The sequence below is a fragment of the Myceligenerans cantabricum genome (assembly GCF_054777735.1).
This window is the reverse complement of record NZ_BAAHAJ010000008.1, coordinates 267738-383080: the sequence shown is the minus strand read 5'-3', so window position 1 is coordinate 383080 and position 115343 is coordinate 267738. Positions and strand designations below refer to the sequence as shown.

General features: G+C 72.1%; 91 protein-coding genes and 3 pseudogenes (1 of these 94 only partly in view). 28 read left to right on the top strand and 66 right to left on the bottom strand.

All coding sequences use genetic code 11. The annotated features are described in order from the left end of the window. Positions 1 to 35 carry the beginning of a Rieske (2Fe-2S) protein gene (locus ACYU96_RS08900; RefSeq protein WP_460751797.1) on the bottom strand. It extends 472 nt beyond the left edge of the window, so the window shows 35 of its 507 coding nt (coding positions 1-35); the start codon lies at positions 33 to 35; its stop codon lies off the left edge, out of view. Between the two features lie 136 nt (positions 36 to 171). Between ACYU96_RS08900 and ACYU96_RS08895 the strand changes: the two genes are divergently transcribed. Together ACYU96_RS08895 and ACYU96_RS08890 are read left to right on the top strand one after the other, a co-directional pair. After that, the gene (locus ACYU96_RS08895) at positions 172 to 591 is read left to right on the top strand and encodes a hypothetical protein (protein ID WP_460751794.1); all 420 of its coding nucleotides are present in this window, start codon (positions 172 to 174) and stop codon (positions 589 to 591) included. A 70-nt stretch (positions 592 to 661) separates the two neighbouring features. Then, positions 662 to 3175 carry a RecQ family ATP-dependent DNA helicase gene (locus tag ACYU96_RS08890; protein WP_460751792.1) on the top strand — a complete coding sequence of 838 codons (2514 nt, stop codon included), beginning with the start codon at positions 662 to 664 and terminating at the stop codon, positions 3173 to 3175. Between the two features lie 17 nt (positions 3176 to 3192). On the opposite strand, the gene ACYU96_RS08885 is transcribed toward ACYU96_RS08890, so the two are convergent. From ACYU96_RS08885 to ACYU96_RS08830, 12 genes are all read right to left on the bottom strand, one after another. Beyond that, positions 3193 to 4530 (bottom strand): carbohydrate-binding protein, encoded by a 1338-nt coding sequence (locus ACYU96_RS08885; RefSeq protein ID WP_460751789.1) that lies wholly within the window; start codon positions 4528 to 4530, stop codon positions 3193 to 3195. A gap of 239 nt (positions 4531 to 4769) precedes the next feature. Then, positions 4770 to 6464, bottom strand: a complete 1695-nt coding sequence (locus tag ACYU96_RS08880; RefSeq protein WP_460751786.1) for a cellulose-binding domain-containing protein — start codon at positions 6462 to 6464, stop codon at positions 4770 to 4772. 114 nt (positions 6465 to 6578) lie between these two features. Beyond that, entirely contained in the window at positions 6579 to 9902 is a 3324-nt protein-coding gene (locus ACYU96_RS08875) for a DEAD/DEAH box helicase (RefSeq protein ID WP_460751784.1), read from the bottom strand. A gap of 68 nt (positions 9903 to 9970) precedes the next feature. After that, complete coding sequence (locus ACYU96_RS08870; RefSeq protein WP_460751782.1) at positions 9971 to 10456, bottom strand: ribose-5-phosphate isomerase; 486 nt, start codon at positions 10454 to 10456, stop codon at positions 9971 to 9973. Continuing rightward, complete coding sequence (locus tag ACYU96_RS08865) at positions 10456 to 12204, bottom strand: dihydroxyacetone kinase family protein (protein ID WP_460751779.1); 1749 nt, start codon at positions 12202 to 12204, stop codon at positions 10456 to 10458. The genes ACYU96_RS08870 and ACYU96_RS08865 overlap by 1 nt, the downstream gene beginning before the upstream one ends. Continuing rightward, positions 12201 to 13349 (bottom strand): alcohol dehydrogenase catalytic domain-containing protein, encoded by a 1149-nt coding sequence (locus ACYU96_RS08860; protein WP_460751777.1) that lies wholly within the window; start codon positions 13347 to 13349, stop codon positions 12201 to 12203. Before ACYU96_RS08860 ends, ACYU96_RS08865 begins: the two co-directional genes overlap by 4 nt. Before the next feature lie 45 nt (positions 13350 to 13394). Continuing rightward, positions 13395 to 14204 carry a DeoR/GlpR family DNA-binding transcription regulator gene (locus ACYU96_RS08855; RefSeq protein ID WP_460751774.1) on the bottom strand — a complete coding sequence of 270 codons (810 nt, stop codon included), beginning with the start codon at positions 14202 to 14204 and terminating at the stop codon, positions 13395 to 13397. A 60-nt stretch (positions 14205 to 14264) separates the two neighbouring features. Continuing rightward, complete coding sequence (locus ACYU96_RS08850) at positions 14265 to 15236, bottom strand: substrate-binding domain-containing protein (protein ID WP_460751771.1); 972 nt, start codon at positions 15234 to 15236, stop codon at positions 14265 to 14267. 78 nt (positions 15237 to 15314) lie between these two features. Further along, positions 15315 to 16406 (bottom strand): ABC transporter permease, encoded by a 1092-nt coding sequence (locus ACYU96_RS08845; RefSeq protein WP_460751768.1) that lies wholly within the window; start codon positions 16404 to 16406, stop codon positions 15315 to 15317. Further along, complete coding sequence (locus ACYU96_RS08840) at positions 16403 to 17944, bottom strand: sugar ABC transporter ATP-binding protein (protein WP_460751765.1); 1542 nt, start codon at positions 17942 to 17944, stop codon at positions 16403 to 16405. The genes ACYU96_RS08845 and ACYU96_RS08840 overlap by 4 nt, the downstream gene beginning before the upstream one ends. Beyond that, a complete protein-coding gene (locus tag ACYU96_RS08835; protein ID WP_460751762.1) occupies positions 17941 to 18588 on the bottom strand; it encodes a DUF2291 family protein in 648 nt (215 codons plus the stop codon). The genes ACYU96_RS08840 and ACYU96_RS08835 overlap by 4 nt, the downstream gene beginning before the upstream one ends. A 164-nt stretch (positions 18589 to 18752) precedes the next feature. After that, the gene (locus ACYU96_RS08830; protein ID WP_460751759.1) at positions 18753 to 19526 is read right to left on the bottom strand and encodes a triose-phosphate isomerase; all 774 of its coding nucleotides are present in this window, start codon (positions 19524 to 19526) and stop codon (positions 18753 to 18755) included. A 92-nt stretch (positions 19527 to 19618) separates the two neighbouring features. Between ACYU96_RS08830 and ACYU96_RS08825 the strand changes: the two genes are divergently transcribed. Continuing rightward, entirely contained in the window at positions 19619 to 20512 is an 894-nt protein-coding gene (locus tag ACYU96_RS08825) for a ribokinase (RefSeq protein ID WP_460751756.1), read from the top strand. A gap of 9 nt (positions 20513 to 20521) precedes the next feature. Here the strand turns inward: ACYU96_RS08825 and hisD are convergent, their stop codons facing one another. Continuing rightward, positions 20522 to 21859: a histidinol dehydrogenase gene (gene hisD, locus ACYU96_RS08820; protein ID WP_460751754.1), complete on the bottom strand. Its 1338-nt coding sequence runs from the start codon at positions 21857 to 21859 to the stop codon at positions 20522 to 20524. A gap of 117 nt (positions 21860 to 21976) precedes the next feature. Here hisD and ACYU96_RS08815 point away from each other — a divergent pair, with 117 nt between their 5' ends. Further along, positions 21977 to 22234 carry an RNA-binding S4 domain-containing protein gene (locus ACYU96_RS08815; RefSeq protein WP_460751751.1) on the top strand — a complete coding sequence of 86 codons (258 nt, stop codon included), beginning with the start codon at positions 21977 to 21979 and terminating at the stop codon, positions 22232 to 22234. Between the two features lie 32 nt (positions 22235 to 22266). Here ACYU96_RS08815 and ACYU96_RS08810 read toward each other — a convergent pair whose 3' ends face one another. The 24 genes from ACYU96_RS08810 to mraZ form a co-directional block, all read right to left on the bottom strand. Continuing rightward, a complete protein-coding gene (locus ACYU96_RS08810; protein ID WP_460751748.1) occupies positions 22267 to 22668 on the bottom strand; it encodes a pyridoxamine 5'-phosphate oxidase family protein in 402 nt (133 codons plus the stop codon). Then, the gene (locus tag ACYU96_RS08805) at positions 22665 to 23396 is read right to left on the bottom strand and encodes an NUDIX hydrolase (protein WP_460751745.1); all 732 of its coding nucleotides are present in this window, start codon (positions 23394 to 23396) and stop codon (positions 22665 to 22667) included. The genes ACYU96_RS08810 and ACYU96_RS08805 overlap by 4 nt, the downstream gene beginning before the upstream one ends. Further along, positions 23393 to 26959, bottom strand: coding sequence for a DNA polymerase III subunit alpha (gene dnaE, locus ACYU96_RS08800; RefSeq protein WP_460751742.1), 3567 nt, complete (start codon positions 26957 to 26959; stop codon positions 23393 to 23395). The genes ACYU96_RS08805 and dnaE overlap by 4 nt, the downstream gene beginning before the upstream one ends. An 88-nt stretch (positions 26960 to 27047) precedes the next feature. Then, positions 27048 to 27986, bottom strand: coding sequence for an RluA family pseudouridine synthase (locus tag ACYU96_RS08795; protein ID WP_460751739.1), 939 nt, complete (start codon positions 27984 to 27986; stop codon positions 27048 to 27050). After that, the gene (locus ACYU96_RS08790; protein ID WP_460751736.1) at positions 27986 to 28573 is read right to left on the bottom strand and encodes a signal peptidase II; all 588 of its coding nucleotides are present in this window, start codon (positions 28571 to 28573) and stop codon (positions 27986 to 27988) included. Before ACYU96_RS08790 ends, ACYU96_RS08795 begins: the two co-directional genes overlap by 1 nt. A gap of 199 nt (positions 28574 to 28772) precedes the next feature. Next, positions 28773 to 29144 (bottom strand): hypothetical protein, encoded by a 372-nt coding sequence (locus ACYU96_RS08785; RefSeq protein ID WP_460751734.1) that lies wholly within the window; start codon positions 29142 to 29144, stop codon positions 28773 to 28775. 262 nt (positions 29145 to 29406) lie between these two features. Next, positions 29407 to 29868 carry a TraR/DksA family transcriptional regulator gene (locus ACYU96_RS08780; protein WP_460751732.1) on the bottom strand — a complete coding sequence of 154 codons (462 nt, stop codon included), beginning with the start codon at positions 29866 to 29868 and terminating at the stop codon, positions 29407 to 29409. A gap of 189 nt (positions 29869 to 30057) precedes the next feature. Beyond that, positions 30058 to 30705, bottom strand: coding sequence for a DivIVA domain-containing protein (locus ACYU96_RS08775; RefSeq protein ID WP_460751729.1), 648 nt, complete (start codon positions 30703 to 30705; stop codon positions 30058 to 30060). Between the two features lie 189 nt (positions 30706 to 30894). Then, positions 30895 to 31194: a YggT family protein gene (locus ACYU96_RS08770; protein ID WP_460751727.1), complete on the bottom strand. Its 300-nt coding sequence runs from the start codon at positions 31192 to 31194 to the stop codon at positions 30895 to 30897. A gap of 160 nt (positions 31195 to 31354) precedes the next feature. After that, positions 31355 to 31831 (bottom strand): cell division protein SepF, encoded by a 477-nt coding sequence (locus tag ACYU96_RS08765; protein WP_460751724.1) that lies wholly within the window; start codon positions 31829 to 31831, stop codon positions 31355 to 31357. Positions 31832 to 32034: 203 nt separating this feature from the next. After that, complete coding sequence (locus ACYU96_RS08760; protein WP_460751721.1) at positions 32035 to 32856, bottom strand: polyphenol oxidase family protein; 822 nt, start codon at positions 32854 to 32856, stop codon at positions 32035 to 32037. Continuing rightward, a complete protein-coding gene (gene ftsZ / locus ACYU96_RS08755) occupies positions 32853 to 34184 on the bottom strand; it encodes a cell division protein FtsZ (protein ID WP_460751718.1) in 1332 nt (443 codons plus the stop codon). Before ftsZ ends, ACYU96_RS08760 begins: the two co-directional genes overlap by 4 nt. Before the next feature lie 224 nt (positions 34185 to 34408). Continuing rightward, on the bottom strand, positions 34409 to 35149 hold the full coding sequence (locus ACYU96_RS08750; protein ID WP_460751715.1) for a cell division protein FtsQ/DivIB: 741 nt from the start codon (positions 35147 to 35149) through the stop codon (positions 34409 to 34411). A gap of 86 nt (positions 35150 to 35235) precedes the next feature. Next, positions 35236 to 36717: a UDP-N-acetylmuramate--L-alanine ligase gene (murC, locus tag ACYU96_RS08745; RefSeq protein ID WP_460751713.1), complete on the bottom strand. Its 1482-nt coding sequence runs from the start codon at positions 36715 to 36717 to the stop codon at positions 35236 to 35238. Further along, the gene (murG, locus tag ACYU96_RS08740) at positions 36714 to 37844 is read right to left on the bottom strand and encodes an undecaprenyldiphospho-muramoylpentapeptide beta-N-acetylglucosaminyltransferase (protein ID WP_460751710.1); all 1131 of its coding nucleotides are present in this window, start codon (positions 37842 to 37844) and stop codon (positions 36714 to 36716) included. Before murG ends, murC begins: the two co-directional genes overlap by 4 nt. Positions 37845 to 37859: 15 nt before the next feature. Continuing rightward, positions 37860 to 39092, bottom strand: a complete 1233-nt coding sequence (ftsW, locus tag ACYU96_RS08735; RefSeq protein WP_460751707.1) for a putative lipid II flippase FtsW — start codon at positions 39090 to 39092, stop codon at positions 37860 to 37862. Positions 39093 to 39115: 23 nt separating this feature from the next. Continuing rightward, the gene (murD, locus tag ACYU96_RS08730) at positions 39116 to 40741 is read right to left on the bottom strand and encodes a UDP-N-acetylmuramoyl-L-alanine--D-glutamate ligase (RefSeq protein WP_460751704.1); all 1626 of its coding nucleotides are present in this window, start codon (positions 40739 to 40741) and stop codon (positions 39116 to 39118) included. After that, the gene (gene mraY, locus ACYU96_RS08725) at positions 40738 to 41820 is read right to left on the bottom strand and encodes a phospho-N-acetylmuramoyl-pentapeptide-transferase (RefSeq protein ID WP_460751701.1); all 1083 of its coding nucleotides are present in this window, start codon (positions 41818 to 41820) and stop codon (positions 40738 to 40740) included. The genes murD and mraY overlap by 4 nt, the downstream gene beginning before the upstream one ends. Continuing rightward, positions 41817 to 43268 carry a UDP-N-acetylmuramoyl-tripeptide--D-alanyl-D-alanine ligase gene (locus ACYU96_RS08720; protein WP_460751698.1) on the bottom strand — a complete coding sequence of 484 codons (1452 nt, stop codon included), beginning with the start codon at positions 43266 to 43268 and terminating at the stop codon, positions 41817 to 41819. Before ACYU96_RS08720 ends, mraY begins: the two co-directional genes overlap by 4 nt. 101 nt (positions 43269 to 43369) lie before the next feature. Beyond that, positions 43370 to 44950: a UDP-N-acetylmuramoyl-L-alanyl-D-glutamate--2,6-diaminopimelate ligase gene (locus ACYU96_RS08715; RefSeq protein WP_460751695.1), complete on the bottom strand. Its 1581-nt coding sequence runs from the start codon at positions 44948 to 44950 to the stop codon at positions 43370 to 43372. 76 nt (positions 44951 to 45026) lie between these two features. Beyond that, positions 45027 to 47357, bottom strand: coding sequence for a peptidoglycan D,D-transpeptidase FtsI family protein (locus tag ACYU96_RS08710; RefSeq protein ID WP_460751692.1), 2331 nt, complete (start codon positions 47355 to 47357; stop codon positions 45027 to 45029). Next, the gene (locus ACYU96_RS08705) at positions 47354 to 47794 is read right to left on the bottom strand and encodes a hypothetical protein (protein WP_460751690.1); all 441 of its coding nucleotides are present in this window, start codon (positions 47792 to 47794) and stop codon (positions 47354 to 47356) included. Before ACYU96_RS08705 ends, ACYU96_RS08710 begins: the two co-directional genes overlap by 4 nt. Continuing rightward, on the bottom strand, positions 47791 to 48855 hold the full coding sequence (gene rsmH, locus ACYU96_RS08700) for a 16S rRNA (cytosine(1402)-N(4))-methyltransferase RsmH (protein ID WP_460751975.1): 1065 nt from the start codon (positions 48853 to 48855) through the stop codon (positions 47791 to 47793). Before rsmH ends, ACYU96_RS08705 begins: the two co-directional genes overlap by 4 nt. Positions 48856 to 49049: 194 nt before the next feature. Further along, on the bottom strand, positions 49050 to 49520 hold the full coding sequence (gene mraZ, locus ACYU96_RS08695) for a division/cell wall cluster transcriptional repressor MraZ (RefSeq protein WP_460751687.1): 471 nt from the start codon (positions 49518 to 49520) through the stop codon (positions 49050 to 49052). 278 nt (positions 49521 to 49798) lie between these two features. Here mraZ and ACYU96_RS08690 point away from each other — a divergent pair, with 278 nt between their 5' ends. From ACYU96_RS08690 to ACYU96_RS08675, 4 genes are all read left to right on the top strand, one after another. Next, positions 49799 to 50998, top strand: a complete 1200-nt coding sequence (locus ACYU96_RS08690; protein WP_460751684.1) for an MFS transporter — start codon at positions 49799 to 49801, stop codon at positions 50996 to 50998. Between the two features lie 264 nt (positions 50999 to 51262). After that, entirely contained in the window at positions 51263 to 52243 is a 981-nt protein-coding gene (locus ACYU96_RS08685; RefSeq protein ID WP_460751973.1) for an AAA family ATPase, read from the top strand. A 1-nt stretch (position 52244) separates the two neighbouring features. Then, positions 52245 to 53564 carry a DUF58 domain-containing protein gene (locus tag ACYU96_RS08680; RefSeq protein WP_460751681.1) on the top strand — a complete coding sequence of 440 codons (1320 nt, stop codon included), beginning with the start codon at positions 52245 to 52247 and terminating at the stop codon, positions 53562 to 53564. Next, positions 53561 to 55942, top strand: a complete 2382-nt coding sequence (locus ACYU96_RS08675) for a transglutaminase family protein (RefSeq protein WP_460751678.1) — start codon at positions 53561 to 53563, stop codon at positions 55940 to 55942. Before ACYU96_RS08680 ends, ACYU96_RS08675 begins: the two co-directional genes overlap by 4 nt. 51 nt (positions 55943 to 55993) lie before the next feature. On the opposite strand, the gene ACYU96_RS08670 is transcribed toward ACYU96_RS08675, so the two are convergent. The 3 genes from ACYU96_RS08670 to ACYU96_RS08660 form a co-directional block, all read right to left on the bottom strand. Next, a complete protein-coding gene (locus ACYU96_RS08670; protein WP_460751676.1) occupies positions 55994 to 56410 on the bottom strand; it encodes a DUF3040 domain-containing protein in 417 nt (138 codons plus the stop codon). Between the two features lie 155 nt (positions 56411 to 56565). Continuing rightward, entirely contained in the window at positions 56566 to 57780 is a 1215-nt protein-coding gene (dinB, locus tag ACYU96_RS08665) for a DNA polymerase IV (RefSeq protein ID WP_460751673.1), read from the bottom strand. A gap of 16 nt (positions 57781 to 57796) precedes the next feature. Then, positions 57797 to 58273 (bottom strand): SAV_6107 family HEPN domain-containing protein, encoded by a 477-nt coding sequence (locus tag ACYU96_RS08660; protein WP_460751670.1) that lies wholly within the window; start codon positions 58271 to 58273, stop codon positions 57797 to 57799. Between the two features lie 90 nt (positions 58274 to 58363). Here ACYU96_RS08660 and ACYU96_RS08655 point away from each other — a divergent pair, with 90 nt between their 5' ends. Continuing rightward, positions 58364 to 59284, top strand: coding sequence for a spermidine synthase (locus tag ACYU96_RS08655; protein WP_460751667.1), 921 nt, complete (start codon positions 58364 to 58366; stop codon positions 59282 to 59284). A 92-nt stretch (positions 59285 to 59376) separates the two neighbouring features. On the opposite strand, the gene ACYU96_RS08650 is transcribed toward ACYU96_RS08655, so the two are convergent. From ACYU96_RS08650 to ACYU96_RS08630, 5 genes are all read right to left on the bottom strand, one after another. After that, positions 59377 to 59580, bottom strand: a complete 204-nt coding sequence (locus tag ACYU96_RS08650) for a cold-shock protein (protein ID WP_460751664.1) — start codon at positions 59578 to 59580, stop codon at positions 59377 to 59379. Positions 59581 to 59780: 200 nt separating this feature from the next. Next, positions 59781 to 60797 (bottom strand): proteasome assembly chaperone family protein, encoded by a 1017-nt coding sequence (locus tag ACYU96_RS08645; RefSeq protein WP_460751661.1) that lies wholly within the window; start codon positions 60795 to 60797, stop codon positions 59781 to 59783. Positions 60798 to 60897: 100 nt separating this feature from the next. Continuing rightward, a complete protein-coding gene (locus ACYU96_RS08640) occupies positions 60898 to 61362 on the bottom strand; it encodes a response regulator (RefSeq protein ID WP_460751970.1) in 465 nt (154 codons plus the stop codon). A 70-nt stretch (positions 61363 to 61432) separates the two neighbouring features. Then, complete coding sequence (locus ACYU96_RS08635) at positions 61433 to 63124, bottom strand: sensor histidine kinase (RefSeq protein ID WP_460751659.1); 1692 nt, start codon at positions 63122 to 63124, stop codon at positions 61433 to 61435. Further along, the gene (locus tag ACYU96_RS08630; protein ID WP_460751656.1) at positions 63121 to 64470 is read right to left on the bottom strand and encodes a PP2C family protein-serine/threonine phosphatase; all 1350 of its coding nucleotides are present in this window, start codon (positions 64468 to 64470) and stop codon (positions 63121 to 63123) included. The genes ACYU96_RS08635 and ACYU96_RS08630 overlap by 4 nt, the downstream gene beginning before the upstream one ends. Before the next feature lie 134 nt (positions 64471 to 64604). Between ACYU96_RS08630 and ACYU96_RS08625 the strand changes: the two genes are divergently transcribed. Together ACYU96_RS08625 and serA are read left to right on the top strand one after the other, a co-directional pair. After that, positions 64605 to 66860: a HelD family protein gene (locus ACYU96_RS08625; protein ID WP_460751653.1), complete on the top strand. Its 2256-nt coding sequence runs from the start codon at positions 64605 to 64607 to the stop codon at positions 66858 to 66860. A gap of 85 nt (positions 66861 to 66945) precedes the next feature. Continuing rightward, positions 66946 to 68196, top strand: coding sequence for a phosphoglycerate dehydrogenase (serA, locus tag ACYU96_RS08620; protein ID WP_460751651.1), 1251 nt, complete (start codon positions 66946 to 66948; stop codon positions 68194 to 68196). Between the two features lie 78 nt (positions 68197 to 68274). Here serA and ACYU96_RS08615 read toward each other — a convergent pair whose 3' ends face one another. Continuing rightward, on the bottom strand, positions 68275 to 70095 hold the full coding sequence (locus ACYU96_RS08615; protein ID WP_460751648.1) for a cytochrome c biogenesis protein DipZ: 1821 nt from the start codon (positions 70093 to 70095) through the stop codon (positions 68275 to 68277). Between the two features lie 170 nt (positions 70096 to 70265). Here ACYU96_RS08615 and ACYU96_RS08610 point away from each other — a divergent pair, with 170 nt between their 5' ends. Then, entirely contained in the window at positions 70266 to 70943 is a 678-nt protein-coding gene (locus ACYU96_RS08610; protein ID WP_460751646.1) for a fasciclin domain-containing protein, read from the top strand. A 128-nt stretch (positions 70944 to 71071) separates the two neighbouring features. Here the strand turns inward: ACYU96_RS08610 and ACYU96_RS08605 are convergent, their stop codons facing one another. From ACYU96_RS08605 to ACYU96_RS08585, 5 genes are all read right to left on the bottom strand, one after another. Next, positions 71072 to 71905: an anti-sigma factor gene (locus ACYU96_RS08605; protein WP_460751643.1), complete on the bottom strand. Its 834-nt coding sequence runs from the start codon at positions 71903 to 71905 to the stop codon at positions 71072 to 71074. Continuing rightward, a complete protein-coding gene (sigK, locus tag ACYU96_RS08600; RefSeq protein ID WP_460751641.1) occupies positions 71898 to 72479 on the bottom strand; it encodes an ECF RNA polymerase sigma factor SigK in 582 nt (193 codons plus the stop codon). Before sigK ends, ACYU96_RS08605 begins: the two co-directional genes overlap by 8 nt. A gap of 142 nt (positions 72480 to 72621) precedes the next feature. Beyond that, the gene (locus ACYU96_RS08595) at positions 72622 to 73497 is read right to left on the bottom strand and encodes a formylglycine-generating enzyme family protein (protein ID WP_460751967.1); all 876 of its coding nucleotides are present in this window, start codon (positions 73495 to 73497) and stop codon (positions 72622 to 72624) included. A 92-nt stretch (positions 73498 to 73589) separates the two neighbouring features. Then, entirely contained in the window at positions 73590 to 73766 is a 177-nt protein-coding gene (locus ACYU96_RS08590; RefSeq protein WP_460751638.1) for a hypothetical protein, read from the bottom strand. Positions 73767 to 73793: 27 nt separating this feature from the next. Then, positions 73794 to 75632, bottom strand: coding sequence for an Hsp70 family protein (locus ACYU96_RS08585; RefSeq protein WP_460751635.1), 1839 nt, complete (start codon positions 75630 to 75632; stop codon positions 73794 to 73796). A 152-nt stretch (positions 75633 to 75784) separates the two neighbouring features. Here ACYU96_RS08585 and ACYU96_RS08580 point away from each other — a divergent pair, with 152 nt between their 5' ends. Continuing rightward, positions 75785 to 76426 carry a hypothetical protein gene (locus ACYU96_RS08580; RefSeq protein ID WP_460751632.1) on the top strand — a complete coding sequence of 214 codons (642 nt, stop codon included), beginning with the start codon at positions 75785 to 75787 and terminating at the stop codon, positions 76424 to 76426. A gap of 122 nt (positions 76427 to 76548) precedes the next feature. Here ACYU96_RS08580 and ACYU96_RS08575 read toward each other — a convergent pair whose 3' ends face one another. From ACYU96_RS08575 to ACYU96_RS08555, 5 genes are all read right to left on the bottom strand, one after another. Further along, positions 76549 to 78024, bottom strand: a complete 1476-nt coding sequence (locus ACYU96_RS08575; RefSeq protein ID WP_460751630.1) for a dynamin family protein — start codon at positions 78022 to 78024, stop codon at positions 76549 to 76551. Beyond that, entirely contained in the window at positions 78021 to 79946 is a 1926-nt protein-coding gene (locus ACYU96_RS08570) for a dynamin family protein (RefSeq protein WP_460751627.1), read from the bottom strand. Before ACYU96_RS08570 ends, ACYU96_RS08575 begins: the two co-directional genes overlap by 4 nt. A gap of 131 nt (positions 79947 to 80077) precedes the next feature. Further along, on the bottom strand, positions 80078 to 81508 hold the full coding sequence (locus ACYU96_RS08565) for a hypothetical protein (RefSeq protein ID WP_460751625.1): 1431 nt from the start codon (positions 81506 to 81508) through the stop codon (positions 80078 to 80080). Positions 81509 to 81617: 109 nt separating this feature from the next. Then, a complete protein-coding gene (locus ACYU96_RS08560; protein ID WP_460751622.1) occupies positions 81618 to 83774 on the bottom strand; it encodes a LuxR C-terminal-related transcriptional regulator in 2157 nt (718 codons plus the stop codon). Between the two features lie 506 nt (positions 83775 to 84280). Continuing rightward, entirely contained in the window at positions 84281 to 84523 is a 243-nt protein-coding gene (locus ACYU96_RS08555; protein WP_460751619.1) for an SbtR family transcriptional regulator, read from the bottom strand. A 1039-nt stretch (positions 84524 to 85562) separates the two neighbouring features. Here ACYU96_RS08555 and ACYU96_RS08550 point away from each other — a divergent pair. The 4 genes and pseudogenes from ACYU96_RS08550 to ACYU96_RS08535 form a co-directional block, all read left to right on the top strand. Continuing rightward, positions 85563 to 85736 (top strand): annotated as a pseudogene (locus tag ACYU96_RS08550) (IS256 family transposase); the annotation flags it as partial. Between the two features lie 151 nt (positions 85737 to 85887). Next, complete coding sequence (locus ACYU96_RS08545; protein WP_460751616.1) at positions 85888 to 86046, top strand: hypothetical protein; 159 nt, start codon at positions 85888 to 85890, stop codon at positions 86044 to 86046. 42 nt (positions 86047 to 86088) lie between these two features. Beyond that, positions 86089 to 87153 (top strand): hypothetical protein, encoded by a 1065-nt coding sequence (locus tag ACYU96_RS08540; RefSeq protein ID WP_460751613.1) that lies wholly within the window; start codon positions 86089 to 86091, stop codon positions 87151 to 87153. A gap of 314 nt (positions 87154 to 87467) precedes the next feature. Next, the gene (locus ACYU96_RS08535; protein ID WP_460751611.1) at positions 87468 to 88904 is read left to right on the top strand and encodes a hypothetical protein; all 1437 of its coding nucleotides are present in this window, start codon (positions 87468 to 87470) and stop codon (positions 88902 to 88904) included. A gap of 184 nt (positions 88905 to 89088) precedes the next feature. On the opposite strand, the pseudogene ACYU96_RS08530 reads toward ACYU96_RS08535, so the two are convergent. Beyond that, positions 89089 to 89262, bottom strand: a pseudogene (locus tag ACYU96_RS08530) (IS256 family transposase); the annotation flags it as partial. A gap of 224 nt (positions 89263 to 89486) precedes the next feature. Here ACYU96_RS08530 and ACYU96_RS08525 point away from each other — a divergent pair. From ACYU96_RS08525 to ACYU96_RS08510, 4 genes are all read left to right on the top strand, one after another. Further along, positions 89487 to 89726 (top strand): hypothetical protein, encoded by a 240-nt coding sequence (locus tag ACYU96_RS08525; RefSeq protein ID WP_460751608.1) that lies wholly within the window; start codon positions 89487 to 89489, stop codon positions 89724 to 89726. Positions 89727 to 89865: 139 nt separating this feature from the next. Beyond that, positions 89866 to 90501, top strand: a complete 636-nt coding sequence (locus ACYU96_RS08520; protein ID WP_460751606.1) for a hypothetical protein — start codon at positions 89866 to 89868, stop codon at positions 90499 to 90501. A gap of 338 nt (positions 90502 to 90839) precedes the next feature. Beyond that, positions 90840 to 91028: a hypothetical protein gene (locus tag ACYU96_RS08515; RefSeq protein WP_460751603.1), complete on the top strand. Its 189-nt coding sequence runs from the start codon at positions 90840 to 90842 to the stop codon at positions 91026 to 91028. A gap of 342 nt (positions 91029 to 91370) precedes the next feature. Further along, a complete protein-coding gene (locus ACYU96_RS08510) occupies positions 91371 to 92237 on the top strand; it encodes an 8-oxoguanine DNA glycosylase OGG fold protein (RefSeq protein ID WP_460751601.1) in 867 nt (288 codons plus the stop codon). 216 nt (positions 92238 to 92453) lie between these two features. Here ACYU96_RS08510 and ACYU96_RS08505 read toward each other — a convergent pair whose 3' ends face one another. Further along, entirely contained in the window at positions 92454 to 92819 is a 366-nt protein-coding gene (locus ACYU96_RS08505) for a hypothetical protein (RefSeq protein WP_460751598.1), read from the bottom strand. Positions 92820 to 93676: 857 nt separating this feature from the next. Then, a complete protein-coding gene (locus tag ACYU96_RS08500) occupies positions 93677 to 96319 on the bottom strand; it encodes a tetratricopeptide repeat protein (RefSeq protein ID WP_460751595.1) in 2643 nt (880 codons plus the stop codon). A gap of 784 nt (positions 96320 to 97103) precedes the next feature. Here ACYU96_RS08500 and ACYU96_RS08495 point away from each other — a divergent pair. After that, the gene (locus ACYU96_RS08495) at positions 97104 to 97691 is read left to right on the top strand and encodes a nucleotidyltransferase domain-containing protein (protein ID WP_460751592.1); all 588 of its coding nucleotides are present in this window, start codon (positions 97104 to 97106) and stop codon (positions 97689 to 97691) included. A 285-nt stretch (positions 97692 to 97976) separates the two neighbouring features. On the opposite strand, the gene ACYU96_RS08490 is transcribed toward ACYU96_RS08495, so the two are convergent. The 6 genes from ACYU96_RS08490 to ACYU96_RS08465 all read right to left on the bottom strand — a co-directional run bounded on the left by ACYU96_RS08490 (position 97977) and on the right by ACYU96_RS08465 (position 110421). Further along, the gene (locus ACYU96_RS08490; RefSeq protein WP_460751589.1) at positions 97977 to 99605 is read right to left on the bottom strand and encodes a UvrD-helicase domain-containing protein; all 1629 of its coding nucleotides are present in this window, start codon (positions 99603 to 99605) and stop codon (positions 97977 to 97979) included. Next, complete coding sequence (locus ACYU96_RS08485) at positions 99602 to 101161, bottom strand: OLD family protein (RefSeq protein ID WP_460751587.1); 1560 nt, start codon at positions 101159 to 101161, stop codon at positions 99602 to 99604. Before ACYU96_RS08485 ends, ACYU96_RS08490 begins: the two co-directional genes overlap by 4 nt. A 332-nt stretch (positions 101162 to 101493) precedes the next feature. Then, positions 101494 to 103596: a DEAD/DEAH box helicase gene (locus ACYU96_RS08480; protein ID WP_460751584.1), complete on the bottom strand. Its 2103-nt coding sequence runs from the start codon at positions 103594 to 103596 to the stop codon at positions 101494 to 101496. Further along, positions 103596 to 104924, bottom strand: coding sequence for a BREX system ATP-binding protein BrxD (gene brxD, locus ACYU96_RS08475; protein ID WP_460751581.1), 1329 nt, complete (start codon positions 104922 to 104924; stop codon positions 103596 to 103598). Before brxD ends, ACYU96_RS08480 begins: the two co-directional genes overlap by 1 nt. A gap of 8 nt (positions 104925 to 104932) precedes the next feature. Continuing rightward, positions 104933 to 107629 (bottom strand): BREX-2 system phosphatase PglZ, encoded by a 2697-nt coding sequence (pglZ, locus tag ACYU96_RS08470; RefSeq protein WP_460751578.1) that lies wholly within the window; start codon positions 107627 to 107629, stop codon positions 104933 to 104935. After that, a complete protein-coding gene (locus tag ACYU96_RS08465; RefSeq protein WP_460751575.1) occupies positions 107626 to 110421 on the bottom strand; it encodes a hypothetical protein in 2796 nt (931 codons plus the stop codon). Before ACYU96_RS08465 ends, pglZ begins: the two co-directional genes overlap by 4 nt. A 27-nt stretch (positions 110422 to 110448) precedes the next feature. Between ACYU96_RS08465 and ACYU96_RS08460 the strand changes: the two genes are divergently transcribed. The 6 genes and pseudogenes from ACYU96_RS08460 to ACYU96_RS08435 all read left to right on the top strand — a co-directional run. Further along, entirely contained in the window at positions 110449 to 111036 is a 588-nt protein-coding gene (locus ACYU96_RS08460) for a M23 family metallopeptidase (RefSeq protein ID WP_460751572.1), read from the top strand. After that, entirely contained in the window at positions 111033 to 111299 is a 267-nt protein-coding gene (locus ACYU96_RS08455) for a DUF6112 family protein (RefSeq protein ID WP_460751569.1), read from the top strand. The genes ACYU96_RS08460 and ACYU96_RS08455 overlap by 4 nt, the downstream gene beginning before the upstream one ends. Before the next feature lie 15 nt (positions 111300 to 111314). Continuing rightward, positions 111315 to 111584: a DUF6112 family protein gene (locus tag ACYU96_RS08450; protein WP_460751566.1), complete on the top strand. Its 270-nt coding sequence runs from the start codon at positions 111315 to 111317 to the stop codon at positions 111582 to 111584. A 2-nt stretch (positions 111585 to 111586) separates the two neighbouring features. After that, positions 111587 to 113002: a conjugal transfer protein TrbL gene (locus ACYU96_RS08445; protein WP_460751563.1), complete on the top strand. Its 1416-nt coding sequence runs from the start codon at positions 111587 to 111589 to the stop codon at positions 113000 to 113002. Beyond that, on the top strand, positions 112999 to 114438 hold the full coding sequence (locus ACYU96_RS08440) for an SCO6880 family protein (RefSeq protein WP_460751560.1): 1440 nt from the start codon (positions 112999 to 113001) through the stop codon (positions 114436 to 114438). The genes ACYU96_RS08445 and ACYU96_RS08440 overlap by 4 nt, the downstream gene beginning before the upstream one ends. After that, positions 114435 to 115343 (top strand): annotated as a pseudogene (locus ACYU96_RS08435) (hypothetical protein); the annotation flags it as partial. The gene ACYU96_RS08440 and the pseudogene ACYU96_RS08435, both read left to right, overlap by 4 nt.

Below are 115343 nucleotides of genomic sequence, written 5' to 3'. Positions count from 1 at the left end.
GCAGTGGCCACCAGGCCAGGTCGGGTGCGTGTCATCGAAGCCTCCGGCGTCGTCGTTCAGGTCGGTTCGGGTCGGTCGTGGCCGTTGGGACGCAGTTCGGAGAGCGTCCCGGGATAACGTTTCGGGGCGTCACCCTGGCGTGGCGGCGCCGTCTTCGGCAGCATGTCGATCATGGCCCCATCTCCGCACGACGCGCCAGTGATACCCGAGGACCGGTCCGGTACCTCGGCCGTCTGGCGCTGGTTCGGCGCGGCGGGCGTGTTCACGTCCGCCGTGGTCCATCTCATCCTGTGGTTCCAGGGATATCGCGACATCGACATCGTCGGCCCGATGTTCCTGCTCAATGCCGTGGGCGGTGCGGTCCTGGCCGGCGCGATCCTGGTGTGGCGCCACTGGCTGCCGCTGCTGGGCGGGATCGGGTTCGGTCTGCTGACGCTGACCGCGTACCTCCTGTCGGCGACGGTCGGGTTCTTCGGCGTGCTGTCCCAGTTCGAGTTCGCCGGGGTGGCGGAGGTCGTCTCCGCGATGGCGGACATCATGGCGGTCGTCGGCTCGGCGGCGGCGCTCTGGCGCGAGCGGAGGACGACGTAGCCCGCCGCTCGTCCACAGGCTCGCGGGCCGGACCCCGCACGTGTCGGTGGTCGCCTCTACGATCGACGGCGTGACCAACGATCCCTTTGCAGACCTGCCGTTCGCCGTGGAGGAGCCCCCGGACGACGACGCGCTCCTCGTCGACCTCGGAGACCCCGCGCTGCCGCCCTCGGCCCGGAACACGCCCGAGGCCCAGGCGGCCAGGCTGGACATGCTGCGCGGGATGCTCGACGAAGCGGGCAGCGCGGGCTCGCCGGGCGGCCCCGCCGCCTCAGGCAGGACGACCAGCACGGACGGGCCCGGCGACAGCGCGGGGGCCGGCGCGCGCGAGGCGCCCGCCGGTGCGGCACCGCCCGTCGAGGAACCGCCCGTCGAGCCGGAGGGGGTCGCCTCGCCGGAGCCGCGCAAGGAGGCGGTCGCCGCAGCTCCGGGTGACGAGCTGCGGGCCGAGGCCGAGGAGGCGCTGCGGGCGCTCGTGGGCCGGGACGACGCCGCGCTGCGCGAGGACCAGTGGCGCGCGATCGAGGCGCTGGCCGCGTTCCGCCGTCGCGCCCTCGTGGTGCAGCGCACGGGGTGGGGCAAGTCGGCCGTGTACTTCGTGGCGACGAAGCTGCTGCGCGCCCGCGGGGCCGGGCCGACCGTCATCGTCTCGCCGCTGCTCGCGCTCATGCGCGACCAGGTCGGCGCGGCGGAGCGGGCCGGGATCCGCGCGGTCACCATCAACTCCTCGAACGTCACCGAGTGGGACCAGGTGCACGCCGACATCGCGGCGGGCGAGGTGGACGTCCTGCTGTGCTCGCCCGAGCGGCTGAACAACCCGGCGTTCCGCGACGACGTGCTGCCGCGGCTGGCCGCCGACGCCGGGCTCGTGGTCATCGACGAGGCGCACTGCATCTCCGACTGGGGCCACGACTTCCGGCCGGACTACCGGCGCATCCGCACGCTCCTGGCGGACCTGCCCGCCGGGATCCCGGTGCTCGCCACGACGGCCACCGCGAACCAGCGCGTCACGGACGACGTCGCCGAGCAGCTGGGCGTGACCGGCGGCGCGGGCGGCGCCGGCGGGCCACGGGAGGACGTGCTCGTGCTGCGCGGGGCACTGGACCGCGAGTCGCTGCACCTGGCCGTGCTGGAGCTGGGCGACCAGCCCACGCGCGTGGCGTGGCTCGCGCAGACGCTGCAGGACGTGGACGGTTCGGGCATCGTCTACTGCCTGACGGTGTCGGCGGCGGAGCAGGTCGCCGACCAGCTGCGCGCGGCGGGCCTGGCCGTGGCCGCGTACACCGGACGCACCGAGCCGGCGCAGCGCGAGCACCTGGAGGCGGACCTCAAGGAGAACCGCGTCAAGGCCCTGGTCGCCACGTCTGCCCTCGGCATGGGGTTCGACAAGCCGGACCTGGCGTTCGTGGTGCACCTCGGGGCGCCGTCGTCGCCGATCGCGTACTACCAGCAGGTGGGCCGCGCCGGGCGCGGTGTGGACGAGGCCGTCGTCGTCCTGCTGCCCGGCCACGAGGACAAGGCGATCTGGGACTGGTTCGGCGCGCAGGCCTTCCCGGCGGAACCGCAGGTGCACGCCACGCTGGAGGCGCTGCGCCAGGCGGGGACGCCCGTGTCGACGGCTGCGCTGGAGACCCATGTCGACCTCAAGCGGTCCCGCCTGGAGACCATGCTCAAGGTGCTCGACGTCGACGGCGCCGTACGCCGCGTCAAGGGCGGCTGGGAGTCGACCGGCCGTGACTGGGTCTACGACCGTGCGCGCTACGACCGGGTCGCCGCCACGCGGGCCGCCGAGCAGCAGGCCATGGTCGACTACGTCGCCACGCCGACCTGTCGGATGGCGTACCTGCGGGCCCAGCTCGACGACCCGGACCTCACCGACGGCTGGGAGTGCGGGCGCTGCGACCGGTGCGGCGGAGTCGACCTGCCCGAACCGCCCGACGCCGAGGCGATCACGGAGGCGCGCGCCGAGATGGACCGGCCGGGCGCGCCGATCGACGCACGGCGCATGTGGCCCAGCGGGCTGGCGACGCTCGGGCTGGACCTGCGCGGCAAGATCCCCGCCGAGGAGCAGGCCGAGCCGGGTCGTGCCATCGCCCGCCTGGACGGGCTCGGCTGGTCGGGGCCGCTGCGGGACCTGCTGGCTCCCGGTGCCCCCGACGGAGAGCTGCCGGTGCCGCTGCGACGCGCGGCCGCCCGCGTGCTGGACGAGTGGCCCGCGCTGCGGGAGGGGGACGGTGTCGAGGGCGTGGTCGGGATCCGGTCGACGACGTGGCCGCAGATGTCGTACCACCTGGCCACCGGGCTGGCCGCGTACCTCGGGGTGCCGATGATCGGCGCCGTCGGCCCCGCCGAGGGCCAGGAGGAGCCCGGCCGGCACGACGTGAACTCGGCGATGCGGCTCGCGGGCGTCGCCCGGCGCCTGCGGCCGCAGCTCGGCGAGCCCGCGCTGCGCGGACTGCCGGGCCGCACCGTCCTGCTGGTCGACGACTACACGGACTCCGGCTGGACCCTCACTGTCGCCGCCCGGCTGCTCCGCCAGGCCGGCGCCGCGAGGGTCCTGCCGTTCGTGCTGGGGATCCGCTGAGGGAGCTCCCGGGGGGGTCAGCGCCCCTGCAGCCCCTTCACGGTGTCGCCGAAGGACCAGCCCTTCGAACCGTCCCAGTTGACCGACCAGGTCATGAGGCCCTTGAGCTGGCCGTCGTACGACGCGTAGGCCTCGCTGACCAGGGACGGAGCCATGTACCCGCCCCCCGCGCCCTGCTGGGCGGGGAGGCCGGGAACCTGCTTGTCGTACGGCAGCCGGATCGTGGTGCCCTGGATCTCGAGCCCCGCGTCCAGGCAGTCGGTCTGCGCCCGGAAGCCCTCGACCGTCCCGGCCGCGTACCCGTTGCCGTCGCAGTCGTACATCTCGCCGTTGTAGTACTGCATGTTCAGCCACCAGAGACGGCCGTTGTCGGCGTACTTCTTGATGATGGGCAGGTAGGCGCCCCAGATCCCGCCGTACGTCACGCTGCCGCCGGTCACGTAGGCGGTCTCGGGCGCCATCGTGAGCCCGAAGTCGTCCGGCATCCGCGCGAGCACGCCGTCGATGATGCGGATCAGGTTCGCCTGCGACGTCGAGGGCGTGTTGATGTCGCCGCTGCCGGTCAGCCCGGCCTCGATGTCGATGTCGATCCCGTCGAAGTTGTTGTCCTGCAGGATCGGCACGATCGTCTCGACGAACCGGTCGGCCACGGTCGCGCTGCTCAGGTCGATGCTGGCCGTGGCCCCGCCGATCGACAGCAGCTGGCGGGTGCCGTCGGCCTTCGCGGCGCACATCTCCTCGGGGCTCGGCACGTCCACGCCGCTGTCCATGCCGTCCTCCCACAGCGCGGTGCCGTCCGGGAGGATGACCGGGAACGCGAGCATCGTGACGTTGTACCCGTGGTCCGAGATGCGTGGGTCGTCGATCGGGATCCAGCCCATGCCCGGGTGCACGCCGTTCGACGCACCGTCCCAGTTCTCCCAGTAGCCCTGCAGCACCTTGCCGGTCGGACGCGGCTGCACCGCACAGTCCGCACCCGGCTCGCCGTCGCTCGGCGTGGGCTCCGGATCGGGCTCGGACGGCTCCGGATCAGGATCGGACGGCTCCGGGTCGGGCTCGGTGGGGGTGGGCTCCGGGCCGGCGTCGCATGCGCCCTCGTCGGACCAGAGCGTCGGCGTGTCGGCCGGGTTCCAGCCCGCTCCCGCGTGGGCGGTGTGGGCGATGCGCGCGGTGTAGGTGCGGCTCCGGTACGTCACCTCGTCGCCGACGGCGTAGCTGGTGCCCTCCGTCCAGGTCGCTGCCACGCACTCGGCGGCCGCCGCCGGGGCCGTCAGCCCGGGGACCACGACGGCGCCCGTGGCCAGGGCCGCAGCGGCGACGGCTGCGACGACGAGCGGGGTACGACGGGATCTCACGACGACCACCTCAGCTTTCCGCGTCCGGGCCGCCGGCGTGCTCCGGCGGCTATTTGTTCAGGACGCTAGCAAGACGGTTCGGCCGGGACATGAGGGATTCCCACACGACCGGCGCCCCGGGGCAACCGCGGGCACGGCGCAGGAGGGCGCACCGTGGGGCGCCGGGTCCGGGCCGGTCGGCGGCGGCCCGCCTGCAGCCGTGCCGCCGCCGAGCGGCCCGATCCGGAGTGCGCGCCCGGTCAGCTCAGGGACGGCGTCGTCCAGCTGCGCCACTGGTCGAGGTTGCCCGGCCGGCTCGACGAGATCCGGAAGTCGCCCGGGCCCGTACCGTTGCCGAACAGGGACGCCTGGATGTGCTGCCGCATCGGCTGGACCCACTCCGAACGGTGCGCGCAGTGGTTGCCGTCCGAGACGTCGGAGACGTAGGAGACGTTCCCCCGCTCACCGAGCGCCGTGTAGATCTCCCGGCCCGCGAGCGCGGACGTCGCGCCGGACCCCGCCCCGAGCCAGTCGATGTGCGGGTTCTCCATGAGGAGCAGGCCGCGCGGGGCGATCATCCCGATCACCTCGTGGGTGTCCACCGGGAGGCCGGACGGGTTGTTCGCATAGCCGCCGAACGCCTGGCCGAGCCACGGCTGCTCGCCGTAGGCGCTGCTGGGCGACTGCGCGCCCGCCTCCTGGGCGAGCCCGCGCATGATCGGCGCGCCGCCGGCGCCGGACTCGACCGGCATGGTCAGGTCGATGCGCTGGTCGAACGCGCCCGCCACGAAAGCGCCCTTGCCGTAGCGCGAGCAGCCGGTCACGCCGAACGCGTCGGGGTCGAGGAGGGCTCCGCCGTCGGCCTCGATCACGTCGATGATGCGGCTCACGCCCCAGCCCCAGGCGGCGAGCAGGCCCGTGCTGCTGTTCGCCCCGTAGAGGTCGTAGAACGCGCCCCGCATCGAACCGTACGAGGTGCCCTCGGCGCCCACGGTCAGCGGGTCGTAGCTGATCACGGCCACGCCCTCGCCGAGGATCGTGGCGGTGTCGCCGCCGAAGCCGCCGTACACGAAGACCGCGGGGAACGGCCCGCTGCCACCGGGCGTCCGCACGCTCGCGGAGAAGCTCGTGCTGCGGCCCCGGTCCGACACGTTGACCGTGATGTTCGACGACGACACCGTCCCCGTCACGCTCTGGGGCGCGCCGGGCTTGGCTCCGTACATCGTGTCCTCGGCGAGCTTCTTGATCTCCGCCCGGCGGCACCGCCAGTCGGACTTCTCCGTGATCCGCGACCCGTCCATGGACAGGAACGGGTCGGGCAGCCGGGAGTCGGCACCGGGGCCGCTGCCCGAGACGTCGCAGTCCGCACCGTCGAACTCGCCACCGGGCAGCGGATCCGGGTCGGTCGGCGTGGGGTCGGGGTCGGTCGGCGTCGGGTCCGGGTCGGTCGGGTCGGGGGTGGGCCCGGGGTCCGTGTCGCCGTCGCAGGCGACACCGTTCACCGCGAACGTGCCGGGCGCCGACGCCGGGCCCGCGCCGACGAGCCCGAAGCTCGCCGACCCGCCCGTGCCGAGGCTCCCGTTCCAGGACACGTTGCTCGCGGTGACCTGCGAGCCGCTCTGGGTCACCTCCGCGTTCCACGCCTGAGCGATCGACGTGCCGGACGGAGCCTCCCACGTCACGGACCACGAGGAGACGGGGTCACCCAGATTCGTCAGGGTCACGTTCGCCTGGTGGCCGCCTTGCCACTCGTTGACGATGTCGTAGTCGACGGAGCACCCTTCCGCGGCGCTGGCAGCGGTGGCCGTCACGGCGGTCAGCGCACCGGCCGCAGCCAGGGAGACGGCCGCGGTCACGGCCGCCCAGCGGCGCCCGCGGAAGCCGGGCGGGCGCGCGGACCCGGTCGACGGCGCACCGGGTGACCCCGGCGACTGTGGTGAGCGTGCGGCAGGCATACGGATCTCCTTTGATCGGCACTGACCCGCCACACCCTAGGAAAACGTTATCTACGCGGGAAGGGCAAGAAACGTTTCGCAGCGCGAACGGAGCCGGCCTGGCCGTCGCCACGTCTACACCCCGTCGAGCAGGCCGCGGATGTCGTCGGCGCTCAGCCCTCCGCCGAACGTGCCGTCGTCGTCGCTCATCACGGCGTCGAACAGCTTCGCCTTGCGCTCCTTGAGGGCCATCACCTTCTCCTCGATGGTTCCCGCCGACATCATCCGGAACACCATGACGTTGCGGGTCTGCCCGATCCGGTGCGTGCGGTCCACGGCCTGCGCCTCCGTCGCCGGGTTCCACCACGGATCGAGCAGGTACACGTAGTCGGCCTCCGTGAGGTTCAGGCCGAACCCGCCCGCCTTGAGGGAGATGAGGAACACGGGCGCGTCACCCTCCTTGAACCGCCGGATCACCTCGGCCCGGCGCGTCGTCGCCCCGTCGAGGTACTCGGTGGCGAGGCCCGCCGCGGTCAGCCGGTCCCGGGCCAGCTGCAGGAACGACGTGAACTGGCTGAACACGAGCGCGCGGTGCCCCTCGGCGGCCACCTCCGCCAGCTGCTCGGCGAGCAGGTCGAGCTTGGCCGACGGCACACCCTCGTAGGCGTCCGGGTCGACGAGGGAGGCGTCCAGCGCGAGCCGGCGCAGGATCGTCAGGGACCGGAAGATCGCGATCCGGTTGGTGTCGAAGTCCTCGAGCAGGCCCAGCATCCGGGAGCGCTCGCGCTGCAGGTGCCGGTCGTAGACGACACGGTGCTTCGCGTGCAGGTCCACGCTGAGGATCTGCTCCTGCCGCTCCGGGAGCTCCGGCGCCACCTGCTCCTTGGTGCGCCGCAGCAGGAGCGGCCGGATCCGGCGGCGCAGCCGCGCCACGGCCCGGTCCGCCTCCCCGGCGAGCTGTGGGTCCTTCGCTCCCGCCTCGACGACCCGGACGTAGTCCTCCCGGAACCGCCCGGCCGAGCCGTACAGCCCCGGCGCGGTGATCGCGAGCAGCGACCACAGCTCCATGAGGTTGTTCTCCATGGGCGTGCCGGTGATCGCCAGCTTGAACGGAGCACGCAGCAGCCGCGCCGTCTCGTTGGCCCGCGTGGCGTGGTTCTTGGCGAACTGCGCCTCGTCCAGGATGAGCCCGCCCCAGTCGACCTCGCGGAACCCGTCGTGGGCCAGACGGAAGATCGCGTAGCTGGTCACGACGACGTCGGCGGCGCCGGCGACCTCCGGCACGGTCGTGCCGAGCCGGCCCGGGGTCGACGACAGCTCCGCCACCCGCAGGTCCGGGGTGAACCGCCCGGCCTCCGCCACCCAGTTGCCGATCACCGACGCCGGCGCCACCACCAGGAACGGCGTGTCGCCCGGCGCCCGCGGCGGGCCGGTGCCGAGCCCTTCGCGGTCACGGGCGATGAACGCCAGGGTCTGCACGGTCTTGCCGAGCCCCATGTCGTCCGCCAGGATCCCACCGAGACCGTGGTCCGCCAGGAACGCCAGCCACGCGTAGCCGTGCCGCTGGTAGGGGCGCAGCTCCGCCTTCAGCCCGGTCGGCAGCGGCACGGCGTCGGCGGCCGGCGCCACGGCGCCGTCCGGAGCTGCTCCGGGCCTGCCCGTCAGCGCGAGCAGGTCGCCCACCGACCGCCGCCACGCCTCGGACTGCTCGACGACGTCCGCCACCTCCTCCAGGTCCCCCCACAGGCTCGCGTTGTACCGCGACAGGCGCAGCGTCCCGGGCCGGTCGCTGAGCCGCACCGCCTCCTCGACGAGCGTCCGCAGCCGGTCCAGGGACGGATGTCCGGTGCGCAGCCAGGCGCCGTCCGGCAGCACGACGCGGCTGTCGCCGCGGGTCAGCGCGGCCAGCAGCACCGGCAGCGGGACCTCCCGGCCGGCCACGCTCACCGAGATCCCGAGATCGAACCAGTCCATCTCGCTGGAGCCCGTGGCCGAGACCGACACCACCGGGACGTCGCTCAGCTCCCGGTACTCAGGCTGTTCGTGCGTCTCGACGCGCACGTCCGCCAGCTCCTCGAGCGCGGGCAGCACCTCGGTCGCGAGCTCCAGCACGGCGAGGTCGCCCACCTCGTGCCGGCCCGCCAGCCGGAACCCGGCGAACTTCGGGCTGCGCCGTACCACCTCGGCCGCCTCGGCGGAGATCCGCGCCTCGCCCTCGATGTCGCGCAGGTCCGTGGGACCGTGGTCGGGGATGGTGTGGCGGCGCGCGGCCGCGCCCGTGCCGTACTGCCAGGACCACGTCACCGTCGCCCGGGCCGACCCGGCGAACACCGCCGTGCACACGAGGACCGGCCGTGCGTCCTGGGGGAGCTCGACGCCGTCTCCCGCGCGCACGCTCATCCGGCCGCGCAGCCGCGGGTAGAAGTCGGAGAGGAACTCCGGCACGTCCCGCTCGGGGACCTCCAGCGCGGGCATCCGCAGCGCGTCGACCTGCGCCTCGCCCAGCGGCTCGGCCGTGGGCCCCAGCGTGATCACGCGCTTCGTGGAACCCTCCCGCGTCACGGCGAACAGGCCGTGCTCGCCCAGCGCACCGACCACCGCGTCCGGCACGGGCGGCTCGCCGTCGAACGTCACGGACAGGGTCACCCGCAGGCCCGGGCCGTCGCCGGCCCGCGCGAGCTCCAGCGCCATGGCCGACGCCGAGACGAGCCGCAGCTCGTCCCCGCGGCGGACCCCGACCACCGGGATCCCCGCCTCGGGCGCCTCGGCGAGCAGCGGCCACAGGAGCCGGCCGAAGTCGCCGAGGTCCCGCCACGCGCCCGTGCCGTAGCGGCTCCCGGTGAGGTCGCCGAGCTCGGCGAACCAGGCGCCGGCGCGTCCGCCCGGAAGCACGCCGCCGGCGTGCGCGTACCCGAACCGCAGCGCGTCCCACGTGATGTCGTTGGCCTTGCTCCACGTGCCCTGCTGCGTGCGGCGCACCGGCTTGGCCTGCAGCACCGTGCCGTCCACCCGCTCCTTGACCTGGATCCCGAGCGCGAGCTGCGGCGCGGCGCCCGGCGCCGCCCGGTGCGCCGGGACCGGCGCCGAGGTCACCCGCCGCAGCCAGCCGCGCCACGGCGCGTGCCCCGCCCCGCCGTCCGAGCCCGGACCGTCGTCGGACTCCAGGAGGTCCAGGAGCACCGCGACCACGTGCTTGCAGTACCCACCCACGGGGCAGCCGCACTCCGTGTCCCGGACCGCGAACCGCCCGAGCGCGCCGAGGGAGTAGCGGATCCGGCACTCGTACGGGTGCGGCGCGGTCCCCGCGACCAGCCCGGTGACGGTCAGCGACGCGAAGTCCCACGTCCGCTCCAGGACGTGGCCGGTGCGCCGGTAGGTCTTTCCCCGCTCGAACGCACCGCCGCCGACGAGGCGCTTGATCGACTCGGCGTCGATGCGTGGCACGGGGATCGAAGTCATGCCCCGATCCTTCCACGGGTGTCCGACACCCCGCCGAGCGTCCTCCACAGGCGTGGCCGGACGCCTGGTCAGCAGCCCGTGGGCTCGATCCCGGTCTCCTCGTACTCCCGGATCGCGTCCACCTTCCGGGCGGACGCCGACGTCGGGTCGAACGTGTACCCGAGCCACTCGGCGGCGAGCCGCCGGGCCAGCTCCAGGCCGACCACCCGCTCGCCGAAGCAGAGCACCTGCGCGTCGTTGCTCAGCACCGCGCGCTCGACGGAGTAGCTGTCGTGCGCGGTCACGGCCCGGATCCCGCCGATCTTGTTCGCGCTGATCGCGACGCCGAGCCCGGTGCCGCACACCAGCAGGGCGCGGTCCGCCTCCCCCGCCGCGATCAGCCTCCCCGCGGCGATCGCCACGTGCGGGTAGTCGGTGTCCTCGTCGGCGTAGACGCCGATGTCGATCACCTCGGCCACGCGGTCGTCCGCGGCGAAGTCGGAGGCGAGCGCCTTCTTGTAGCTCAGCCCGGCCTCGTCGCACCCGACCACGACGCGCAGTCCGTCGTCTCCCATCACCGCTCCTCCTCCTGTCGCCGGCCCGTCCGGGCGAGCACGCCCGCCACCGTCGTCAGGCACATCGCCATCGAGACGGCGCCCGCGTCGGGGGTGCCCAGGCTCCGCTCGGCGAGCGGCCTGGCACGCCCCACCCGGGGCCGCATCCCGGCGGTCCGTGCCGCCGACGTCGTCGCCTCGCGGGCGGCGTGCTCCCACGCGTCCGCCAGGGAGCGCCCGCCGGCCACGCCGGCGGTGAGCGCGTGAGCGAAGGGGAGCAGCGCGTCGAGCATGGTCTTGTCGCCGGGCGCGGCGCCGCCGAGCTTCACCAGGGCGTCGTACCCGGCGCTCACGGCGGCCGCGACGGTCGCCCCGGAGGGTCGCCCCGCGTCGCCGAACTCCTTGCCGACGGCGACCAGCGCGTTGCCCCAGAGCACCCCCGAGCTGCCTCCGGCCTTGGCGGCCCACGCGTCGCCGGCCGCGTCCAGGGTGGTGCGGGGTCCGGCGCCGCGCTCGACGGCGGCCCGGGCCGCGGCCACCGCGGCGGTGCTCCCGTTGACCATGCCGCGCCCGTGGTCGCCGTCACCGGCGACCGCGTCGATGCGGCCGAGCTCGTCCTCCGCCTCGGTCATGGCAGCGGCGATCGCCTCCAGCGAGACGAGGACCGTCCCTGCCACCTCCTGCGCCTCCTCGTCCGCGGGCCCGGTGGCCGTCCCCTCGGCCGCGAGCAGGGTGTCCGCCGCGGTGCGGCGCTCCCCCGTCGCGGACGCGGTCACGGCCCCCTTGCGGTAGGCGGGCGTGTCGGCGGGCGCTGCCCAGAGACGCTCCAGCTCGTCGTCGAGCCACATCACCGTCAGCGAGCATCCGGCCATGTCCAGGCTGGTCACCAGCTCCCCGACGTCGGGCTCGACCACCTCGTACCCCGCCTCCCGCAGGAGGCGCGCCACGGTGCCCCAGACGATGAACAGCTCCTCGTACTTGGTGCGGCCGAGTCCGTTGAGGATGGCGGTGACGCGCCGGCCCGCGCCCTGCGGGGCGTCGGCCAGCACGCCGTCGACCAGCGTCCTGGCCAGCTCCCGCGCGGTGGGCAGCTTCTCGTCGGAGATGCCGGGCTCGCCGTGGATGCCGAGGCCCAGACCCATGTGCCCGGGCTCCACCGTGAAGAGGGGGTCGTCCGCACCGGGCAGGGTGCACCCGTCGAACGCCACGCCGAGCGTGCGCGTGCGGTCGTTGGCGTGCTCGCCGACCCGCACCACCTCGTCGAGGGAGCAGCCCTCCTCGGCGGCGGCCGACATCGCCTTGAAGACCGTGACGTCGCCCGCGATGCCGCGGCGCCTGGCCCGCTCGGTGCTGGGCGCGCTGGCGACGTCGTCGGTCACCAGGACGTAGCGGGCGGCGACGCCCTCGTCCTGGAGGCGTTCGACGGCCTGGTTGAAGTTCATGACGTCGCCGGCGTAGTTGCCGGTGCTGAACACCACGCCGGCTCCGCTGTCGGCCGCACGGGCGACCGACACGGCGTCGGCCGCGGACGGCGACGTGAAGACGTTGCCGACGACGGCGCCGTCGGCGAACCCGGGCCCGACGACCCCGCAGAACGCCGGGTAGTGGCCGGACCCGCCGCCCACCACCACGGCCACCTTCCCGGGGCGGGTTCTCGTCGTGCGGACCACTCCGCCGGGGACCGGCGCGACATATCGCTGGTGGGCGTCGGTGAAGCCGGTCATCGCGTCCTGGGTGAAGGCTGCCGGGTCGTTGTAGAGGCGCGTCATCGCGATTCGTCCTTTCGGGGGTGCGGCCAGGCCGGGATGAGCGAGACCTTGACGGACTCGTCGCCTGCGGCGACCAGGTCGAGGCCCTCCTGGAACCGCTCGAGCGGGAGCTGGTGCGAGCAGATCTCGTCCATCGGGAGCCGCCCGGACTCGATCATCCGGATCGCGGCCGGCCAGCAGTGCGGGCCGAGGTGCGCGCCGAGGACGTCGAGCTCCTTGTCGTCGCTGATGATGCTCCAGTCGACGGTGACGTCGGAGCCGAAGACGCTGTACTCCACGTACCGGCCCAGCTTGCGCAGCAGCTTGAGCCCCTGGCCGACGGCGGACGGGTGGCCCGTGCCCTCCAGGTAGACGTCGGCCCCGTAGCCCTCGGTGAGCTCCTCGACGAGCTCGGCCGGGTCCTCCTCCGCGATGTTCACGGTGTGGGTGGCGCCGCACTTCTCGGCGAGGGCGAGCTTCGTCGGGGACATGTCGAGCGCCACCACCGCGGCCGGGTTCTTCGCGGCGGCACCGGCGATCATGCCGAGCCCGATCGGGCCGCACCCGGCGACCACGACGACGTCCTCGAACGTGATACGGCCGCGCTCGACGGCGTGCAGCGCGCACGACAGCGGCTCGGTGAACGCCGCGTGGGCCGCGGGCAGGTCCTTGCTGATCCGGTGCACGAGCGCCTCGGCCGGGTAGACCATGTACGACGCCATGGCGCCCGGGGTGCGCCGCTTGAACCCGAACATGTCGTGCGGGGCGCACATCCAGTACTCCCCGCGCTTGCAGTACCGGCACTCCCAGCACGGGACGATCTGCTCGGCCACCACGCGGTCACCGACCGCGACGCCGCGACGCCGCGCGGCCTCGTCGTCGAGCGAGACGACCTCGCCCACGAACTCGTGCCCCGGGACGACCTCGGTCTCGGCCCACGCGGGACGGTTCGCGTCGCCCCAGAACTTGGGGGCGCCGTGGTAGCACTTCAGGTCGCTGGCACAGATGCCGACGGCCTCGACGCGGACGAGCACCTCCCCCGGACCGGGCCGGGGCACGGGCACCTCCTGCATCCGGTAGTCGCCGGGCGCGTGGCAGATCACGGCGCGCATGGTCTCGGGCACGGCGGCGCCCGCCGGGGTGCTGGTGGCTGTGGTGGTGCTCATGGCTGCTTCCTTCGGTGAGGTGGGGTCGGGCGGCGCGGCGTGCGGTCAGGCCACGCGGTAGGGGATGCCGGCGGAGTCCCAGGCCTGCAGGATCTCCGGGTCGGCGTCGCCGTCGGTGATGACGAGGTCGAAGACGTCGAGCGGCACCACCCGGTGCAGGGCGACCTTGCCGAGCTTCGCGCCGTCGATGAGGAGGTAGCGGCGCGTCGCCGCGCCGACGAGCTCGCGCTTCAGCTCGACGATCCGCTCCTCCTGGTGGAAGGCGTCGGTGGCCGACACCGCCGAGGAGGACAGGAACACCGCGTCGGCGCGCATCGCCCTGATCTGCTCCACGCACTGGAGGCCGACGAAGCAGTCGTGGGACGCGTTGTACACACCACCGAGCCCGATGACGGTGAGCTCGCTGCGCGTCGCCAGCTGGCTGAGCATCCGCATGCCCTCCAGGAACATCGTCCCCACGTGCAGCGGCGTCTTGTCCTGCAGGCCGGGGATCATCTGCCGCACGGTGGTGGAGTCGTCGAGCAGGATCGACATGCCCGGCTCGACGAGGTCGAGCGCGGCGTGCGCGATCTTCGTCTTCTCGTCGATCCGGGCCTTCATCCGCTGGGCCAGCCCGGGTTCGAACACGCCTGATGACTGCGCCGTCACACCGCCGTGGAAGCGCCGCACGACGCCCCGGCGCTCCAGCACCTCGAGATCCCGGTGGACCGTCATGGCGCTGACGCCGAACTCGGCGGCGAGCTCCTGGGGCGAGGCGGACCCGAGCGTGGTCACGTGGTCGGCGATCTGCGACTGGCGGACCTCCGCCTTGCTGGTGCGCTTCGGCTTTCCGCCGGGGGCCGCGTGCTCGGTCATCAGGTTCTCCTTCGGGTTCGGCGGGCCGGCCGGGCGGGAACGCCCGGCCGGCCCGGCAGGTCATTCGCTGACGACGAAATCGTCCACGGTGTCCGCATTGTCTGCGGTGATGAGCACGCAGTCGATCGCCTGCTTCTCGTCGGCGACGCCGGTCTCGCCGTTCTCCAGGTAGTCGTGCGCCTGCTCGACGGCGAGCGTGGTGCCCTGCACGATGGGCTGCAGCACGGTCGCGACCATGTCCCCGGCCTCGACCGCCTCGACGGCGTCCGGGTTGCCGTCGAAGCCCAGCACCTTGACCTGGTCGAGCTTCCCGGCGTCCTTGAGGGCCTGGATGGCGCCGAGCGCCATCTCGTCGTTGCCCGAGACCACGCCGACGATGTCGGGGTGCGCCGCGAGCATGACCTCCATCTTCTCCTTGCCCTCCTGGCGGTCCCAGTTGGCGGTCTCCTCCTGCACCAGCTCCAGGTCCGGGTACTGGGAGAGCACGCCCTCGTAGCCGTCGGAGCGCACCTGGGCGTTGTTGTCGGTCGGGTTGCCGAACAGCTCGACGTACTCGCCCTCGCCGCCCACGGCCTCGGCGAACTCCTGCGCGCCCAGGGTCGCGCCCTGCGCGTTGTTGGAGACGATCTGCGAGTGGGCGATGCCCTGCTCGGCGATCTCCGCGTTGACCAGGAAGACCGGGATGCCGGCGTCAGTCGCCTTGCTCACGGCGCCCACGCTCTCGTCCGCACCGGCGGGGTCGAGGATGATGGCGTCGACGCCCTGGCTGATGGCGCCGTCGATGAACTGGTTCTGCTGGTCGGCGTCGTTGTTGTGGGCGTTGACGGTGGTCTCGTACCCGAGCGCCTCCGCCTCGGAGACCGCGGTGTCCACCTCGGCCTTCCAGTACGGGTTCGACGGGTCGACGGTGATGACGGCGATCGTGCCGGGGCCGTCGCCGCCGCCCGACGCCTCGGAGCCGGTGGCACCGCACGCGGTGGTGCCCACCAGGGCCAGCACGGCGAGGCCGCCGGCAAGTGTCTTGCGGATCATGGGATCGTTCCTTTCCTAGAAGTCCCAGGGGACGTCGTTGTCACTCGAGTTCGTCGGATGCTCCGGGCGGAGCGGGAATCAGGCCTTGACCAGCTCCTCGGGCTCCGGACGGGGTGGACCGGCGGCCGCCCTGCGCACGGAGCCGCGCTGCTGGGCCCTCCGCTGGAGCTGGTCGACGGCGACGGCGAGGATGATGACCGCGCCCTTGATGACCTGCTGCCAGAAGACCGAGACGCCGACCAGGACCAGGCCGTCGACCAGGAACCCGATCACGAAGGCACCGATCACGGTGCCGCGGATGGTGCCGCGCCCGCCGGACAGCGCGGCGCCGCCGATGACGACCGCGGCGATCGCGTTCAGCTCGAACAGCTCGCCGCCGCGCGGGGTGGCCGCCGGCAGGTCGGCCGCCAGGAGCAGCCCGACCGTCGCGGCGCAGAAGCCGGACATCACGTAGATCGTGACCTTCACCAGCCGGACCGGAACCCCGGAGAGGTCCGCGGCCCGCTCGTTGCCACCGGTGGCGTACAGCCAGCGGCCGAACGCGGTCCGGTTGAGGATCACGGAGAAGACCAGGGCGAAGACGACCATCATCCACACGGGCATCGGGATGCCGAGCGGGGCGCTGGCGAGCACTTCCAGGAACCCGGTGTTCCCGAGCTCGTCCTCGCCCCGCAGCCGGGTGAAGGTCTCGCCGTTGGTGATGAGCAGCGCGAGGCCGCGGGCGACGTAGAGCATCCCGAGCGTGGCGATGAACGGCGCCACGCTCAGTCTGGAGACCAGCAGGCCGTTGACATAGCCCACCAGGGACCCGACGCCCAGGGAGATGATGATCACCACCCAGACCGGCGGGTAGGCCACCAGGTCGGTGCCCGGCACCGCGGCGCCCTGCAGCAGGTAGCCGGCGATCACGCCGGAGAGCCCGACGCTGGAGCCGACCGAGAGGTCGATGCCCCCGTTGAGGATGACCATCAGCATCCCGATCGCCAGGATCGCGTTCATCGCGACGTGGCGCGTCATGATGATGAGGTTGTCGGGGGCGAGGAAGTTCGGCGACAGCGCCGAGAAGACCACGACGATGATGAGCAGGGCGACGAGCGCCCGCCCCTCGACGAGGACGGTGCTGAGGTTCAGCTTGCGGCCGCCACCGGCCACGGTCTTGGTGATACTCACTGTGTCGCTCCCAGGTGTGCGTCCTCGGGGGTGGCCTCGCCCGAGGCGGCCATGACCGCTTCGCGGTTCGTGCGGGCCGGGTCGAACTCCCGCACGACGCGCCCCTTGTTCAGGACGACGATCCGGTGCGAGGAGGAGAGCGCCTCGGAGATCTCCGAGGTCGCATAGAGTACGGCCAGACCTTTCTCCGCCTCCTTGAAGAGCAGGGAGAAGACCTCGGCCTTGGCGCCGACGTCGATGCCGCGCGTCGGCTCGTCGAGGAGCAGGACCAGCGGGTCGGTCATGAGCGTCTTGCCGATGACCACCTTCTGCTGGTTGCCGCCGCTGAGCGAGGTGATCGGGGCGTCGGTGCCCGCGGTCTTGACCGTGACCTCCTTGACGGCCCAGTCGACGCTCGCGGCCTCCTTGCGACGCCGCAGCAGCAGCCCCCGCACCATCGACCCCAGGCTGGCCAGCGAGAGGTTCTGGCCGACGGACATCAGCTGGACGAGGCCGTCGCGCTGCCGGTCCTCCGGCACCAGGCAGACGCCGCGGGCGATCCTCTCGCGGACCGGCAGCCCGGCCAGGTCGTCGCCGTCGAGCAGGGCGCGGCCGGACGCGATCGGCTGCCGGCCGGCGAGCGCCTCCAGCAGCTCGGTGCGGCCGGCGCCCATCAGCCCGTAGAGGCAGACGATCTCGCCCGCCCGGACCTCCAGGTCCAGCTCCGGGACGGCGATCCGCCCCGAGACCTGGTCGACGACGCGGAGCCGCTCGACCGACAGCATCACGTCCCCGTGCCGGCGCGGCCGCCCGGAGAAGTCGTGCTCGTTCTCGCGGCCCACCATCCGGGAGATCACCCAGGGCAGGTCGATGTCGGCGGCGTCCGCGGTGGCGATCAGGTCGCCGTCGCGGAACACCACGGCCTGGTCGGCGATCTCGATCGCCTCCTCCAGGTGGTGGGAGATGTACACGATCGCGACGCCCTGCGCGGTGAGCTCGCGGATCAGGCGGAACAGCACCTCCACCTCGGAGGCGCTGAGGGCCGACGTCGGCTCGTCCATGATGAGGATCCGCGCCTCGGCGGACAGCGCGCGGGCGATCTCCACGATCTGCTGCTGGCCGAGACGCAGGTCGGCCACCAGCGTCTTCGGGTCGATCGCCTCCTCGAGCCGGGCCATCACGGCGCGCGTGATCTCGCTCTCGGCCGCGTAGTCGAGGCCGCGCGTGGTCCGCAGCTCGCGGCCCATGAAGATGTTGTCCCGGACGCTGAGGTTCGGGCAGAGGTTCAGCTCCTGGTGGATGATCGAGATGCCCAGGTCCTCGGCGTGCGTGGTCGACTCCAGCGTGACCACCCGGCCGTCCAGCTCCAGGCGGCCCGACGTCGGCTGCTCGACGCCGGACATGATCTTCATCAGCGTCGACTTCCCGGCGCCGTTCTCCCCGAAGAGGACGGTCACGGTGCCGCGGCGGACCTCGAAGTTGACGCCCTTGAGGGCGCGGGTGACGCCGTAGGTCTTGGTGATGTCGACGGCCCGCAGCACGACGTCGTCGTCGGTCATGGCGCCACCTCGATCGCGACGGGCTGGATGACGTACGAGTCGGCCGGGCCGCCCGTGCCCCACGCCCCGTAGACGGTGACGTCCTTGCCCTCGAGGGCGCCGGCGTCGACGTCGGCGAGCACGTCCTGCGAGATGGTCGTCCTGAGCTCGTTGGCGACGGCCTGGAACGAGGTCTGGTCGGGGAAGTCGCCGAACTGCATGGTTCCGCTGGCGTCCCGGACCGGGTTGCCGTTGACCGCGGCACCGAGAGCGATCCTGACCTCGTACTTCGGGGCGAGGCCGGGGACGTCCAGCACGGCGAAGCTCTCGTCGGCCTCGGTCACCGTCCCGGTCGCCGTGAGGGGGAACGCGTAGGCCCCGCCACCGAGGTCGACGCCGTGCTCGGCGGCGGCGCCGGGCAGGTCGTCGCTGATCGCCGGAGCGAGCTCGGCGACGTCGGTGGCCTGGTCGGTGAGCAGCTCCACCTGCTCGGGGAACTTCTCCTCGACGAACGCCGTGGCCTCGAAGGGGGGCGGGTTGACGGCCTCGGCCTCCTCGGGAGTCAGCCACCTGGTGCTGAGTCCCATGGCGACGACGAGGACGGCGGCGAGAGCGGCGATGACGACGCCCCGGTATCGGGGGGCGCGCCGCCGGGGGCTGCTCATGAGGTCTCCTCTCGTTCGACCACCCGAGTGGTGGGCGACGCGAGGGGCGCACCATCACTCCGATGTGATGTCGTCAACCCTACGAGAAGACAATCACATTTGGCAACCTCCGATGTGGATTCAATAACATTTCATAGCAGGCTCGCAGGTCAGCCCGCCGCGAATCACCCGCGCCCGGCCACGCCGGAGGCGATCCGCAGCAGCCCAAGGAAGCCCGCCACGTCCCACGCCGCGCGCCCCACGAAGAGCCCGTCGACGTGCGCGTCGGCCAGCAGCCCGGCCGCGTTCGCCCGGTCCACGCTCCCGCCGTACAGCAGCGCGCGGCAGCCGGTACCCGCCCCGAGGCCGCGGACCAGGCCCGCGACCTCGGCCAGCACGGGCGAGACCTCGCCGAGAGCCGCCGCCCTGCCCCCGGTGCCGATCGCCCAGACCGGCTCGTAGGCGAGCAGCACGCGCGGCACCTCGTCGCGCGCGACGTGCGCGAGAGCAGCCCGGACCTGCCCGGCCACGTGCTCGACGGCGCGCCCGGCGTCCCGCACCTCGGCCGTCTCGCCCACACAGACCAGCGGCGTCAGTCCCGCGTCGAGCGCGGCGCGGACCTTCCGCGCGACGGTCCCGTCGGTCTCCCCGAACGCCGCCCGGCGCTCCGAGTGGCCCAGCTCGACGACGACGGCGCCGGCGTCGGCCACCATCCGCATCGAGACCTCCCCGGTCCCGGCACCCTCGGCGGCCCAGTGCGCGTTCTGCGCCCCGAGGAGGACCGGCGACCCGGCCGGCAGGGCGTCCCGCACGGCCGCGAGGCCGGTGTGGGCGGGGAGGACGAACGGCTGCACGCCGTCCGGGACCGCCTCCGGCCGGAGCTCTCGCGCGTAGGCCACCGCCTCGCCGATGGTCTTGGTCATCTTCCAGCTCGTGCCGATCCAGGTCCGGTCACTCATGTCATTTCCTTAACAGTCTCGACGTTCTATCGTGATGATGATGTTATTTTCACACTGCTGAGCCGGTGGCCCGCACCTGGCACACTGCCAGGGTGCACACGGACGTGACCGTTCTCGGCAGCGCGAACCTCGACCTCTTCCTGGCGGTGGAGCGATACCCCGCCGGCGGGGAGACCGTCACCGCCGAGCACCGCGGCGAGGCCGCCGGGGGCAAGGGGCTGAACCAGGCGGTCGCGGCGGCGCGCAGCGGCGCGGCCACCGCGTTCACCGGTGCCGTCGGCCGCGACGCGCACGCCGGCACGCTGCTCGCGACCCTGTCGGGCGAAGGCGTCGACACCACGGCGGTCCGCCGCTCCCCCGCCCCGACGGGCACGGCCACGATCCTCGTCCAGCCCTCCGGGGAGAACACGATCCTCGTGGTGCCAGGCGCCAACGGCGATGCCGTCGTCGGCCCGGACACCCGGGCCGCCATCCGCCGGAGCGCCGTCCTGGTCGTCCAGCTCGAGATCCCCCTGGACACGGTGGCCGACGGTGTCGCGGTGGCGCGCGACGCAGGCACCACGGTGGTCCTCAACGCGGCCCCGGCCGTCCCGCTCGCGCCGGAGGTCCTCGCGGCGGTCGACGTGCTGGTCGTCAACGAGCACGAGGCGACCCTGCTGGGCGGCGACGACCCGCTGCGCGCGGCCGCGCGCCTCTGCCGCGGCGGCCGCCACGTCGTGGTCACCCTCGGCGCGGACGGCGCAGCCGTGGTGGACTCCGCCGGCAGGGTCGAGCGCCACCCCGGGTTCCCCGCCGCCGTCGTCGACACGACCGGCGCCGGCGACACGTTCGTCGGGGTCCTGGCGGCGTCCCTGGCCGGCGGCGGCACGCTCGCCGAGGCCGTCCGCCGCGGGGTCGCGGCCGGCGCGGTCGCGGTGGAGCGGCCGGGCGCCGCGCCGTCGATCCCGACGCGCGACGAGATCGACGCCCGGCTCGACGCGGGCTGAGCCGCCCGCTCAGGCGAAGCGGCCCTGCACCGCCTCGCCGTGCGCCGGGAGGTCCTCGTCGTTCGCGATCGCCGTGATCTGCCCGGACACCTGCTCCAGCGCGTCGCGGGTGTACTCGATCACCTGGACGGGCTTGAGGTACGAGTGCACGCCGAGCGCACTCGCGAACCGCGCGGTGCCGCCGGTGGGCAGCACGTGGTTGGACCCGGCCAGGTAGTCGCCCAGCGAGACGGGCGACCACGGCCCCACGAAGATCGCGCCCGCGTTGTGCACCCGGTCCGCGAGCGCTGACGCGCCGTCGGCCTGGATCTCCAGGTGTTCCGCGCCGTAGGCGTCGACGACGGCGAGCCCGGCGTCGATGTCGTCCACGAGCACGATCGCGGACTGCGGGCCGTCCAGGGCCGTGGCGACGCGCACGCTGTGCTTCGTGGCGCCGGTGAGGTCGGCCAGCCGCGCGGTGACGGCGTCGGCGAGGCCGGTCGAGTCGGTGACCAGGACGGAGGCAGCCATCGGGTCGTGCTCGGCCTGGCTGATGAGGTCCAGGGCGACGTGGCCGGCGTCGGCGGTGCCGTCGGCGAGGACGGCGATCTCGGTGGGGCCGGCCTCCGCGTCGATCCCGACGATGCCGCGCACGAGGCGCTTCGCGGCGGCGACGTAGACGTTGCCGGGGCCGGTGATGACGTCGACGGGTTCGCACAGCGTCTCGCCGTCCTGCGGTGCGGTGCCCGCGGCCCCGTAGGCGAACATGGCCACGGCCTGCGCGCCGCCGACGGCGTACACCTCCTCGACGCCGAGCAGCGCGCACGCGGCCAGGATGGTGGGGTGCGGGAGCCCGCCGTGGTCCTTCTGCGGCGGGGAGGTCAGGGCGATCCCGGGGACTCCGGCGGTCTGCGCCGCGACGACGTTCATGACGACGCTCGACGGGTAGACGGCCAGGCCGCCGGGCACGTAGAGGCCGACGCGCTGCACGGGCACGTACCGCTGCCGGACGACGGCGCCGGGGGCAGGCTCGGTGACGCGCTCGACCGGTACCTGGGCGGCGTGCACCTCGCGGACGCGGCGGATCGACTCGGTGAGGCCGGCACGGATGTCCGGGGCGAGGGCGTCGAGGGCGGCCGCGAGCGCCTGGCGCGGGACGCGCAGGTGCTCGGGGCGGACGCCGTCGAAGCGCTCGGCGATGTCGCGCAGTGCTCCGGCGCCGCCGTCGCGCACCTGATGCAGGAGCGGCTCGGCGGCGCGGACGGCGTCGTCCACGCCCATCTCGGCGCGCGGCAGGGTGGCGAGCAGGTCGCGGCGTGCTGCTGGGGACGTCAGGTCGCGCCCGGTCAGGTCGATGCGCTGGATCACGAAGCCCAGTCTAGTTTCCGCGGGTGCGCGAGGGCGTCCGCGGCCGGCTCCTGGACGGGGCCGGTGCGGTGACGGCGGGGTACGGCGGGGTGCGGCGGGTGCGCGATGATGGGTGGTGTGAAGATCCGTGACCCGCAGCCAGGTGCCCTGCCCGAACCCGCGTCGGTCCCCATCCGGGACGAGTCGATCCGGCTCGGGCAGTTCCTCAAGCTGGCGGACCTCGCCGAGGACGGCGTGCAGGCCCGTGAGCTCGTCACCGCCGGGGACGTCCTGGTGAACGGCCGGACGGAGACTCGCCGGGGCCGTCAGCTCGCCCGCGGGGACCGCGTGACGGTGCGGGGGCCGGGCGGCGAGGCGAGCGCCGTCGTCGGCTGAGGGGCGGCATCCGGGGGGCGGGCGGGACCGTCTCACGCCATGTACGTGCTGGCCATCACCCTGTCCGGGGTCAGGCGCAGGACGATGCGGTCCGGGTTCGCTCCCAGCACCCGGTAGCGCTTCCCGTATCGCTCGACGGCGGCCGCGATCTCGTCCGGGTCCTCACGCACCTCGACGGTGCCCTCCAGGGTGATCCAGCGGCCGCCGTCGACCTGGCAGACCGCGGCCCGCGGGGCCGCGCCCGGCGCGTGGCCCCGCGCGTTGCGCGCCTTGACGGAGCCGCGGCTCGCCGTGATGCGCACGACGCCGGCGTCCGGGTCCCAGGTGAAGGCCACGGGCACCACGTGCGGTGTGCCGTCCGCGCGCAGCGTGGTGAGCGTGGCCAGGTGCCGCTCGGTGACGAAGACGAGCTGCTCGGGGTTGAGGCGGATCACTCGCCGCCTCCTGCCGCGGCGTCGGCCGGCGCGCCCTCGAACCCGTGCGTCATGACGGGCGGCACGACCCGGCCGTCGGCCTCCCGGGCGCGGACCGCTTCGAGGATGACGGCCTCGTGCGGCACGAGCGAGACGGGCAGCTCGTCCAGCGGGACCCACGCCAGGTCCGCGGCCTTCTCCGGCTCCTGGATCTCCGGTGTGCCGTCCCAGCGCAGGGCCTCGAAGAAGAAGTCCACGCGCTGCTCGACGGCGGGCCCGCCGGGCTCGCCGCGGTGCATCACCGTGAGCGGGAGCAGGTCCGTCCGGTCCACCGTCACGCCCAGCTCCTCGGCCGCCTCTCGCACGGCGGCATCCACCACCGACTCGCCCTCCTCGACGTGCCCGGCCGCGGCGAACGCCCAGTAGCCGTCGCGATACCCGGTGTTCTGCCGCAGCTGCAGCAGCACCTCGCCCGGTCCGGGCAGGCCGCCGCGCACGGTGCCGCCGCCGTCCCAGCTGTCCGGCTCCTGGCGGCGCAGCAGCACGTAGGCGGCGGGAACCACGGCGAACCTCTCGTGGTCGCGCTCGTCGTAGCGGTCGCTCGCCCCGGCCGGTGTCTCCGTCGCGGCCTCGGTCGCCCGCTCGGCCACCACCTCGGTCGCCGGCTCGGTCACCGTCTCCTGGGCCATCCTGGTCCCGTCCCCTCGCTTCGTCGTCGGATCGCTCGTGCTCGTCGTCGGGTCGCTCATGACAAGCAGCTCTGCCCGAGCAGGGCCTTGAGGTCGCCGAACAGCGCCGGCGTCTTCTCCACGCGGAGCGAGTCCGCCGCGCGCACCACCGTCCGCTTGCCCGGCTCGTCCACGGCGACGTGCACCTCGGCGGACCCCGGGTGGTCGGCGAGCACCTCTCGCAGGCGCGCCATCACCGGCTCCACCGCACGCGTGTGCGGCACGGTCACCCCGAGCGGGGAGTCCGCGCCCACCGTGACGTCCGGCAGTGCCACCTCCATGGCCTGCAGGGAGACCTGGTCGTCACGCTTGCGCACCTTGCCGCGCAGCACCACCACCTGGTCCTCGGCGAGCACCGTCGAGTAGGCCAGGTAGGTCTCCCCGAAGAACATCACCTCGACCGCACCCTCGAGGTCCTCGAGGGTGACCGCCGCCCACGGGTTACCGTTCTTGCTCATCTTGCGCTGCACCGACGTGAGCAGCCCCGCGACGGTGACCACCGAGTTCTCCGGCCGCTCGCCGTCGCCGATCAGCGACGCCACCGACGTGTCCGACGCCCGGGACAGGACGTGGTCCAGGCCGGACAGCGGGTGGTCCGAGACGTACAGGCCGAGCATCTCCCGCTCGAAGGCGAGCTTCTGCTTCTTCTCCCAGTCGGGCAGTTCGGGGACGTCCACGGCGAAGCTCATCGCGTCGCCCCCGTCCGCGTCGCCCCCGCCCAGGTCCGCGAACAGGTCGAACTGCCCCTCGGCCTCCTTGCGCTTCACGCTGATCACGGAGTCGACCGCCTGCTCGTGCACCACCAGCAGCGAGCGCCGCGTGTGCCCGAGGGAGTCGAACGCGCCCGCCTTGATGAGCGACTCGATGGTCCGCTTGTTGCAGACGACGGCGGGCACCTTGTCCAGGAAGTCGGTGAACGAGGTGTACCTGCCGTGCTCCTCGCGGGCGGCGACGATCGCGTCGACCACGTTCTTGCCCACGTTCCGCACACCGGTGAGACCGAAGCGGATGTCGGTCCCGACGGCGGTGAACTTCACGGCGGAGTCGTTGACGTCGGGCGGGAGCACGGTGATGCCCATGCGGCGGCACTCGTTGAGGTAGAGCGCCATCTTGTCCTTGTTGTCGCCCACCGACTGCAGGAGGGCGGCCATGTACTCGGCCGGGTAGTTCGCCTTGAGGAACGCGGTCCAGTACGCGACGAGGCCGTAGCCGGCGGAGTGCGCCTTGTTGAAGGCGTACCCGGCGAACGGGACCAGGGTGTCCCACACGGCCTTGATCGCGGAGTCGGAGTAGCCCTTCTCCTTGGCGCCCTTCTCGAAGTTGACGTACTCCTTGGCCAGCACCTCGGGCTTCTTCTTGCCCATGGCGCGGCGCAGCAGGTCGGCCTGGCCGAGCGTGTAGCCCGCCATGATCTGGGCGGCGCGCTGCACCTGCTCCTGGTAGACGATCAGGCCGTGCGTCTCGTCGAGGATCTCCGCGAACGGCTCGACGACCTCGGGGTGGATCGCCTCGATCTTCTGCTGGCCGTTCTTGCGCAGCGCGTAGTTGATGTGGGAGTTCATGCCCATCGGGCCCGGCCGGTACAGGGCGATGACGGCGGAGACGTCCTCGAAGTTGTCCGGCCGCATCTGGCGCAGCAGGGAGCGCATCGCCCCGCCGTCGAGCTGGAACACGCCGAGCGTGTTGCCGCTGGCGAGCAGCTCGTAGGTGGCCTTGTCGTCGAGCTCCACGTGCTCGATGTCGACCGGGTCCTTGCCGTTCATCACGATGCTCTCGAGCGCGTCGTCGAGGATCGTGAGGTTGCGCAGGCCCAGGAAGTCCATCTTGATCAGGCCGAGGCCCTCGGACGTCGGGTAGTCGAACTGCGTGATCACCGCGCCGTCCTGGGGGCGCTTCATGATCGGGATGATGTCGATCAGCGGGTCGCTCGACATGATCACGCCGGCCGCGTGCACGCCCCACTGCCGCTTCAGCCCTTCGATGCCGCGCGCGAGCTCGACGACACGCTGCGCCTCGGGGTCCGTGTCGTGCACCTGGCGGAACTCCGACGCCTCGGAGTACCGCTCGTGCTGGGTGTCGAAGATGCCCGACAGCGGGATGTCCTTGCCCATCACGGCGGGGGGCATCGCCTTGGTGAGCTTCTCACCCATGGCGAAGGGGAAGCCGAGCAGCCGGGCCGAGTCCTTCACGGCCTGCTTGGCCTTGATGGTGCCGTAGGTGACGATCATGGCCACGCGGTCGTCACCGTACTTCTCGGTGACGTACTGGATGGCCTCACCGCGACGGCGTTCGTCGAAGTCCACGTCGACATCGGGCATCGACACGCGCTCGGGGTTGAGGAACCGCTCGAAGATCAGGCCGTGCTCGAGCGGGTCGAGCTCGGTGATGCCCATGACGTAGGACACCATCGAGCCCGCCGCGGAGCCACGCCCCGGCCCCACGCGGATGCCCTGCGCCTTGGACCAGTTGATGAAGTCGGCGACCACGAGGAAGTACCCCGGGAAGCCCATCTGGATGATGACCTCGACCTCGTAGTCCGCCTGCTTGCGCACCGCGTCCGAGTAGCCGTTCGGGTACCGGCGCAGCAGCCCGGCCTCGACCTCCTTGACGAACCAGGAGATCTCGTCCTCCCCGTCGGGGACGGGGAAGCGCGGCATGTAGTTGGCCTGGTCGTTGAACGAGACCTCGCACTGCTCGGCGATGAGCAGGGTGTTGTCGCACGCCTCGGGGAACTCCTTGAAGATCTGCCGCATCTCGGCGGCCGACTTCACGTAGTAGCCCGTGCCGCCGAACCGGAACCGGTTCGGGTCGTCCAGGGTGGACCCGGAGTTGATCGCGAGCAGCGCCTCCTGGCTGGTCGCGTCCTCCTCGCGCACGTAGTGCAGGTCGTTGGTGGCCACCAGCGGCGCACCGATCGTCTTGCTCAGCTCGATGAGCTGCTTGGTCACCCGGGTCTCGATGTCGAGCCCGTGGTCCATCAGCTCGACGAAGTAGTTCTCCTTGCCGAAGATCTCCTGCAGCTCGCCCGCCTGCCGCACCGCCTCGTCCCACTGACCGAGGCGCAACCGCACCTGGATCTCGCTCGACGGGCAGCCGGTCGTCGCGATGAGCCCCTCGGAGTAGCGTTCCAGCAGGTCCCGGTCCATCCGGGGCCACTTGCCCATCTGGCCCTCCAGGGAGGCCAGGGACGACGCCCGGAACAGGTTGTGCATGCCGGTGTTGTTCTTGCTCAGCAGCGTCATGTGGGTGTACGCACCGCGTGCCGAGACGTCGTCGGACTCCTGGCCGGCCTCGCCGTACCGCACCCGCGTCTGGTCGAACCGGCTGGTGCCGGGCGTGACGTACGCTTCCACGCCGATGATCGGCTTGATGCCCGCCTTCTGGGCCTGCGCCCAGAACTCGTGCGCCCCGAACAGGTACCCGTGGTCGGTGGTCGCGATGGCCTTCTGGCCCTGCCGACCGACCTCGTCCATGAGGTCACCGATCCGCGCCGCACCGTCCAGCATCGAGAACTCGGTATGGACGTGCAGGTGGACGAAGTCGTCGCTCTTCTCGGTCGCCGGAGGGGCTGTCGCGGTGGGCATGGGCCGATCCTATGCGGGCACTCCGACACTCGATGCGCGCACGCGCCGACGCCCCGATCACACCGCCAGGAGCAGCGAGATCACCGGATCAGCGATACTCTCCGCCGATCACGTCCAAGGCCGCCACGAGGTCCTGCGGGTACTCGGAGGCGACCTCCAGCCACGTGCCCGTCCCGGGGTGCTCGAAGCCGAGGCGCACCGCGTGCAGCCACTGCCGCGCGATGCCCGCCCTCGTCGCCAGCACCGGGTCCGCGCCGTAGGTCAGGTCCCCGACGAGCGGGTGCCGCAGCGCGGCGAGGTGCACGCGGATCTGATGGGTCCGCCCCGTCTCCAGGTGCACCTCGACCAGCGACGCGGCCGGGAGCATCTCGAGCGTCTCGTAGTGCGTCACCGACGGCTTTCCCCCGGCGGTCACCGCGAACTTCCAGTCCGCGCTCGGGTGCCGCCCGATGGGCGCGTCGATGGTGCCCGACGTCGGGTCCGGGTGCCCCTGCGCGAGCGCGTGGTAGACCTTCTCCACGGTGCGCTCCTTGAACGCCCGCTTCAGCGCCGTGTACGCCACCTCCGACTTCGCGACGACCATCAGGCCGGACGTCCCGACATCGAGCCGGTGCACGATCCCCTGCCGCTCCGGCGCCCCCGAGGTGGAGATCCGGTAGCCCGCCGCGGCCAGTGCCCCGACCACGGTCGGGCCCGTCCATCCGGGCGAGGGGTGGGCCGCCACCCCGACCGGCTTGTCGATCACCACGACGTCGTCGTCGTCGTGCACGATGCCCATGCCCTCCACGGGCTCCGGTTCCACGGCGGCGCCGCCGGCGTCCCCGCGCTCGTCGGGCACGTCGACCTCGAGGCTCGAACCGCCCGGCACCCGGTCGGACTTGCCGGCCTCGCGTCCGTCCAGCCGGACCGCGCCCGACGCGGCGAGCTCGGCCGCGCGCGTGCGGGAGAGCCCGAGCATCCGCGCGAGCGCGGCGTCGACCCGTTCCCCGGCGAGCCCGTCCGGGACGGGCAGCGTACGCAGCGCCATCAGGCGGACGGCGTCCCGTCGCGCGTGTCGCTCTCCCGCCGGCCGTCGACGCCGATCCCCAGGAGGGACAGGACCGCGATCCACACGGCCGCGACCACGATCGCGATGTCCGCGACGTTGCCCACGAAGAATCCCGCGTAGTCGATGAAGTCGACGACGTGCCCGCGGGCGAAGCCCGGGTCCCGTACCAGTCGGTCCACGAGGTTGCCGACGGCGCCGCCGAGCAGCAGCCCGAGCGACACGGCCCAGCCCCGGGAGCCGATCCGGCGCATCAGCCGCAGGATCGCGATCACGACGACCACCACGATGATCGTGAGGACCCAGGTCATCCCCGTGGCGATGGACAGCGCGGCGCCCGGGTTATAGACGAGGCGCAGCTGGAGGAGCTCGCCGATCACCTGGACCGGTTCCCCGCCCTCGGTGAGCGAGGACTCCGCCCACCACTTGGTGAGCTGGTCCGCGACGAGGACGACGGCCGCGAGCACGCCGGTCCAGGCGACCAGCGCACGGCTGCCCGACGGCGGGGGTGTGACCGGGGTATCCGTCTCGCCGCCGGCCGCGGCGGAGGATTCTGCGGGAGTAGACATCAGGCAAAGTCTCCCATGCTGCGGGCGGTCGCCGGGCCCGCGCTCGAGAACGGAGAAGAACGGCGCACAGAAGAAGGTGAGGCTCTTTCCCGGAGTTCCGGGAAAGAGCCTCACCTGGTGCAGCCCCGCGCGCTCATCTCATGCGGCCGGGAGGAACGCGCCGCCGACGCGCGGGCGCCTGCCGGGGGGACCTACTCGGTCAGGAGACGGCGGTGCCGTTGCACGCCGCGTACTCCGTCGCGTTGCCCGTGCTGAACAGGTTGAGCGGGCCGTCCCAGTGCCACGGCGCGACGCAGACGTTGTTGAGGGCGTTGATCGAGCCGTCCCCGCCCATCTCGGCCTGCTCGCCGTTGCAGGCGACGTAGCTGGTCACGTTCCCGGTGTTGCTGGCGTTGCCCGGGCCCTCCCAGTACCACGGCGCGACACAGACGTTGTTCAGGACGTTGAGGCTGCCGTCGCCCTCGGCGGCGTCGACCGCCGCGCTCGCGCTCGTCGCGGCGGCACCCATCAGACCGGCCGCCATGACCACGGCCGCCGCTGCGCGTCCAGCCGTACGGAATCCTCGCTTCATTGTGTCTCCTCGATAGCGTCGTATGAACAGCGGTGAATCACGCGGACGAATGACATCCGTGTGATTCACCGCGATGAGCATCCGACGAGAAATACACCGTGTCAATCGGAACGACACAGGCGACATCGGAAAGGTATACGTCATTCCGGAAAACACTCCCCAGACAATGCGCCAACAACACCCGCAACTCCGACATCACCGCATCGATATCCGGGCACATTCTCCCCGATGTCCGCCGCAGGAAAACCGCACTCGCGATCTCCTACCGGCGTTCTTCGCGCGCCTTTGCCTCGACCGACAGCGTGGCCCGCGGGAACGCCTGGAGACGCGCCTTGCCGATGGGCAGGCCGGTGACCTCGCACTCCCCGTACGTGCCCGCGGCGATTCGGTCGATGGCGTGCGCCGTCTGCTCCAGCAGGTCCCGCATGTTGTTCACGAGCGTCAGCTCCTGCTCACGCTCGAGCGCGCTGGAACCGTAGTCCGCCTGGTCGTCGCCCGCGCCGTCGCCGGAGTTCCGCAGGAGGTCGCTGAGCTCGGCGTCCGCCGCCCGCAGCTCCCGCTCCAGCCGCTCCTTGTCGTCCAGCAGGAGAGCGGCGAGCTCCTCGACCTCGCGCAGCGTCCACGGGTCCTCACCCTCCCGTACCGGGAACTTCTTCACGTCTTTGGCAAGGTTCGGAAACGACTGCTTCAGCGCGGTGCGCGTAGTCGTCGAAAGCTTGGTCATGGGATCCCCTTCACGGCCGCCCCGAGTCAAGTCCGAGAAGCGTAAGCACAAGAAGCGGCCCGCACAACGGGACTCGCCGGACGATCGGCGAAATCACGCTGCACGGGCCGCTCTGGGTGCCGCCACGCGCCGGTGGCATTGAGGTCGATCTCCGGGGCCGGCGCTCGGCTCCTGACGACCGCTCAGGCGTCAGATTCCCTGTGCCATCTCCGCGGGACGACCCTGCTGCTGGCTGCCGCGCCCCTGCGGGACCGCGGAGCCGCGGGCGTCGAGGTCACCCAGCAGGTTCTGCAGGAAGCTCTTGAGCCGCGTGCGGTAGTCCCGCTCGAAGAGGCGGAGCTCGTCGATCTTGCGCTCCAGGAGCGAGCGCTCCTGCTCGAGCTGCGACAGGGTGCGGTGGCTCGTCTCCTCGGCGTCGCGCACGATGCGGGCACCCTCGGCCTTCGCCTCCGAGATGAGACGGTCGCCCTCGTCCTGGCCGGAGCGCACGTAGTCGTCGTGCAGCTTCTGCGCCAGCTGGAGCATCCCCGTGGCGTTCTCGGGCTCGGGCGCACCCTGCGGGCCGCCCATCGGCGGCGCGACCGGGGCCGGCGCCGCGGGCTGGACCGGGGCGGCGGGCTGGCGCTGCGCGGCACCCTCGCCACGGGAGAGCTCGGCGATCCGCCGCTCGGCCGCCGCCAGCTTGGAGTGCAGCCCCTCGTTCTCCTCCTGGACGGACGTGAGGGTGCGCACGACCTCGTCGAGGAAGTCGTCAACTTCCTCGACGTCATACCCTTCACGGAATTTTGTTGCAGAGAACTTCTTGTTGAGGATGTCCTCAGCTGTCAGCAGTGCCATGCATGTCACCTCAATGCCTTGAAGCCGGAATTGCTGGGCAGATACGTGCCGCGCTCACCAGCGGTGGAAGCTTCGGCGTATCCGCCAGGTTCCCACGTTAGCGGATTGTTACCTGGGTTGGACACCAGGACCCGGCCCGATCACGAATTCATCACATGCCTGCCCCCGCGCCCATGACCCAGGTCACAGTCAGGCAGTGGCCAATGCGAGACTCCCGACGATCGATCTGGCAATAACCACCAGAAAAAAGAGCGCCATGAAAGCAAGGTCCAGCTGGATCGAGCCGAGCCGCAGGGGCGGGATGATCCGTCGCAGCACACGCAGCGGCGGGTCGGTCACGCTGTAGATCGCCTCGGCGATCACGAGCACGAAGCCCGAGGGCCGCCAGTCGCGGGCGAAGTACTGCACCCAGTCGAAGATCAGGCGCCCGATGAGCAGCAGCAGGTATATGTACAACGCGAAACTGATGATTCCCCAGAACAGAGCCACGGGACCAACCTACGCGACGCGGCGCGGGACGCGGTAACGGTGGGCGCGAAGCCGGTCCGCGCGGCGCCGGCGGAGCACGGCGGGCACAGTGAGGCCCCGCACACCTGTGGTCAGGTGCGCGGGGCCGTGCTCACCTGGCGGGTGGCCGGGGCCCGCCAGGTCAGCTCTGGTTGTAGAACCCGCCCTTGCCCGTGGTGGGGGGCTGCTCTGCCACCTGCTCCTCGCCCGCGATCTCCACGTGCTCCGGCGAGAGCAGGAAGACCTTGTTGGTCACGCGGTCGATCGAGCCGTGCAGCCCGAAGATGAGGCCGGCGGAGAAGTCGACCAGGCGCTTGGCGTCCGCGTCGTCCATGTCGGTGAGGTTCATGATCACCGGCGTTCCCGAGCGGAACGCCTCGCCGATCATCCGCGCGTCGTTGTACGAGCGCGGGTGCACCGTGGTGATCCGGCGCAGCTCGGACGTGGACAGCGGGACGTCGCCGGGGGCGCCGTCAGGGTGCAGCGGCGTGACCTGGGCGTGTCGGTGGTCCTGCACGGTCTCCTCCACGTCCTCGTACTCGTCGTAGTACGCGTCCCGCTCGCCCTGCTCGTCGGCGAGGCCCAGATACAGCATGGTCTTTCGAAGCGCTCCGGCCATCGCACTCTCCGTTCGTCGCCCTCTTGCGAGTCCTTCTCGTCGCCTTCTGGTCTGCTCTGCCTGTCGCCGCGCGGATCTGTGCGGCTTGACAAAAGTAGCCTGGCGCGATCCGACACCGAAGTGCGACACGCCGTGCCGTGACCAACTTTGCCAAAGTTGTTCAGCAGATGCTCGCTGAAATAACACGGCTGTACCTCGGCAGGTCAGGCCAGCGCGACGACGCCCGCCTGACGGCCGGTGGTCGCGCCCCGGGCGGTGGCACGACGGTGGGAGAACATCGCCTCGTCCTCGAGGGTGCAGCGCTGCACCCGGGTCACGGCGACGCCGGCGCCGGAGAGCTGCCCGGCGACCGCCGTCGGCAGGTCCAGCGCGGGGGTCCCCCATGAGGTCTCGGCATAGGCGCCGGGGACGGCAGACACGACGTCGTCGCGCATCCCCGCGGGCACCTCGTAGCAGCGTCCGCACACCGCGGGGCCCACCGCGGCGCGCATCCTGGCCGGTCGTGCGCCGCGCTCGGCCATGGACTCGAGGGCGCGCAGCACGACGCCGGCGACGGTCCCCCGGCGCCCGGCGTGCGCGACGCCGACCACCCGGGCCACAGGATCGGCGAGCAGCACGGGCACGCAGTCCGCGACGAGGACGCCGAGACCCAGGCCGTGCTCGCCCGTCACGAGCGCGTCGCCGTCGCCCGCGGTGTCCGGGGCGGGCTCGGCGTACCACCGCTCGCGCTCGGGGGCGCCGAGGGGGATCACCCGGTCGGAGTGCACCTGCGTGGCGAACGCCACGGGGACCCCGTCCAGCACCCCCGCGAGCCGTGTGCGGTTCGCGAGGACGCGCGCGGCGTCGTCGGAGACGTTGAGGCCGAGGTTCAGGCCGGGGCCCGACGGCCCCGCCCACGGCGCCGGGGAGACACCCCCGGACGCGGTGGTGAAGAACGCCGCCACCCCCTCGCCGAGGTCGACCGGGATCGTGTCGATGCCCGCGTCCGCCGGGACGGACGCGGTCGGCGAGGTCGTGCCGGTCACTTGAGGAAGTCGGGCACGTCGAGCTCCTCGGCGGCGCGGCGCGGGGTCTCGTCGAAGATCGGCGGGACCTCCACGCGGTGGCCGTTCCCGTCGCCCTGCCGGTCGAACGCCGGCGAGACCACCACGGCGGGGTCGTCGAAGCTCTCGGGCACGTCGTCGCCGCCGTCGTCGGAGACGACGTGGGGCAGCGTGGCCACCCCCGCGGCCGGCGGGATCGCCACCGGGCGGTTGTCGCCCGGGGGCGCCGGCACGGGCTCCGGCGCCCGTCGCGCCGCGTCCGACGGCACGGTCGGCACCTGCGCGGTGGTCGGAGCCTGGCCGGTCGACGCGCGCCCGCCCGTCACCGTGCCGAGCGCGCCCGAGTCCTTGCGCTGCTGCGGGACGCCGCCGTCGAACCCGGCGGCGATGACGGTGACCCGCACCTCGTCGCCCAGGGCGTCGTCGATGACCGTGCCGAAGATGATGTTCGCCTCCGGGTGCGCGGCCTCCTGCACCAGGCGAGCGGCCTCGTGCACCTCGAAGAGCCCCAGGTCGCTGCCGCCCTGGATCGAGAGCAGCACGCCGTGGGCGCCGTCGATCGACGCCTCCAGCAGCGGCGAGGAGATCGCCAGCTCGGCGGCCTGGACCGCGCGGTCCTCGCCGCGGGCCGAGCCGATGCCCATCAGCGCGGAACCGGCGCCCTGCATCACGGACTTCACGTCGGCGAAGTCGAGGTTGATCAGGCCGGGCGTGGTGATGAGGTCGGTGATGCCCTGGACACCGGAGTGCAGCACCTGGTCAGCAGAGTGGAACGCGGAGATCGCGGACACGTTGCGGTCCGACATCGACAGCAGGCGGTCGTTCGGGATGACGATCAGCGTGTCGACCTCGTCCCGCAGGTTCTCGATGCCCTGGTCGGCCTGGACGGCGCGGCGACGGCCCTCGAAGGTGAACGGGCGTGTCACGACTCCGACGGTCAGGGCGCCGAGCGCCCGCGCGATGCGCGCCACCACCGGGGCGCCGCCGGTACCGGTGCCGCCTCCCTCGCCCGCGGTGACGAAGACCATGTCCGCGCCGCGCAGCACGTCCTCGATCTCCTCGGCGTGGTCCTCGGCGGCCTTCTTGCCGACCTCGGGGTCGGCGCCGGCACCAAGACCTCGGGTGAGCTCGCGGCCGACGTCGAGCTTGACGTCGGCATCGGACATCAGGAGCGCCTGCGCGTCGGTGTTGATCGCGATGAACTCGACGCCCTTGAGGCCGACCTCGATCATGCGGTTGACGGCGTTCACACCACCGCCCCCGATGCCGACCACCTTGATCACTGCCAGGTAGTTCTGCGGAGTTGCCACGTCGTCGCCTTTCGATCCGGGTCCTTGCGACCTCGCCCCCTGTCGCCCGAGGTAAGTCTCAGGTTAAGGTAGAGGGTTAGTGTTATGTCACGTTGCTGCTGACTCCGACGGTAAGTGCGTACCACGACGGGTCCAAGAACATCGTCGCGCGTGTCGCGCCGTGACGCACGCTCGAATCACACCGATGTGATTCCGCCGGCGACGACGGCTCCCGGCACGGAGGCTCAGCGGGTGACCGGGAGGTCCGGGGACGAGACGTCGATGGTCGTCGCGCCGGGTTCCGCCGAGCGCAGCGTCGTGACCACGCGCGCCTTGAGCGCCATGCGGTCACCGCTCCCCCAGATCACGACGGTCCCGTCGCCCAGCACGGTACGGACGTCGTCCTGCGTGCCCGCGGTGACCGAGGTGACGTTGCCGGCGAGGCCGTCGGGCAGCGCGGCCATCACGTCCAGGGCGGCGAAGAGCGCGGCACGCGAGGCGTCGTCGTCGGGCAGCGGCACCTCGACGACCGGGACGTCGTCCACCGACCCGGTGGTCCCGACGCGCACCGCGTCCTCGTCGAGCAGCACGAACCGGCCGCCGTCGGGGACCGCGACGACCGGTTCGCGCGAGGTGAGCGTGACCGACAGCCCGCGCGGCCAGTCGCGCATGATCCGCACGTCCTTGACGCCGTCGAGCTCCAGCACCCGTTCCCGCAGCGCGACCGTGTCGAGGCGCGGCAACGGCACGGCGCGCTCCGGGCGGACCTCGTCCCGCACCTCGCCGACGTCGACCGTGGTGCCCTCGCCCGTGACCGTGACGAGGTCGAGGTCGAGCGCGAGCAGCGGCGAGAAGAACGCCAGCCAGCCGAGCGCCACGGCGACCGCCGCGCCGGCTGTCGCCCAGAGGAGCCGCCGCACGACGCGGTAGCGCGCCATGGCCCGGCGCTCCGCGTCGCGCTCGGCGATCCGGTCCACCACGCTCACCGGGCCGTCCGGGGCGTCCCCGCGACCCACGGAAGGCCCGGCGGCGGCAGGCTCGTGTCCCCGCCTCGCCGGCGCCGACGGCGGTCTCATCCGCGCCCGGTCCCGGCGGGCGCCAGCTCGCCCGCCGCCTCCCGCTCGGCGAGCCGGTCCAGGATCTCCGGCCCGAGCACCGTCACGTCGCCCGCCCCGACGGTGAGCACGAGGTCGCCCGGCCGGGCCAGGTCCGCCACCGCGCGCGCGGCGTCGTGCATGTCGTCGACGGCGTGCACCATGGCGGCGGGCATGAGCCGCGTGACGGTGCGCGGCCCGACGGACGGGTCCGGGTCCTCCCGCGCCGCGTACACCCCCGTGACGACCACCTCGTCCGCGACGGCGAGCACACGCGCGAAGTCGGCCGCGAAGTCGCGGGTGCGGGAGTACAGGTGCGGCTGGAACAGCACCAGCACGCGCCCGGGGGCGGCCACCGTGCGGGCCGCCTCCAGCAGCGCGGCCACCTTGGTGGGGTGGTGCGCGTAGTCGTCCACGACGCGCACGCCGCCGGCGTCGCCCTTCGGCTCGAACCGCCGGCCGGTACCGACGAACGCCCGGGCCGCTGCCACGGCGTCGGCGGGCGGCACGTCCAGCAGCACGGCCGCGAGCACGGCCGCCGTCGCGTTCAGCACGTTGTGCCGGCCCGGCACGGTCAGCCGCAGCGTGCGCGGCTCCGGCCCGAGCAGCTCGCCCGTCAGGGTCGCGGTCGAGCCGTCCGCCGCGGTGACCAGGTCGGTGATGCGCACACCCGCGTCGGCGGACTCGCCGTACGTGACGACCTCGCCGCCGCCGGCGGTGACCTGGCCGGCCACGGCACGGGAGCCGGCGTCGTCGGCGCACGCGACCAGCGTCCCGCCGGGCCGCAGGCGACCCGCGAACTCCACGAACGCCGCGTGGATCGCGTCCCCCGTGCCCCAGTGGTCCAGGTGGTCCGGCTCCACGTTCGTCACGATCGAGACCAGCGGCTCGTAGTTGAGGAACGAGCCGTCGGACTCGTCGGCCTCGGCCACGAGGACGTCCGAGGAGCCGAGGTGGCCGCCGGGCGTCTCACCGTCGGCCGTGCGCACCGTGCTGCCGATCGCGTAGGACGGGTCGGCCCCGGCCTCGCGCAGCACGGCGGCGAGCATGGCCGACGTCGTCGTCTTGCCCGCCGCCCCCGCCACGGCGACGCCGCGGCCTCCCGCCATCAGGGCCGCGAGCGCCTCGGACCGGTGCAGCACCGGCAGCCCGGCGGCGCGGGCGGCGGCGAGCTCGGGGTTGGTCTCGCGCACGGCGCTGGACACGACCACGGTGTCGGCCGGGCCGGCTCCGCCGGGGGTGTCGCCGTCGCCGTCCTCGCCGGTGACGTGGGTGGCGGCGTGCCCCACCCAGACCGGCACACCCGCCTCGCGCAGCCCGGCGACGGCGGCCGAGGCGGCGCCGTCGGAGCCCTGCACGGCGACGCCCCGGGCGTGCAGCAGGTGGGCGACGACCGACATGCCGGCGCCGCCGATGCCGATCATGTGCACCCTGCCGAGGTCGGCGACGGCGTGGGTCACGCGATCGCCTCCGCGATGAGGTCGACGACGCGGGAGGCGCCGTCGCGCACGCCCGCCGTGGCGGCGCCCTTGGCCATGACCTCGAGCCGCGCGGGGTCGCCGAGCAGGCCGGCGACGGTGTGGGCCACCCAGTCGGGGGTGAGGTCGGCGTCGTCGACGAGGAGGCCGCCGCCGGCCTGGACCACGGGTGCGGCGTTGAGCCGCTGCTCGCCGTTGCCGATGGGCAGCGGCACGTACACGGCGGGGATGCCGAGGGCGGCGAGCTCGCTCACGGTGCCCGCGCCGGACCGGCACACGACGACGTCGGCCACGGCGAGCGCGAGCTGCATCTCGGAGAGGTAGTCGCGCACCTGGTAGCGGGTGGCGGCCTCCGGGGGCAGTGCGGCGGCGACCTCGCGGACGGGGCCGTCCTTCTCCTTGCCGGTCAGGTGCAGCACCTGGGCGCCGGTGGCGGTGATCGCCGCCGCGGCGCCGCCGACCGCACGGTTCAGGCTGAGCGCGCCGAGCGAGCCGCCGGTCACGACGAGGGTGGGGCGGGCCGGGTCGAGGCCCAGGGCGGCAGCCGCCCGGGCGCGGGTCCCGGCGGCGTCCGTGGCGCGGTCGCCGACCAGGCGGGCGATCTCGGCACGCAGCGGCAGACCGGTCACGATCCCGTCCTTGAGCGCGGTGCCGGGGAAGGTCAGGCCGATCCGGGCGGCCCAGCGGGACCCGAGCTTGTTCGCGAGGCCCGGGCGGGCGTTCTGCTCGTGGATCACGACGGGGACGTCCTTGCGCCGGGCGGCGAGGTACGCGGGGGTGGACACGTAGCCGCCGAACCCGACGACGGCCTGCGCGTCGATCTCCTCGATGGCGGCCTCGGCGGCGCGCACGGCCTCGCGCAGCCGCCCGGGCAGCGCGAACAGGTCCGTGGACGGCTTGCGGGGCAGCGGCACGCGCGGCACGTGCCGGAGCTCGTACCCCCGCGAGGGGACCAGCTCCGCCTCCAGGCCGGTCGCCGTTCCCAGGGCGAGCACCCGGGCCTCGGGCTCCCGGCGGCGGATCTCGTCCGCAACCGCGAGCAGGGGGTTCACGTGTCCTGCGGTGCCGCCTCCGGCGAGCACCACCGACCGGACGTTTGTCTGGGTCAACTCAGTTCCACCTCGTCATCGTCTCCTTCGTGTCGCCGCGCCGAGCACGGCCAGCGACCTGCGCACGACGCTACCGCGTGCGGCGAGCGCCTCCGACGCTCCCGGCTCGGTCCGTGCGAACGAGATCACCATCCCGAGCGCCCCCATCGTCGTGACGAGCGCGGAGCCGCCGGCCGAGACCAGCGGCAGCGGCACGCCGATCACCGGCAGCAGGCCGATCACCACGCCGATGTTCACCAGCCCCTGTCCCACGATCCAGCACGCCACGGCCGCCGTGGTCACCTTGACGAACGGATCCTCGTGCCGGCGCACGATGCGGCTCATCGCGAGCCCGAGCACGGCGAAGAGGCCCAGCACGAGCAGGGTGCCGAGCAGGCCGAGCTCCTCGCCGATCACGGCGAAGATGAAGTCGTTGTGCGCCTCGGGCAGGTAGGACCACTTCTCGCGGCTCGCGCCGAGCCCGACGCCCCACAGGCCGCCCGTGCCGAGGCCGAACAGGCCGTGCAGCGACTGGTAGCACTCGCTCGTCACGTCGCAGTCGGCGCCGTAGGTGGCCAGGATGCGCTGCAGCCGGTCCTGGCTGTCCTGGAGCACCACGAACACGTAGCCGACGACGGCGGCCGCCACCGCCCCCACGCCCAGCAGCCCCGCCGGGACGCCCGCCACGAGGAACGCGCCCGCCACCAGCAGCCCGATGACGATCGCCGTGCCGAGGTCTCCCCCGCCCAGCACCAGCCCGAGCACGACGACGGCACCCGGCACGGCGGGCATGATCGCGTGCGACCAGGAGCCCAGCAGCGCGTGCTTGCGTCCCAGGACGGTACCGAGCCAGAGCGCGAGCGCGAGCTTGGCGAGCTCGGACGGCTGGAAGCTGATCGGCCCGAACACGAGCCAGTTCTGCTGCCCGTTGCGGATCTCGCCCAGGAAGATCACGAGCAGCAGCAGTGCGACCGCGACCAGCAGGGCGGGCAGGGCGAGGCGCTTGTACCAGCGCACGGGCACGCGCGTCGCGATCACCATCGCGGGCAGGCCCATGAGCGCGTACTGCGCCTGGGTGAGGAAGTCCCGGTACGGGGAGTCCCCGTCGGCGATGGAGGTGACCGCGGAGCTGGACAGCACCATCACGAGCCCGATGACGGTGAGCAGGCCGGTGGCGCCGACGAGGAGCACGTAGCTCGTCACGGCGTTGTTCCACTGGCCGAGCCACTCGCGCTCGTCGCGCGTGCGCCCGGCCGACGTCGTGGTCATGCTCGTCGCCTCCGCTCGCGCCGTCAGTGCCCGGTCCGGCGCCCGGCGTCGCCGTCGGGCACCAGCTCGCGCACCGCGGCCGCGAACGCCTCGCCGCGCTTCGCGTAGGAGGCGAACTGGTCCATCGACGCGCCGGCGGGGGCCAGCAGCACCGTGTCGCCCGTCCGGGCCAGGTCACGGGCGGCGGCGACCGCCCGCTGCATCACGGTCCCAGTGTCGCCGGGATCGACCCGGACCACGGGGACCCGCGGCGCGTGTCGCGCGAGCGCGCCGGTGATCGGCACGGCGTCGGCCCCGATGACGACGGCGGCCCGCAGGCGGTCCGCGCGGGCCTCGACGAGCTCGTCGAACTCGGCGCCCTTGGCCAGTCCCCCGGCCACCCACACGATCGTGCCGTGCGGGAAGCCGGCGAGCGACGCCGCGGCGGCGTGCGCGTTGGTGGCCTTGGAGTCGTTCACGTAGGCGACGCCGTCGATCTCGGCGACCCGCTGGATGCGGTGGGCACCCGGCGTGAACGCGCGCAGGCCGTCCCGCACGGCGGCGGCCGGCACCCCGTGGGCGCGGGCGAGCGCGGCGGCCGCGAGCGCGTTCGCCACGACGTGGGCGGGCGGCGTGCTGCCGCCGGACAGGTGCTCGAGGTCGGCCAGCGTGCCGAGCTCGGCGGCGGAGCCGTGGCGTGCCGGGTCGTGGGCGGGGAGGTGGAAGGCGCGGTCGACGAGGACGTCGTCCACGAGGCCGAGGGTGCCGGGCCCGGGGACGCCGGCGACGAACCCCACGGCGCGCGCGCCGTCGGCGACGTCGGCGGCGCGGACGAGGTCCCCGGTGCGCGCGTCGGCCGTGCTGTAGACGCAGGCGACCCGGGCGCGCTCGTAGATCCGGCCCTTGTCGGCGGCGTAGGCGTCGAGCGAGCCGTGCCAGTCGAGGTGGTCGGGCGCGACGTTGAGCACGGCGGCCGCCTCGGCCGCCATCGTGTGGGTGTGGTGCAGCTGGAAGCTCGACAGCTCCACGGCCAGCACGTCCAGCGCGGGGTCGAGGGCCGCCTCGATCAGCGGGCGGCCCACGTTCCCCACCGCGGCCGACCGCAGCCCGGCCGCCCGCAGGATCGAGTCGAGCATCTCGACCGTGGTGGTCTTGCCGTTCGTCCCGGTGACGGCGAGCCACGGCGCGGGCCCGGCACCCGGCGCCGACGCGCGGTCCACCCGCAGCCGCCACGCGAGCTCGATCTCGCTCCAGACGGGCACTCCCGCCGCGGCCGCGGCGACCAGCAAGGGCGACGACGGCGGCCACCCGGGCGAGGCCACCACCAGGTCCGCCTCGCCGACGACCTCCCCCGCCCCCCTCTCCGGCGAGCCGTCCCCCGCGCGCGACGACGCCGTCTTGCGGGGCGGCTGCGTTCCCACCTCCGATGGCGTGCTCGACGTGGCCGGGGCGGAGGAGGACGGGGGTGGGAGGTGGACGTCGGCGTCGGCGTCGTGGGCGTCGACCGTGAGGACGGTGGCCGCGCGGCCACGCAGGGCGGCCGCCACGGCACGGCCGGTGACGCCGTAGCCGGCGACGACGACGCGGGCGCGGGCGAGCGGGACCGCCGGCTCGACGACGGGAACGGCCGCCGCGCCCTCCGCCCGCCGGCCGTCGCCCGGCAGCGTCACGACACCACCCACTCGGCGTAGAAGATGCCCATGCCGAGCGCCGCGAAGAGCCCGGCGATCAGCCAGAACCGGATGACGATGGTCACCTCGCCCCACCCGGACAGCTCGAAGTGGTGGTGCAGCGGCGCCATCTTGAAGGCCCGCTTCCCGAACAGCTTGAGGGAGCCGATCTGGATCGGCACGGACGCCACGATGATGACGAACAGGCCGCCGATGATCACCGCGAGGATCTCCGTGCGGGACAGGATCGACAGGCCGGCGAACGCACCGCCGAGCGCGAGCGACCCGGTGTCGCCCATGAAGATCTTCGCGGGGTTGGCGTTCCACCACAGGAAGCCGAAGCAGGCTCCCATCACCGCGGCGGCGATGATCGCCAGGTCCTGGGGGTCCCGGACCTCGTAGCAGCTCGGCCCGGCGGCGGCGACGCGCTGGCAGGACTGGTTCAGCTGCCAGACGCCCACCAGCACGTACGCGCCGAACGTGATGAGCGAGGCGCCGGTGGCGAGCCCGTCCAGGCCGTCGGTGATGTTCACCGCGTTGGACCAGGCCGCGACCAGCAGGTTCGCCCAGATCACGAAGAGGATCAGGCCGACGGTCGCGCCGAAGAACGCCAGGTCGATGTTCGTGTCGCGCAGGAACGAGATCTTCGTGGACGCCGGCGTGCGGGAGTGCTCGTTCGGGAAGCCGAGCGCGAGCACCGCGAAGGAGATGCCGACGAACCCCTGGCCGATCAGCTTGGCACGGGCCGTCAGGCCGAGGGAGCGCTGCTTGCGGATCTTGGTGAAGTCGTCGAGGAACCCGATGAAGCCGAGGCCCAGCATGAGGTACAGGCACAGCAGCGCCGACACGCTCGGCAGCCGCTGGCTGACCAGCATCGACACCGCGAACCCGACGAGTGTGCCGACGATGATCACCACGCCGCCCATCTGGGGCGTGCCGCGCTTGGTGAAGTGGGCGGTCGGGCCGTCCTGGCGGACGAACTGGCCGTAGTTCTTGCGGATGAGGAAACGGATGAACAGCGGCGTGCCGAACAGTGACACCACCAGCGCGACGGCCGCGCCGACCAGGATCGCGATCACCGGGCGGCCTCCTGCCCGGCCGGCGTGGCGACCGTCTCGCCGGTCCCGGCGAGGTGGTCGCCCAGGCGCCACAGCCCGGATCCCAGCGACGACTTGACGAGCACCACGTCACCCGGGCGCAGCTCGCCGTCCAGGTGGTGCGCCGCCGTTTCGATGTCCGGCACGAACACCGTCTCCTCCCCCCAGGAACCCTCCTGGGTTGCTCCCTCATGAATGTGGTACGCGCCCTCGCCCACCACGACGAGCTTCTTGATGTTGAGCCGGACGGCCAGCAGGCCGACGTCGTGGTGCGCGACGCGCGCGTCGTCGCCCAGCTCGAGCATCTCGCCGAGCACGGCGACGGACCGCCGCTCGCGCCCGGCCATGATCGCCAGCGCCTTCAGCCCGGCCCGCATCGAGTCCGGGTTGGCGTTGTAGGCGTCGTCGATCACGGTGACGCCGTCGGGCCGCTCCGTGACGGCCATGCGGTGAGGGCTCGCCGGTCCGGCCGCGGCCAGCCGCTCGGCGATCGTCGCCGGAGCCAGGCCCAGGCGCAGCGCCACGGTCGTGGCGGCCAGCGCGTTGGACACGTGGTGCTCGCCGACCAGGGCGAGCCCGACGGGGGTCTCGGCGCCGTCGGCGCGTAGCGTGAACGACGCGCGGCCGTCCCGGCCGGTCGTGACGTCCCGCGCGCGGACGTCGGCGGACGGGATCGTGCCGAAGGTGACGACGCCGGTCCCGGCGGCGCGGTCGACGCGGTCGGCCATCGCCGCGACACGCATGTCGTCGGCGTTCAGGACGACGGTCCCGCCCGGGACCACGCCCTCGGCCATCTCGCCCTTCGTCCGCGCGATCGCCTCGACGCCGCCGAACTTCCCGACGTGCGCGACACCCACCGCGAGCACGACGCCGACGTCCGGCGGCGCGACCGACGTGAGGTACTCGATGTTGCGCGGCGCGTCGGCGCCCATCTCCAGCACGAGGAACCGCGTGGCGGGCGTGACCTCCAGCACCGTCATCGGCAGCCCGACCTCGTTGTTCAGCGACCCGGCCGGCACGATCGTCGCGCCCTCGGGCCGCAGCAGCGCGCCGAGCAGGTCCTTCGTGGTGGTCTTGCCGACCGACCCGGTCACCGCCACCACCCGCAGGTCCGGGTTCGCCGCGCGGACCTCGGCCAGCACGTGGCGGGCGAGCGCGCCGAGCGCGCGCTGCGGGTCCTCGGCCACCACGACGGGCACACCGGCGCCGGGCAGCTCGCGGGCGGCGAGCACCACGGCGGCGCCCTGCTCCACGGCGGAGGGCACGAAGACGTGCCCGTCCGCGGACTCGCCCTCCCAGGCGACGAAGAGCGAACCCGGCTCCGCCTTCCGCGAGTCGGTGACCACCGGTCCGGTGACGGTGACGTCCGGGTCCCCGTGCAGCGTCCCCCCGGTGGCTGCGGCGACCTGCGCCGCAGTCAGCTCGATCATGCTCCGCTCTTCCTCTCGTGCGTCGGCCGCGCGGGCCGGGCTGTCGTCTGGTGCTCCCGCCGGGCGGGCCCGGCGGTCCTCTGGTGCTCCGACCGCACGGGTCAGCCCGCCCTCTCCGGCTGCGGGCGTGCCGCGAGCGCCGCGCGCGCCTCCTCGCGGTCGTCGAGGTGGTGGTCGACCCCCGCGATCTCCTGGATCGTCTCGTGGCCGCGTCCGGCGACCAGGACGGTGTCGTCGGGGCCGGCGGCGGCGACGGCACGGGCGATCGCCTCGGCGCGGTCGGCGACCTCGCTCAGGCCGACGTCGCGGCCGAGGTCCGCCAGCGCGGCGCGGGCACCGTCGAGCACGGCGGCGCGCACTGCGGCGCGGTCCTCGCCGTGCGGGTCGTCGTCGGTCACGACGACGTCGTCGGCTCCGCGGACCGCGGCCGCGCCCATGAGGGGACGCTTGCCGGGGTCGCGGTCGCCGGTGGCGCCGAACACGACCGACAGCCGGCCGGTCGTGGTGGGGCGCAGCGCCGAGAGTGCGAGCTCGAGCGCCTCGGTGTTGTGCGCGAAGTCGACGACGACGCGCGGCGCGGTGCCCAGCACCTCCATGCGGCCGGGCACCGTCGCGGAGAGTCCGTCGCCGGACCGCAGGGCCCGCTCGACGGCGTCGAGCGGCGCGCCCGACTCCAGCACCATGACGACGGCCAGCGCCGCGTTCGCGACGTTGTAGCCGCCGGGCAGCGCGGTGCGGGTGCGCAGGGTGCGCCCGTCGCGGTGGGCCAGGGTGAAGGCGGAGCCGGTGCCGTCGGGCAGGATGTCGGAGACGGTCCAGTCGGCGCCGGGGTCCAGGGGACGCACGCCGGTGCCGGTGGACAGGGTCGCGACGGGCACCTCGGCACGGCGGGCCAGCGCGGCGCCGTGCTCGTCGTCGACCACGACGACGCCGCGGCGCGAGCGGGCGGGGGTGAACAGCTCGGCCTTGGTGGCGAAGTAGGTTTCCAGGTCGCCGTGGAAGTCGAGGTGGTCCTGCGTGAGGTTGGTGAACCCGGCGACGTCGTAGACGACACCGTCCACCCGGTGCTGCGCGATGGCGTGGGAGGAGACCTCCATGGCGAGCGCGTCCACGCCGTCGGACACCATCGCGGCGAGCACGGCCTGCAGGTCGGCGGCCTCCGGGGTGGTCAGGACGCTCGGCAGCACGCGGTCGCCGGACCGGGTCTCGACCGTGCCGACGAGGCCGGCCGTGTGCCCGAGGCCGCGCAGCAGGTGGTCGAGCTGGTAGGTGGTGGTCGTCTTGCCGTTGGTGCCGGTCAGGCCGAACGTGGCGAGGCTCTCGGCGGGTGCGCCGTAGACGTGGGCGGCCGCGTGCCCGGCGGCGGAGCGCGGGTCGGGCACGACGACGACCGGCGCGGGGCCGGCGCCGGGTTCCGTCGCGAGGATCGCGGCACCCGCGGCGTCGGTCAGGACGGCCGCGGCGCCGCGCGCGACGGCGTCGGCGGCGAACCTGGCGCCGTGCACGCGTGCGCCGGGCAGGGCCACGAAGAGATCGCCGGGCCGGACTGCGCGGTTGTCGGAGACGACGCCCGTGACCTCGGCATCCGTGTCCGGGGCAGGTGCTCCGAGGGCCGCGGCCACGTCGCTCGCCGAACGGGGTGTCACCTCGGCGGGGAGGATCCGGGCTTGCGGGGATGTCACGGGGTAGAACCTACCGTCTGCGGGCCGTCCTGCCGTACGCAGCCGCTGGACGGGCCGGGTTCCGGCATGCCTGCGCTCACCACGTCGTCTTCAGCGGCCGGTACTTCTCGTCGCTCGGCGGCACGTCCATCTTCTGCAGGGTGAACCCCATGATGTCACTGAACACCGGGGCGGCGACGTCGCCGCCGTAGATGCTGGTCCGCGGGGAGCGGACGAACACCCCGACCGTGTAGCGCGGGTCGTCGGCCGGGGCGACGCCCACGAAGCTCGCCATGTAGGTCTGGCTTCCGTCCTCGAGCCACATCTGGGCAGTGCCGGTCTTGCCCGCCACGCGGTAACCGGGCACGTTGGCGTTGGCCGCGGTGCCGTCGTCGTCGGTGACGGCCTCCATCATGTGCAGGAGCGTGTCGGAGGTGTCGGTGGAGACGACCCGCTCGCCGTCGGGGCGGGTGGGCACGGTCTCCTCGTCGTCGGCGTCCGTCGTGCCGGCCAGCAGGCTGGGCCGCATGCGGATGCCACCGTTCGCGACGGTGGAGAACACGTTGGTGGCCTGCATGGCGCTGACGGCGACGCCCTGCCCGAACAGGACCGTGTCGCGGGTCCGCAGGTCCCACTGCGTGACGTCGTCGGGCGGCATGAGGCCGGCCGACTCGCCGGGCAGGCCGAGACCGGTCGGCTCGCCGAACCCGAACTTCTCCAGGTACTCCTGCCGCGTCCCGACGGGGATCTTCTCGCCGGCCATGACGGTGCCCACGTTCGACGACTCCGCCAGCACGCCGGCCAGCGTGAGCCGCTCGACGGCGTGCTCGTGCGAGTCCGTGAACGTCTGGCCCGACGGCGCCGTCCACCGGTAGGGCACCGTGAACCGCGATCCGGGCTCCCAGGCGCCGGTCTCCAGCGCTGCGGCCATCGTGATCACCTTGCCGGTGGAGCCCGGCTCGAAGACGGCGGTCACGGCCTTGGACGGCTCGGCGACGGCGGCCGTGGTCCGGTCGTTCGGGTCGGGCGAGCCGGAGTCGGCGAGGCCGACCACCTCCCCGGTCCGCACGTCCTGCACGACAGCGATCCCGTACGCGGCGCCCGTGTCGCGGACTGCCTCGTCGACGGCGTCCTGCGCCTTCCACTGGACGTCGTGCACCAGCGTCAGCCGCACGTCGTCGCCCGGGACGGCCGGGGTGTACTCCTGACCGGCGGTCGGGATCCGCAGTCCGTCCAGAGAGCGCTCGTAGGTCTGCGAGCCGGCGGTGCCCGCCAGCACGTCGTCGTACGCCGCCTCGATACCGGCCTGGCCGGTCTGCTCCCCGTCGACGAAGCCGAGCAGCCCGGCGCCGACCGTGCCCGCGGGGTAGGAACGCTTGCTGACCAGGTCCGTGCGGATGTAGGCGCGCAGCCCGAGCTCCGCGATCGCGCGCTGCGCGCGCGGCACGACGTCCTTGGCGAGCACCACGTACCGCGAGTCGCCCAGCAGCCGGGCGGCGAGCTCGGCGTCCGGGATGCTCAGGACCGGCCCCAGGAGCTGGGCGACACCCAGCGCGCCGTCCTGGACGGCCTTGCCGCGGGAGTCGACGCGGCCGTGCCCGCGGAAGTCCTGGATCGCGAGCGGGTCCGCGACGACGGTGTACCGGTCCACGGAGGTGGCCAGCACGACGCCGTCGGCGTCGGTGATGTCGCCGCGGTGCGCGGGAGTGACGGCGGTGGCGAGGCGGGACGCCTGCGCGTCCGCCGCGAGCGCCGGCCCCTGGATCACCTGCACCTGCACCAGCCGCGCCACGAAGACCAGCACGATCAGCGCCGTGAGGCCGATCAGCCACCGCTGCCGCGCCTCGGGGCGGCCGGGGGCCGGGCGCTGCGGGGTGAAGCGGCGGCCCTCGACGGGCGCGGGACGGCGGGCGCCCGCCCGGCCGCGGGACTCGCTCGCCGTGCCGGGCGGGGTCTGCTGGGCGAGCCACGACGTGGTGGTGGACCGCGCGGACGCGGCCTTCACGCGAGGCGCGGTGCGGGCCTGAGCCGGCTTGCGCGGGGCCGGCTTGCGCGGAGCCGACTTGCGGGATGCCGGCTTGGCGGGGGCAGGCTTGCCCGGCGCGGACTTCCGCGTGGCAGGCTTGCCCACCGCCTTGCCCGCCGCCCTCCGCGTCGTGGAGCTGCTGCCCGCGGCCTGCTTCGCGCCCGGCGGCCTGCGGGCGGACGCGGGCTTGCCGGTGCGCTGCGGGGACCGGCCCGTCCCTGTCGGGGACGCCGGGTTCCTCGCAGCCGACTTCTTCGCAGCCGGCTTCTTCGAGGCCGCCGTCCCTCTCGGGGACGCCTGCTTCGAGCCGCCCGCCCCCTTCGCGGGCGCGGGCTTCTTCGACGACGCCGTCCGGCGCGGTGCCACCGCGCGCTCCGGCGCCGGCTCGCGCCGCGCCGTCATTCGCCCTTCCCCTTCACCACCTTGCCGGACTCGACCGAGAGCATGGTCGGGTTCTCGGCGGGCACCATCCCGTAGGAACGGGCGGTGCCGGCGAGATCCGTCTCGGCCTGGGCGATGTCTTCCTCGAGTCCCTGCACGTCCTGCGCGGTGCGGCCGACGTCGCTCTGCAGGCGCGCCATCTCGTACGAGCCCCGCGCGAGCGTCGTGTTCAGCACGAGCGCGGTGACGAGCGCGCCCACCAGGATCGTCGCGCACAGCACGAGGAACGGGATCTTCGACCGGGCGTGCAGGGGCGCCCGGACGGCGTCGAACCGCCGGCCGGTCCGTCCGCCCCCGCCGGGGATCGCGGTCAGCGACGGCCGGCGGTTCGGCGGACGCGACGGCGAACGGGTGGGTGCGGTAGTGGTCCGCGCGGCTGCGGAGCGTGCGGCGCTCATCGGCGGTCCTCCTTGCGTGCCTGGTGCTTTCGGGGGGTCCCGTGGTCTGCTCGGGCGCGCCGGTCGGGTGCGGCGCGCAGGTGGTCCGGGGTGGGGCGCAGCCTGCGGGCGGCGCGCAGACGGACCGACGCGGAGCGCGGGTTGCGCAGCTGCTCCGGCTCGTCGGCGGTCTCCGCGCCCCGCGTCAGCGCCTCCAGGAAGGGCTTGTGCGTCTCGGGTTCGACAGGCAGCCCGTGAGGTGCCGACGACGTCGTCCCGCGGGCGATCGCCCGCTTGACGATGCGGTCCTCCAGCGAGTGGTACGACTCCACGACGATCCGCCCGTCGACGGCCAGGGCCTCGATCGCGGCCGGGACGGCCCGCTCGAGCACCTCGATCTCGCCGTTCACCTCGATGCGCAGCGCCTGGAACGTGCGCTTGCCGGGGTGCCCGCCGGTCTTGCGGGTCGCGGCCGGGATCGTGGCACGCAGCAGGTCGACCAGGTCGCCGGAACGTTCCCACGGCTCGGACTCGCGACGCCGGACGATCGCGCGGGCGATCTTCGGCGCGAACCGCTCCTCGCCGTACACCCGCAGGATGCGGGCGAGCTCGCGCTCGTCGTACGTGTTGAGGATGTCGGCGGCCGTGCTCCCCCGGGTGGGGTCCATGCGCATGTCGAGCGGGGCGTCCTGGGCGTAGGCGAACCCGCGGTCCGTCTCGTCGAGCTGCAGCGAGCTGACACCGAGGTCCATGAGCACGCCCTGGGCCGCGCCGTCGGCGTGCTCGGCGACGACGTCACCGATCTCGTCGTAGACGGCGTGCACCGGCAGGAACCGGTCGCCGAACCGGGCCAGGCGCTCCGACGCGAGCCGGAGGGCCTCCGGGTCGCGGTCGATGCCGATCACCCGGGCGGTGGGCACCTGCTCCAGGACGCCCTCGGTGTGACCCCCCATACCGAGCGTGCAGTCGACCAGGACCGCGCCCGGCTCCGCGAGGGCCGGGGCGAGCAGGTCGACGCAGCGCTGCAGGAGGACGGGCAGGTGCCTGTCCGCGGCTCCCGCGCGTTCTTCCGTCGCGTTCATCATCTCCCGTCCTCCTTTCGGTTTCATGCCGTTCTCGTTGCTTGTCAGATTCTTTTGTTTTGCCCGGGTGCCGGCAGCCACGCCCGGAGAGCGGAGCCGCCCGGTCAGGTCTCCCTCCGCGTTTCTGGCGCCGGGGAAGTGCGCCAGATACCGCGGGAGGAGGCCTCACCGGACGGCCGGCAGGCCTGTCGGCATCAGATCCCGAGGTCCGAGATCGCCTCGGCGATCTCGGCGTAACCCGCCTCCTTCTCCTCCGAGTAGGCGGACCAGGCGTCCGCGTCCCAGACCTCGACGCGGGTGCCGACCCCGATCACGACGACGTCGCGACCCAGGCCCGCGTACTCGCGCAGCGTCGCCGGGATGGAGACCCTGCCCTGCTTGTCCGGCACCTCGTCCGAGGCGCTCGACAGGAACATCCGCAGGTAGTCGCGCGCCTGCTGGCTCGTTACCGGCGCGGAACGGACCTGCTCGTAGATCCGGCTGAACTCGTCCATCGGGAGCAGGAAGAGGCACCTGTCCTGACCGCGGGTCATGACCAGACCCCCGGCAAGACGACCCCGGAACTTTGCGGGAAGGATGAGCCGGCCCTTCTCGTCGAGCTTCGGGGTGAATGTTCCGAGCAGGAGGCCGAGGCCGGTGAACGTGCTGTCCGACGACGTGTCCACGGCTCACACCTCCCCTCGTGCTCCCGTGGCCTCCACGCTACTCCACTTTGCTCCACATAGCCTGAGATTAGATCGGGGCAAGTTGTGCGGGTAATGTCAATGCGCAGGTCAAGAACATAAAGAAGCGGTGGGGAAAAGTGGAGCACCCCGCGTGTCAGGGTCTGGTCTCGGCGAAGCCGCGGTTCCCCCTCACCAGTTCTTCACCCTTCAGCGCGCCTGAAGCCTGCTGAAGCGGTACTCGCTTGTCCTCCGCGGCGCCCCGGCCGCAGACTCGCCACATGACCGGCGTGACGGACCACCCGCACCACGGCGGGCCTCCCGGCGCCGACGCGCGGAGGTCCCGCAGGTTCGCCGTGCTGCTCGTGGTGACGTTCCTCGCGCTGACCAACTACGCGGCGCTCCTGTCCGTCGTCCCTCTGTGGGCCGCCGAGGGCGGCGCGGGCAGCGCCGCGATGGGCAGCACCACGGGCGTCATGATGGCAGGGACCGTCACCGCCCAGCTCGCGATGCCGTGGCTCTTCCGCCTGCTCGACCTGCGCACCATGGTGGTCGTGGGCGCCGCGCTCCTCGGCGCGCCGACACCCCTCTACCTGCTCTCGTCCGAGCTCCTGCCCGTCCTGGCCCTGTCCGGGGTGCGCGGTGCCGGGTTCGCGCTCGTCGTCGTCGCCGGCGGCACGCTGATCGCCGAGCTCTCGACGACGCTGCGCTTCGCCCGGCACGCCGCTCTCTACGGGACGTCCGCGGCGCTGCCCAACGTCGTCGCGCTGCCCGGCGGTGTCTGGATCGCACAGGCCTGGGGCTTCGAGGTCACCTTCTGGTGCGCGGGCATCTTCTCGCTGGCCGGCTCGCTGATCGCCCTCGGCCTGCCCGGCCGGAGCCACGGCAGCTTCACGCTCGGGTCGCTGGCCGGGACCCGTCGCATCGTCCGCCCGATCGGGACCTTCCTGCTCTCCGCCGCGGCGTTCGGGGCCGCGACGACGTTCCTCCCGGTGTCGGGGCCCGGCGCGGCCGACGTCGCCCTCGCGCTGCTGACCGCCTCGGTCGCGCTGGTGGCCGCTCGCCTGGGCGCTGGAGCCGTGGGCGACCGGATCGGCCACGGGCGGCTCCTCCTGCCCGCGGGCCTCACTTGTGCGGCCGGCGTCGCGGTCGTCGCCGCCTCCCTCGAGGGCGGTCCGGGGTTCCTCCTCGGCGCGCTCCTGCTCGGCGCCGGGTTCGGCGCGACGCAGAACGACTCCTTCGTCACCGTCATGCGCGCCCTCGGCCCCGGCCACCACGGCGCGGCCAGCACGATCTGGAACATCGCCTACGACGGCGGGCTCGGCGCGGGCGCCTTCGCGCTCGGGCTGGTGATCGCCGCGACCGGGTACGCGGGGGCGTTCCTGGCGATGGCGGGCGCGATCGTCGTCGTCGTGATCGCGCTGACCTGGTTCCGGCCGCCGGATACGTCTCGCCCGTCGGGGCACGGCCCTACACCGTGAGCGCGTCGCGCCAGCAGGCGAGGACGTGCACGATGCCCCCCGCCCGCCTCCATTAGGCTGATCGGACACAGCGGACGTCCGGCGCGGCGTCCCGCCACGTGACGTTTCCCCGGAAGCCAGGCCGACGGAGGTCCCCCAGTGCAGCAAGATCCCCACGCCGCTCCCGGCCTGCTCCCGGCCCACCACGCGAACGGGGCCGTGGGCAGCGGGACCGACCGTCGCCCCGCGGGTGCCGTCGCTCCACCACCCGCCTCGGAGAACGGCGTGGCGTCCGGCGACCCGGCCCTGCTGTCCGAGCTCGTGGACGCGACGAGCCGCGTGCGCGCCGCCATCGAGTCCGTGGTCACGGGACGGCCCGGGCTCGCCGACATCACCGTCGCGGTCCTCCTCGCCGAGGGCCACCTGCTCGTCGAGGACGTGCCCGGCGTCGGCAAGACGACGCTCGCGAAGGCCCTCGCGCGCAGCATCGACTGCCAGGCGGGCCGCATCCAGTTCACCCCGGACCTGCTGCCCAGCGACCTGACGGGCGTGAACATCTTCCGCAGCGACAGCCACGAGTTCGAGTTCCGCCCCGGCCCGGTGTTCAACAACATCGTCATCGGCGACGAGATCAACCGTGCCTCCCCCAAGACGCAGTCCGCCCTGCTCGAGTGCATGGAGGAGGGGCAGACCACCGTCGACGGCACCACGCACCCGCTCCCCCGCCCGTTCCTCGTGGTCGCCACACAGAACCCGGTCGAGATGGAAGGCACGTACCCGCTGCCCGAGGCGCAGCGGGACCGGTTCATGGCCCGCATCACCGTGGGCTACCCGGACGCGGACGCGGAGCTGCTCATGCTAGAGCGGCAGGAGGCGACCACGCCGCTGAGCCACCTGATGCCGGTCACCGACGGCGCGGCCATGCTGCGGTACGCGGCCGTCGTGCGCGGCGTGTACGCGGCGGCCCCGGTCAAGCGGTACGTGCTCGCGCTCGTGGGCTCCACCCGCGAGCACCCTGGCCTGCGGCTCGGCGCCTCGCCGCGCGCCTCGCTGCAGCTGCTCAAGGCGGCCAAGGCGATGGCAGCGATGTCAGGCCGCCACCATGTGCTGCCCGACGACGTGCAGCGGCTCGCCCGCTCGGTGATCTCGCACCGTCTCATCCAGACGACGGAGTCCCGGCTGGGCGGTGTGACGCCGGAGCAGATCGTCGACGAGATCGTCCGCCGGTCGCCCGTGCCCGCGCTCGACCCCGCCGACCGTCGCTGACATGCGCCTGATCGCCGCCCTCCGACGTCTCGGCCGCGTACGGCTGACCGGCCGGGGCATCGGGGCCTGCCTGATCGGTGCGGTGCTGGTCGCCGCCGGCCTCGGGCTGTCCCTGCCCGACCTGGTCGCGGCCGGCGCGGCGGCGCTGCTCGCCGTCGCGCTCGCGTGGCTGGTCACCGGCCTGCAGCGGCTCGACGAGGGCCGCGGCGCGCTGCTGGTGCACCGGCAGACGACACCGAGCCCCGTCGTGCGGGACGCGCGCACCGACGTGCGCCTCGCCGTCTCGGCCGCGGCTCCGACCGGTGCCGCCTACGAGCGCCTGGCCCGCCTGCGGCTGTCCGAGCAGGCGGCGCACGAGCTCGCCGGGCACGAGGGGATCCGCGCCCGCGTGCACGCCCGGCCGGACCGGATCGACGTCGCGTACTCCCTGACGCCGTCGCACCGCGGGCGCTGGCCCCTCGGCCCGCTGCTGACGTCGCGCACCGACGTGTTCGGCCTGGTCCAGGCCACCCAGCCGCTCGGTGGCACCACGGCGGTCCCCGTCTGGCCGCGCACGGTCGAGCTCGCCGTGCGCATGCGGACGCTCGGCGACGTCGACCGCGCCTCCGCGGGCGGGCGGCTGCAGTCGTCCGACGACGCCGTGCTGCGCGAGTACGTCCCCGGGGACGACCCCCGCCGGGTGCACTGGGCGAGCGCCGCCCGCCGGGGCCAGCTCCTGGTGCGCACCGACGAGAGTGCGGGCGTGCGGCCGGTGAGCGTCCTGCTGGACCGCGCGCTGCTGCCGCACCAGCAGGAGAACGCCACCGTGGCGTTCAGCCGGCCCGGCGCGGTCGCCGACGGCGAGTGGGCGGTGGACCTGGCCGCGTCCCTCGCGACGTCGTTCCTCGACGCCGGCCATCCCGCCCGCGTCCTCGCGACCAGCGCCGCCCCGGCCGTCGAGGGCAACCGGTTCGTCCCGACGCGCGCGGCCCGCCACGTGCTGCTCGACGCCTGCGTCGACCTGCACGGGCACCGGGGACCGACCGAGGCGGCGCACGCCACCGGGACCACCGCCCGCGCGCTGCGGCTCGCGCGCCGCCCGAGCGAGATCCTGATCGCGGTCCTGGGCCCACAGGCCCCGGACGCCCGGCGCGAGCTCGCCACCCTCGGCGCGGACGGTTCCTGCTGGGCGCTGCTGGTCAAGCCCCGCGGCAACGGGTCCGGGCACGACACCGCCGACACCGCCGCGGAGCTCACGGCCGCGGGCTGGCGCGTCGTGGAGTGCGAGGTCCGCACCGAGATCGAGCGCGCGTGGGCGCTCCTGAGCGAGGACGCCGCATGATCCCGGCACATCACGGGGCACTCACCCGGACGGTCGTGAGCGGCGTGCTGGTCGCCGTCGCGACGATCGCGTCGATGTTCGCGCTCGGGGAGGTCATCGAGCTGGGCGCCTGGAGCCGGGCGGGCATGCTCGGCGTGGTCCTGGTCGCCGCGTGCACGAGCCTGTCCCGCTGGGCGCTGCTCAACCGGGCGATGAACCGCGCGCTCCCGCAGCGGGACGACGGCGGCCCCGACCGCGGGCCTGCGCGGGGCCCTGCCGGCGACCACGCGGCGGAGCGCGCCGCCGGGACGGCGTCCTTCCTGGCCACCGTCGTGGGTCTGGCCGTGGCCGTCTGGTACCTGCTGGCGCGGTACGGCACGCCCTCCGGCGAGCTCACCCTGTTCGTCGGGCCCGACGAGTGGCGCTGGGTCCTCGACCAGTTCGGGGTCGCCGCCGAGATCATGACCACGGAGCGGGCGCCCGTCGCGGACACCCTGCCCATCGGGATGGTCGCCGTCGCCGGCACGCTTCTGATGTTTCTCGTCGCCGACTCGCTCGCGGGCGCGCGGATGCCCGCCCTCGCCGGGCTGCCGCTGCTCGTGCTGTGGACGCCGTCGCTGTCGATCATGGGGCGGATCCCGGCCGGGACGTTCGTCGTGGCCGTGACGGCCGCGCTGCTGCTGCTCACGCTCGACCAGTCCGCCTCGGGGTTCACGCGGGGTGGCGGTCGCGAGAGCGCACCCGTGGCCCGGGCGCGCCGGTCCCGGGCATGGATCACGGCGGTGTCGTCCGTCGTCGTGGCCGTGCTGGCGCTCGGTACGGGCGCCGGCGTCGCGACGATCCCCGGCGTGGCCGGCGGGTTCTCGCAGATCCTGCGCACGCAGGGGCAGTCGCTGGAGCTGTCCGACGAGTTCGACATGCGCGCCGGGCTCGGCGCGCGGTCCTCGGAAGAGGTCCTCACCTACGAGATCAGCGACGACGGGCGCCGCAGCCCGCTGCGGGAGCGCGCGTTCACCGCCTGGGACGGCCGCCGGGTCAGCTGGGACCCGCGCGACGGCAGGCTGGTCGACATCGGCCCGGAGACCCGCCTCATGTCCGCGGCGCAGGACGTCACGGGCGGTCCCGCGCGGCTCGACGTGACGATCAGCAGCAGCCGGGACGGCCTGCTGCCGGTCCCCCTCGGCCCTCGCCGCGTCGTCATGCCCCCGGGCGCCGAGCGGTCGTGGCGCTGGGACCCGGTCCTGGACGAGGTCCGCAGCGACGGGCGGCTCACGGAGGGCACCTCGTACACGGTCGAGATGCTCGGCCGCAGCCTGTCCCCCGAGGCGCTGCGGGCCGCACCCGACGGGCTGCCCACGGACGGGGAGTACACGTCCCTGGAACCGACGCAGCACCTCGACCGGACCGCGGAACAGGCGCTGGAGGTCACCGAGGGCGCCGGCACACGCTACGACCAGGCGCTGGCGCTGCAGAACTGGCTGCACCACGACGGCGGCTTCACCTACACCCCCGACACCGCACCGGCCCGGACGAACGACGCCACCTGGGACTTCATCACCGACCGGCAGGGCTACTGCGTCCAGTTCTCGACGGCGTTCTTCGTCATGGCGCGCTCGCTGGGCATCCCGACCCGGATCGGCGTCGGCTACCTCCCCGGGACGGACGACGACGGCGACGGCGTCTGGTCCGTCACCGGACAGGACTCGCACTCCTGGCCCGAGGTGTGGTTCGCGGGCCACGGGTGGGTCCGCTTCGAGCCCACACCGCAGGTACAGACCGGCCCGCTGCCCGACTACGCGGACCCGGTCGTCGCGTCGGACCCGGCCGCGAGCGAGGTGCCGGAGGATCCGCGGCCCACCACGAACCCGCAGACGGACCCGGACCAGGAGGAGTCGGCGCAGGCCGAGCCCACCGAGGCGGCCGGGGTCGCGGGCCGGAGCGCCGGCGGCGAGTCGGTGTCCTGGTGGGTGTGGGTGGGCTCCGGGCTGCTGGCGGCGGCCGTCTGCGTGGGCGGCATGTGGCTGCTGTTCCGGCGCCGGAAGGACGCTCCCGCCCTCGACCCGGAGCGGGCGTGGGAGCGCGTGGTGGCGCACCTCGCCGAGCGCGACGTCGTGCTCGCGCCGTCGACGACGCTCCGGCAGGCACCCGAGGCGATCGCCGAGCAGGTCCGCGCCCGCACCGGCAGCCCGCTGCCCGACGAGACGGCGGAGGGGATCGTCACCCTGGCGCGTGCCGCGGAGGACGAGCGCTACGCCCGGGAGTACGTGTCGCCGTCCTCCGTGCGGCTCGACGAGCTCACCGAGCAGGTGACGGCGGGGATCACGGAGACGCTGGGCGTCCCGGCGGACAACCCGGCGGCCCGGGCGGGCAAGGTCCTCACCCAGGCGCTCCGCCGGTAGGCACAGCGAAGGCCGTCCGGGAGTACCCGGACGGCCTTCAGGTCGATGGGTTCAGCGCCCCTGGTCGCGGCGCTTGTCCCAGCGTTCCTCGAGCCTCGTCAGGAAGCCCGACCAACCGCCCGGCTCCGACTTGCCCCTGGCCTTTGCCTGCCCCGGCCTCGTCGGTGTGACGTTGCCCTCGGCGTCGACGACCCCGGCTGGCCCTGACTTCCGCCGTGGCGCCGCCACAGCGAACACTACGCCCGCGAACATCAGGACGAACCCGACCACGCCGATCCATGTGTTGGACGACGCGACGCCGACCACGAGCAGTAGCAGGCCGACGACGACGCCGAGGCCGGCAAGCACGTATCTCAGGACCGACCTGCGTCCGGACGACTGCAAGGTGTTCGCGAGACGCGGGTCGTCGGAGGTGAGGGCGCGCTCCATCTGCTCCAGCACTCGCTGCTCGTACTCGGAAAGCGGCATCGAGACCCCCAGTCTCGCAAAGTTACGGTGACGCCTTCAGGATAAGCCGGTCGCGCCGTGTGCGGTAGTCGACATCCCGGACGAAGCGGTAATAAGAGGTGCCGCAGGTGAGGAGCAGCACCTCCCGGACGACTTCCCAGCGGTCCCACGACCCCCTAGGCACCCAGGTCGATGGCGGTACGGCCGAACTTCTGGCGCACGGCGTCCAGCGCGACCTCGGCCTCCCGCTGGGCGCCGGACCGCGGATCGGACGCCTCCTCCAAGGTGGGCTGAGCGGCCAGCCCGTCCCGTTCCAGCACCCGTTCGCCCCGCACCCCGACGAGCCGCACCGGCAGTCCGCGCCGGTCCACGGACGCGACCAGCTCGCGTGCCACGAGAAAGATCTCCCGTGCCACGTCCGTCGGAGCGTCCAGCGTCCGCGACCGCGTAACTGTGACGAAGTCGCTCGTCCTGACCTTGACCGACAGCGTGCGGGCCACGACCCCCTGGCGCCGCATCCGCGCCGCGACCCGGTCGGCCAGCTCGCGGACGCGCTTGGCCACCACGACGTCGTCGGCCACGTCGACGCCGAACGTCGTCTCGGCTCCCACGCTGTGCTCCTCGCGCCCGGGCACCACCGGCCGGAGGTCGCGCCCCCAGGCCAGGTCCCGCAGGTGCGCCCCGCTCACCCGCCCCACGGCGGACTGCAGGCTGGGCAGGTCCGTGTGCGCCAGCTCGGCGACCGTCGTGATCCCCCATGCCGCCAGCGCCTTCTCGGTCTTCTCCCCCACACCCCACAGCGCCCCGACCGGCAGGCAGTGCAGGAACCGGACCGTGGCCGCATCAGGGATCAGCAGCATGCCGTCGGGCTTGGCGTGCGTCGAGGCGAGCTTCGCCACGAACTTGTTCCGCGCCACCCCCACCGACGCCGTCACCCCGTACGCCTCCAGGATCCGCTCCCGGACGCCCGCCCCGATCGCGGTGGGCTCGCCGAGCCGCCGCCGAGCGCCGGCGACGTCCAGGAACGCCTCGTCGACGCTGACCTTCTCGACCAGCGGCGTGACCTCCCCGAGGATTTCCATGACCCCGCGCGACACCTCGGAGTACAGGCCGTGGTCCGGCGCGATCACCGTCGCCTGCGGGCACAGCAGGCGCGCCTGGTGCATCGACATCGCCGACTTCACCCCGAAGGCGCGCGCCTCGTAGGTGGCCGCCGAGACGACCCCGCGCTCCTGGCCGCCCACGATCACCGGCCTGCCGCGCAGCTCGGGATGCCGCGCGATCTCGCACGAGGCGAAGAACGCGTCCATGTCGACGTGCAGGATGGTGCAGCCCGACTCGTCCGTGCCCCAGTCCCGCTGCGCCGCGGCGGACCTCGGTGCGCGGCTCACGGCCGCGAGCCCCCGGTCATGACGCCTCCGGCACAAGCTGCAGGTGCGGGCGGTGCGCGAACGCCGCATCGGGGTCCGCCAACATCGCCACCTCGTCGCGGAAGTCCTCCGCGCACGCGACGAGCTCGTCGGCGCGGGCACCGCCCACCTCGCCGGCGCGGCCGGCGTCCACGGCCGCCCGCAGCGGCGCGCCCGACGCGAAGTACCCGGACCACGGCGCCAGGTCGGGCTCCACCCGCGAGAGCATCTCCCAGACCGTCCGGGCACCCGACCGCGCGGGAGGACGCCCGCGCAGCGCCAGCACGGCCGCCGCCGCGCGGATCGCGGCGAGGTGGGCGTGCCGGAACCGGTCGTCCGCATCAGGGGCGGCGTGCGCCTGCGCCAGCTCCGCGTCGGCCCTGCGCAGCAGCGCACGGACCCCGGGAGGCACAGGCCTCGGCACCAGTGTGCGTGCGGCGACGACATCCGATCCGCCGTCCTGGGTCATCCGCATGTTGCCCTCCGATCCGGTTCCTCACCGTCAGTGTCGAACATTTGTTCGAACCTGTCAATCCGGCACTCGCCGGCGCGAGAGACTGGCCCCATGGCCCGACGCAAGACCCGCACCGCCCGACGTGCCCCATCAAACACCGGGACACCGACATTCCCCGCCGGGCCGGTCCCGATCAGCACCGGGACCGCCGAGGTGGTCCGCGACCCGGACCATCCCGACCGGGTGACGCTGCACGTCAACGGTGTGCCCAGCTCGAGCCTCGACCTGGGCGACCCGGGTTTCCTCGACTTCGAGTACATGCAGCAGATGGCCGCCGTCCTCGCGCTCCTGCCCCCCGGGCCGCTGCGAGTGCTCCATCTCGGCGCCGCCGGCAGCGCTTTGGCGCGCCACGTCGAGCACGAGCGACCCGGCTCCCGCCAGCTCGGCGTGGACCTCGACCCCCGGCTGCTCGAGCTCGCCCGCGAGTGGTTCGCCCTGCCCCGCGCGCCCCGCCTGCGCCTGCGGGCCGACGACGCCGGGCGCGCCCTGGCGGGCCTGCACCCGGAGTCGTTCGACGTCGTCGTCCGGGACGTGTTCGCCGGGGACGTCACGCCCGGGCACCTGGCCGGGACGGCGTTCACGCACGCCGCCCGGCGCGTGCTGCGGCCCGGCGGTGTCCTGCTCCTCAACTGCGCCGACCGGCCGCCGCTGACCCTGGCGCGCCGGGAGGTGGCGGCCCTGGCCGAGGTCTTCGGCCCCTCGGCGGCCGGCTCCGGACGGCTCGCGGCGATCGCCGAGCCCGCGATCCTCAAGGGCCGCCGCTACGGGAACGTCGTCCTCGCGGCGGTCGACGCCCCGCGCCCCGGCACGGCTCCCGACGACGACCCGGGGCCCGACCTGCGGGACGTGGCGCTCGGACGGGCGCTGCGCGCGCTGGCCGTCCCCGTCACGCTCCTCGCGGGCGCGGACGCGACACGGTTCGCCGGCACCGCGGCTCCCCTCACGACGGCGGCGGCCCCGGCCGAGCCCTGACGGCCGGCCCGGCCGCCGCGTCCGACACGACAAGGGCCGCGCCCCGAACGGGATGCGGCCCTCATCAAGGATCTCGGATCAGATCCCGTCCGTCAGATCGCGACGACCTGCTCCGCCTGCGGTCCCTTGGGACCCTGCGTGATCTCGAACTCGACCCGCTGGGCCTCCTCGAGCGAACGGTATCCCTGAGACTGAATCGCGGAGTAGTGCACGAAGACGTCGGCGCCGCCGTCGTCCTGGGCGATGAACCCGTACCCCTTCTCCGCGTTGAACCACTTCACAGAACCCTGCGCCATGCGTACTTCGACCTTCCGTCGCTTCGCGCGGACCGATTGTCCGCACCGTGCCGCAATGCGTCTCCCGCGCGCACGCCACCCAGGACGTGGCTCGGCAGCTCGCGGTGCAACTGCGCCAGTGTGGCATGGACCACCCCCGGACGCTACGGATAACGGATATTCCGCCCTGGCCTGTACGGCGGCGAGCAGGCCGGCCCGGCCTACTCGCCCTGCTGCTCCTGCTGGGACAGGAAGCGCTCGAACTCCGCGCCGAGCTCGTCGGCGGTCGGCAGCTGCACGGACTCGGCGAGCAGGCTCTGCCGGCCGACCGACCGGGCGAAGGCGTCGTACTGCTCCTCGAGCGCGCTGACCACGGCCGCGATCTCGCCGGACTCGGACACCTGCTGCTCCACCTCGATGCGGGCGTCGACCGCCGCGGCATCGAGCTCGCCGATCCGCAGCGCCAGCCCGGTGGTGCGCTCGATGTGCTGCAGCGCGACGACGGCCGCCGGCGCGTACTGCGACTGCGCCAGGTAGTGCGGCACGTGCATCGTGAAGCCGAGCGCGTCGTGGCCCGCCTCGCCGAGCCGGAGCTCCAGCAGCGACGCCAGCGACCCGGGCACCTTCACCGAACCGAACCACGAGGTGTAGTCCTCGATGAGGCCCGACCGCGTGGCGTGCGCGGTCAGGGACATGGGCCGGGTGTGCGGCACGCCCATCGGGATCCCGTGCACCCCCACGGAGAGGCTCACGCCGAACCGGCGCACGAGCTGCTCCACGGCGCCGACGACGCGCTCCCACTGCAGGTCCGGCTCTGAGCCGTGCAGCAGCAGGAAGCCGGTGCCCTCGGTGTCCGTGACATGGTCGATCACCAGCTCGGGCGCGTCGTACGCGGCCCAGCGGTCGGTGTCGAACGTCATGGTGGCGCGCTTGCTGCGGTAGTCGAGCAGCTGGTCGACGTCGAACGTCACCAGGCGCTCCGTGCGCAGCTCGCCGACAAGGTGCTCGACGGCGATCTCGCCCGCCGCTCCCGCGTCCACGAACCCACGCATCGAGTGCAGCAGGACCGGCCCGTCGCCGCGGCGCGCGACGGCGCGGCGCCCCACGACCTCCTGGCCCGGCCCGGCCTCCGGCTCCTCGTCGGCACCGAGCAGGTGCTCGTCGTCCAGGGCGGACGCGCCCAGAGTCCGCGCGACGGCGTCCTCGTCGATCTCGTAGATTTCCTGCGGGTCCAGCACGGTTCTTTCCTCGTCTCCTTCTCGACGATCCCCTTGCGCAGTGGTGACAACAACACGACGGGGCAGGAAACTTCCCGCGACCCGTTCCGGACCTCACGGCCTAGTGCCCGGGGCGCAGCACCGTCGTGACGAAGAACTCGTCGATCTGCCGCACTACCGCCTGGAACTTGTCGAAGTCCACGGGCTTGGTCACGTACGCGTTCGCGTGCAGCGAATACGAGCCGACGACGTCCTCCTGCGCGTCCGACGTGGTGAGCACCACGATCGGGATGTGCCGCAGCATCGGGTCGTTCTTCACGACCGCGAGGACCTCCATGCCGTCCATCCGGGGCAGGTTCAGGTCGAGCAGGATCAGGCCCGGGTCCGGTGCGTCGGCCCATCCCCCCGTCTTGCGCAGGAACTCGAGGGCGGCCACGCCGTCGCCCACCACCGAGACGTTCACCGGCGTCGAGTGCTCCGCGAAGGCCTCCTGGGTCATCAGGACGTCGCCCGCGTCGTCCTCGACCAGGAGGATCTCGATCGGCCTACGGTCTTCCACCTGGGCGTCCTCCCCGAACGGCAGCATTCGCGTCGTCACCGCCCTGCGGCCCGTGACCGGACCGGAACGCGGTCCGACCTGTCGGAACAGGGTCGATCTACCCGAGCGTAGTGGACTGCGCGCGTTCGGTCGACGTCCGGCGCCCGCTGCCCGAGGTCACGGTCCTCGCGAGGGTGAACCGGACGGTCGTGCCGCCGCCGTCGGTCGACTCGATCCAGATGTGGCCGCCGTGATGCTCCACGATGCGCTTGACGAGCGCCAGCCCGATGCCGGTGCCGGTGTACTCGCCCCGCGGGTGCAGCCGCTGGAAGATCACGAAGACGCGGTCCGCGTACTGCGGCTCGATCCCGATCCCGTTGTCCACCACGGAGATCTCCCAGGCCGTGCGCATGGACCGCACCTCCAGGTGCACGGTCGCGTCCCGTGCCGGCTCGCGGAACTTCAGCGCGTTCGACAGCAGGTTGACCAGCACCTGCTGCAACAGCTGCGGCTCGCCCCGCACGGTCGGCAGCGGGTCGTGAGTGATCGTCGCGCCCGCGTCCGTGATCCGTTCGGCCAGGTCCGCCTCGACCCGTGCCAGCACCTGGTCGAGGTCGACGGCGGCGTGCTCCTCGCCCGAGCGGCCCACCCGGGAGAAGCTCAGCAGGTCCTTGATGAGCTCCTGCATCCGCTTGGCCCCGTCGACGGCGAACTCGATGTACTGGTGCGCCTTGTCGTCGAGCGAGTCCCCGTACCGCTGCTGCAGCATCTGCGTGAAGCCTGCGACCTTGCGCAGCGGCTCCTGGAGGTCGTGCGAGGCGACGTACGCGAAGTGCTCCAGGTCCCGGTTGCTGCGCTCCAGCTCGCGCGCCTGGTCCCGGAGCAGCACGTGGGTGTTCTCGACCTCCTGCTGCGCGAGGCGCATGTCCTCCATGTGGCGCACGAGCTCACGGCGCATCGCCTCCACGTTCAACGCCAGCGACGTGATCTCGCCGGTCCCGACGGGTTTGATCTCGGTCTCGATCGACCCGGCCGCCACCGTGCGCACCGCCCGGGTGAGCGAGCTCGCCGGCTTGATCACCCACGACTCCAGGGCGAGCCACATCAGGGTCCCCAGCAGGGCCACGACGAGCGCCAGGGTCACGATCGCCCCGACCAGCACCGCGTCCCAGTTCCGCCGCTCGTCCAGCGTCGCCGCCCGCCCCCGGGCCAGCACCTCGATGTACGCGCCGACGTCCTCACGGGCCTGCGCGAAGCTCCCCAGGCCCGCGGCCGCCGACGGAGCCTCCGCCTCGGCGGCCTCGACGCACTCCTCGCGCGCGGCGTCGCGCTCGTCCTCGTCCTCGGCCGGTTCGACCGCGTCGACACGGGCCTCGTCGGTCACCCGGACGGTCGGGCGGGCGTAGTCGTCGAGCCACGTGCCGACGGACGCGAGGGCGCGCTCCCGGGCCAGCCGGATCTCCGGGCGGTCGCCGGCGATCTGCGGGTCGACGGCCAGCGCGAGCAGCTCCGGGTCGGTGACCGCGCGGCGGTACGACTGGAGCACCTCGGGACGGCACGTCGCGAGGTAGGACCGGACGGACGGGTCCGCGTCCACGAGGGCCAGCCGCGCCTCCGCAGCCTCGGAGAGCCCCTCGAAGTAGGCGCCCTCGACGAGGTTGCTCGCCCGGGACGCCTGCGACCAGGCGAGCAACGAGACGATCAGCGCGACGACGATGGCGGCGGCCACCGAACCCTGGAGCCGGGCCAGCCTGCGCCGCATCGACACCTGGGCGAGCGGCCGCTCCCAGGGTTCCGGCAGGACGGTCACGGGCGGCCCCACTCGGTGGAGTCGGCGAGGGTCGCGGTGCGCTCGGCGGGCCCGGCCGTGGCGTCGGTGTCCCAGCCGGCCAGGAGCAGCGCCGCGTCGTCGGCGAGCGGGCCGCCGTGCAGCGTCCGCACGCGGCGCAGCACGCGCGGGACGACGTCGTGGCTGCCGCGGGCCAGCTCGTCCGCCACCACCGCGCGCAGACCCTCCACGCCCAGGCGGGGCAGGCGGCCGCGCTCGTCCGGGACGGCGGGGACGCCGTCGGCGTCGAGCGGGACCTTCGCCTCGATGAGGCCGTCCGTGAACAGCACGACGGTCCACGGCTCCGGGAGCATGACGCGCGTGGGCCGCCAGCGCCCCGGAACCGGGATCCCCAGCGCGCGGCCGCGGCCGATGCCGGTCAGCTCCGCGCACTCCGCGCCGCGCTCCGTGCGCGTCACGAGGAGCGGGGGCATGTGCCCGGCCAGGTACACGTCCATGACGTCGCGTCCCGGGGCGACCACCACCTGGCAGAGCGTGACGAACACCTCCGGGCGCTGCCGCTCGGGCAGGAGGACCCGCTCCAGGAGCGGCAGGATCTCGCCGGGGTCGGTGCCGGACAGCACCAGCGTGCGCCAGGCGGTGCGCATCGAGGCACCGAGCGCCGCCTCGTCCGGCCCGTGCCCGGCCACGTCACCGACGACGATCATCAGCATCCCGTCCGGACCCTCCACGGCGTCGAAGAAGTCGCCGCCGAGCAGCCCGCTCCCGCCGGGCAGGTAGCCGACCATGAGCGAGATCCGCTCGTCGTGCACCACCGCCTCGGGCAGCAGGGCCCGTTCGAGCCGCATCGTCTCCGCCGCGCGGACCTCGCTGCGGTACAGCGCGAGCTGCTGCGCCGCGAAACGCCGCCGCAGCGTGGCGTAGCGCAGCGACCGGGCGAGGCGGTCACCGTCGACCTCGCCCTTGAGGAGGTAGTCGTCCGCGCCGGCGGCCATCGCCTTGGTGCCTGTGTCCGCGGCGCTGCCGCCGGTCAGGACGACGACGGCGGGCGGCACGGGCAGCGCCTCGACGTATGGGACGACCCGCTCCAGCCCGTCCATACCGACGGCGTCGGGCAGGCCGAGGTCCAGCAGGAGGCAGTCGACGCGCACGTCGGACAGGATCGTCAGAGCCTCCTCGATGCGCCGCGCGCGGTGCATCTCGGTGCGCACCCCGGCGTGCTCCAGCAGGCCCGCCACGAGGAGCGCGTCGCCGTCGTCGTCCTCCACGAGCAGGACCGTGAGGGCTTCGGGCGGCTCGGACGCGGTGCCGTCCACGCCGCCGCGCGGTGGTGCCCCGGCCCGGTCCATGGCGGTGATCCTACGCACGGACTCCTCACTCTGTCAGTGCTTCGGGTGTGAACGACACGAACACCTTGACCTCCGGGGGATAATGGTCGGCCGGTATTTCACGACCGGTCCCGGGCCGAGCAACGGCCCGGTCAGGATCACGGAGGTCACGCGTGACAGGTATCGGGAACGAGCTGAGCCACGAGCAGGCAGTGGTCGACGTCCTCTATGCCCGGCTCGACGAGCTGCGCGACGCCACGCGCAGCCGGCTGCGCGACGTACGCCTGCAGGGCGCCGTCGGCACCCACCAGAACCGCAGCGAGCGCGACGCGTTCGCCACCCTGTACGAGGACCGCTCCGCCCAGCTCGACGCCGTGGAGGAACGGCTCGTGTTCGGGCGCCTCGACCTGGCCGACGACGAGCTCCGCTACGTCGGCCGCATCGGGCTGAACGACGCCGAGCACCGCGGGATCCTGACGGACTGGCGCGCGCCCGCGGCCGAGTCGTTCTACCGGGCCACCGCCCTGCACCCGGCCGGTGTCCGGCGGCGGCGGCACCTGGTGACCAAGGGCCGTGCGGTGACGGGGCTCGAGGACGAGGTGCTGGACCTGGACTCGGGCATCGAAGCGAGCTCGCTGTCGGGCGAAGGGGCGCTGCTCGCCGCGATGGCGACCGGGCGCACCGGCCGGATGTCGGACATCGTCGCGACCATCCAGTCCGAGCAGGACCTGATCATCCGGTCCGCGCTGACCGGGGCGCTGGTGGTGCAGGGCGGACCCGGCACGGGCAAGACCGCCGTGGCGCTGCACCGCGCGGCCTACCTGCTGTACGCGCACCGGCGGCTGCTGGAGCGGTCGGGAGTGCTGCTGGTCGGCCCGAACCGCGCGTTCCTGCGGTACATCGACCAGGTGCTGCCGTCGCTGGGTGAGACGGGCGTGGTGGCCACGACGATCGCGGAGCTCATCCCCGGCGTCGAGGCGCCGGGCCTGGACGAGCCGGACGTCGCCCTCGTGAAGGGGCGACTGCTGTGGCGGCGGGCGATCCGGCGCGCCGTGCGGGCGCGCGAGCGCATCCCGGCGGCCGAGCGCGAGGTGCGGGTGGAGGGGCGCGACCACGTGATCCGCCCGGGTGACGTGCGGGACGCGATCGCGCGCGCCCGGCGGTCGCACAAGCCGCACAACGAGGCCCGCACCACGTTCGTCAAGGACATGCTGGGGCGGCTGGCCGACCAGGTGCGCGACCTGGACGGCACGCGCCTCGCCGCCGAGGACCGGGCCGCGATCGTCGAGGAGCTGCGCGAGCACCGCGACGTCCGGGTGGCGCTGAACCTCGCCTGGTTCCCGATCACCCCGGAGAAGCTGCTGGAGGACCTGTACGCGAAGCCGCACCGGCTCGCCGAGGCGGCGCCCGAGCTGAGCGCCGCGGAGCGGAGGCTGCTGCGGCGTGCGCCCGGCAGCGGCTGGACCGAGTCCGACGTGCCGCTGCTCGACGAGGCGTACGAGCTGCTCGGCGAGGACGACGCGCTGGCCCGGGCCGAGGCCGCGCAGGCCGAGGCCGCGCAGGTCGAGGCGCTGGAGCACGCGCGCAACGTGATCGCGTCGGGCGCGGCGTCCGACACGATGATCCAGGTCGACGCCGAGACGCTGGCCGCGCGGTTCACGACGTCCGGCCCGTCGCTCACGACGGCGGAGCGGGCGGCCGCCGACCGCAGCTGGACGTTCGGTCACGTGGTGGTGGACGAGGCCCAGGAGCTGTCGCCGATGGCGTGGCGTGCCCTGGTGCGCCGGGTGCCGACGCGGTCCATGACGATCGTGGGCGACGTCGCGCAGACGTCCTCGTCCGCGGGGGCGCGAGACTGGGCCGAGATGCTGGACCCGCTCCTGCGGGAGAGCTGGCGGCTGGCGGAGCTCACCGTCTCGTACCGGACGCCGGCGACCGTCGCGGACACGGCGCAGCGCGTCGCGCGGGCGGGCGGGCTCCCGGTGAGCGACCTCACGGCGGCGCGCGACGTGGACGACGCGCTGTCGGTCGTGACCGCGCAGGTCACGGCGGACGATGTCGCGTACGAGGCGGCTGCGCTCGCCAAGGAGTTCGTCGAGCCGGACGCCGGCCGGGTCGCCGTGGTCGCCGCGCGGCACCGCACGCGCGAGATCGCCGCGGCCGTCACCGGTGCGCTGCCCGCGGCCCTCGGTGACGCCGAGGCCGAGCGCATCGCCGCGCAGTCGCCCGAGGACCGCCAGGTCACGGTGCTCGACCCGCACGCGACCAAGGGACTCGAGTTCGACGCCGTCGTCCTGGTCGAGCCCGCGGAGATCGCTGCCGGCCCGGGCGCCCTGAGCGATGTGTACGTCTCGATGACCCGCCCCACCCAACGCCTCGTCGTCGTCCACGCGACTCCGCTGCCCCCGGGTTTCGCCCCCGCCTCCTGACCCGGTGGGCCGCCGGCAGGACGGGAGGATGTTCGGATCGCGGAACGGGTTTGTCTCACGGAGCGGAGCGGAGCACGATGTGCCCGTGCACCGTGCCCTTCTGCTCGAGAACATTCATCCCGGCGCCGCGAAGAACCTGGAGGCCGCCGGCTTCGAGGTCGACGCCCGCAAGGGCGCCCTGGACGAGGACGAGCTGATCGACGCCCTGGACGGCGTCCACCTGCTCGGGATCCGGTCCAAGACCCAGGTGACCCAGAGGGTCCTGGCGTCCACGGACTCGCTCCTCACCGTCGGCGCGTTCAGCATCGGGACCAACCAGATCGACCTGACGGCGGCCGCCAACCGCGGCATCGCGGCGTTCAACGCGCCCTTCTCCAACACGCGGTCCGTCGTCGAGCTCGCGATCGCGGAGATCATCTCGCTCACGCGCCGCCTGCCCGAGCGCGACAAGGCGCTGCACGCGGGCATGTGGGAGAAGTCCGCGACCGGCTCGCACGAGGTGCGCGGACGGACGCTCGGCATCATCGGCTACGGCAACATCGGCTCGCAGCTCTCCGTGCTGGCGGAGAACCTCGGCATGTCCGTGGTCTTCTACGACCTGCAGGAGAAGCTGGCGCTCGGCAACGCGCGGCGCGCCGAGACGCTGGAGGACCTGCTCGCGGCGTCCGACGTCGTGACGCTGCACGTCGACGGGCGCTCCGGGAACGCGGGCCTGTTCGGCCCCGAGCACTTCGCCGCGATGAAGCCCGGCGCGATCTTCCTCAACCTGTCCCGCGGGTTCGTGGTCGACGTCGAGGCCCTGCGCGACCACATCATCTCCGGGCACCTCGCCGGTGCGGCGATCGACGTCTTCCCGTCGGAGCCGAAGAAGTCGGGCGACCCGTTCGAGTCGGTCCTGCGCGGGCTGCCGAACGTCATCCTCACGCCGCACGTCGGTGGCTCGACCGAAGAGGCCCAGGAGGCGATCGGACAGTTCGTCTCGAAGAAGCTGCGCGACTACGTGGCCACCGGCTCCACGATGCTGTCGGTGAACCTGCCGAACCTGCAGCTGGAGCACACCGGCGTCGCCGGGCGCATCGCCCTGCTGCACCGCAACGTGCCCGGCGTGCTGGCGCAGGTGAACCAGGTCTTCGCCGACCACGGCGCCAACATCGAGGCCCAGATGCTCGCGACGGCCGGCGACCTCGGCTACGTGGTCACCGACATCTCCGACGTCACCCAGCGCGGCTCGTCCAAGCAGCTCATGGCGATGGACACGACGGTCCGCCTGCGCATCAACGACCAGTTCGACCGTCCGGAGTTCCCCCCGGGGCCGGCCGCCCTGTCGCGGCACTGACCCGCGGGGCCGGCCCGTGCGGGGACCGGCTGTCCCGCGACGACGGACGGTCGTCGCGGGACAGCCGGTCCCCGCGCGTCAGCCGAAGGTCATCGTGTAGACCTGCACCCCGGCCGGGACGTCCAGCTCGACGAGACCCTCGCCCGGCTCGTCGCCCTCCAGGACCGGGTAGAGCCGCGGGTTGCCGGAGACGTCGATCTCTCGGGTCTCCTCGCTGCCGTCGGCCGTCACCGTCGCCTCGACGGTCCCCTCCCCGCCCAGCACCACGAAGACGTCGGCCGACCGGTACGCCAGGCGCACCCGGGCGTCGTCGGACACCGCACGGGCGCCCTGGAAGTCCACCTCCCAGGTGCCGCCGAGAGAGAAGGTGTCCTGCTCCTGCTCGTCCGCGAGCACGAAGTCGCCGCGTCCGGCGGCGTACTCGGGCTCGCCCGCGTAGTTGATCACGCGCTTGATGGAGAAGTAGGTCTCGGGGGTGACCTCGTCCGCCGGCGTCGCGTCCTGGATGCTGGTCGCCTCCGGCAGGTCGACGTCCGGGTTCGCGTCCTGGAGCAGCCGGCGCACGAGCTTCTCCGTCTCCTCGTAGCCGCCCTCGCCCAGCCGGATGTGGCGCACGGTGCCGTCGGCGTCGACCAGGTACTGGGCCGGCCAGTAGCGGTTCCGGTACGCCGTCCAGGTCGAGTACGAGTTGTCCTGGGCGATCGGGTAGGTGACGCCGAGGTCCTCGGCGCCGGCGACCACGTTGCGGGTCTCGCGCTCGAACGCGAACTCGGGCGTGTGCACGCCGAGCACCTCGAACCCCTCCCCCACGTCGCGATACCGCTCGTACCAGGCGTTGACGTGCGGGATGGCCCGCTGGCAGTTGATGCAGGAGTAGGTCCAGAAGTCGACGAGCACCACCTTCCCGCGCAGGTCCTCCAGGGCGAGCCCTTCGCCGCCGGGAGTGTTGAGCCACTGGTCGATGCCGCGGATCTCCGGCGCCGTGCCGCAGTCCTCCAGGACCGGGGCGCCGTTCGTGCAGTTGGACAGCTCGCGGTTCTCGTCGGTGACGAGGCCGCCGAGGTCGAGCGCCTCGCGCGCCGTCTCCGAGGAGTCGAGACGCTCCTGGAGCGCACCGGTGTAGTCCGGGACCATGCGCTGGATCGCCGCGGGGACGTTCAGGGCGAGCGCGGCCGCCAGGACGATGACGATCACGCCGCCCGTGGTCCGGATGGCCTTGGTGTGGCGCTGGAAGGCGCGGACGCGCTCGGCGATCCGGCGGCCCGCGAGGGCGAAGACCAGCAGCGGGAACGCGGCGCCGAGCGCGAACGACAGCGTCAGGGCCACCGTCTCCGCCCCGATGTTGCCGGTCGCCCCCGCCACGGTGACCGCGGCGAGGACCGGGCCCGCGCAGGGCACGTAGAGGACACCGAGCCCGAGCCCCAGCACGAAGGCACCCCGGTCCTCCCGGGCCGCGCCGCGCTGCGCGCCGAACGCGGCGATCCGCAGGAACGGCCGCTCGACGACCTGCTCGAAACGGGGCACGATCATGGCCACGCCCAGCAGTACGAGCAACACGATGCCTGCCCAGCGCAGCAGGTCCTGCGGCAGGCCCAGGGCGGAGAGCAGCACGGTCCCGAGCAGGGTGACGAGGCTGAAGCTGACGACCAGGCCGGCGATGACGATGTACGGACGCCACGAGCGCCGCTCCCGTGCGTCCGGCTCCGGCTGACGCGAACCGGACGCCGGGTCCGGTGCCGGACCCCCTCCTGCGCCGGCAGGGACACGTCTCGCCGCACGGCCGGTACGCGCCCCTTGCACGCCGCCGGCGAAGAAGACCGCGGGCAGCATGGGCAGGATGCAGGGCGAGATTCCGGTGATCAGACCTCCGACGAGGCCGATGACGATGAGTGTTCCCATGGCAGAGGTTCGGCGACCTGGCACTTCCGGATGGGTGGGAGCCAGTGGTCGGGCCGATCGCACGGGGTACGAAACTCGTGCCGATCCGTCCCCATCCGCCCCGGCCACCGCTCCGAACCACGGGCAAGAAGCCCCGCGACCCGCGGGGCCCACGACCCGAGGAGAGAACGATGAACGCTCGCACCCGCACTTCCTACGCAGTTGCCGGCCTCGCACTGGCGTCGGTGCTCGGCCTCTCGGCCTGCGGCACCGCGGAGGACGGCGCGGCCGAGTCGGAAGAGACGGCCGCCGCCGAGGAGTCGGCGCCGATGGACGAGGACATGGACGAGGAGTCGGACGACATGGCCGACCCGGCCGCCAACCTCGTCGGTCCCGGCTGCGCCGACTACGCCGAGCAGGTGCCGGACGGCGCCGGCTCCATCACCGGCATGTCCACCGACCCGGTGGCCGTCGCGGCGTCCAACAACCCGCTGCTGACCACGCTGGTCTCGGCCGTGAGCGGCGAGGTGAACCCGGACGTCGACCTCGTCGACACCCTGAACGGTGACGAGTTCACCGTGTTCGCGCCGGTGAACGAGGCGTTCGAGGCGATCGACGCCGACACGATGGACACGCTCTCGACGGATTCCGACCTGCTGACCGAGATCCTCACGTACCACGTGGTGCCCGGCCAGCTCACTCCGGACCAGGTCGTCGGTGAGCAGACCACGGTCCAGGGCGACACTCTCGAGGTGAGCGGCAGCGGCGACGAGCTCATGGTGAACGACGCCAACGTGGTCTGCGGCGGCGTCATGACGCAGAACGCGACCGTGTACCTGGTCGACTCCGTGCTGATGCCCCAGATGTGATCCGCACGCCGCCGCCCGTCACCGACGGGCGGCGGCGGATGACGAAGTGGAGCGCCTGTCCGGTCCGGACAGGCGCTCCACTTCTTTGCCCGCCAGGGCTTCTCGGACCGGTTCGGGGTTCCGGCCGGTCAGGCGCCGAGGACGACGATGGGTGCCGACGTCGGCTGCTGGGAGCCGGACCCGGGCTCGACCGACACGGCCATCCCGACCCCGTCGCTCTCCCGGACGAGGGAGGTGGCGTGGTCGCCCTCCAGGGCGAGCAAGCCGGCGGAGGAGACGCTCCCGTCGGCCGCGACCACCCAGAGCTGGTAGGCCTGGTCCGGGCCGAGCTCGGGCAGGCCGTCGGCGCGGAACAGCATGTCGTCGCCGGCGACGAGCACGGAGGCCTCGCCCCCGCCGTCGACCGCCTTGCGCAGGATCGCGCTGTCAGGGTCGCCCAGCATCTCCGACACGGCCTGCGCCTGGGTCCGGAGCCGGTCGACCTCGGCCGTCGTCCGCACCGCGATCGTCGTCGGGACGGCGATCGCGGCCGCCGCGGCGGCGGCCGCCACGGCGAGCCCCCACCGGCGACGCCGGCGGCGGAACGCGTCGAGCCCGACGACCTCGCCGCCCGCCGGGCTCGCGCCCGGCGACGGGCCGGCGCCCGACGGCACGCCCGAGACCCACGGAGTCCCCGCGGCCGACGACGTACCTGCGGCGCCCGGCGCGCTCGCCTGGGACAGGCTCCACACCTGCTCCAGCACGCGCGCCCGCAGGCTCGCAGGAGGCTCGGCCTCAGCGGCGAACGCCGCGACCACGTCGCGGTACTCGTCCAGCGCACGGCGTGCGCCGGCGTCCGTGCCGAGCAGCTTGTCGACGGCTCGGCGCTCCGGCTCGTCGAGAGCCTCCAGCGCGTATCCGGGTATCAGCTCCCAGACGTCGGGACGCGCGTGCTCCGCACCGCCGGTCCTCTCGTCAGCCACGACGCACCCCCAGGCAGTCACGCAGGCGGTTGAGCCCGTCGCGGATCCGGCTCTTCACGGTGGGCAGGGCAGCCTCGAGCTTCTCCGCGACCTCGCGGTAGGTGAGCCCGCCGTAGTAGGCGACGACCACTGCCTCGCGCTGCGTCGGCGTCAGGCCCTCGAGGCAGCGGCGCACCGCTGACCCCTCGAGCCGGCGCTCGACGTCCTCGGCCACGACGTCGCGCGCGGGCTCTCCCGCACGCAGGTCGGTGTCGCGCTGGTCCCGCTCACGCCGGGCCTGCTCCGACCGGACGCGGTCTACCGCACGCCGACGCGCGAGCGTCGCCACCCAGGTACGGGCGGAGCCGCGCGTCGCGTCGAAGCGTGCTGCTGTCTGCCACACCTCCACCATCACCTCCTGGGTCACTTCTGCTGCGTGGTCCGGGTCGCGCAGGACGCTGAGAGACGTGCCGTAGGCTACCGGGCCCAGAGCGTCGTACACAGGGGTGAACGACGCCGGGTCCCCTCCGGCACAGGCTGCGAGCATCGCGTCGACGTTGTCGCGCGACGAGGTTCGAACGGGTGGTGATGCCACCGCCCCAGTCTGCCCCAAGGACGCCTCCCTCTCGTGTCCGCACACGAGGTTCGGTGGCCTCGCCGTCCTGGATGGGTGTCCTTCCGCCCCTGGACGGGTGATCTCCGTCACGGCACGTGCGACGGGGCGGGTCCGGGCAGGCTCACCGCGCGCAGCGGAAGCCGATGTGGGTGGTCGCCGAGTCGCTGCCCTGGGACGAGCGGGCGGCGGGCCGGTAGCGCAGACAGTACTCGGGCGCGCAGAGGTGCGAGCCGCCCTTGAGCACGCGGGGCAGGTCGCCGGCCGACGGCGCCCCGCGGTGGCCGGGGCCGCACGTGCAGGCGTGCCCGGCGCTCCCCGGCAGGGCCTCCTCCGCCACCACCCGCTCACGGTGCCCGTCCGTCCAGGGGTCCGACGTCCACTCCCACACGTTGCCGGCCATGTCGTACAGCCCGAACCCGTTGGGCGGGAACGACCCGACCGGCGCGGTGCCGGCCCACCCGCCGGAACCGGCACCGGTGTTGCGGTACGGGAACCGGCCCTGCCACGTGTTGGCGCGCGTGCCGTCGGACGGCTCCTCGCCCCACGTGAACGTCGCGCCGTCGAGGCCGCCGCGCGCGGCGAGCTCCCACTCCGCCTCGCCGGGCAACCGCAGGCCCACCCACCCGGCGAACGCGGAGGCGTCCTCGAACGACACCTGCACCACCGGGTGGTCGGCGCGGCCGTCCAGGGACGAGCCCGGGCCGCGGGGATGCCACCAGCTCGCGCCGGGCTGCCACCGCCACCACTGCCGCCAGTCGTGCAGGCCGACCGGTCCGTCGGTCGGCGTGAAGACCAGCGACCCCGGGTCCACGCCGGTCAGGTCCGCGCCGGGGAAGTCGGCGGGGTGGAGCGGGCGTTCCGCCGTCGTCATGTAGCCCGTCGCGGCGACGAACGCGGCGAACTGCCGGTTCGTCACCGCGTAGCGGGAGATGGCGAACGAGCCGACGATCCTGTCGACCACCGGCCCCTCCTCCGGGTAGAACCGCTCCGACCCCATCCGGAAGGTGGTGCCCTCGACCCGGACCAGGTCCGCGGCCAGGCCGGCTGCCACCTCCCGGCGGAGCCGGCCGGCGTCCGCCCGCACCGTGCTCACGTCGCCTCCGCCCCAGCGGCGCGGGTCTTCTCACCGAGACCCGACCGGGTCGGGTCGTGGTCGGCCTCGCCGCCGTCGTCCATCGTCGTCATCCCGTGGTAGAACGTCTCACCCCGGTCCCGCAGCACCGGGGAACCGCCGCACCGTCCGGCGGCGGGCCTCGTCCTGCGCATGGTAGACGCCGTACGGTACGGGGCCGCTCAGGTCCTCTCGATCGGCCAGCAGTTGCCCGTCTCGTAGCCGCCCGCCGCGTCGGGGACCAGGCTGTGGTTCTTCGCGAAGGCGATGCGCCCGCAGATCAGCGGGGCGTCACCGAGCATCACGTAGTCCACGCTGTCCACGGAGCGCACCACCGGCTCGTAGGCGTCGAAGAAGTAGGACCCGGCGTGGGCCGCCTGGCTCCCCATGATCGCGGCCGCGGGCTCGGTGCCCGTCTCGTCCGCACCGTAGAAGTGGACGTGGAACCCGACCTCCTCGTCAGGTATGCCGCCCGCCCACTCGGCGTCGTACTCCACCACGAGCTCGCCGTCGGCCACCGTGGCGCTGGTGAGGCACACCCAGCGCTCGTTGGCCTGGATCTGCTCGGTGCACTCCTGGGCGGGCAGCAGCTCCGGCTCGGTCGGTGCGGGGTCGGGGGACGGCGACGCCGTCGGGCTGCTCGACGGCGTCGCGCTGCTCGCAGAGCCGGCGTCGTCCGGGCCCGCCGTGGCGGGTTCCTGTCCGGACCACGGAACCAGTGCCCACGCCCCCACACCGAGGACCACCACGAGCACGGCGCCGACGGCGATCTGCGCCGCGCGCGGCAGCTGCTGCCACGCGGACCGGCCGCCGGGAGGGCCCGCCGCGACGGCGACCGACTCGTCCTGCCGGCCGTCGGCGCCCGACGGGGATTGCGCGCGGGAGACCGCCGTCCCGACCGCCACGCCCGTCGCCGTCCGGTCGGGCACGGCCGGCGCCGCTCCGCCCGGGGCCGCCGCCAGCCAGGCCGCGCCGAGCGCCACCACGTGCTTCGGGTTGACGTCCACGGCCACGGGCCGCCCCAGCTCGGCGCCGACGAGCTGGGCGACCAGCGGGATCCGTGAGGACCCGCCGACCAGCAGCACGGCATCCAGCTCCTCGGGCGCCACCCCCGCCGACGTCAGGGCCCGCCGCAGTGCCGCGACCGTCTCCAGCAGCAGGGGCCGCACCGCCGACTCCAGCTCGGCACGGGTGAGCCGCACCTCGGTGCTCAGTCCCGGCAGGAGGACGGGGATGGTCACGTCCGTGTCCGCGGACAGGGCCTCCTTCGCCGAGACACACTCCTCCCTGAGCCGCGCCACGGCAGCCACCGCGGTCGGGTCCTCCGGGTCCAGGTCGTCGAGCACGCCACCCGTCGCGCGCCGCACGTGGTCCAGCACCGCGGCGTCGATGTCGATCCCGCCCAGCCGCTCGACCCCCTCCGGGCGGCCCAGGATGGTGAATCCCGTCTCGGTGCGGCGGAGCACGGCGGCGTCGAACGTCCCGCCGCCCAGGTCGTAGACCCCGACGGTGCCGCCCGGCGCCACCGGCCGGTCGAGGGCGTAGAACGCGGCGGCGGCCTCGGGCTCGGACACATACGTGACCGGTTGCTGCAGGCCCGCCATGCGCACCGCCTGCTCCAGCAGGTCCAGCTTGTACCGGCCCCAGTTCGCCGGATGACAGATGCAGACGGCCGACGGTTCGCCGCCCTCCCGCGCCGCGACCTCGTCGATCACGGCGCGCAGCAGCCGGGCGATGATTCCCTCGGCCGAGTAGGGCGCCCCGCCGAGCAGCAGCGGCGTGGGGTCGCCGAGACGTCGTTTGAACTCGCGTGCCACACGCTGCGGCTCGGTCAGCGCCCGCCGGTCGGCGGTCTCACCGGTGAGGAACGTGTCGTCGTCGCGCAGCAGCACGACCGACGGGATCACCGCGGCGCGACTGCCGAGCGTGGCGATCTCGGCCCGGCCGTCGCGCACGACGGCGGCGCTCGTGTACGTGGTTCCGAGGTCGATGCCCAGCGCGTAGGTGGTCGATGTGTCCATGGTCCCTATCTCTCTGTGACGCGCCTGCGCGCGGTGTCGGTGCGGGTGAGGGCGGGGGGCGGCGGATCGCAGGACGCCGCGCCCGGCACGGCGGGGGATCGACGGGGGAATGCCCCGAACACTCCGCCCGCCACGCGTTCTACAGTGATGTCGTGGACGAGAACAGGTCGGTGCACGACGTGCTCCGCGAGCTGACGGGCAGCGGGGACGACCCCGGTGCCGTCGTCGACGCCCTGCGGGCGGCCGGCCACGACCTGCCCGGAGACCTCGTCGTGGAGGCCGTGGCCAGCTTCACGGACACGGCACCCGCGGCAGTCGCCGAGCACCTGTCCGCGTTCACGACCGCGTACGGCCCCGAAGGCTTCGTCGACCCGGCCGACCTCGACGCCGCCGCGCTGGTTCCGGACGGGCTCGCCCTGCTCGCCTCCGCCCCCGGTCCGGGGCCGGACGGCGCGGCCCCGGCCGACGACGGAGCGCCGCGCGACGACGAGACGGCGGAGAGCGACGAGGCCCTCGCCTTCGGTGCGGGCGCGGGCACGCGGGACGACGGCGTGGTCACGCCCGGCGACGAGGCCGGCCCGGACGAGCCGGCCGGCGAGGTGCCGGACGCGGAGATACCCGGCGAGATGCCGGACGCGGAGATGACGGGCGCCGGCCTGACCGACGTCCCGCTCCTCCCCCACGACTCCGAGGGCTCCTCCCCGGGAGACCTCGGCTCCCACGCCCCCGACGAGACGTTCGACCCGGCGGACCTCGACGCGCCCGACACCGAGGACCTGGACTTCCCCCTCTGAGACGCCGCCTGCCACGATCACCCGGGTACCGAGCGCGCAGTCCTGCGGGGTGGGAGCGCAGTCACCCTGCGAAAGGGTGTGGCCGCGCAGCGGGTCCGCGAGGTCCGCGGGGGCCGCGGGGGTCATGCTCTCGGTCCGTCCAGGAGGCCTTCCACGGAGCGCACCGCGACCCGAGACGCCAGGACGAGCTCACGGCGGCTCAGGGGGTTCTCCGCGCGCCGGGTCCACCGGTCGAGCGCGCCGCGGGCGGCGGCGGTGACGTCGGCAGCGGAGGCGCCCGCGGGCAGGTCGAGCCGGCGGTGCGGGGGCTCCCCGTCCCCGCCGACCAGCCGCTCCAGATCGGTCAGCGCCTCGGCCGGGCCGGTCACCCAGCCCGCCCGCAGCGCCGACAGGACCCGCAGCTCGGCGAACGCGTGCGCGGACGCCACGGCCTGCTCGACGACGACCGCCACCCGGTCCCCGCCGGGTACCGGCGCGGCAGCGAGCAGCGCGTCGAGGGCGAGCAGCGCCGACCGTGACTTCAGGACGTCGCGCCGGCCGACGAACAGCGAGTCCAGCACGGCGCGCAGCTCGCCCACGCCGCTGCGCGCCGTCAGCTCCCGCGCCAGCTCGGTGGCGGTCGTGACGGTCTTCTGGCGCAGGAGCACCGTCGCCAGACGCAGGCCGAACAGCCCGAAGCGGTCCAGCAGGGCGGTGCGCTCGAGGCCGGTCAGGCCCAGGCCCGGCTCCCGCTCGACGAACCGGTCGGCGGACAGCAGCAGGTCGCCGGCGTCGGCCACCGGGAGCGCGGCGACCCGGCGCAGCCAGGCCACCTCGTCCTCCGTGAGCGTCGCGGCGGTCTCGGCGAGCAGGCCCGCGACCGGGACGACGGTCTGCACCATCCGGCGCACCGTGGCGTCACGGCGCAGGCGCCCGGCGATCCGCCGCGCCGACGCGAGCGCGTCGATACGGCCGACGCCGATCTCGTCGGCCCGCGACAGGACGCCGATCGCGTTGACCGGGTTCGGGCGGGACACCTCGGTGTCGTGGAAGGCGTCGAGGAACGCCACGTCCTGCGGGTGCAGGTGGCGCATGAGGTAGACGACGGCGTCCGCGGGAGTCTCGTCGTCGGCCAGGAGATCCCACGTCCGCTCCGCCGACGACGGGTCGAGCGAGCCGATCCCCGGCGTGTCCACCAGTGTCCACGTGCGCAGCGCCTGCGAGGGCCAGGTCACCTCGAGCCGCTCGACGTCCGCGGTGGCCAGGCCGTTCAGGTCGACCTCCAGCGCGCCGTCGTCGCGGTGGAAGGTGAGGTCGGCCCGGCCGCCGTCGCGCAGCCCGGCGGTGACGCCGTAGGTGTGCCCGTCCTGGTACCAGGTGGCGATCCGCGTGCACTCGCCCGCGTCGGTGGGCGCGAGGCGCTCCCCGACCAGCGCGTTGAGCAGCGTCGACTTGCCGGCCTTGACGCGGCCGGCGACGGCGACGCGCAGCGGCTCGTCCAGGCGGGCGCGCACGGCGTCCAGGCGCGCCACGTGCTCGGTACCCGCGTACACCGCGCGCGCCAGGTCGACGGCGGCGCGCGTGCGGTCCAGCAGGGTGGGTCCCGGCACGGGGATCATGCCTTCACCGCCTCGGCGCGACGGCTCAGCTCGGCGAGACGGGCCAGCTCGGCGGCGATGTCCTTCCGCCGCCGTGCACGGTCCTTCTCGTCTCGGCGGGCGGCCTCGGTGGCCACCTTCAGCGAGTCGGTGGTGGACCGCTGGATCTCGTCGGCACGCGCGGCGTAGTGGTCGCGCAGCTGCCGCTGCACCCGCCGCATCGTGTCGCGCGAGTCCTTGCCGACCCGGAACGAGGCCTCGTCGCAGTACCGGCGCACGGCGTTGCGGGCCTGGCCGCGACGGTTCTCCAGCTGTCGCTTCTTCTCCTGGCGCAGGCTGCCCAGCCCCATCGCGAGCCCGATCCCGACGGCCACCGGCCCCAGGGACAGCCCAATCAGGCCGCCCAGTGCCGTGAACATCAGGACGCCCAGGTAGGAGCCCTTCAGCGCGGTGAGAGCCTGCTTGCGCACGCTCATCCGGGCGAGGTCGAGCCGCTGGCGCACGTCCAGCCGGGCGAGGAGCTCCTCCGGGGTGCGCACCGACAGGTCCGAGAGCACCGGCTCGGCGGCCTCGCTGAAGTGGGTCCACACCTGCTCGCTCAGCTCCTCGGCACGTGTCCGCAGCAGGGTGTAGCTGGCCACCATCTCCTGCGCGACGGCGGCCTCCAGCCACACCTTGAGCTGCGGCCACGCGTCGGCGGGGTCGGCACGCTCGATCCAGTCGTCGGCCGCGTCGAGCAGCCGCCGGACGCGGGTGCGCAGGTCGTGGTCGACGTCGGCGGTGAGGTCGGTGACGCCGTCGGAGAGGGTCTGGTTCCAGCGGGCGGCCGACCCGCGCAGCTCGACGGCGCGGGACTGCGCCCGCTCGAGGTCGGCCATGACCTCGCGTGCCCGGTCCGGGTCCGCGAGGACCGCGTCCTCGGTCTCGAACTGGGTGGCGATCTGGTCCACGACCTGGGCCACCTCGGTGGCCGCCGACGCCGCGACTCTCCGCACGGCGCCGCCGGCCACCCTGCCGGACACGAAGCGCACCACGTCGCCGAACCCGGACTCGGCGTTCAGCTCCTTGTCCTTGGCGCGGACCGCGCGTGCCCGCAGCACCGAGGAGACCGGCATCACCGGGACGCCGGGGGCCGTGTCGTCGAGGTGGGCCCGGTCGAGGTCGGCGATGGTGCGCCACGCGGGGTAGAGGTCGATCTTGGTGAGCACGCAGACCAGCTCGGGACCGCTGTCGCGCACCTTGCGCACGAACTCGGCCTCGACGGCGGTCAGCTCCTGGGAGGCGTCGGTGACGAAGAGGACGGCGTCGGCCATGGTCACCGCGGCGAGGCTGGCTGCGGCGTGCGCGGACTCCAGCCCGCCCACGCCGGGCGTGTCCACCAGGACGAGCCCGCCGCGCAGCAGGGTCCGTGGCAGCCGCACGACGACGCCGGACGGCCGCGCGGGGCCGGTGTCCGTCCCGGTGGACGGGTACAGCCCGGCAGCCGGGGCGGACGGGTCGGGCTGCTCCATGATCACGCGCGCGACGGCCTCCAGGTCGACGGGCTCGCGCCGGGGCGGGTCACCGGCCCACAGGACCTCGGCCGCCCGGGTATCGCCGTGCTCGACATAGGTGGGCAGGGCCGTGGCGACGTCGTCGTCGACCGGGCAGACCTCGGCCCCGATCAGCGCGTTCACCAGCGAACTCTTGCCCTGCTTGAAGTCGCCGACCACCACCACGTGCACGCGCGGGTCGTCCAGCGTGGCCAGCGCGGTGCTCAGTCGTGCGGCGAGGTCCTCGCGGCCGTAGGCCCGGCACGCCTCCAGGCCGAGGCGCACGACCGCCCGGGCGGGATCGGCCGCGGCCGCCGCCGAGGCGGCGGGCGGCCCCGTGCCACCGGTCCCGGTGGATGGCGCGCCGACGGGAGGCGTGCCGTCCGCGACGGGTGCTGCGGTGCGAGTCATGATCCCTCCTCCTGCGATGGTTCTGGTCCGGCCCGGCGCACCGCGCCGGCCGGATGGTGCCGTGCGGTGCCGGCGGACCGTGGCTGACGCCCGGTCCGCCGGCACCGCGGAAGTGCTCTCGAGAGGGTCCTTCACCCGGCGATCTCGATCTCGCTGTCGTCGATGTCGGTCCGGACCTCGGTGTTCTCGATGGTCGTGTCGATGTCCGAGCTGATGTCGGTGTCGATCTGGGTGTTCTCGATCTCGGTGTCGATGTCGACGTCGGTGGTCGTGGTGTTGGCCTCCACCTGCGTGACCTCGGTGGTCGTGTTCGCCTCGACCTGCGTGACGTCGGTGTCGGTGAAGCTGCCGTCGGCGTCCCCGCCGGTGGCGAACGCCCCGCCGTCGGACACCTCCACGTCCTGCGCACCGGAGACGTCACCCTCGCCGAAGCCGAGCGCACCCGACTCGACGTCGGTGTCGTCGCCGGACTGGATCCCGGTGAACGACCCCGTGTTCTGGGTGGCGCTGCCCTCCTCGACCTGTGCGAGCGCCGCCTCGTCACCGGTGTTGACCTGCCCGTCGACGTCCTCGACGACGGTGTTGTCCTCACCGACGACGTTCTCCTCGCCGACGACGTTCCCGTCCCCCGTGACGTTCTCGTCCCCGACCAGGTTCTCCTCGCCCGAGACCACCGTGTTGCCGTCACCGACGGCGCTGCCGTCCCCGGAGACCGCGACGGCCTCCTCACCGACGGCGTTGCCCTCGCCGGAGACGGCGGTGCTGTCCTCGCCCAGGGCGTTGCCGTCCCCGGACGCCACGAGGTTGTCCTCGCCGACGACGTTGTCGTCGCCGGAGGTGACGGTGTTGTCCTCGCCGAGCACGTTCTCGTCGCCCGAGACCGCCGTCGCGTCGCCGTCGGTGGCCGCGGCGGAACCCTCGCCGAACGCGTTCGCCGTCTCCTCGCGGGACGACAGGTCCAGGTTGAGGAAGCCGTCCACGTCGCCGTCGACGTCCACCTCGACGTTCCGCGACTCGTCGGTGAACGAGCGGTCGATGATGGTGGTGATGGTCTCGTCGCCCTCGTAGGTCGTGTACGTCACGTAGTTGACGTGCTGCGTGACCTGCTCCAGCGTCGCGCCCTGGGACTGCGCCGCGCCCGCACCGGGACCGGCGCCCGCGCCCGCGCCGCCGGGACCGCCGAACCCGGGACCGTCGAACCTGCCGCCGCCCTGGCCGCCGTCGGAGCCGCCCTCACCGCTGCCGAAGCCGGCCTCGCCGCTTCCGAAGCCGCCCGCACTGCCGCCGAAACCACCCGCGCCACCGCCGAAGCTCGCCTCCCCCTCGGAGCCGCCGGGCACGCCGTCGCCGCCGTTCGTCGTGAACGACTCGAAGCCCTCCTGGCTCACGCCTTCCACCCCGGCCTCTCGTGCGGCCTCGAACACGTCGGCCTCCGACAGGTCGGCCTCGGTGATCCCACGAGCCGCGAGCGTCCCGGCGGGCTCCTGAGCGAACTGCAGCGCGTTCTCGCGGTCACCGACGATCCACTCGATGAGCTCGCGAAGCATCTCCTGAGCGTTCATCTTTCTGCCCTCCGTGTCGTGTCGGGGCCGGTGGTCCCGGCCTCCACGACAAGCCTGGCCCTGAGGGGGGCGCCACCGAATCGGGGACTCCCCCCGCGCGCCCGGGGGTTCATGGGGGGATCGTCTCGCCGCGCGGGTCGCCGAGGTCCGCGCCGAGGTCCTCGCGCAGCGCCGCGAGAAACTCCGCGCGGGTCGAGACGCCGAGCCGGGTGCGCATGCGCGCCACGTGATGTTCCACGGTCTTGGGCGACACGAAGAGCTGGGCGCCGATCTCGCGGTGCGTCCGTCCCGACAGCACCAGCCGCCCCACCTCGACCTCCCGCTCGGACAGGACCGAGCGGACGGTGCTCTGCTCGGAGCCCTGGCGGAACTCTCGCGCCCGTTCCAGAAGACGGCGCGCCAGGGCGGCGTCCGGCGTCCGCACCCCCGACTGACCGGCGAGGCGGGACGCCTCCCAGGGCAGCCCGACGGCGTGGAGCGCGTCGGCCGCCGCCGTCACCTCGTCGCCGTCGACCCGGCCGGCCAGCGCGTCGGCCCAGCACCGGGCGGCGGCGGCCTGGGCGGTCACCCGGGCGGGCGCACGCACCGCCGCGCCAGGAGCGGTCGGGGTGCCGGCGAGCGCGTCGCGGAGCCCGGCCAGCTCGGCGGCCGCCGCGTCCGCCGCGTCCAGGTCGTCCCCGACCACCGCCACCTGCAGGTCCGTCCATGCCAGCAGCGCGGTCCACGACGCCGCACCGAGGGCCGCGGCGTACTCCCGGAGAGTGGCGCGGACGCCGTCGGCCCGCCCGGCGCTGCCCGCCCGGGCGGCGGCGACCACCAGCTCCTCGACACACTCGGCGTGCAGCAGGTCGACGGCCTCCCGCACGAGGAGGTGCTCGGCGTCGGACCACGCGGCGCGGGCGGCGGCCACGTCCCCCGACCGGCGCGCCAGGCCCGCCCGCAGGCACACCGACAGGAGCACGTCGCGCCCGTCGTGCGCGGTGTCGCCCGGCGACCCGCCGGGAGCGATCAGCGCACGCGCCTCCGCGTACCGGCCGCTGCGCAGCGCGGTCCAGCCCGCCAGCAGGCGGTGCCGCGGTGCGTGACCCGGACCGCCCGAGCCCGCCGACAGCGCGTCCTCGAGCAGACGTCGGGCTGTCGCCTGGTCGCCGGCGGCCGAGGCGACCAGCGCGCCGAGGGCGTGCGGCGTGTCCGGCAGGGGCGTCTGTGCCGGTGAGCGATCGAGCTCCTCGGCGGCCTCGATCAGGAGCGGCAGGGCACGAGCGGGCTCGGCCAGGAGGGCACCGGCCTCCGCCAGACGCAGGGCGAGGCGGTCCTGGTGCGGGTCGGCCTCCGCTCGGGCGCGCTCCGCGGCAGCGCTGCCCACCGCCGCCACCCCCGTCGCCGCGAACAGCGGGACCGCCAGCAGGCGTCCGGTCGTACCCGCACCCTCGAGCTCCCGCGCCGCGCGGGCCGTCCGGCCGGACCGGGCGAGGGCGACTGCGGCGTGCAGCGCGGACCGGGCGCGGACCGCCGGCGCGCCGGACAGCGCACGGTCCAGCTCCTGCCGCTCGCTCCGGGTCAGGTCCGCCACCACGCAGCGCGCCACGGCCGGGACGAGCCGCTCGCCGGCCGGGCCGAGCAGTCCGGCCTCGTGCAGGCCCCGCAGCCCGGCCGCCACGGCCTCCGGCGCCGTCCCGACCACCTCCGCGAGCCCGGCGTGCGGGAGTGGTCCCAGGTCGTGCGCCACGGCGAGCACGCGCGCGACCGTCATCGTCCCCGGCTGCCGCGCGAACGCGCGCTGCACGCGGGCGCGGAGCGCGGCGGGTACCGGTCCGACGCCGTCGGACAGCACCACCACCAGTGCGGGCAGGCCGCAGGTGTCCGCCACGAGCGCCGCGGCCTCGGCAGGGCCCGGGCGGGCACCCGTGCGCTCGGCCACGAGCAGTGCCACGTCGTCGGCCCCGAGCGGGTCGCACTGCACGACGCCGTCGCGCGCCGCCAGGCCGTCGAGCTCGGCCAGCACGGGGTCGGTGATCCCGGGCCTGCGTGACAGGGACACGGGAGTGCCCGCTCGTGCGGCGGACAGGAGCCGGCGCAGGAGGTCGGCCGGGTAGTCGTGGGCATCGTCGACGAGCACCGGCCCGGAGTCCGCGCCGGTGCGTGCGAGCAGGCCGTCAAGAGCGGCAGGGTCGGGGACGGCGTGCCGCACGCTGCCCGCGGATCGTGTGACGGCGTGCAGACGGCGGGTCCGTCCGGACCCGTCGACACCGATCACCACTACCACGGGGACAAGTGTCGCGGTCGGTGGGGAGCCCGTCCATGGCCTGGGGGGACGCGATGCGACAGGTCGGGAGGCGGGCACGTGTCACGCAGGGCGCCGGCCCGCCGTCCCCCGGGGCAGGGCACGGCGACGTCGGTCACGAATCCCTCGGCAAGGTCTCGGCGACCAGGTCGCCTCTGCGCCGGCAAGTCAGGCCGGAAGGGTCAGCGGCACGACGACGACGGCGACCGGGGCCCACAGACCAGCCCTCTCGACAACCATCACGGGTCCTTTCTCTCCAGCGCCACTCGCAGCGGTGCGCGAACTCATCCGCTCACGGACGAAGCTGTTCGCGAGCGTCGCACCGGCACGTGACAGCGTCCGCGCACCTGGGAACCACGTCGTCTTCTCGGGACGAACCCGATGCCGACCTGACGGCGGGAAACTACCAGACGTGTATGGCACCTATGGGTGAAATGCGCACCGACCGCCGAGGTGACCGATCCAGCGAGACCGAGGGCCCGCCCGGATCACCGCCGCCGCAAGCCGTCCAGCACGATGTGCAGCGGCCGGTGCGCACGCCGGTCCCACTCGTCCTCGCCCGGGCGCGAGAGATCGCCGATCAAGAGGCCGGCGTCGACGTCGTCGACGTCGCCGCGGATCCGCCCGGCGGCCTTGCCCGCTTCGAGCAGCACGGTGATCGCGTCGCCGATCGGGCCGAGGCTGTGGTCCGTGAGCCCCCGCCAGACCGGCGCCTCCACGGCCGCGGGCACCCCGCACTTCACACGCGCGTACACGAGAGCGACAAAGGCCGCCGACCAGGTCAGACACCCGGTCGGCGGCCTCGGTCGACCAGCCTCAGCCGCTCTTGCGGCGAAACATCTTCTGAGCCGCAGGAAGTTGCTGGGGCCGCTCGCGAGGCGCGGGTTCGAGTCCGTATCGGCCGCCCTGGTGGGCGGTCAGAACGGCTTGATTCCGCCGTTTGTGGACTGTGTGACCCCAGGGTGGCACGAGGGTGCGACCGCGGGCAACCGTTGGCATCGGTGGGTGCTGCAACTGTGTCATCTTGCGTGTCAGACGGGCCTGGAGGCGGGCAACTGTGTCACGAACCGTGTCAGCCAACTACTCTCGGGCATCGGGCGCCGAGGGCGCCGATCCAACTCCGCTGCCCAAGTGAAGGTCGTCAGAAGGTTCGTGATCGGGGTCAGGACGAGCAGCGCGGCCGAGAACCCTCGGGCGACCCGACCGGGTCCGAGATTACTGGGCTTCAGACGTTGAACTGTGCGAACCGGCCCTGACCTGCTGAGTCGCTCCTTGGCGGGCGCCGTTGGGGCTTCAGTGGGACTAGGGACCGGCAGGGATCTCGAAGTCGCCGGCCCGGGGCCGGCGACGTGGCGAGTGGCCTGTGGGTCTGCTCACCGGTGCGCTCGGCGGAGGCCGGGCACGCGTTCAGGATACGGCGGCTGCCATGTCGCCGAAAGCTTGGCTACCTCGGCAGTATGTTTCCCATGAGCTCGCTTCGCGCCGCTGACCAGATGCGATGCTCCAGAATCGTGCTGGTAGGGCATCGATGGGGGTCCCTCGACTGACAACAGACCCTGCCCTCGCATCCGCTGAGCATGCTCCGCGGCCGCAGTGCGCAGGAGCGCAGGAGCGCAGGAGCGCAGGAGCGCAACCTGATGGTCAAGCACCTCTGACACGAAGCGGCTCGCCGCCATCTGCCACAACGGGGTCTGTCTGAGTAACGGTGGGTCGGGCTCGGCCTGACACGCCGGGCGGAGGCTTGGCGGGGAGGCAGGCAGTGTGACCGAGATGATCGAGCCCGTGACGGGTGATGAGGACGAGAAGCAGGCGCTGGCCCAGCAGCTGGTAGCCCAGGCGAAGGCCGCGGGGATCGATCTGGTCGGTCCGGACGGGTTGCTGACCGGGCTGACGAAGCAGGTCCTGGAGACCGCGCTGGACGAAGAGCTGACCGATCACCTGGGCTACCCCGCCCGGTGACCGGGATGGCAAGACGGGAACGAACGAGCGCAACGGGACCAGGTCCTCGGGCTGACAGCCGCGGCTCAGGGTCGCATCCTGGTGACAGGTCGCCGAGTCTGGCGTCGCGTCCTCGGTACCGAAGGAAGGCGGAACCATGGCTGTTCAACCGCGAGACGGGGATCTCAGGAAGAGCCCGAACGGCAAGCTCGAGATCTATACCGATCCGCCAGGAGCTTGGCGCGATGTTGAGCCCGCGTACGACACGGCCGACAACGCCCGCGCCGATGAAGAGACCACCGATGACAGGCCGTGAGCCTGACGTCACGCGCAGGTGCGCCAGACACGGTGAGGCGGGGTGACCACGCCGGGCGCGGTGACGCCGCCCGCAGCAGACACGCCCAAGCAGGATGCCGACCCCGCCACGTCCGGCGCACAACGGTGGACGAAGGCCGGGGAGGCCATTCAGACCACCGCGAAATGGGTCATCACCGCCCTCGCCGCCGTGGGCGCGGTGATGTTCGCCAAGGGGTTCGTCACCACACCCCCGCTCAGCGTCCAGCACGACCTGCCACAGCTGTTCATCGCCTGGCTGCTGGGCGTTGCAGGCGTCGTCGGCGTCGGCCTGCTGATCTGGAGCACGAGCCGCACGCTATTCCCGCACGTGCTCACCCTCGGCTCCCTCCCGGCGGAGTTTCGACACCTTGTCGATCAAGACCCGGCAGACCACCTGCCCTCCGACGCTTCCTCGGTCGAGGAGTTCGAACAGGGGCTGCGCCGGTACAGAAGGGCCGCCTTACTCTCCCCGGACCGCGTCCGCCAGGCGGAGCAGGACGCGGCAGCAGCGCGCAAGGGCCGGGACAGCGCCCGGACTCAGGAGGCCGAGAACTGGCTGACCACGGTGCGCGCACAGGCGGCGACCATCACCGCCAATCGTGACCTCTACCTGGCCAAACGGGAAGAGCTCCTGGAGCGCGCGCAGTTCTGGCAGGCCTCGCACGGCTACTCGAAGAGGTCTCTGCTCGTCATTCTGGGGGCAATCCTCGCTGCCGGTGGCGGCATCGGCTACCAGCTCGCGCTGTCCACCCCGGCACAGGACGACGATCCCAGCGCGGACCCGGCTGCGGTTACCCCACGAACGGCCCAGCTCGTACAACTCGAGACCGAGGCGAGCCTCGCCCTGTGGGAAGCCGCGGGCCTCGCCGAGTGCGAGATCGCAGGAACTGACTCCCCCACCGTGATCGTCACCGTTCTCGCAGGCGACGGCAGCCAGGACAGCCCGTACTCGGTCAGCACCACCGGAAACGACACCTGCCATCAACGAACCTTCCCCGTCATCAGCGACGTTGCCCTGCTCGTCGAGGAACCCGCGATCACCATCACGTTCACACCCACCGAACCCGCCGCCGAAGAACGCCCATGAATCGCCCACGCGCCTCGGTCAGCCCCGTTGGCGCTGTGGGGCGGGCGGCACGGGCGGGCTTCTACGCGGGGTTGAGCCGCACGGCGCCGACTCCATGGAGCCACAGGCCGACTGCGAAGGCCGGCGATGACACCGGATCTTCCCGATGCCGAGCGCGACGGCCGCGAGACACAGGCGCGCAACGCCACCAACGATGAGTGCTGATCCGATCAGCTTCATGCTTCTGGCCAGGGCTTCTATACCCAACCGCATGCCGGCGGCCTCGCCGAGAAAGGAGCTGCGCCCAGCCCTGGGCCGTGTGGGAAGGTTTGACGGTGACAAGCCCTGTGAAGCATCCGGCGCGTTGGGTCGTGGTGGATACGAATGCGTTTGGCGGTGGTCGCCTCCAGCTGGACCAAGTCGAAGGCCTCGCGAAGGAGCTCGCTCCAGTTGACGCCGAGGTAGTGATCCCGGAGGTGGTCGTGTGGGAGTGGGCCGAACACGCCTGCCGCGATCTCAAGGAACTTGGGCAGACGGCAGACCAACTCGGCAAGCGCGTCCGGCGGGCGGGGCTGGTTTCCCTGCATCCAGCTGCGAAGCAGCCTGCGCCAATGGCTCCGGCGGTCCAGGTGGTGGTCGACGAGATGCTTGTCGCGCTCTCCAAACTCCAGAATGTGAGGGTACTTCAGACAAGTGCACAGGGTGCACTTGCCGGCCTTCGGGCTCAGGTATTGCAGACCGGTGCGGGCAGCCGGAAGCCGGCAAGCGTCGGAACGAAGACGGGAGCGGCTGACACTGCGTGGGTTTATGACGCTTTCGATCTCGCAGGAAATGACCCTGAACGCCTCGTGTTCTTCAGCGCTGACAAAGACGTGGCTGCCGCCTGTGCCGATCGGGGCGTGACAGCGCCGCGGATCTACTCACGCCGAGTCGACCTGATCACCGCTCAGCGCCAACTGAAGGTAGAGCACCAGCGGGACACCGCTCGCCAGATCGTCCGCTCTCTCCTTGACTCTTTGCCCTCTGACAGTCGAATCGACTTCCCAGTGGCAGGAATCGATCTCTCTGAGCTTGGTGATGGCCTGGTGACGACAGCCAAGGACGTGTTTGTCTGGGAGACAACGCTCACCAGACTGATTGGCATTGCAGGCGTGGGTGACACGAGCACCGATGGCGAAATCGCGACCGCGACCTTGACCCTCGTCGGCGATGTGGATCTCACTGTCTCGACCGGACCGCTGGACACCGTGCGTGAATTGGTGGGCGCCCAGTATGAGAACGTAGTTTTCGATGTGCCGGTCACCGTCGCTCTCGATACACAAGGCCGGGTCGACGGAATTTCTACCGCAGGGCGCGCAACCGGTCTCCAGTTCTCCGACCGCGGATACCCGAATGTCAGCAGTGCCCGCACCGACCTGATCGAAGCGTTTGGCGCATTTCCCACGCTGCCGGATGCCGGGTGGTGGGACGAACTCTTCACGACTGGACACGGGCAGACGGAGGTCGATGGCATCCGCGCATCCCAGGACCAGGGGGCGCGTACGGCAGGTGCGCGCTGGGAGGCCTCGATTCTGGTCGGGGAGACGCATGTCCTCACAATCCTTATCGGCCCCAGCGAGGATCCGCCAGATGGGGCCGCCGCTCGGCACGTTCACGTGATCGGGAGGGTCGAGCCTCGGGACGAACACGCCAGTGTGGAACCGGAACACCTGCCCGGTGTGCCCGCCATCGTGGCGCTGACGGCACAACTGCAGGGCCGCGCGAAATCCTGACTCCCCATGCGCAGGTCGGAGCCACCCCTGCTGTCGACTTCCAGTGGCCTCAGGCACCGTCAGCACACTGGGCATGGGTCTGTCTGAGCACCGGTGGGTCCGGACCGATCTCGGTCAGCCCGAGGACCTGGTCCCGTTGCGCTCGTTCGTTCCCGTCTTGCCATCCCGGTCACCGGGCGGGGTAGCCCAGGTGATCGGTCAGCTCTTCGTCCAGCGCGGTCTCCAGGACCTGCTTCGTCAGCCCGGTCAGCAACCCGTCCGGACCGACCAGATCGATCCCCGCGGCCTTCGCCTGGGCTACCAGCTGCTGGGCCAGCGCCTGCTTCTCGTCCTCATCACCCGTCACGGGCTCGATCATCTCGGTCACACTGCCTGCCTCCCCGCCAAGCCTCCGCCCGGCGTGTCAGGCCGAGCCCGACCCACCGTTACTCAGACAGACCCGCCCTTGGCTCCACGACAGGTCTATCAGCACCCAAGATGCCCGCCGGGCGCTCCGGCCCATCGCCTCTATCGTTAGATGAGGTGGACATCGCTGGGGGTGCACCGGTCCCCGAGCACGGGTCGACGGAACTGGGAGGGTACGTGGCGAAGACCATCTGGGATCAACTCGCTGACGACACCGAATTCCTCCTTGCCACGCTGGACCCGAGGTGGGTGGACGAGCAAGTGGCCAACGTCCGCAAGTTCGAGGACAAGCTGGAGCGAAGCGGCGGTCGCCTGAAAGGATCGCGCACCTGTCACCCACTGGCCGTCAATGTGAGCAACTATCAAGGGAGGGCGGGCGCGCGCCGCTCCGCGTGTCGCCGAGTGTTGAGTTCCTGACGACGTCCTCAAGCTCGAGGATACGGTCGGACTCCCGGCGACAATCTGGCCCTTCCTGTTCGCCGCGCCCGCATCGCGCGATGCAGACTCGACCACACCCGTCCCCAAGTGCCGCCCGCCACAGGAGGAAGAAGGATCCATGGGACTGTCCGGCGAGATCCTCCTTGCCCACTACGACCAGCCGTTGGAGACGATGCCGTTCCTGGCCGACAAGGTCGAACAGGATCCTGTCGCGTCCATCGACCCGTGCTGGGCCAACGAGCACGGATGGCAGCTCGTTGAGGTCGGGCCCGCGATCGTGGGTGAAGACCTGTTCGGCGACCTGGCCGAACTGATCCGCATCACCGGCGCGCCCGTGGCGATCGCGACCGTCAACGACAGCGACTGGACGTGGATCACCGGCCAGGCCCCGGGAAGCGAACCCTGGCACGCCGCAACCCACCCGGACACGCTCATCGCGCACATGAACGATGACGTCATCCTCCGCGAACACCTCGTCGGCGCGCAGGACCCCACGTCGTTCGGCGCCGAGCTCAAGGCCCGGATACCGCAGACGGCGAGGGACATCCTGCACTGGGCCCGAGCCGCCGGGTTCACCAGCGGACGCCAGGACACCATCGAGAACCTACTGCGCGCCAAGGAGGTCTTCGCCGAGAGCCTCTGGCACGACATCCTCGAAGAACTCGGCTTCCCCTGCGCCCCGTTCACTGAGTACCGACCGCCGCTCGACCGCACGCCAGTGCAAGCACGCCGGACCGTCGCCGCCCAGATCTGACAGCAATGTGAGTGACCACCTCGAGCACGACAGGGTCCCTGGTAGTGAAGCCCTTGGCGCCACGGCGGCCCGTACGCGGTGGTCACGATAGACAGCCCGTGTCCACCTCGCCGGCCTCGCCGCTGCACCCGCGCCGACCACGACTGTCACAGCCGCCCGACGACGTAGCGGCCCGCGCGGTGCAGTTGTCCGCGAGCGCCACATCGACGAAGGGCTCGCTCGAGCCGACCACTGGATCGGCGCTGCTCGCACAGTCCGGGTGGATATTTCGGGCATGATTGCCCTCATGGCTGATCAGCTCTGTTCTGCGAGGACGTGTGCTTCGTGCCATGGGGACGGTGTCTGCGCTGGAGGCTGAGGTCATCTTCGAGCTCGCGGGTCTGTTCCTTGCGCGCTTCGCCCTACTCGCTGTCGGACTCACGGTCGCCGGATACTTTTTCGGGATCCTGTTTCAAGGCGACGCGCAGATGATCCGGCTGTTTGTCCGACGCCGCCCGTTCACGGCGATGCGGTTGCTCGGATTCTGAAGTTCACTGCTCAGAGCCGCAGTCGGATGACCGCGGCAGCGCGATCCTAACGCGTTCAGCACGGTTTTTGACGGGTGAATCCGGCAGGTTTCTGGCGGGGATCCAGAGAGAGGTCGGTGGACGCCGCCATCGCGGTCGAGCAACCCAGTGCAGTTCCCTCCATCCAGCGTCCTACCTGGTGCGGACTACACTTGCCGCTGCGACGTGCGGAGCCTGCCTGCAGGGCGTGCTTCGACCGGGCTCAGTCCATCCCCACCGAACGGTGACGTCAGTCTCGGTGTCGGCACAGGAGATCGCGGCTGCGACTGCGTCGGGCCGATGTCGGTCATGTTGAGGAGAGCGATGACGCGCACACGACCCGCTGAACGCCCGACAGCGCCAGAGGACCTTGAGATCCCCCCGTACGTCACCACGTGGCTCGGGCATCGAGACCGGTCTGTTCTCGCTCACGGCTTCACCCAGAACGAGCTCAAGACAACGTGGTGGACGGACGCGATCCGTAGCGAGGGACTTGCACCCGGCAAGGATGTCGCGATCACCCTCCCACCCACGATGGACGGCCCGTCAAAACTCACCCGCAGCGCACTCTTCGACATGGCGAAACGTCTCGACGCGCACGACGATGACGATCAGTGGCTGGTGTTCCTGTGGCATGTCCTTGCCTGGGGCAGTGGCCGGAGCCGACGCAACAACCGTGCGCGGATCCGCGCCTTCGCCGATCCCGCGAACCGCGGGGACCGCGTCCTGCTCCTTCGACAAGCGGCCGAACACGCCCGCGGCGGCGACACCCGTTCCGCCTACTCCACGCTGATCCGGCCCGGAGGTGGCACGATCCCAGCCTTCGGCCCGGCGTTCTTCACCAAGTTCCTGTATTTCGCCGCCGGGGACGGCCCCTGCGGCGAAGCGGCGCCCGCCGAGGGTCGCAGATGCCTCATCTTCGACGCTCGAGTTGCCCGGAACCTCCACGCAGCAGGCTGGACCACATTGCCGCACCGGCGTTCGAGCTTCAGCGCGAACTGGTACACCGATACCTACGTCAGCTACTGCGACCTGTTGCATCGGTGGGCGGTGCAACAGTCCGAGCTCCTGGGCGCCCCAGTCGCACCGGACGAGTTCGAGCGCGCGCTCTTCACCGGCCGCAGCGCTCACCCCGACGAGATCGGGCAGCCCGAGATCTACCCAGGGGGCGACGGCCGAGGCGTTCGGTGACGTCCACACCCGCACCCGAGCGCTGACCGCCCCGCAACCGGATCGTCGCCGCAAGCCTCGATGCCACCGTAGCGCCCGACCTGGCCGACGCCCCGCACAGCGACTCCGGCCCGGCAGGTCCGCACGCACGATCCCGAAACTGACCTCGTCGAGCACTTGGCACACTATTGCTCGCAAGACCTAACCCTCCTAACCCTGACACCTTCCCAAATCGCGCTACTTGGTGGCGAATTCCAACCAGAGGGGGTAGTGGTCGCTGATGCGCCAGGAGACCTGGTTCTTGGTGAGGTTCTGCAGCGCGTGGGGGAGGAAGTCGAAGTTTCCGCCGCGCCGGGTGTAGGTGAGCCCGTCCAGGAGTGAGGGGGCGTCGGGCTGGGTGGGGTCGCTGAACCAGGCGATCTGGTCGTAGTGGTGATGGTCCTTGTCGTTGTCGAAGATGGTCCGCGGCACGGTGTTGAGCTCGTCGGGAGGCCACAGCCCGGTGGAGACGAACGCGTCGAACAGGGGGTCATCGATGCGGTCAAGGTTGAGTCGCCCAGGACCATCAGGTTGTGGTTCCAGTCGTTGGGTCGGTCGGCCCATCCCCGCATCCAGGTGGCGAACGCGGTCAGTTCCCCGATCCGGTCGGCCGGCGCCTTGCCCCACAGCACGTGCACCGTGGTCAGGATGAACTCGACCGGGCCGCGCACGAAGCCGGCGGCGTAGGGGGTGCGGGCGAACTGGTCCACCTCCCCGCTGGCTTCGGCGGGCAGGACGAGTTCGCCCACCAGGCCGGAGGGCTGGACGCGTTCGGTGTCGTAGACGTAGGCCAGGCGTTCGCCGTTACCGGGGCCGCCCTCGGTGACGTCGGAGGCGATGACCTTGTAGCGCGGGCCGAGCAGGTGCAGTAGCGCGAACAGGGCAGTGGTGTCGCGTCTGGTCCCCTGGACCGCGGTCACATCGAACCGCTGGACGACTTCGGCGATGCAGGACAGGGCGTGCCAGTCGCGCTTGGGACTGTCGTCCTGGGACGAGTGCCACTTGTGCGTGATACCACCGAGTGCGCGCACGTTCCAGGTCCCGATCAGCAGGTTCTTCGTCGTCTTGGCAGGAATCTGCGCGGCCAGGGCGGCACGCATCTGGTCGACGTCGCTGGTGACAGTGCCCGGGACTGGTCCGGGTGGCGGTGCGATGGTCGTGGTCATGGCAGTATCTCCCGAGAGCTTCAGGGATAGCTGGCCGCTCGCCGCGGCCAGCACTCGTGGTGTTGCCTTCGACAAACCCCATGATCGCCCGATGGTTCAGTTCAGCTATCGCGACCCGCCGCACCGTTCGCAACCCGCCACGCCCGGGGTGAATAGCCGCCGCAGGTGGTCACCGCTTCCCCGCCTCCCGGAGACAGCACGAGTGTCACGGCCGCACGACTCCTCCGTGCAGCAGACCCAACTATTGGACGGAGGTCAGTCGCGGCGCAGCTCAGGCTGCTGGGTCGCGATGAGATAGTGCAGCTGGTCCACCTCGTGGTCGCAGCGTTCGGCGATCTCGGATTGCGCGGCAGTGCGCAGGGTTTGCGAGGCGAGTTCCATGGCTCTGATCAGCGCTCGCGCCACGGGCAGAACCTCATGGCTTTCGGCGTGAGTACGGCACCAGTATGTGATGCGGGCAGCTTCGCGCAGCGGTGGCATGCTGGTTTGTGGGCGGCCGGAGGCGTGGTGGGTGGCGCCGAGCTGGGCGAGGGTCTGGACCATGGCGGCGCGGGCGGCCACGTTCTGCAGGATGCGGGCCATGCTCCGCTCGTACGCCAGGGCTCTGCGCAGCGGCGCCACCGCTTGGTGCGCTGTGCCGGATTCACGAAGCGCTGTGCCCAGGTGGCGTAGGGAGATGGCTAGGTCCGAGGCGTGCTTGTCGTAGTTGTCCGCGGTCAGTTCCTTGCGGATCTCCACGGACTCGCGCGCCATCTCCGCGGCGGTCTGGGGGTGGCCGGCGTCCAGGTTGCGGGCGGCGGCCTCGGCCAGTGCACGGGCGAGGAACACGTTGTCGCCGTCGGGGTTGTCCCGGGCCAGGCGACGGCGGATCTGAACGGCTTCTTCGATCGCTCCGAGTGCGGGGCCAGGGGCGGCGAGTTGGCTGTGCACGATGGACAGGTTCATCAGCGCCCGGGCCAGGTGGGGCAGCACGGTAGCCGGCGGGTTGGACTTGATGTGCTGGCGGTGCAGGCGCACCGATCGCTGCAGTGGCTCCAGGGATTCTTCGGGAAAGCCGGCCTCGTGGTAGCGGATACCCAGATGGCACAGCGTCCGGGCAAGACCCACACGCGTGCCGCCCCCTGGGCTGGCGGCAGCAAGGCGTTCGGTGATCGTGACCGCGTCGATCGTGTTGCGCAGCGCCTCGCGGGTGTGGCCGAGTTCGGACTGCGCGACGCCGAGGTACCGCAGCGACCTCGCCAGGTTCAGGTCGTTCTCACCCGTCCCGGACCCGGCAAGTTCCTGGTAGCGGCAGATGGCGTCGCTGAGCATGCTGGCTGCGCCCTCACGGTGGCCCAGGAACAACCGGCACAAGCCCAACTCGTGCCGCACCCGTGCCTGAGCGGGCCAGTCATCTGGTGGCAGGAGCGTCAGGATCCGCCACAGCAGGTCCACTCGTACTCTGCCAAGAGCCTGGCTCGGATAGGGAATCACAGCGGCGACATGTTCAAGCAGATCGGGGTCATCGTCCAGGGACTCGATCGCCGTTACGACGAACTCCAGCGCTGGTCTTCGCCGGTCTCGATCGGGGTAGAAGTCCGACGCCATCCGGGACAGTACCCCAACCGCATGCTGGGCCCGCACGGCGGGAAGGTCTTCCAGCAGTGCTGCGGCCAGCTGTGGTGAGGCGCGCAGCCGGCTGAGCAGGTGCAGTTCGGCCAGTCGGTCCGGCTGCAACCCCCCGAACGGTTCACACCGCCCGGGCCGGGGCGGGTAGAGGCTGCGCAGCCAGCGCATCACATGCGGGCCGGTGACGTGGTCACCCAGTCGGCGCAGAAGCTGGGCGGCACCACCCTCGTCGGCCGGGGGCAGCAGGGCAGTCGCCGCCACGATGTCACGCAGGTCTGCGACCCCGACGCCGTGGTCCTCGAGGCGTTCGGCGGCCGCAGCACTGATCCAGTACCGCTCCTCGTGCTCCAGCAGCACCTCCAGCACCCCGGACATGTCGATACTCCCGCTGCTGCCGGCCGGGTCGTGCTGCACGGTGTTGAGGACCGCGACAAGGCCCGTGGCGTGCAGGTCCAGGATGCGAGGCCGGTAGTGGCCGTCGATTCCCATCACGTTCACCGACTCAGGCGCCGGTACGCCGAGTTCGGCAGCGAATGCGCGGGCCGCGGCGTCCACGATCTGCTGATCGGTGGTGAAGGCGTCCACCTGCGTCGGAAGATCGGCCCCAGCGTGCGCACCGGCCAGCAGCGCCCTTACCGCAGGACTGGCGCCCCGCAGCCGGTCCCACCACTCCCCCGCGCTACGAGCGAGCAGAAGCACCCGCACGCGCGCCGGCGGGTCTGTGACAAGCTCACGCAGCAGGTGGTCCAGCCCGCGGCGAGTGTCGGCGTAGTCGACCACCAGCAGCATCCGTTCCTCACCCGCAACCGCCGTGTCGTGCAGGACACTGGTCTCCTGCCCGTCGTCGACCCACACGTGCTTCCAGCCCCGCTGCGCCATCCTGCCGGCCAGTTCGGAGGCCAGCCGGCTCTTGCCCACACCGCCCGGCCCGGTGACCAGCCGCAAAGGGCCCACGTCCTGCTCACACCAGGCGATCAGGTGTTCCAGCTCGTTCTGCCGGCCCAGGAACGGCACCACACCCCGGTCAGGTGCCAGCAGCCGCGAAGGACCACCCGCCACCTGCGGCGTGCCCGCACGCCCCAACGCCGCCCGAGCCGCGACCTGCTCGCGCCGCCTGTACAACCCGTGACGGATGAACGGCCCACCAATCCCAGCCCCGCCCACCACCGCCCCCACGGCCGCCACCAGCGACAGCGGAAGCCGATCAAGGAACCCCAGCACGACAGCGGCGACCGCAACGACCACGAGCCCGCCGCCGAGCCATGCCCACCACGGAATCCCCCATGACATACCACAAGTCTGACCATGTCCGGCAATAAGGGCAAGGAAAGTCGAGCGCCAGCGGTGTCACGCCAACTCCTGACCGGGAAGCGTCCCCACCATCCACCTCGCCCTCTCGAGTGGGGATAGTCCGCGTGAGGTTCACGGAATCCCTCTCCGGCCCCACTGCTTCGCATCGGTCAAAACCGTGAGGAGACAGTTGAGTCCCTCAGAGTGGTGTAGCGCGGTCGCCGGGCTCGTCTTCGACGAGACGTGAAGCAGCCACCGCGTGATCCTCGAGAGCAACTTCACAGCAACCCGCGAACGGAGCATCACGATGACCGCACGGGGTTCCTGCACGGTAGGAGTCACCCAACTTGTGGTGCTACAGAGGATTGCTCCCGTGCCCCGATCCCCGGAGCAGAAGACCGACGCGTCGGTGTTCACCACCCGGAGTGCAAGTACTTCTCCGTGTGACTTGCGGGGGTGCTCGCGGCCTTGCAGGTCGGATGAGTCCTTGCAGGTCAGAATTCCAAGAGGATTCCTGGGAGTCCCGTATCCAGGCGTCGCTGGACGGACCTCAGCGTACCAAAGTGGGTCATAAGCGGGTCAGGAATTGGGCTTTCGACCGGCGACCGCGGCGCGTGACGCGCTATGGAAGCCTGACCTGCGCGGATGATCGGTGGTGGGTCCCGAATTAGCGATCCACCTGGGACTTCATCGGCATGCCCGCTCACGGCGGCCCTGAAGGGCGTTGGGTCGCGGGCCCCTCGTTCTCATCGGCCGGTACCAGCACGCATGGCATTGTGGCTCCATGCGACTGCAGCGTGAGGCGCCCGTAGCTGGGATCGATCCGGGCCTCGCTCGCGATCTGGCGCGCGCTTGCCTCCACGACTGGACGCGGAGCGCGTACATCGCGCATGTCGTCAAGGCCGACGTCGCAGAGGCCGAGCGGCTCCTCGGCCAGCTTGAGTCCGAGGGGTACGTCGCCCGTAAGGCTCACGAGCGCGGCGGCGAGGCCGAACTCTGGTGGAACACGACGCTACGTGGCAGCGGCCTGGCCAGCGCCTCGTTCCTCAAGCCGATCATCCGGGCCAAGGCGGAAACGCTCCTTGCCGGCGTGCTCGATCGAGCCGCGGCGTACAACGCAGACCCGGACAAGCCGTTGTGGATCGAGAAGATCTCGCTGTTCGGCTCGATGCTGAACGAGACGGCTACCGACTTCGGCGACGTCGACCTGCATGTGGTGCTCAAGGACCGCGCCGAGCACGACGAGACGCCGCCGAGGCAGCCGTGGCCTACGCACGCGCATCGGGTAGGACATTCGGGAGCTACATCGACGAGATCTTCTGGGCCAGGACCGAGGCCAAGCAGATTCTCAGGAACCGCAGTGGCTACCTGAGCCTCCACACCGAGGACCTCAGCGACGTCACGGACCGGATACGGGTCGTGTACGAGCGCCGAACGGTCTGACGCTGACTCGTGCATTTCTGTCCTGACCTGCTGCTTTGCCGATCACGGGAGGGGAATGGGGCATCAGTGAGGTTTCTCGGGGCGTCGTGCCTGGTCGTAGCCGACGGGAGCGACGGGCCTCCGGGTGGGTGTCCGTCGTGCAGGAGGTGACCGCCTCGCACCTCGATGATCCGGGCGGGGGCGGTTGTGGCCTAACCGCTCTGCGCTTGACGCCTCATTCTGCGAGGCGCGCGAGCGGTGCGACGGCGCCGGGAAGACCGGTCTGATTGCCGATCAGGAGGACGATGATGCGCCGTCGTGCCCGCGAGAACACCACGTACAGCAGACGGCTCGTGCTCGGATAGGGCTCTACCTCGTTGCCCATGAAGTCGCTGTCGCGAAGGACGACCACCGTTGCGTCCGCTTCACGTCCCTTGGTCTGGTACAGATTCATGAGTTCGACGGGATTCGACTCGCCAGCCAGATCGGTCAGCGCCGACGCCGTGGCCTCTCTCGCACTCGCGGCAATCATGGCAACCTGCGTTCGGCCGTCCACTGCTCGGGTGGCTCGTCGCACGAACTTCGCGCGCATGATACCGAGGAGCTGAGCGGCGTGCTCCCACGCACTGGACTTCGCAGGCAGCCCGAGCACGGCGTGGGCTGCTGCCGCGATCTTCAGGGCACCATCGGCCTCCTGCGCCCTGTCGAGTGCGCGCCTGACGTCGAGCAGCCTTGTTTGCAGGGTTGCGGCACCAGTTCCCGACATGATTTCTCTCGCGAACTGCGGGACGGCCGATCCGCGCACTGAACTGGTCACAAAGACGGCAAGTTCCTTCAGGACATCTCCCCACTCAACTGCGTCGAACGCGAACTTCAGCATCGCGACCTGGGCGTCGAGCGCAGCCGCGAGTGCATCACTCAAGCCGGTGATCTCGTGGTCGATACCAGCCCGGTCCAGCCCGTCGGACAGTGCCGAGAGCATGTCGTTGTGGTGTGTGAAGACAGCGACGCCCAACCCATCAGCCCGCAAAGACTGTACGGTCGCCGACACAGTCTCAACCTCACCTGCGAGCGGGATCCCGACTCGCACCTCAAAGCGTCTCTGCTCAATGGCCCCGATGATCGCGTCGGAGGCGAAGTCTCTCCTTTGGATTGCGCGGGCAACGCCAGGTATCACACCGGACGGGTCGCGGTGTGAGACGTCCGGCAGAACTACCGTGTTCGCGGCACCGGCCGTGGCAGCCGCCTCCGCGATGCGCTCGACACGCACCCCGTCACCCGCGCGGAAGGTGTAGATGCACTGGTCGGCGTCGCCGAGAAGGATCCTGCGAGCTGCAACTCCAACTTCATGGAGCAGCTCTTGCTGGGAGTCATCGGTGTCTTGGAACTCATCGACGATGATGAGCCCCCACCGGGCACGAACTGTCGAGGCGACAGCGGGAGACGACCGGAGGACCTTGAGCGCAAGTGGGATCAGGTCACCGTAGGAAAGAACACCCATCTCGCCGGTGAGGACCCGTTTCCGAGCCGGACTGACCAGGATCGGGTCCGGTGCGCCGACCAGTCCGCCAAAGCGCTTCAGAATTGAGAAGGCGAGCGCGTGAAAGGTCAGGACTTCGACCCGCGGGGCTGTGCCGGCGAGCACGCTACGGCCGCCATCGGCGATCCTGGAGACCGATGCGCGTGAGAACGAGAGGAAGAGTACGCGCTCCCCAGTTTCCCCTGCCGAACGCTCGACGTGCGCTCGAGCGGCTGCGAGTGCAGTTGCGGTCTTCCCGGCCCCAGCGCCACCGAGCACCACGACCAGCGGCGCCGTTGAGTCGATGACGTGGCGTTGCTCGGTTCCTCTCGGCTCGAACGTCATGGAGCGTCGGCGATGTCCACTCGACCAGCGCTCTCACTGCAGATCGCTTCGATCACGGCCCGAGCGATAGGTGGTTGCTCCTCCAGCGCGTAGACCCAGGGCACGTGGAGTCCCTGCTTCTTCAGAACCTTGGTCGAGATCAGGTGCTCCGCCAATTCGTCATCACCGACGTTCGCCGGAATGTCGGGGAACCCGAGATCGCACAGCGATTCGACCGATTTCCGCAACGACGCTCCCGAAACGCCCCGGATCAGCGCTGCTTCGACTGCAGTGCGAGTCGGGAGAACGACGACCTGCTCGCACACGGCAAGCAGATCGTTGATCAGTTGCTCGGACTCGCCGGGCTTGTCACTGTCCACAACCGCGCGGACATGGAAGCCCAGCTCCCGTGCGAGCTGCGCAAAGTCGTTGAGCCGTGTGATGCCGCCGTCTCCACCTTTCGCGGCCACGAGCCGCGTGGCGTGGCCAGGCAAACTGTGCTCGGGTTGGCCCGACTTCTTGGCGATCCGCGCCGCAAGTGCTCCATAGCCGTCGGCGTCGAACGGCCCTTCAAGGAGAACAACCGTTTCACTGGTGAGCGCCGCGAGAAGCTGATCGAGGATCAGGCGTCGATTGACCCGCCCCTTCTTGTCAGTAGCCGAGAGCCTATGGTGCATGCGGCACCCGTGACTCCGCGTAAGCCGTACAACTTCTTCGGGATCGAAGGCCATGACGACTTCGCTGCGGCGCGTGGTCACCAACACCTGGGAGGCCGCGGCGTGCAGCAGATAGGCCATGTGCTCACATGCCGCAGAATCGATGCCCTCCCCAAAGTCGTCGGCGACGATGACAAGTTGACCAGTTCGGCGGCGAGCTGCCGCAATTGCCTCCGCGAAGGCAAATACCGCACGAGCTGTCGATCCGTGGGAGTCGATCGGCAACGGACCTGTTCCGCCCAGGTCGAACGCTGGCTGCAGCGCGCGCAGTAGACCAGCAAGCGAGCCGTCGTCGGGCGTGAACTCTATGGCCGAGGCCGCCGTAACACCGGTGAGCGTCGAGGCGCCCGCGTCGAGGACCTCGTTCAGAGCTGCGACGACTACAGGGGCCGAGGAGAAGGCGCTCGTCGCGCCATGCACATCCGCATCGAGCTCCCGGAGCGCATCGCCAAGCGCCGTGGGATCAACGCTCTCCGCGAGCGCCCGGAAAGTCCCCTCGGCGCGCACCTGCAGAGGCGTACCCGTGTCGATGAACATGACCGGCAGTGCCTCGCGCTCGGCTCGTGCGATCTTCCGAAAGACCCCGACGTCGGGGTCGCTTCGCTTTGGGGAGTCGACCCAGTGGTCGCCGGTGTCGGCGGCGTCGTCGTACCTCGCGCGATAGCACAGCCGCATTCCGAGGACCGCCGCGCTCGCACCGCCGGGACCCGCGGGATCCAGAGTCGAGGGATCGAGAGCCTCAAGGTAGTCACTAAGAAGCTGCTCGAGCTCGTCGCCCAGATCGAGCAGCGTCACCTCAACCTCTGTCAGAGCGTCCGGATCGCTGGGCGTGGCCGATCGGAAGATGTCGACCGGGCTCACTCGCCCGCGTGTACTTCTGGGATCAAGCACCCGTCGCAGCGCCCGGGCGAGGTCACTTCGACCCGCCCTCGGCTCCCCTGCGAAGATTGTGTGCCCGCGAATCAAGAAGTCTCCCGACTCGAACCCGCGGAAGCGGGTCAGACGCAGCCGCGCAACTCTCACTCAGGCACAGTCCTCTCAACTCGATCCTGCCTCGCATCGTAGAGCACGCTCTGGCCGCTCACCCGCTGCTCGGCGGGTGAACTCGGTGATGTCCTCCGTCCGCACCGATCGGAAGGCGTCCCCGACCAGGCCGACGCCACTACAGGATGTTGGGGGGGCCGATCGCGTCGTCACTCGCTGAGCGCTGACGGTCTTGCGCGAGGATCCAGCTGATGGTCAAGTTCGCGCGCCACGGCATGTGCCCCATCGCGGTCGGCAAACCGCTCAGCGAGCGTCTCTACCGCGGCCGAGTCGGGGAGGGCGGCCGAGAACTTCAGGCTCGCGACCATCTCGGCGGGAACTCGCGGGACGACCTCGTCGAACGCGGCGCCCGCAAGCTGGTCCAACGATTCCGCCCCGCGGAGGACCATGACGTCGTTGAACGACCGTCCCTCCATTCCGCCGAGCCCGGCACGAAGTGTCTCGTTCGCCTTGAGGCCCGCCCAAGTCCAGAGGTGGACGTCATGTCCTGCGCGCGCGACGACAGGCCCGTCCGGCGACACCTCCTGCGCACGCACCTCGCGAACCAGGCCCAACCGCTCGACAGCCCTCCGGGACAACGGGACATCAGGAGTCTCACCGAGAAGCACGTCCCGCTGAGCACGCATCATCTCGAACGACAGCGCGATGGCATCGCTGTGCCAGCGCACGTCGCCCTTGTAGGCGACGGGGCTGACGAGGACCTCGAACCGCTCCCAGCTCACGCTCTCGACGCGCCAGGCACGTCCGTTCAGGAGGATCGGCTTCGAGTCGAGTTTCGCGACGTCGTCCCGGGGCAGGGCAAGCGGCGAGATGAATCCGATCTCCTTGGTGCCGGCGACGACACGCAGCTCCTTCTCCGCGTCGAACGAGCTCAGCAGGTCCATGAAGTGTCGGCGCCCGAAGGCCTTCTCTGCGACCGGCCCGAGCATCAGCAATCCACCGTCCTCGACGAGAAAACCTTCGTCGCGCAGGTAGGCCAGCGTCTCCTCGCCGTCCTCCATCAGCGCGAGCGAGCCCCACCATTCCTTCCACGTGTTCGCGCCGAAGGAGCCCTCCTGCAGCGCGAGCGCCAGCAGCTGCTGTGCGGTGAGGTGTCTCGGGTGCGGTGGCGGTACGACGGGCTCGACGTAGCCGCGCCGCCAGAGCAGCAGCAACCCGGCCGCCTCCAAGAACGCATCCGAGCTGGTCGTGAGGAACAACGTGTTCCGCCTGGTCCCGGGTCGCCGCCCGGTCCGGCCCAGCCTCTGGAGAAAGGACGCGACGGTTCTGGGCGCGTCGATCTGGATGACCCGGTCCAGGTCGCCGATGTCGATGCCGAGCTCGAGCGTGGACGTCGCGACGATGACGGTGTTCTGTGCCTCGGCGAAAGCCTGCTCGGACCGACGCCGCTCCTCGGCAGACAGCGACGAGTGGGAGACGAAGGTCTGGACGCCGAGCTCCCGAAGCTCGAAGGCGAGCTGTTCGCTGACGCGGCGCGACTCGCAGAAGACGAGCCGCTTCTCACCGCGGTGAAGGGAGGCGATGACCTTGGCCGCGTTGGGCACCGAGCCAACGTAGTCGAGCAGCACCTCGGGATCGGACGGCGGGGTCGCCCCGGACACCACCCGCAGGTCGCGCGACCCACCGGATGCCTCCCCGCCCTGCAGCCAGCGCCCGATCTGCTCTGGATTGCCCACAGTCGCGGACAGCCCCACGCGCTGGACGGGCAGCCCTGCGAGCCGTTCGAGCCTGGCGAGCACCCCCAGCAGGTGCCAGCCTCGGTCGGACGCTGCGAAGGAGTGCAGCTCGTCGACGACGATCGCGTGGAGTCCTGCGAAGAGCCCGTCGTGCTCGACCCGGCGGGAGACGAGCATCGCCTCGAGCGACTCAGGGGTGGTCAGAAGGATGTCCGGCGGTTCGGCGAGAATCCGCTTGCGTTCGGTGTCGCCGACATCCCCGTGCCACAGGCCCACCCGACGGCCAAGCCAGCCACCGTATGTCGTCAGGCGCGGATAGAGGTTGTTGAGCAGTGCGCGCAGTGGCGTCACGTACAGAACCGACAGCCCGCTCCACTGGCCCTGCACCATCGAGGTCAGGAGCGGGAAAACTGCGGCCTCGGTCTTGCCGCCGGCGGTCGGGGCGATCAGGACGCAGTCCGCCCCGGACCGCACCGGCTCGACTGCCGCGGTCTGCAGCGGCCGGAGCGAGGGCCAGCCGAGCGAGTTCACCACGTGGTACTCGATGGCCTCGTCCAGCTCGGCATCCGCAGGCATCAAAAGCCCAGGTCCACGTCATCGACTGACGATGCCGTCCGCAGGTCGCCGCGTGCGTGCGCCTCCCGTTCGACGTCGGTCAGCTCCGCCGCGCTGACCGTCAGCCGGTAGTCGCGGCGAGGATCGAAGTCGGGGAACTGGTCGACCCGGTCCAGGACGTCCGCGACCAGCTTCTTCAGGAACACGCGTGGCGCCACGCCGGTCCGGCCGCCGAGCTCACCGGCGACCGCCGCGGCCAGGGTAGCAACGTAGGCGTCGTCGACCACGGCGTGGACATGCCCGGTGTCCTCGGCGCCCGCCGCGTAGATGTCCCGGACCCGTGACCCGAGCTCGACCAGCGTGTCCGGTGTGAAGCCGCGCAGACGGATCTGAGCGGCGCGCGGGTTGTCGAACCGGTCGTCAGTGCCGAAGTCGGTCTGGAGCCGCTGTGCGAGCGGGGCGAGCCGCTGCACTCCTTGCTGGCCGTCGTAGAAGGCAGGCGTGCCTGTCATGAGCACGTACAGTCCTGGGAACCGGCCGGCGTCGACCTCGTCCATGAGCTGCCGCAGGGCGTTGAGCGACTTCTCGCGCACGTCGGACCGCATCCGCTGGAGCGTCTCGACCTCGTCCAGCACGAGGACCAGGCCGGCGTAGTCGGAGTCTCGTAGCACTGTGAGCAGGCCCTGGAGGAAGCCGAGCGCCCCGAAGTGGTCCAGCTCGCCCCGCACCCCTGCCGAGCGCCGAGCGGACGCCGAGACGTGCGGCTGGCCCCCGAGCCACGCCAGCAGCGCATCCGCTTCAGCCTCCTGTCCGGTGGCACGGGCCTGTCGATAGGCCCGCAGCGCCATCGCGAACGCAGGAGCCTCCTTCGAGACGGCCGCGAGCCGCTTCTCCAGGAGCTCGTCCGTGTGGGCTTCGACCGAGTCAGCGTCCAGCGGCCCGCCCCCTTGCACGTCCTGCCCGAGCACGTAGAGCCACCCGTCCACCACGTCCCCGAGCGCGCCCGAGGACACGCCGGGCGTCGAGAGGCTCTCCACGACGCGCCGATAGACCTTCTCCAATCGATACAGCGGTGTCTCGGTCTCGGAGATCTGAATCTCGGCGGTGGCGAAGTTCTTCTTCTTCGCACGCTCGGTGAACCAGCGCGAGAAGAAGGTCTTGCCGGACCCATACTCGCCGCGGAGTGCCTTGAACTGTGCCGATCCCTGCCGCACGACGTCGAGCTCGTCATCGACGGCCTTCTCGAACCTCCCGAGCCCGACGGCCAGCACGTCCAGCCCCTGTCGAGGCACCGTGCCCCGACGAAGTGCGTCGATGATGTCGCGTCGTCGTCTCGGGCTGATCGTCACGTCTACCATCATGCGACGCCGAACTGCTCCTTGAGCAGGTCAAGGTCCAGCCGGAGGGTCGCACCGTCGGTATCGACCGAGAGGATGTCGTAGCCCTCGACGTTCAGCACCCGCTTGACGACGGCAAGGCCCTGCCCGATCGCCGTGGACGACATCCCGGCCGCCGAGGCCACGGTGTCCTGGTGCGCTCGCCCGTCGCGTTCCACCAGGGTCCGCAGCACGGACTCGATCGGGGCCGTCGCGCCAGCGCGTCCGCCCAGACGCAGCTGGTCGGCGTACACACTCGACGCCAGGACGCGTGCCACCAGGTCGTCGGCCTTCGCGACCGGAGCTGCGTCGATCTCGAACAGCGCAGGTCCGACGGCGACGTCGGCCGTCGGCTTGCGCCGCGACTTCCTCACGGGCACCGCCGGAACCTGCGCTGCGGCGGGCCTGACGGCGGGGTCGTTCCACCAGGTCGGCGCCTGCGGAGGCGCCGCCTCCCACCCGGCCGGCGCGGTCTGCGCGAGCGACCGCTGGTAGACGAGCACAGGCACGGTGATCTCGGCCAGCGACGCGCCCCCGTGATAGCCGGCCTTCGCGGGGCCGTAGCGACGATCCTCACTCCACAGCAAGACCACCTGACCGGACTCGGCAGCGACTCGAGCCCCGGACACCAGCACCTCGCCGTCGCCCGCCTCACCCGACGACGCCGGCCGCCACCGCGCGTCCCCACCAGGAACTGCGGCGCGCATCTCGGTCGAGCGTTCTACGACGTGGCCGTGGTCCGACGTCACCACCACCGCCCGCCCGGCGATCGATGCCGCGTTCAGCAGGGCGCGCAGCGGTTCGAGGTCCGCCATGGACCACGGGCGAGACGAGGTGTCGTTCTTGTGCGTCGCGTCGTCGATCGCGTTGATGACGACCCCGACCACGGGCACGGACGGGTCCTTGATCGCCGAGGCGACATCGTCGGCCAGCTGATTGCCGCCCCGGGCCCGCAGCTCACCCTTGTGGAAGAGGCGCGCACCGGGGAAGGCCGCAGCCAGGCCCGTCTTCTCGGTCGAGGAGTCGCCCACCCGGATCTCGCCGCAGAACAGGCTCGTGCGAGATACCCCGGTCACTGTGGGCAACGCCGCGGCGACGGCGAGCCGACGTCTCGTGGCCGAGGGCACCCACTCGACGAGTCCCGACCGGCCCACCTCTCCTGCCAGGTCGACGGCGACCGACGCGCTCATCCCGTCCAGGACCACGAGCAGCACCCCGCCCTGGGCCCGCCACGGGTCGACGACGGTACGAAGCACGTTCTCGATCCCCAGCGCCGGCCCGTCGAGCAGGTCGGCCAACGTCCGCATCACCGCGGACTCGCCCAGGCGGGTGGCGGCCGCCTGGTCCCGGGACCCACGCCGGAGGCGTACCTTCTCGATGAGCCGTCCGTACGCGGCGCCCACCTCGGGATCCGACGAACCTCTCCACAGCACGCCGAGCGCCGCATCGACCCATGCACCGTCGTCGATCTGTCGTTGGAGATCCGCTCCCAGGCTGACGGGCGCGCTCTCCGGCGTGGCGAGCCACCGGGACAGGCGCACGGCCATGCGCGGCGCGAGGTCCTGCCCGCTCAGACCCGCCTCACGGTGATCGAGGACTGCGACCAGCGCGTCCTCCACGTCGCCGCTTCCTCCCGCGACGACGCCGTCCAAGGCTGTGGCGAGCGACCGTAGCCTGGCCACGAACCCTGGTCGCAGGATCGCCGACCGCTGCGCGCCAGCGGGCCAGCCCAGGTTGTCGCGCAGCAGCGCCTCGGCCTGGTCGAGAACCACGCCCAGCCGCCCCTCGGGGTCGTTCTCCCGAGACAGGCGCAGCACGGCGGACACGGCAGCGTTCGCAATCTCTCGTGCCTGCACCGGTGTCAGGGTCCGGCCGCCCACGTACCGCTCGGTGAGCCGAGTACGTGCCGCGACCTGTTCCTCGGTTAAGTCCGCGACCGACCCCGGCTGCGGCCACAGCACGTCGATCGCCAGCCCGAGTGCGAGCGGCTTGACCAGGCCGCCGGGCCGCGCCGTGGTGCGCAGCGCGAATCCGGCCGACGTCCCGTACTGGTCATCGGCCCACTCGATCAGGTGCTTCTGCAGCTGGGGGTCCACACCGGCCCACGGGGACCTCGAGCCGTTGCTCAGCACGGTCAGCAGCACCACACCATCGAGATCGGTGCTGTCCAGTCCCAGCAGGTGCGCCAGCAGGCCGCCCACGGCGTGCTCGGCAGTCACCGCCACGTCCGTCGTCGGCGTCCACCCGCCCGCCGGCTCGTGGTCGAGCAGCGCTGTGGCGGCCCACTCCAGGCGTCGCAGGTCCCGGCTGACCTCCCGGGCACCACCGAAAAGCGCCGGGACACTCCCCCACTCATCCGGTTCCTCGATGCGCTGGCCATAGGCACGCGCGAGCACCGTGTCGGTGAGGTCGGCCCTCGGCCGGTCGGTCAGCACCACCAGGTACTCGTCGGGCGCCTGGCCCGCGTAGGCGTCCAGGATTGCCAGCTGCGAGATGCCCTCGACGACTCGTACCCGGTGGCCGTCGACGACCAGGTCACCGCCGTGCCAGCGCGGCTGCGCCCGCAGCACCAGGACACGGCAGTCCCCGCCCCTGGCCACCAGCTCGGCGGCGCGGGAACGCACGAGTGCTTCCGAGACCGCGACCGTGCGCGGTGTCTCGGTGGTCGGGCTGGTCACTCCCACCTCCAGCTCACCCGGAGCGACTTGCCCTCGACCGGGTTCGCGAGCTCGTCAGTGATCCGCTGCCCGATCGCCTGGACCTCCGCCACCTTCGACACGAGCTGGCTCTTCTCGGCCAGCCTCGCACGCTTGCGCTCGTCCTGCTCCAGCCGGATCTGGTCGAGCTCTTCGAGCCGGCGAGCGATCTCCGCCTCCCGCGCCTCCTGCTCGCGCTTCTGCGCGTCGAGCCGCTCGCGCTCGCGCCGCAGCTCCTCCTCACGGGCCGCTCGTTCCGCGGCAGCACGGCGCTCGGCCTCCTCCCGGGCCCGTCGTGCCTCGTCGTCGCGCCGGCGAAGCAGGTCCTCCTCGCGGCGACGCTGCTCCTGGTCGTGACGACGACGCTCGACCTCAGCGGGATCGACGGCAACCACCTCGAGGGCCTCGCTCGACGCCGCGTCCAGGGCCGGCTTGAGCGGCGCGTGCAGCTCCGTCTGGTGCGCTGCCTCGCGCAGCGCGGTCAGCGCACGGACGGCCCGGTCGCCGTCTAGCGTGAGCAGCCGGTCGATGAGGAGCCAGTTCGCGCCGCGCAGCGCGGCGACGACGTCCCCTGCTCCGGCGACGGCTCGACCGACGGCCTGCGACTCAGCCGGCAGGTCGAACTGCGCCAGGGCCTCGATCCGTGCCACGGCGTTGTCGGCCGTCGCGATGACGGAGACCAGGTCCCGGCCTCGCGTCACGGACTGCCAGCGCGGCGAGGTCTCGTCCAGCCCGAGCACCTCACGGTGCGCGGCCAGCTCGGTGGCAGCATCTGACGTCGTGCTCAGCACGGGACGCACCTTGGCCAGCAGGGCGTCGCTCAGGCGACCGACCGCGGCCGTCGACAGGTGGTACTCGTCGGCGCCGACACCGAACAGCGACTTGGCCCGCGTGAGGGCGACCTGCCACTCCTCGTCGGAGGGAAGCACCGGCTCGCGCAGCAGCATCTCGGGCGCCAGCGCACCGATCGTCGGCTCCGGTGTCCGGGCCTCGGCCCGGTACCACTCCCGGTCCTCGATCTTGGCCCAGACCAGCACCAACATATCCATCACGTCGCGGGTCAACCCTCGCTCCGCAAGGACCCCGCGGAGCGCCCCGACGGTCACGTCCCCGGCCGCCGCAGCGCGGGTGAACTCGTCGTAGAGCGCGAAGTCCTGCGCTCCCAGCGCGTACGCAGTCTCGCGCAGCGTCCCCACGCCGTAGGCCGTGACGATACGGCGCACCCTGGCATTCGTCGACCGGTCCAGGTCCGCGAGCCGGCCACCGGCGTCCACGGCCCGCCGGGCCAGGTCGAGCACAGATATCAGCTCGGGCCGGCGCACCTCCTCGGCGCCACGTTCGACCTCGGGGTGCTTCGGGTACCGGACGGTGAGCCCCGCCCCCAGCACCCCGACGACCGCGTCCCGCAGCGTCGCCGCCGACGGCTGCGTCGGCGTGAACCCGTCGGCCAGCGTGATGTAGTTCGTCCCGGCGAGCCGCGTACCGAGGTTCTCGTCGTTCGCCGACGAGTCGACCCCGTACGCCTGCCGCAGCAGCGCCCCCAGCTGGCTGCGCAGCGAGTCCCGCTGGCTCGTCAGCAGCCGGCGCGCCGGCTCGCGGTCGTTGACCGGCAGGTTCACCGAGTACTGATCGAACCGGTCACCCGTGAGCAGGTACTCCAGCTGGACCAGCTTGCCGACGTCGTCCATCCGCTGGGCGGTCAGGAAGTGCGGCACCCAGATGACGGTGTCCGAGACGACGCCGTCCTGCTTGAGGTCGTAGATCCGCGCCGCGTCGTCGGACGGGCCGCGACCCTCCTCGTCGTCGAACGGGTAGTCGACCACGAGCTTCCACCGGCCGTCCGACGCCTTCAGCGCCTCGACCGGCATCGCGGCCCGGTCGCGGACGTTGCCGAAGGCGACGTCGACCGTGCGCTTCTGACCGCGCCACACGTGATCGAGCGTGTACTCGCCCGCGTAGGAGCCAGTGGCGACGGCACCGATCTCCGCCACGAGGGTGTCGCGGATGAGCCTGCGCCGGTTGGGGTGGGAGTCCTCCTGGGTGACGTGGGCGAGGATCGCGTCGAAGTCGACGCCCGTCAGCTGCAGGCTGATCACCGGGTCTGCCGTGGAGCCGACGGTGATCTCCGAGAACTTGCCCTGCCACTCCGTGGCCAGGGTCGCCACCTGCCCGGAGACGTTGCCGCCGAACATCGACACCATGGACCCGAAGTTCAGCGCCGCCAGCTTGGACGCGGTCAGGTCCTTCAACGACGTCGCGCCCGGTGCGATGGCCGCCACCAGCAGCGTCTTGGCCAGGCGGTCCTCACGGCGCATCGCGTGGTTACGGTCCAGCGCACGGGCCTCGGCGTCGGTGACCTTGTGCTTCTCCAGCAGGTAGGGGCGCATCTTGCCGCGGTAGAACGACGCGGCGGCCTCGAAGATCTTCACCATATCGTCCGTGAGCGGCTTCGCGTCGCCGAGGACGACGACGTCGAACAGGTCACCCACCGGGATCACGTCGCCCACTGTGAGCTCGTGCCGCCCCCGGTAGAGCAGCTCGCTCATGATCTTCAGTGCCGTGCGCTCACGCTGCATGATGGCCGACAAGGCGACCATCGCGTCGACCAGGGCGGGCGAGAACGGGTACACCTTCTCGAAGTCCACCGCTCCGGACCCCGCGGAGTCCGTGAGCAGGTGCTTCCAGTCCGTCGGGTTCGCCCGCACCCGCGCCACGGCCGCGGCCAGCGCGTCCTTGCCGTCCGTGGACGACGGCACCAGCAGACGCCTGTTCACGATCTCCGGCAGGTCCGCGGCCGCTAGGTGGATCTTGGAGAATCGGTCCTCCCAGTGGCGGAAAGTGTCGTCGATGGCGACCTGCTCGGCTCCGACATTCCCACCCCCAAGGAACTCCTTGAGCGAACGCCTGGCGACGCAAAGGTCGTGTTTCCGCTCCCGTCCGGTTCCTGGACACGCACCTCGGGCTTTGGCTACCGGTTTCATCCGGTCTACGGCACCAGGCTCCTGCACGCCGGAGCCGACTACGGCGCCCCAGCCAGGACCCCCGTGCTGGCCGCCGCTGACGGCGTCGTCCACGAGGTCTCGTGGAATCCCCGCTCCGGGAACCTGCTCGTCCTGGACCACCAGCTCGACGGCGGACTGGTCTCGACGGCCTATGCACACCTGCTTGACGGGTCCGTCCTCGTGTCCGACGGCGACCCGGTCACGGCCGGCCAACACGTCGCCTCGGTCGGCGCCACCGGCGCCGCGACCGGCCCACATCTTCACTTCGAGACACATCCAGGTGGCTTCTACCACCCGGAAGAACCCGAGGCGTGGCTCCGCGCGCACGCTGCGGGCCAGCTCGAGACGGCCGCTCCTGCGGCCTGCACGACGGGAGACTCCCCGTGAACTCCGTCGGCCCGGACTTCTCCGCCGTCGCGGGCACCCCGCTCAGCGACGTCATCGGCGCCCTGCTCACCTTCGCGCTCCTGACCGCCGTAGCAGTGCTGATCGGCTCGGCGACTGCTTGGGCCGTCGCGGCCTCGACCGGGTCTTGGCAGACCGTCACCAAGGCCCGCACCGGAGTCCTGGTCGCCCTGGCCGGCGCTGCCCTGACCGGGGCGGCACTGACGTGGGGTGGCTGGCTCCTCGACCTCGGATCCCTGCTCTAGAAAGAGGTATCGAACATGATCGACATCGACCCCAACACCGACGGCCTGCCCGGCATCGCTGCCCTGCAGAACATCGTCGGCGCGCTGATGACCATCGGCCTCATCTGCGCCGTGCTCGGCGTCATCATCTCGGCGATCGTCTGGGCACTCGGCTCGAACTCCTCGAACCCGCAACTGGCCGGACGCGGCAAGACCGGCGTACTCGTCGCACTCGGCGCAGCCATCATCTGCGGCGCCGCGGTCACGGCCGTGAACTTCTTCTGGACCGTCGGGCAGCAGGTGTAGCCATGCTCTGCACCGACCCGATCACCGCCCCCGTCTGCCAGGAGGCAACCGAACAGGTCGCCACCCAGGCGTCGTCGGCTGCGCTACCGCTGGTCGACCAACTCGCCCAAGGCCTCGGTGACGTGGCGTCCTTCCTGGTCCGGGGCCTGTGGCTGCTGATGGACTCCACCACCATGGTGGACCTGCGCACAGGCGAATTCACGCGCGTCTACGACCTCGTGTTCGGCATCGCCGTCGCCGTCATGCTGGCGTTCTTCCTGCTCCAACTGATCACCGGGATGCTCCGCCGCGAACCCGGAGCCCTCGCACGCGCGATCGGCGGGCTGACCAAGAGCGTGCTCGGCTCGTTCGTCGTCGTCACCCTGACCGCGCTGCTCCTGGAGATCACCGACCAGATCTGTTTCGCGCTCGTGCGTGCTTCGGGAACCTCGATGGAGGCGATGGGTGAAGAGCTCGCACTCGTCGGCTCAGTCTCCGTGGTCGGGACGATCGCCATGCCGATGGCCGGGGCGCTGCTCTCGCTGTTCCTCGCCGGGCTCGCCGTGGCAGCGGCTCTGATCGTGTGGTTCTCCCTGCTCATGCGCAAGGCGCTGCTGCTCGTCGCCGTGGCCCTCGCGCCGCTCGCGCTGGCCGGAGCGTCCTGGGACGCGACCCGCGGCTGGGTGTCCCGGTGGGCGCAGTTCGTCGTCGCGCTGATCCTGTCCAAGCTCGTCATGGTCGTGGTGTTCCTGCTCGCCACCACCGTCACCGCCTCGCCCGTATCCGGGGACCTGGCCGGGCTGACCGACAAGCTCGCCGGGGTCGCCCTGCTGCTGGTGGCCGGCTTCGCCCCCTACATCACATACAAGGCCATCGCCTTCATGGGCTTCGACATGTACCACGCCATGTCCATCGAGCAAGAGGCCAAGGCCGCGCTCAACCGGCCGATGCCTGTCTCGGCCGGATCCGCGCTGGGAGGAGGGGTCGCCGGACGGAACGTGCAGAAGGTTCTGGGACCCGACGCCGGTACGGGGTCAAGCACGGGAGGCGGCGCGAGCGGGGGTAGGGCCGGAGCATCGACAGCGACGAAGGCGGCGTCTGCGGGCTCGTCCGCCGGTGGGAAGGCCGCTGCGGGCAAGGCTGCCGCGGCCGGTGGCGCTGGGGCGGCGACCGCGGGCGTCGCGATCCCGGTGATGCTCGGAGCGCAGGCAGCCAAGAGTGCGGCTGCTGCGGGGCCTCGAGCCGGGAGAGCAGCGGGATCTGCGGCTGGACAGCAGGCAGCAGGTGCCTCGACGACTGGCACTGGCACTGGCACTGCAGCCTCCGGTCCTGTCTGGCACGGTGCAAGGCGGAAGACGACTGAGCCGACGGGCCCGCCGAAAGCTCCGCCTGCGCGCGAGGTCCCCAATGTGCTCGGCAAGGACGGTGCCCGGCCATGACCAGCACGACCTCGAATACTCCCCTGGCACCGGTCAAGTTCTCCCGCCTGCCCAAACGTGGGCTTCTGCTCGGGCTGACGGCCGCGCAGCTGGCCGCGCTCGGTGCCGGGCTGCTGCCCCTGCTCCTCGCCCTGTACCTGCGCGGCACCGCGATCATCCTGACGCTCCCGTTCGCAGTGCTCGGTGCGGTAGTGGCGCTCGCCCCGGTCGCGGGCCGCCCCGTCGTCGACTGGCTCCCCGTCGTGGGCGCCTGGGCATGGAGAACCGCGACCGGTCAGCTCGAGTTCCGGACGCGGCTCGACCGGCCTCGGCCTGCCGGGACCCTCGCTCTGCCCGGACGGGCCGCGGCGCTGCGGCTCGTCGTCGACCCTTCCACCGGCGCGGCGCTGGTGCACGACCCGCACGCCGGCACGCTCAGCGTCACCGTGCCCGTCACCTCGACCGGTTTCACCCTCCTCGACGACGCCGACCAGGCCCGACGCGTGACAGCGTGGGGGCGGGTCCTGGCCACCATCTGCCGCTCCGGGCAGGTGGCTGCGCTCACCGTCACCGAACGGACCCTGCCCGGCTCCGGCGCTTCCCTGACCGACTGGTGGCAGGCCCACGGAACCGGAGAGGGCGGACTGCCCGCGAAGGTCTACACCGAGCTCATCGACCGCGCCGGCCCCACAGCCGAACGCCACGAGACCACGGTCACTCTCACGCTCGACCTGCGGGGCGGCGCACGAGCGGCCCGGGCCGCAGGCGGCGGCCTGACCGGGGCCGCCGCCGTGTTGCGGCAGGAGACCCAGACCCTCATGACGGCGCTTCGTGCAGCGGACCTGACACCGTCGGCCCCGCTCGATCCGGCCGGGCTCGCAGTCCGGCTCCGCACGGCGTACGACCCGACGGCCGGCCGGCTCCTCGAGCACAATCCCCAGACCGGGCGAGACACGGCGACAGCGGGGCCCCTGGCCGTGACCGAGTCGTGGGGCGCGGTACATGCTGACGCGTCCTGGCACGCGGTCCTGTGGATCGCACAATGGCCCCAGAGCGCCACCTACCCCGGCTTCCTGGCACCGATCCTCCTGACCAGCGGGATCCAGCGGACCCTGTCGATCCACTACGAACCCGTCCGCCCAGACACAGCAGCACGCGACCTGCGACGCAAGAAGACCGGCCACATCACCGAGGCCGCGCAACGCGCGAAGGTCGGCCAGATCGAGGACGCCACCCAGGCCGCAGAACTCGACGACGTCCTTGCCCAGGAAGCAGACCTCGCCGCCGGACACGGCGTGCTACGCGCCACGGGACTCCTCACGATCACCGCGGGTAGCGCCGAAGACCTCGAGCATGACGTAGCCGCCGTTGAACAAGCGGGCGTCCAGGCAGGATGCGAGACCAGACGATTGTGGGGACAGCAGGCCACGGCACTGGACACCGTCGCAGCACCGTGACGACGCTCGCGCACCTGACCGGCATGAGCGCAGCGATCCCGTCACATCAGAACGATTTCGTCGACCGTCCGGCCGAACGCACCGCGACCGTCGGGACGCTGCGGATCGAGCTCTGGTACCTCGGCCGCGATCCAGAGCCGTGGCCCGACCGCGGCGCCCGGCAGCACTTCTCCTACCGCGTCACCGACACCGCCGTGCGGAGCCCTGGCAGGGATGACGACGAACGCACCCGCGAGGCCGCGCCCGTGGCAGTCGGGTCCGATCTGCATTCCGGAGTTGGAGCACCGGTCGACGTGGACGACATGTTGCGCTCCCTCGTTGCGTTCCTTTCCGCGGCGGGCGAGGCCTACGCGTGGACCATGCGGCACCCCAGCACTCCTTCGGAGAATCTAGGGCTCTTCCCGGCATGGCTCGACGAGGCCGCCTACATGAACCTCAACGAACTCACCGTCCTCGAGATCGGCCTGAACCCGGACCTCGGGCCCGACGACAACGGAGAGCCCGAGGCCGCTTTCCTCGCTGCCACCGAAACACCCGCGGTCCCGGCCCCGTGGCCGCCCGCGACCTGGTACGACATCGTGTTCCTCCAGGACGACGAAGGTCACGAGATCGTCGACCTCATCGACGCCCAAGGCGTCGACGCCGCGTTCGAACGCCTCGCCGCGTGCGACTACGGAGCCGAGACGCGGGACACGGCTCTGTTCCATGGCCACTACTACGACGAGCTTCCCGCCTCGCCCGGCGATCACCGAGTCGAGGACGGCGACTACGTCCTGACCTGGCACGCGGGCCTGGGGCACGCGAACCTGCTGCGCCGCTTCGACCCTGCCGACCAGCCGCCCGCGTTCTGGCCCAACCGCACCGCCCGCCTCGCGCCCGACACCCCTCCCGGGCTCCCAGCAGCC

Excerpts from the sequence above, each read along its gene's own strand:
- ACYU96_RS08895 (WP_460751794.1), top strand. The coding sequence starts at position 172 with ATGGCCCCATCTCCGCACGACGCGCCAGTGATACCCGAGGACCGGTCC.
- ACYU96_RS08880 (WP_460751786.1), bottom strand. The coding sequence starts at position 6,464 with ATGCCTGCCGCACGCTCACCACAGTCGCCGGGGTCACCCGGTGCGCCG.
- ACYU96_RS08875 (WP_460751784.1), bottom strand. The coding sequence starts at position 9,902 with ATGACTTCGATCCCCGTGCCACGCATCGACGCCGAGTCGATCAAGCGC.
- ACYU96_RS08870 (WP_460751782.1), bottom strand. The coding sequence starts at position 10,456 with ATGGGAGACGACGGACTGCGCGTCGTGGTCGGGTGCGACGAGGCCGGG.
- ACYU96_RS08865 (WP_460751779.1), bottom strand. The coding sequence starts at position 12,204 with ATGACGCGCCTCTACAACGACCCGGCAGCCTTCACCCAGGACGCGATG.
- ACYU96_RS08860 (WP_460751777.1), bottom strand. The coding sequence starts at position 13,349 with ATGAGCACCACCACAGCCACCAGCACCCCGGCGGGCGCCGCCGTGCCC.
- ACYU96_RS08855 (WP_460751774.1), bottom strand. The coding sequence starts at position 14,204 with ATGACCGAGCACGCGGCCCCCGGCGGAAAGCCGAAGCGCACCAGCAAG.
- ACYU96_RS08850 (WP_460751771.1), bottom strand. The coding sequence starts at position 15,236 with ATGATCCGCAAGACACTTGCCGGCGGCCTCGCCGTGCTGGCCCTGGTG.
- ACYU96_RS08840 (WP_460751765.1), bottom strand. The coding sequence starts at position 17,944 with ATGACCGACGACGACGTCGTGCTGCGGGCCGTCGACATCACCAAGACC.
- ACYU96_RS08835 (WP_460751762.1), bottom strand. The coding sequence starts at position 18,588 with ATGAGCAGCCCCCGGCGGCGCGCCCCCCGATACCGGGGCGTCGTCATC.
- ACYU96_RS08830 (WP_460751759.1), bottom strand. The coding sequence starts at position 19,526 with ATGAGTGACCGGACCTGGATCGGCACGAGCTGGAAGATGACCAAGACC.
- ACYU96_RS08805 (WP_460751745.1), bottom strand. The coding sequence starts at position 23,396 with ATGAGCGACCCGACGACGAGCACGAGCGATCCGACGACGAAGCGAGGG.
- dnaE (WP_460751742.1), bottom strand. The coding sequence starts at position 26,959 with ATGCCCACCGCGACAGCCCCTCCGGCGACCGAGAAGAGCGACGACTTC.
- ACYU96_RS08795 (WP_460751739.1), bottom strand. The coding sequence starts at position 27,986 with ATGGCGCTGCGTACGCTGCCCGTCCCGGACGGGCTCGCCGGGGAACGG.
- ACYU96_RS08790 (WP_460751736.1), bottom strand. The coding sequence starts at position 28,573 with ATGTCTACTCCCGCAGAATCCTCCGCCGCGGCCGGCGGCGAGACGGAT.
- ACYU96_RS08785 (WP_460751734.1), bottom strand. The coding sequence starts at position 29,144 with ATGAAGCGAGGATTCCGTACGGCTGGACGCGCAGCGGCGGCCGTGGTC.
- ACYU96_RS08780 (WP_460751732.1), bottom strand. The coding sequence starts at position 29,868 with ATGACCAAGCTTTCGACGACTACGCGCACCGCGCTGAAGCAGTCGTTT.
- ACYU96_RS08775 (WP_460751729.1), bottom strand. The coding sequence starts at position 30,705 with ATGGCACTGCTGACAGCTGAGGACATCCTCAACAAGAAGTTCTCTGCA.
- ACYU96_RS08765 (WP_460751724.1), bottom strand. The coding sequence starts at position 31,831 with ATGGCCGGAGCGCTTCGAAAGACCATGCTGTATCTGGGCCTCGCCGAC.
- ftsW (WP_460751707.1), bottom strand. The coding sequence starts at position 39,092 with ATGACCACGACGTCGGCCGGGCGCACGCGCGACGAGCGCGAGTGGCTC.
- ACYU96_RS08720 (WP_460751698.1), bottom strand. The coding sequence starts at position 43,268 with ATGATCGAGCTGACTGCGGCGCAGGTCGCCGCAGCCACCGGGGGGACG.
- ACYU96_RS08710 (WP_460751692.1), bottom strand. The coding sequence starts at position 47,357 with ATGACGGCGCGGCGCGAGCCGGCGCCGGAGCGCGCGGTGGCACCGCGC.
- ACYU96_RS08705 (WP_460751690.1), bottom strand. The coding sequence starts at position 47,794 with ATGAGCGCCGCACGCTCCGCAGCCGCGCGGACCACTACCGCACCCACC.
- rsmH (WP_460751975.1), bottom strand. The coding sequence starts at position 48,855 with ATGAACGCGACGGAAGAACGCGCGGGAGCCGCGGACAGGCACCTGCCC.
- ACYU96_RS08690 (WP_460751684.1), top strand. The coding sequence starts at position 49,799 with ATGACCGGCGTGACGGACCACCCGCACCACGGCGGGCCTCCCGGCGCC.
- ACYU96_RS08680 (WP_460751681.1), top strand. The coding sequence starts at position 52,245 with ATGCGCCTGATCGCCGCCCTCCGACGTCTCGGCCGCGTACGGCTGACC.
- ACYU96_RS08675 (WP_460751678.1), top strand. The coding sequence starts at position 53,561 with ATGATCCCGGCACATCACGGGGCACTCACCCGGACGGTCGTGAGCGGC.
- ACYU96_RS08670 (WP_460751676.1), bottom strand. The coding sequence starts at position 56,410 with ATGCCGCTTTCCGAGTACGAGCAGCGAGTGCTGGAGCAGATGGAGCGC.
- ACYU96_RS08660 (WP_460751670.1), bottom strand. The coding sequence starts at position 58,273 with ATGCGGATGACCCAGGACGGCGGATCGGATGTCGTCGCCGCACGCACA.
- ACYU96_RS08655 (WP_460751667.1), top strand. The coding sequence starts at position 58,364 with ATGGCCCGACGCAAGACCCGCACCGCCCGACGTGCCCCATCAAACACC.
- ACYU96_RS08650 (WP_460751664.1), bottom strand. The coding sequence starts at position 59,580 with ATGGCGCAGGGTTCTGTGAAGTGGTTCAACGCGGAGAAGGGGTACGGG.
- ACYU96_RS08640 (WP_460751970.1), bottom strand. The coding sequence starts at position 61,362 with ATGCTGCCGTTCGGGGAGGACGCCCAGGTGGAAGACCGTAGGCCGATC.
- ACYU96_RS08615 (WP_460751648.1), bottom strand. The coding sequence starts at position 70,095 with ATGGGAACACTCATCGTCATCGGCCTCGTCGGAGGTCTGATCACCGGA.
- ACYU96_RS08610 (WP_460751646.1), top strand. The coding sequence starts at position 70,266 with ATGAACGCTCGCACCCGCACTTCCTACGCAGTTGCCGGCCTCGCACTG.
- ACYU96_RS08595 (WP_460751967.1), bottom strand. The coding sequence starts at position 73,497 with ATGGGGTCGGAGCGGTTCTACCCGGAGGAGGGGCCGGTGGTCGACAGG.
- ACYU96_RS08590 (WP_460751638.1), bottom strand. The coding sequence starts at position 73,766 with ATGCGCAGGACGAGGCCCGCCGCCGGACGGTGCGGCGGTTCCCCGGTG.
- ACYU96_RS08585 (WP_460751635.1), bottom strand. The coding sequence starts at position 75,632 with ATGGACACATCGACCACCTACGCGCTGGGCATCGACCTCGGAACCACG.
- ACYU96_RS08575 (WP_460751630.1), bottom strand. The coding sequence starts at position 78,024 with ATGATCCCCGTGCCGGGACCCACCCTGCTGGACCGCACGCGCGCCGCC.
- ACYU96_RS08570 (WP_460751627.1), bottom strand. The coding sequence starts at position 79,946 with ATGACTCGCACCGCAGCACCCGTCGCGGACGGCACGCCTCCCGTCGGC.
- ACYU96_RS08565 (WP_460751625.1), bottom strand. The coding sequence starts at position 81,508 with ATGAACGCTCAGGAGATGCTTCGCGAGCTCATCGAGTGGATCGTCGGT.
- ACYU96_RS08545 (WP_460751616.1), top strand. The coding sequence starts at position 85,888 with ATGGCTGTTCAACCGCGAGACGGGGATCTCAGGAAGAGCCCGAACGGC.
- ACYU96_RS08520 (WP_460751606.1), top strand. The coding sequence starts at position 89,866 with ATGGGACTGTCCGGCGAGATCCTCCTTGCCCACTACGACCAGCCGTTG.
- ACYU96_RS08510 (WP_460751601.1), top strand. The coding sequence starts at position 91,371 with ATGACGCGCACACGACCCGCTGAACGCCCGACAGCGCCAGAGGACCTT.
- ACYU96_RS08505 (WP_460751598.1), bottom strand. The coding sequence starts at position 92,819 with ATGGGCCGACCGACCCAACGACTGGAACCACAACCTGATGGTCCTGGG.
- ACYU96_RS08500 (WP_460751595.1), bottom strand. The coding sequence starts at position 96,319 with ATGTCATGGGGGATTCCGTGGTGGGCATGGCTCGGCGGCGGGCTCGTG.
- ACYU96_RS08495 (WP_460751592.1), top strand. The coding sequence starts at position 97,104 with ATGCGACTGCAGCGTGAGGCGCCCGTAGCTGGGATCGATCCGGGCCTC.
- ACYU96_RS08490 (WP_460751589.1), bottom strand. The coding sequence starts at position 99,605 with ATGACGTTCGAGCCGAGAGGAACCGAGCAACGCCACGTCATCGACTCA.
- ACYU96_RS08480 (WP_460751584.1), bottom strand. The coding sequence starts at position 103,596 with ATGCCTGCGGATGCCGAGCTGGACGAGGCCATCGAGTACCACGTGGTG.
- ACYU96_RS08450 (WP_460751566.1), top strand. The coding sequence starts at position 111,315 with ATGATCGACATCGACCCCAACACCGACGGCCTGCCCGGCATCGCTGCC.
- ACYU96_RS08445 (WP_460751563.1), top strand. The coding sequence starts at position 111,587 with ATGCTCTGCACCGACCCGATCACCGCCCCCGTCTGCCAGGAGGCAACC.
- ACYU96_RS08440 (WP_460751560.1), top strand. The coding sequence starts at position 112,999 with ATGACCAGCACGACCTCGAATACTCCCCTGGCACCGGTCAAGTTCTCC.